Here is a 94,517-nt window from a genome sequence, read left to right as displayed (position 1 = left end):
AGGTAGAAATTTGACTTGCTCTTAAAACGAGTCTAGCTTGTTTTTGGCCATATGGCCGTTAAAACTTGCACGTTCGTTGTTCAGTTTTCAAGGAACAATCTTGCTGTCTTCGGGTGAGAACCTTCCGAACAGCGACCTGATTAATATACCACATTCGCCTACTCGATTGCAAGAAGTTTTTTTGAACAACCTTCGATTGCAGTTTCTTTCATCGAACCTCTCAGAAGAGGCGAAAACTAATATACCATGTCTATGGAAGTGATGTCAAGGCATAACTTCTTGTATAAATAGTTTTCGCTCAACTGCTAGATTAATAATCGTGCCGTTTACATTAACCATAGGTCTTGTAGGGGTTGCTCTGTCTGTAAAAATGATCTCTCCGATCCGATTGTCACTTAACCGAACTACAGTACCTTGATGGAATTGAGTTACCTTCGTAATGAACGTTTGTACGATAGTAGGATCCAGTTTTCCAAAGGAGTCCGTCATTAATTGTTCCAATACTATGTAAGGTGAAGATGGCTTCTTATATGTACGCGGGCCCGTCATTGCATGAAAAATATCAGCAACCGCTACGAATTTGGCATAGGGGTGGATCTTATCCCCTTTCAGTGCAAGAGGGTATCCAGACCCATCTTCCTTCTCATGGTGCTGCAATGCACAGAGTTTAACTCCCTCATTGATCGAAGGAACTGTCTTAAGAATCTGATAGCCATATATCGTGTGCCTACGCATCTCCTCAAGCTCAGCCCCCGTAAGGCGGGAAGGTTTCTCTAGAATCGCTGAATCGATTCTAACATTGCCTATATCATGAAACAGTCCTGCAAGTGCAATCGGGAACAAGTCTTTGGCTAATAATCCGTGCCATTTGGCAAGATTGTAAGAAGTTAGTGCAACCATAAGACTGTTGTGATAAATGTATTCCGACATATGCATTGTTTTGGGAGTATAAGTCAGTACATGATAATGATGAATCTGTGCGACCAGTGCTTCCATCGTATTACGAATTTCTAAAACAGGTAAGTTGGCACCCGCAGCTGCATTGCGGAACACTCGTTTCAGCAATTGCAACATATTATGATATTCTATATAAAAGGGCAGTGCGCTTTCTTCTGCTTTGAGCTCTGATCGTTCAGAATCTTCGCTCTCTTCTACTTCAATATCCACGAAAGGAATCATAAAAGCTCTTAATACTTCGATTTCCCTATCCGTAATCACTTTCCCTTTATTTATCAAAATATTCCCAAGTTTAGTGAGAACATCTTCAATAATTATATCTCCGCTATTTAGCTGGGAAACGGGAACAACTGCCATACTATCCCCCCACCTCGAATTAGTCCGTATTTCCTATTGTAAAACAAAAAGGATTGGTTTGTAATACCAATCCTTAATTTTTTTATTCTTCAGCCTCATCATCAATGGCTATCTCTTCACTTTTTTCAACACGTGTTACGGTTGCTACTTCATCATCTTCACGAGTATGAATTAGACGGACACCTTGTGTATTACGCCCCATCGTGTTGATTCCTGACATACTGGTTCGGATAATCGTCCCCGATTCTGTAATAATCATAAGATCTTCTTCGTCTCGAACAACCTTTAGACTAATAACCAGACCATTCTTAGACGTTACATTAAGCGTCTTGATCCCTTTACCGCCGCGAGACTGAATCCGGTACTCACTCATCGGAGTTCTTTTGCCATAACCCTTGGACGTTACAATAAGCACATCATGATCAATGTTTACAACATCCATATCAATTACAGCATCTTTGGAGGAGATGTTGATCCCCTTCACACCCGTAGCGGATCGACCCATTGGACGCACATCTTGTTCTGGGAAGCGAATGGATATCCCTTGCTTCGTTCCCATAATGATCTCTTGATTGCCGTCCGTAAGTTTAACTCCAATCAGATCATCGTCCTCGCGCAGGTTAATGGCGATCAAACCGCCTTTGCGAATATTCGAATAATCATCAAGACTTGTTTTCTTCACAATCCCATTCTTCGTTGCGAAGAACAAGTATTGATCAGGACCAAATTCCTCTACCGGTATAACGGCATTGACCATTTCACCTTGCTCGATTTGGATCAAGTTAATGATTGGAGTCCCCCGGGCCGTACGGCTTAAGTCAGGAATTTCGTAAGCTTTGAGTCGATACACCTTACCCTTGTTCGTGAAGAATAACAAGTAGTGGTGCGAGTTCGTAACGAACAGATGCTCTACGAAGTCATGTTCCTTCGTATCCATCCCGACTACGCCTCTACCGCCGCGCTTCTGGCTGCGGTAAGTCGTTACTGGCAGACGTTTGATATAACCCGTATGGGTAATCGTGATGATAACATCTTCGCGTGGGATCAAATCCTCATCTTCGATGCTTTCTTCACCGATCGTAATCTCTGATCTTCTAGCATCTGCGTATTTTTCTTTGATCTCTTTCAATTCATCGCTAATGATCGCAAGAATAAGCTGTTCATCCCCCAGAATAGCGCGGAACTCTGCGATTTTGGCTAACAACTCAGCATACTCGCTTTCGATCTTCTCACGTTCGAGACCCGTTAAGCGCTGTAAACGCATATCCAGAATCGCTTGGGCTTGCTCGTAGCTTAGTTGGAAACGTTCCATTAAGCCATCTCTGGCTAATTCTGTCGTACGTGAGGCTCGGATCAAGGCAATGACCTCGTCCAAGTGGTCCAAAGCAATTCGTAACCCTTCAAGAATATGTGCTCTGGCCTCAGCCTTTTTAAGATCATATTCCGTTCGGCGACGAATAATCTCTTGCTGATGTTTCAAATAGTGGTGAAGCATTTCTTTCAAATTCAGAACCTTCGGCTCACCATTTACAAGAGCAAGCATAATCATACCGAAATTGGACTGCATGGGTGTGTGCTTGTATAAATTATTCAATACCACGTTCGGATTGACGTCTCTACGAAGCTCGATCACAATACGCATACCAGTACGGTCGGATTCATCGCGTAGATCCGTAATTCCATCTATCACTTTATCTCTGACTAACTCTGCGATTTTCTCTACGAGTCTTGCTTTATTGACCTTGTACGGGATCTCATACACAATAATCCGGGTTTTGTTATTGTTCTCCTCAATGTTCACTTTGGAGCGCATTGTAACGGAACCGCGTCCCGTTGTATAGGCTGATCGAATCCCTTCTCGGCCAAGGATAAAAGATCCTGTCGGGAAATCCGGACCCTTGATCGATTGCATCAGCTCAAGCGGTGTAACCTCTGGATCATCAATAATCTGTTGAACCGCATCTATAACTTCGCCTAGATTATGCGGTGGAATACTGGTTGCCATCCCTACAGCAATACCATAGGAACCATTCACCAGTAAGTTGGGGTATCTGGATGGAAGAACAGAAGGCTCATGTTCTTCGCCATCATAGTTGGGAATGAAATCGACCGTCTCTTTCTGCATATCCCGAAGCAGTTCCATCGAAATCTTCGATAAACGGGCTTCCGTATACCGCATAGCAGCCGCGAAGTCTCCATCAACAGATCCGAAATTCCCATGTCCATCAACGAGCATATTCCGGTAAGTGAAATCCTGGGCCATTCCGACCATTGCCTCGTATACGGAGGAATCACCATGGGGGTGATATTTACCAATAACTTCACCGACAATACGTGCTGATTTCTTAAATGGCTTGTCCGAAGTCATACCCAGCTCGGACATGGCAAACAATATTCTGCGGTGGACGGGCTTCAGCCCGTCCCGAACATCAGGTAAAGCACGGCTTACGATAATACTCATCGCATAAGCCATAAAGGATGTTCGCATTTCCGATCCAATATCTATTTCTTTAACTGATTGTCTCTCTTCAGCCATGGTTTACCTCCAGAGTTAAATATCCAGGTTCGTAACATACCTTGCATGCTCTTGAATGAATTCGCGACGAGGCTCTACGTTATCCCCCATTAGGGTATCGAAGATCGCGTCCGCTTCAATAGCATCTTGGATGCTAACCTGCAGTAGGGTTCGGCTTTCCGGGTCCATCGTTGTTTCCCACAGCTGCTCGGGGTTCATTTCCCCGAGACCTTTATACCGCTGCACATTGACCTTGGCGCCTTCTCCAAACTCTTCGATAATCGCTGCTCTTTGTTTGTCGTTATAAGCATAACGAGCGGTTTTGTTACGTTCAATCTTATAGAGAGGCGGTTGGGCAATATAAATATAGCCAGCCTCGATAATTTTACGCATATACCGGTAGAAGAACGTCAGGAGCAAAGTTCGAATATGAGCTCCATCGACGTCAGCATCGGTCATAATAATGATTTTGTGGTAACGTGCCTTGGAAAGATCGAAATCATCGCTAATTCCAGTTCCAAGTGCTGTAATAATCGCGCGAATCTCCAAGTTGGACAACGTTTTGTCCAGCCTTGCTTTCTCGACATTCAGAATCTTACCCTTTAGGGGCAAGATCGCTTGAAAGTGACGGTCGCGACCTTGTTTGGCAGACCCGCCCGCAGAATCTCCTTCTACGACATAAATCTCACTAATAGACGCATCCCGGGAAGAGCAGTCTGCAAGTTTACCAGGCAGCGAGCTAACTTCCAATACGCTTTTACGACGAGTTAATTCCCGAGCCTTTCTGGCCGCTTCACGAGCACGAGCAGCTTGAATACCCTTCTCCAGAATTTTACGAGCGATAGCCGGATTCTCGTCGAGAAACATTTGCAGCTTCTCAGCAAACAAGGATTCTACAATCCCGCGCACTTCACCGTTACCAAGCTTAGTCTTGGTCTGACCCTCGAACTGGGGTTCTGGAATCTTAACGGAAATAATAGCGCTTAGCCCTTCACGCACATCATCTCCGGATAAGTTTGAATCATTGTCTTTGAGGGCATTCGTCTTACGCGCATAATCATTCAATATCCGAGTAAGGGCGCTCTTAAAGCCAGATTCATGGGTCCCGCCCTCATGGGTATTAATATTATTAGCAAAAGAATAAATGTTCTCGGTATAACTATCGTTATACTGAATGGCAATTTCGATATGAATATGGTCTCTATCGCCTTCTACATAGATCGGCGGTTCATGAATCGCTACACGATTACGGTTCAGGTATTCAACGAAGGAGATGATCCCGCCCTCGAAAACAAATGTATTGGAAGTATCCGTGCGCTCATCGTTCAGGTGGAGGGTAACCCCTTTGTTGAGGAACGCAATCTCGCGGATACGGGACTGTAGAATATCGTAATCATATTCTGTTGTTTCAGTGAAAATTTCGGAATCAGGCTTGAATCGGACTATGGTTCCCGTTTCTTCGGTATCTCCAACGACCTTAAGGTCATACTGAGGAATACCCCGACGAAATTCCTGCTGGTGAATCTTGCCTTCCCTCTTGACTTGAACGCTTAAATCTTCAGACAAGGCATTAACAACTGAGACACCGACACCATGCAATCCACCCGAAACCTTGTATCCTTCTCCGCCAAACTTCCCTCCGGCATGGAGTACGGTTAAAACAACCTCGACTGTAGATTTCTTGAGCTTTGTGTTCTCACCAACCGGAATACCACGGCCATTATCTATAACGGTTACGCTGTTGTCTTTGTGAACAGTCACCGTAATTGTATCGCAGTAACCTGCGAGTGCTTCGTCAATACTATTGTCGATTACTTCCCAAACCAAATGGTGAAGCCCTCTCGGTCCCGTTGACCCGATATACATACCCGGCCGCTTGCGAACCGCTTCCAAGCCCTCCAGAACTTGAATCTGGCTCTCATCATAAGCGTTTTGATTGATTGTCATTCCGGTCACCTACTTCTCTGATTTGAAAAAACTTCAATCTCGTTGGCCAAGAGCACTTGAGCACGCTTCTTGAGGGTTGTGGAGGAAACCGGAGAGTAGAACACCTTGGATTGGGTTATTACAAGTGATTTACACTCTTCCTCTCCAATCACTTCCACGTTACGGTCTTTATGGGCATGCTGAATAAAATGCTTGGATATCTTCGAAGACTTCTCGATTGATAAATCAAATATCGCTATTAACTCCGATGCACGGATGATCTTCTCTCCGCCTAAATGAATGAACAGTGTGACCAGCTCCTAATCGTGTTCAAGACTAGACGAGTTTACCGTCCTGCACATTATAAATGGCAGCATGGTTCAGCTTGTCTAGCTTGATGCTCTCGATTCCGGTTGTAGTAATAAAAGTTTGCACTTTTCCTTGAAACGTCTCGATCAATTGGGTCTGGCGAAACGTATCCAACTCGGATAAAACATCATCGAGCAGGAGAATTGGATATTCCCCCACTTCTTCTCGGATACATTCAATTTCGGCCAACTTCAAGGATAAGGCAGTTGTCCGCTGTTGCCCTTGCGATCCGTACGTTTGGACATCCTTATCATTGATCAGAAAGGTCAAATCATCGCGATGGGGACCGTACAAAGTCATACCGCGCCGAATTTCTTGGTCTTTCACCTGTGATAACTTTATCATAAATTGATCAAATAGAACAGGAAGTTGTGCAGAATCGTCAAACGCAAACGAAGGGTTGTACACAATTCGCAGCTGTTCGGAGTGATTCGTAATCCCTTGATGAATCGTTTCTGCCCAAACTTGCAGCTTTCTTATAAAGCTTTGACGTTTTTTCATAATTTTAATACCAAATTGAACCAATTGATCATTCCATACTTCTAACTGAGCAGCGAATGAGGCATGTTGGTTCATTTGTTTGAGTAAATTATTGCGCTGTACAAGCACTTTTTGATACTGAGACAGGTCATGCAGGTACGATGGCTGAACTTGGCCAATCTCCATATCTAGAAATCTTCGGCGGATACCAGGGGCTCCTTTTACAATCTCCAGATCTTCAGGTGCGAACATGACGACATTCAGCTGTCCAATGAAATCACTTAACTTTTTTTGCTCCAAGCCGTTTATCTTAGCGCGTTTACCTTGTGCCGATACCTGCAAGTCGAGTGTGCATGGTCCGTATTTCTTCTCAATCTCTCCGTGGATTAACGCTTTTTGGCCGTTCCATCCGATCCATTCTTTGTCTTGATGCGTCCGGTGTGATTTGGTTAAAGCGAGCACATAGATCGATTCGAGTAAGTTGGTTTTCCCTTGCGCATTCGGACCTACGAACATGTTGATATTCGACGTTGTTGAGAAATCCACATGTTCGTAATTGCGGTAGTTCTGCAATGACAGCTTGTTGAGAAACAATTGCAATCCTCCTAAACCGTTTCGAAGAAACGCACTACATGGCGCAGCTCTATAAGCTATGCCCGGACGACCTCGAACCGACCGCACCCTTTCACATCCACTACGTCCTTGGCATATAATTTGCGTCCTCTGCGGTTATCCACAGATCCGTTGATTTCTATAACGGCTTCCTGCAGAAAACTTTTGGCTTGTCCACCTGTGGATATGCAGTCCGCTAACTTTAGAAACTGTCCAAGTGTAATATATTCGGTTTGAATCGTAATAGGTTTCATCCGTATTTGCTCACTCCGATCCGATCAATTCGTTGTGCGGTAAGGCATGATGAGGTGCAGCATATTCGCATGATCCGCGGGTTTGATGATAATAGGCTGCATAGGTCCGCGGAAGCCCATGGCTATAAACTCACTATCAATTACCTTGAGTGCATCAAGCATATATTTCGAATTAAAGGAGATGCTGATTAATTCACCGGTCAGCTGCTCAACATCCACTTGCTCTGTTACTTTTCCAAGCTCGGAAGAACTGGACGAAACCTCGAGAGTTTGTTCGTCTTTCATAATGATTTTAACAATGTTCGTCTTTTCCTCACGTGACAATAGATATGCTCGGTCGATAGCATCGGCCAACTTTCTAGTGTTTATCGTCAATTCCGTACTGAACGATGACGGAATTAACTTGCTTGTATCCGGATAAGTCCCGTCCAAGATACGAGTGAAGAACTGTAAGGAATCTATTTTGAATAAAACCTGATTGTCCGCAACTACGATATCTATCAGCATTGTCTGATCTGGCAATAATTTATTCAACTCATTCAAACTTTTACCAGATATTACGATGCTGGTCTTAGGATCCCACTGGTCACTGGTCTGAATACTCGCTTCTCTGCTGGCCATCCGTAACCGGTCACAAGCAATCAGCTTCAAGTAGTTGGAATCAAATTGCCAAAAAACACCCGTTAGAATAGGACTAGTTTCACTGGTTGACACTGCGAATGTCGTTTGTCGAATCATCGTTTTTAATAAATCGCTAGCGATAGATACTTTATTATCTTCTTCAAGATCTGGCAATTGAGGATATTCTTCTGGATCCAAGCCAACTAGTTGAACCTCCGCTGTTCCAGAACGGATCCACGTAATAAAGTTCTCTTTTACCTGAATTTCAACTTGAGGGGAAGGCAGCTTTCGAATCATTTCTGTGAAAAACTTGGCTGGGATAACTACACTTCCCGGCTGAATCACTTCTACGATTGTCAAATCTTCCTTCTCCGTCGGCACAAAACTCTGAATAGAGATTTCTGTGTCGCTGGCTGTGAAGGTTACTCCTCTTGCATCGACTTCAATTTTGATCCCGCTGAGGATTGGAATTGTCGTTCTCGATGAGATTGCTCTGGATACTTGTTGGATGGCTTGGTTTAATTCTTCTCTCAAAATATTAATTTTCATCATGTCACTCCCGTGGTTCTATTTCGCGACAAATGGTCATAAGAATATAGGTTTTAAATCTTTTAGTAGTAATAGGGGCCCTGAATATGTGGATATGTGGGTAAACCCTATGATAGCAAAGCCTATCCACATGTGTATAGTTTGTGCATAGGCTTCGCTTAATTAAGCTGATGATTTTTGATTTTTTCGGTAAGGTTGTTGACAATTTTATATAAATCCTGATCCTGTTGAATGGCTGTCGAGATTTTCTCATGTGCATGAATGACGGTTGTGTGATCACGTCCTCCGAAGGCCTCTCCTATCTTCGGCAACGAGTAGTCTGTAAGCTCCCTGGATAGATACATCGCAACTTGTCTCGGGAAAGCAACCGCTTTGGTCCGTTTACGCGCCTTGAAATCCTCAATCTTGAGTCCGTAGAACTCGCCTACACGCTGCTGGATGTCATGCATGGTTATCATTCTAGGGCGACTTGATGGGATAATATCTTTTAGGGCTTCAGCCGCCAAGTGAGTGGATATGTCTTGATTTACCAAGGATGAGTACGCAACTACGCGAATAAGTGCTCCTTCTAGCTCACGAATGTTCGTATCGATCTGATTGGCTATGTAGACCATGGCCTCGTTCGGAATATCCAGGTTCTCTGACTTAGCTTTCTTGCGAAGAATTGCGATCCTTGTCTCAAGATCAGGAGGTTGGATATCGGTCATCAAGCCCCATTCAAAGCGGGAACGCAGCCGGTCTTCCAAGGTCGGAATTTCTTTGGGCGGACGATCGCTAGAAATGATAATTTGCTTTCGTTCCTCATGAAGGGCATTAAAGGTATGAAAAAATTCTTCTTGCGTCTGTTCTTTTCCGGCCAAAAACTGAATATCGTCAATTAACAAAACATCGATATTACGATATTTGTGACGGAAGCTTTCGCCCCTATTGTCTCGGATCGCATTAATGAATTCATTCGTAAACTTCTCAGAAGAAATATACATCACGCGTGCACTCGGATTATGCTCTTGAACATAATGCCCGATCGCATGCATAAGATGAGTCTTGCCTAAACCTACTCCTCCATAGAGAAACAATGGATTGTATGATTTGGCTGGTGCTTCAGCAACAGCCAAGGATGCTGCATGGGCGAAACGATTCCCTAATCCGATAACGAATGTGTCAAAAGTATATTTAGGGTTCATCATGCTGAAGAGTTGATCCTCAGGTGAGACATTCTGCTTTGCAGGTTGCAGGACGGGTGTTTCAATGTTCTTGGTAACAGGTGCAGGATCCATCTCCTGAAGTGTAAATGAAAGCTCAATCTGCTTACCAAATACTTCAAATACAGTGCTTTTAATCATCTTAGAGTAGCGATTCTCTAACCATTGTTTGGCAAAGTTATTCGGCGCGCAAATAACAAGCGATGTATCTGTAAATACAGTTGCCCTGGTTGACTTCAGCCATGTATCAAAGCTTGGCTTGCTGACTTTGGTCTGGATGATGGACAACACTTGGTGCCATAATTCTTGTATGTGACCATCCACAATTTGTTCACTCCTTCTATTGCCGAACATGCAAGAACAAGCCTTGCTATGTCAAATGTTGCGGGAAAACGTCGAAAAATATCCACAGTATTCCATCATAATTGGAAATGAGTCAAAAACTGTTAGGGGAAATTGTTCACAAAGTTATCCACATGTTGTTGATAAGTTGAGGATATTTGAAGTTTATACACAACCGAAAACAATATCATGATAGCAGAATAAAAGCCTGTTTTCAATGAAATTCAGACAATTATCCACATTTTCAACCCCTTGTGTATGAAAATTGTCAACAGCACTATATATTGTTTATAGTCTGTTAAGAATCGACATAATAATTGACGTTCGACAAAATGATTATACACATGTGATTAACTTTTCGAAATTTGTCGGACGAGCGGTATCGATGGCGCTAGTAATTTATCCCCATGTGAATGAAATTCCGCGCTGGGGATGAGCATTGACTTTTAACAATGAAAATGATTTAATTGATAAAGGTATTTTTGGATTTTTTACCGGAGATGATTTCCTTAAGGGGGTGCAATAGATGGGACCGACATTTAAACCGAATGTGAGCAAGCGCGCAAAGGTTCACGGGTTTCGTAAAAGAATGAGCACGAAGAACGGCCGTAAAGTTCTCCAAGCTCGTCGCTTAAAAGGCAGAAAAGTTATCAGTGCATAAGTGAAGGCCACTTACGAGGTGGTCTTTTTTTTTCGATTGATGATATGAAGGTGTTGGAGTTTAATTCGAATGAATTGTGTGTAAGATAGGAAGTATGGAATGATCCGAGAAATTGATGGTGATAGACGATGCAAAGAGAGTTAAGGCTAACTAGAAGAGAAGATTTCAACAAGGTGTATCGGTTTGGTAAATCGAACGCCAACTTCCAGTTTGTCGTCTATAGCTTGCCGCAATCCAAAGTAGAGCGCTTTCGTGTCGGGATATCCGTCAGTAAGAAGATAGGAAATGCCGTTGTTCGGAACCGGATACGCAGATTGGTAAAAGAGATTATCAGACTGCATGCGGACCGGATTCGCTTGCGCTGCGATATTGTAGTTATTGCTCGTAAGCCAGTTGCGGATATGGAGTATAAAGAGGTGGAGAAGTGCTTGCTGCATGCATTAAAACGCGCTTCAATCTACAAATAGAAGGTGCAATAAAAAGTTTTCTTTAGCACCCAGAATGTGGTATAGTGTACTTTGGATAAGAAGGTTAGGAGGAAGCATATTTTGACCCGTCGTCGTATCTATACACTAATTCTACTCTCGCTTATGATCCTGGTATTGGCGGGTTGTGGCAGTATGAGCCCGGAAACGAACCCCATTAATCCGGACAATGGTTTTTGGGACAAGTTTTTTATTTACCCTCTCTCCTCACTAATGGACTGGTTTGCTGATCTCTTGTGGGATCAATATGGATTATCGATTATGGTTGTAACGATTTTGATTCGATTCTTGGTATTGCCTCTGACTTTGAAGCAGTATAGAAGCTCCAAGAAGATGCAGCTGCTGCAGCCTGAGATGAAGAAGCTCAAAGAAAAGTATAAAGATGATCCGAAGAAGCAGCAGGAAGAAACGATGAAGCTGTTTCAGACGAATGGCGTTAATCCATTGGCAGGGTGTTTTCCGCTCCTTGTGCAAATGCCAATATTGATTGCCTTGTATCATGCGATTATGAGAAATGGTGAGATTAATCAACATACATTCTTATGGATGCAATTAGGAACGCCAGATCCTTATTATGTATTACCAACGATTGCTGCATTAACAACATTTGTTCAACAGAAGATGATGGCTAATCAAATGCCTTCTCAAATGCAAGCGTTGATGTTTATTTTCCCAGTTATGATTTTTGTAATGTCGATGAATTTTGCTGCAGCACTACCTTTATATTGGGTATACAGCAACTTGTTTACGATTGTGCAGTCTTATTTCCTTTATGGTCGATCAAACGATAAGGGTGGCCAATTGAAATGAAGAAGATTGTTGTTGTGGGGAAAACAATCGAAGATGCGGTAAAGACTGGACTAGCTGGGTGGAATACGACGGAAGATCGTGTCAAAATCCAGGTTCTGGAGCAGCCTAGTAAAGGTTTTTTCGGTTTTGGGTCGAAGGAAGCTAAGGTTGAACTGGAATGGATTCCTGATGCGCTTGAAGAAGCAAGTAAGTTTCTGCAAGATGTCTTCCAAACGATGAACATCGAGGCTGCCATTGACATCCAGCATTCTAGTGATGGAATTAGGTTGAATGTGAGCGGTAAGGAGTTAGGTATCTTAATTGGCCGCAGGGGTCAGACGTTGGATTCGCTCCAATACTTGACGAACATCGTAGCCAATCGATACTCGACTTCCCATGTCAGAATTGTACTTGATGCTGAGAGTTTCCGAGATCGTCGCAAGCAGACGCTTGAAGAATTATCAGATCGGTTAGCCAAACGGGTTATTCGAACCCGCAAGGAAGTAGTACTCGAACCGATGTCTCCACAGGAACGTAAGGTCATTCATTCTCAATTACAGAATCATTCCCAAGTTAAGACCTACAGTAAAGGCGAGGATCCGAATCGGAGAGTTGTCATCGCTCTTCGTTAGAAATATATAGACATGCAATGACTTCAGATGATCGGAGTCATTGCATTTTTTCGTAGAATGGGACATTACGTAATGCAGCAATCAACGTGTGATCCTAACTTGTGAGGTGCTTACATGATGTTAACGGATACGATTGGAGCAATTTCTACTCCTTTGGGGGAGGGTGGGATCGCGGTCATCCGTGTGAGCGGACCGGATTCGCTCACAGTTATCGACGGTTTATTTCGAGCTAAAACGAGATTAGCGGAAGCGCAAACCCATACGGTCCATTATGGTTATATTGTAGATCCCGGAACTGGTGAACGAATAGAAGAAGTGTTAGTTACACTAATGAAAGCTCCGCGTTCTTTTACGATGGAGGATGTAGTTGAAGTAAGCTGCCACGGAGGTATTATCTCAGTTAAGAAAGTGCTCGAGCTTATATTGGATCAAGGTGTGCGGCTTGCCGAACCAGGAGAATTCACGAAGAGAGCCTATCTGAACGGAAGAATTGATCTTACGCAGGCTGAGGCTGTTATTGATCTGATACGGGCCAAATCAGACCGCGCATTCAAAGTAGCGCTTAAGCAGGTTGAGGGAGCATTATCCCGTCATGTGAAGGACTTAAGGTTCCAACTGGTTGAATTAATGGCTCATATTGAAGTAAATATAGATTATCCAGAGCATGATGTAGAAGAGCTAACGACTGCATTTATTAGGAACAAATGTAAACTCGCGATTGAAAGAATAGATGAATTATTAAAGACTGCAGAACAAGGGAAAATACTGCGTGAGGGCATAGTAACAGCGATAGTGGGCAGACCTAATGTTGGTAAATCTTCCTTGCTTAATGCACTAGCTCAGGAGGATCGAGCGATTGTTACGGATATCCCTGGTACTACAAGGGACATTATAGAAGAGATTGTGAATGTGAATGGGATTCCGCTCAAGCTGCTCGATACAGCAGGATTACGGGAAACAAGTGATATAGTCGAGCAGATTGGGGTAGAGAAGTCACGGACAGCTCTATCTGACGCGGATTTAATTATATTGGTATTGAATCAGAGTGAACCTTTGCATGCAGATGAACTGGAGCTTATCACTCAAATTGTGAATAGAGAAAGCATTGTTGTTCTGAACAAAACAGACTTACCCAAGCAGTTAGATGAAAGCTTTTTGCACGATCATTTACCGCAAGAACGCATTGTTCGCATGTCTGTGAAAGAAAATAGCGGGATGAATGATCTTGAAAAAGCGATCGGGCACCTGTTCTTTAGCGGTCAATTGGAAAGCGGAGACCTCACGTATGTCAGTAATGTGAGACATATTCATTTGTTGAAAAGAGCAAAAGTGTCACTCGTGGATGCTGTAGAAGCAGGGGAGGCACATATTCCGATTGATTTGATTCAAATTGATGTTCGCAGTGCTTGGGAAAGCTTAGGTGAGATGATCGGCGATTCCGTCGGTGAATCCTTGATTGATCAAATCTTTTCTCAATTTTGCTTAGGTAAATAAGGTTATATGAGTACGTTGTTGTTTTTTTACATGTTAGGAGGGATGTATCATGGGATACGAAGCGGGACAATATGATGTCATCGTGATCGGGGCAGGGCATGCGGGCTGTGAGGCTGCGCTTGCTGCTGCTCGTATGGGATGCGAGACCTTATTGTTGACGATTAATTTGGATATGGTTGCATTTATGCCTTGTAATCCATCAATTGGCGGCCCGGCTAAAGGTCATGTAGTTCGGGAAATTGATGCATTAGGTGGTGAAATGGGGAAGAATATTGACAAAACCTTTATTCAACTCCGTATGCTAAACACAGGAAAAGGTCCTGCCGTTCATGCTCTTCGGGCACAAGCTGATAAATTCCTGTATCAACATATGATGAAAGAAACGATTGAGAAGCAGGACCATCTGACCTTACGTCAAGGAATGGTGGAGGAGCTAATCGTAGAGAATGGTGTTTGTAATGGTGTTGTGACCAAGACAGGGGCCAGGTATTTGGCGAAGGCGGTTGTATTGACGACAGGGACTTATCTTAGAGGGAAGGTTATTATGGGTGAACTCATTTATGAGAGCGGTCCAAACAACCAACAGCCCTCCGTTAAGCTATCCGAATGTCTTCGTTCATTGGAGCTGGACTTAGTTCGTTTCAAAACCGGGACCCCGCCGCGGGTGCATAAAGATTCAATCGATTTCTCCAAGATGGATATTCAGCCTGGAGATGAGCAGCCCAAATTCTTCTCATTTGATACGGTTTCTTCTACAAATGAGCAGTTGCCTTGCTGGTTGACATATACATCAGGTGAGACTCATGACATTATTAGCGGGAATTTGCACCGTGCCCCAATGTTCTCGGGAGCTATTGAAGGTACTGGACCTAGATACTGTCCTTCAATTGAAGACAAGATCGTCCGATTCGCTGATAAGCCAAAACATCAAATATTCCTGGAACCTGAGGGACGCAACACTTCGGAGTATTATGTACAAGGGTTATCGACTAGTATGCCTGAGGATGTTCAGTTGCAAATTCTTCGATCCATCGCTGGCTTGGAGAAGGTAGAGATGATGCGTACGGGTTATGCTATCGAGTATGATGCGATCGTTCCTACCCAACTATGGCCGTCTCTTGAGACAAAGAAGGTTGCTGGTTTGTTCACCGCCGGCCAGATTAATGGAACTTCAGGGTATGAGGAAGCAGCTGGTCAAGGAGTTATGGCCGGCATTAACGCGGCGCGTAAAGTACAAGGACGGGACCCAGTGATCCTTGGGCGATCAGAAGGATACATTGGTGTACTGATTGATGATCTCGTTACAAAGGGCACGAATGAGCCTTACAGACTGCTTACCTCAAGAGCAGAATATCGTCTGCTATTAAGACATGATAATGCTGATCTTCGATTGACTCCGATTGGTCATGAGATTGGTCTAATCACAGAAGCTAGATATGAGCGGTTCTTGAACAAGAAGCATCTGGTGGAGCAAGAGGTAGAACGTTTAAAAGGGACGAAGATAAGACCAGAGCCCGAGGTACAGAAGTTGCTGGAGGATGCAGGAACAGCTGTATTGAATAACGCAGTTGATCTTATTTCCTTGTTAAGGCGGCCAGAGATTACGTATATCCATATAGAGACCTTGTCCCCATCACCACTCCCTTTGACAGAAGAGATGAAGGAACAAGCTGAAATACAGATCAAGTATGAAGGATATATTGAAAAACAACAAATCCATGTCGATCGAATGAAAAAGATGGAGAAGAAGCGTATTCCTCTAGATATTGATTATAAATCGGTTCATGGGTTAGCGAATGAAGCGAAACAAAATTTGTCCGATATTCGTCCTATCTCTATTGGGCAAGCATCTAGAATAGCAGGGGTAACACCCGCTGATATTTCAATTCTGCTTGTATATTTGGAACACTATAACAAAGTCATTGCATCTCGAGGTTAATTATGGATCAAGTGAAAAGTCAATTCGAAGAGCTGCTTGCAATGAAGCAGCTCTCCTTGTCTGAATTACAGTGGAATCAATTCCAATTGTATTACGAACAATTAGTAACTTGGAATGAGAAGATGAATTTAACAGGAATCACGGACAGAGAACAAGTGTTCGTGAAACATTTCTATGACTCGATTTCATTATCTTTTTATGTTCCAATCGATTCCGTTGTGACTTTAGCAGATATTGGATCTGGTGCTGGTTTCCCTAGTATTCCTTTGAAGATCATGTTCCCTCATCTTCAAGTCACAATTATCGATTCGCTCAATAAACGGATTATGTTCCTAAATGAGATTGTTTCAGTACTCGGACTTGAGGGCGTACATTGTTTGCATGGCAGGGCTGAGGATGTAGCAAGATTACATGGACATAGAGATCGATATGATCTTGTGACGGCGCGAGCGGTTGCGAAGATGAATGTGTTGAATGAATTTTGTCTTCCTTTTGTAAAACAGGGGGGATTGTTTGCTGCTATGAAAGGTGCTGATCCTGCAGAGGAATTAGCCGAAGCCAAGAACAGCCTCTATGAGTTGAAGGGTGCAATTCAGGATACTTATCGATTCAGTTTGCCGATTGAGAACTCAGAGAGACACATTATTTGTATTCGTAAGAAAGCTGCAACACCTAGTAAGTATCCACGAAAAGCGGGACTACCTTTAAAACAACCCTTAATATAAATGTTTCACGTGAAACATTCTTACATCTTTTACTACATTAATTATTCTTATGAAATGTTCATAATTCCAAGCAGGATATTAGAACTTTTCGGAGAATTTTATTATGTATAGTCAAAGTACCTTTACCTGCTGTGCATATAAGTTCATGTAATTCAAAGATTGGGTGATAAGGCATACTATGAAAGAGCAAATATCCAAATTATTTGGATTAACGGAAAAAGCAGCCAGCGAAGAAATAAAAAACATCCCAGTAAGCGAGATTGTATCTAGCCCTTACCAACCAAGGACTATATTCGATGATGAACGGATAGATGAACTCTGTCAAACGATTAAGACTCATGGTGTGATCCAACCTATAGTTGTTAGAATACGGAACAACAAATTCGAGCTTATTGCCGGTGAGCGTCGATGGCGTGCAGTCAAAAAGCTTGGAATGGATACAATACCAGCAATCGTACGTGAGATCAATGATTCACAGGCAGCATCCATTGCATTAATCGAGAACTTACAACGCGAGGGATTAACTGCTATAGAAGAAGCGGTTGCTTATGAGCAGTTGATGATTATTCACGGTTTAACTCAGGAGAGCTTAGCTCAGCGATTAGGAAAAAGCCAATCGACGATTGCGAATAAAATCCGATTGCTGCAACTGCCGGAAGTAATCAAGCAAGTTCTGTTGGAACGTAAAATAACAGAACGACACGCAAGAGCGTTGCTTTCCCTTGATTCAGAAGAGTTACAAATCAAAGTGCTAGAAGACATCATAACTAAAGAGTTAAATGTGAAGCAGACAGAAGCTAGAGTAGCCTTTTACAAAGAAACGGTTAAGCTTAAGAAAAGCAAGAGAATCAGTTTTTCTAAAGATATACGCTTAGCTCTAAATACAATTCGACAATCAGTTGAAATGGTCGCAGGTACGGGATTGACGATTAAGACGGATGAGAAGGATCATGAAGATCATTATGAATTTATCATTCGTATTCCTAAGGGAAAACCCTAATAAATGATATCTTTTAGCTCCGATATGGAGCTTTTCGTTTGTGTTTTTATAGATGAATGTCAATGGACTTCTCTATATGGTATAGTGTTTATATCTTTTCTATAAAACTATGGTTTTCATTGTTTGATAGGATTTTATTGAGGTGAATGATTTGTCTAAGATAATTGCAATTACGAACCAAAAGGGAGGGGTGGGTAAAACCACAACCTCTGTGAATCTAGGCGCTTCTCTGGCCTCTCTAGGAAAGCGTGTGCTGTTGGTTGATATTGATCCTCAAGGCAATACTACGAGCGGAATAGGGATTAATAAAGCTGATGTGAACTATTGCATTTATGACGTACTTATTAATGATGTACATCCGAAGGATGCCATAGCAGAAACAGCAATTCCTAACTTGAAGATTATACCGGCTACAATTCAACTTGCTGGTGCTGAGATCGAGCTGGTCCCTACCATATCGAGAGAAGTAAGGCTAAAGAAATCATTACATTTAGTAAAACATATGTTTGATTACATTTTAATTGATTGTCCACCATCCTTGGGGATCCTTACTATTAATTCTTTAACAGCATCTGACTCCGTTATCATTCCGATTCAATGTGAGTACTACGCGCTAGAAGGTTTGAGTCAGTTACTTAACACAGTACGTCTTGTTCAGAAACATTTGAATACGAACCTTCAGATAGAGGGCGTCTTGCTAACCATGTTCGATGCTCGTACGAATCTCGGCATTCAGGTTATTGAAGAAGTTAAGAAATATTTCCAACAAAAAGTGTATCAAACGATCATTCCAAGAAACGTTCGATTAAGCGAAGCACCGAGCCATGGTCAATCGATTATTACGTATGACCCGAGATCTAAGGGAGCTGAAGTCTACATGGAACTGGCAAAGGAAGTGATCTCCTATGAGTAAAAGATTAGGGCGAGGGCTTGATGCATTAATTCCGTCACTTAACGTAAGCGAAGATGACAAGGTCATTGAGGTGTCATTGAAAGAGCTGCGTCCCAATCCGTACCAACCGCGTAAAACATTTAATGAAGATTCTATTTCAGAATTGGCCACCTCGATAAAAGAACATGGAGTTATTCAACCGATTATCGTAAGATCCGTACTTAGAGGCTACGAAATTATTGCTGGTGAGCGAAGGTTTCGCGCATCTCAATTGTTAGGATTAGATAAGATTCCTGCTGTTGTTCGTAAGTTTACAGATCAACAGGTCATGGAAATTGCCTTGATTGAGAATGTACAAAGAGAAGATCTGAATGCAATAGAGATAGCGAATGCTTACCAGGCACTCGTAGAGCAGTTCTCCATGACACAAGAGGAGCTCTCTGTAAAAGTAGGGAAGAGTCGTTCACACATTGCTAACTTCCTAAGATTGCTTCAATTACCAGAAGAAATCAAGCAACATGTTTCACGTGGAACATTATCGATGGGTCATGCTAGGGCAATTGCTGGTGTGAAAAATGACAAACAGAAGAAGGAACTAGCGGAAGAAACGATCAAGAATGAGTGGAGTGTTCGTCATCTAGAGGAATTCATTAAGACACTAGATGAAACGCTAGCGAAGGAAAAGCCAAAGGAATTAAACAAAAGGAAAGATCCTTATATTGATCAACTAGAAGAGAGTCTCCGTGACCGATATAGGACAACAGTGAAAATCAAACACAACAACAATAAAGGAAAAATCGAGTTGCTTTATTATTCCAAAGATGACTTGGAGCGATTGTTAGAGCTGCTTGAGGGAAAGATAAGCTGAGAACAAAACTCGGGTAGCCTTATAAAAAAACATACCAAGGTATCGATTTTATGCTTCGGCTAAATCGAATCAAGGTGTGTTTTTTAAATTGATGACAGGAACCAGTTATGAGTGAGAGGAGGGGAATGCAACGGTGTCAATATTGTATTTCGATCATGCGGCATCATCCTGGCCAAAACCGCCTGCAGTAGCGGAAGCGATGGTGAAGTGCATTAATGAGTATGCTGCGAACCCAGGTAGGGGAAGTCATCAAATGGGTGTGAGAGCAAGCAGGGTGCTGTTCGAAGGGAGAAAACAATTAGCTCAGCTGTTTCGCATTTCTAATCCTAATGATATTAGTTATGCACTCAATACTACAGCAGCACTTAACTTAGCCATTAAAGGATTTGTGAAAAAGGGTGACCATGTAATTTGCACGGCAGTCGAACATAATTCTGTACGGCGACCATTAGAAGCGCTAAAAGCGGCAGGAGACATAGAAGTCACTTATGCGAAATCAGATGCAAAAGGAAATGTGAATATCGACGAGTTAGAAAGTCAAATACGACCCAACACATCACTGATGGTATGCAGTCATAGCTCCAATCTGCTTGGCACGATAACACCGATCGTACAAATCGGGCAACTGATGAAGAAACATGGAGTAAAACTATTGGTGGATGCAGCGCAAACAGCTGGGGTGTTGGACATAGATGTACAAGCTATGGGGATCGATATGTTAGCTTTCCCGGGACATAAAGGATTACTTGGACCGCAAGGGACAGGAGGGTTATATATTTCCCCTGGATTAGATATAGAACCGCTTATCCATGGCGGAACCGGTAGTCAGTCCGAATCGATTGAGCAACCAAAGGTAAGGCCTGATCGATATGAAGCGGGGACGCAGAATACGGTAGGGATAGCGGGTCTAATCGAAGGGGTTAAGTTCATAAGGAATGAAACGGTGGAACAGATTCACAACAAAGAGTGGAGACAAATTCAGACCTTGATGGAGGGGCTGAAGGGAATTTCAGGTGTTACACTATATGGTCCCGATCTAGGGGAGAATAAGACTGGAATAATAGCATTTAATGTGGGAAAAGCGGAAGCATCCGAAGTAGCATTCATCCTTGATCAATCTTTCCAAATCGCGGTTAGATCAGGCTATCATTGCACACCGCTTGCACATGAGACCGTGGGGACTATAGGGAATGGTGCTGTTAGGGCGAGTATAGGATATTACACAACCGATAGTGAAATTGATCAATTTGTACATGCTATTAAGGAAGTCAGCCAGCATTATAACTAAATGGGATTGAATGAGAAAGAAGGCTTGGGGAATGAATATAGAGGATTGGCTGTCTTCGGCAGCAATCGGGTGGATTGCAATCGGGGCCGTTACGGCAGTACTTTTTCTTAGCATTGGAGTAATGAGATTAAGTGTGAAGCTGACTAAGCTCCGGAAGCAGTATTTGAAGTCGATGGGTGGAGGAAGCGTAGATAATGTAGAGCAGCTCCTCATGCAAATGAATGAGCGATTGGATGTAGTGTTAGCAGAAAATAAGCAGCAAAAAGACCGCTTATCTGTAGCAGAAGCGGCCTTGAAAAAAATGAAGTCCAATATTGGCATCCTTCGATATAATGCGTTTGGCGATCGAGGGAGTGACCAGAGCTTCTCAGTGGCGATTGTAAATGATTCATTGGATGGGGTCATCCTAACAGGTATCCATACAAGGGATGAGACTTACATATATGCAAAGCCGCTTGAGAAGGGCCAATCATCCTATTCCTTGTCGCCTGAGGAGAAGGAAGCGATTAATCGATCTTCGGATAACTGAAAGCATGAATGCGTTGGGACATGAGCATAGCTCTAAAAAGAGTGCGAGCGATGATCTCCGACATATTCATAACGAGGCTAAGTCGGGTATTCTGCAAAACAAAATATTCCATGAAGCCGCCAACATTCACAATTCCGGTAAGATGCATATCGCCTACGGGAGTAAGCTCTTTTTGCACACCAGCCCCAGGCTTAACCGGACCGTCTGCTACAGTAATGTGACCAACGCTTGTTAATTGGCCCAAGCAAGCATCGATGGCTACAATATAAGCGTTCGGGAACAAACGTTCTATGTGTTGAACGGTGTCATTTAAGTTCATGGCATGAACAGGATCATCCAGTGTTCCAAAGACATGTAGACCAGAGTAATGATGCTTTACCAAATGAGTGCCGACTAGAGGGCCTAGAGAGTCTCCTGTGGAGCGATCCGTGCCGATGCATACGAAGATAATGCTCTTGTGGGAAGGGACCCGTACAAAGTGGTCGTAGAGCCTCTGAGTCAAGTGGTCGGTAACGTTAGGATCTACATAGTTGAATTTGTTCGAAACGGGTTCGGGTTTGTTCTGAAAACCTAACGAAAACTTCATAAGGAGCCTCCGGATACTTGTAATTTTTAAATAAAAACTGGTTGTTTATATTTGCTAGTATACGAATAAGAGAGAAGATTTATACGTACCCATTGCGAGATTCCAACTATTTTTACAGGGCATTTAGATAGGTTAACAGGATTATGCTAGAGGAAAGGAAGGGCTCACGGTGGCAAGTTCCATACTGGTGATAGCTTTTGATTCCACACAGCAAGCTTTAAGAACAGAAATGCTGCTGGAATATGCAGACATCGAAATAGACATTAGACCAACACCCAAAGAAATAACGGCTGGCTGCGCATTAAGCATCGAGTTTCCGGCCGATGATCTTCAGCAGGTTAAACAGATTATCCATAACGAAAATGTAGACATAAGAGGGATATATAAGGAAAAAGAGGGCGGGTATGAAGAAATATAAGTTGCATCCCGTAACTCGTGAAGAATCAGGAGGAGAAATAGATGTATGATGCGTTAACCTCGCGGAGCTTAGTTGTGAAAGAGCTCGATCCCGACACATGGGCCGGATGGAGAGATGAAATGTGGAAGTTTATTTCTGATCCGGCAATATGGCTTCATTATGGCTCGATTGTACTCAAAATTCTTCTAATATTGATTATAGGCTGGTTTGTCAACAGGCTGGCTACAAGGGCTCTGAATCATGTTATGATAGAGAAAGAAAGATCTCCTATCAAGTTTAATCCCAGAAGGGCAAGAACGCTTGGTAAGCTTGTAGGGAACGTGATTGCGTATACGGTTAACTTTATCGTAATTATGATGGTATTGAATCAGATCGGATTCAATCTCGCTCCATTGCTTGCCGGTGCAGGTGTAATTGGCCTTGCGATAGGGTTCGGGGCGCAAAGTTTGGTGAAGGATGTTATTACAGGTTTCTTCATTATATTCGAGGATCAGTTCGCGGTTGGTGATGTGGTACAGATTGGGACATTCAAAGGGACGGTCGAGGAGATCGGAATACGTGTTACACGGATTCGCAGTTGGACTGGAGAGGTGCATATTATCCCGAATGGCTCGATTGTGCAAGTGACTAACTATTCCGTTAACAATTCAATGGCTGTGTTGGATATAAGTATCGCCTATGATTCAGATATCGATGGAGCAGTAGAACTGATCAAACGCACCATGAAGCAAGGTTATGAGGCGAGTGAGAAGATTCTGAAAGAGCCTGAAGTGTTAGGCGTACAGACGATGAGTACTACAGAAGTGGTAATCCGTGTTATAGCGGAATGTAAACCGAATGCACAGTTTGCAGTAGCTCGGCAGATGAATGTACTTATTAAACGAGCTTTTGATGAAAAGGGGCTTAAATTCAAGACTTCTACACAAGCATAATTACTTTATGGAATAGAGGAGGGGCTATATGGAGCGCAAACAGTTCCAGATGGGGGACATCGTTCAGATGAAGAAGCCCCATCCATGTGGATCAAACGAGTGGGAAATTATTCGAATGGGGATGGATATCCGGATTAAATGCGTGAATTGCAAGCATAGCGTACTTATTCCCAGATTGGAATTCGAGAAAAAGATGAAGAAAGTGCTTCGTTCCACTGCAGAATCAATGGATTCGAAAGAATAAGATGTAAGATAGCACATTGCAAGAAAGGCAATATAATGGTTGCGCAGGATCGGATACGTGTGATACAATAAATTTTGTCCGCATTTTCTGAATGTGGTTGGGCTACGCGGAAAGGTACCCAAGAGGCCCAAGGGGGCTGACTCGAAATCAGCTAGGCGTCGCGAGGCGTGCGTGGGTTCGAATCCCACTCTTTCCGCCATAACTTCTTGAATAAGCATCCTTCTACAGACTTCTGTAGAGGGATTTTTTATGTGGGAATTCCATCCATTCCTGCTTTTAATATGAAGTGTCGCAACTAAGCGTTGAAGCTTGTAATGGTGCATATGTTCTGCTATAGTATTATAGTGCGAGTTTTGAAAGAATAAAGTCTCGCTCCTTGCTCTCGTCAGAACGAGGGCCTTAAGTCCAAAAGGAGGTGAAAGAGCATGCGCAAATATGAAGTGATGTATATTATTCGTACCGACATTGAACAAGATGCTGTTCAAGCAACGATCGAAAAATTCCAAGGCATCATCAGTAACGGTGGCGAAATCGTAAAGCATGACGTTATGGGAAAACGCCGTCTTGCGTATGAGATCAACAAGTTTCGTGATGGCCATTATGTATTGGTACATTTCAATGCAGAACCATCTGTTGTAGCGGAACTTGACCGTGTAATGAAGATTTCAGACGAAATCATTCGTTACCTGATCGTCAAAGACGTAGCTTAATCTCGGCATGCCGAGCGTCAAGGATCGTTATGGGGAGGAATTCAATTGTTAAATCGTGTTATTCTGATCGGTCGTCTTACGCGAGATCCTGAATTAAGGTATACTCCGTCCGGAGTTGCAGTAACTCAGTTCACCCTTGCGGTAGATCGTCCGTTTTCCAACCAACAAAACCAACAACGAGAAGCCGATTTTCTTAATATAGTAACTTGGAGACAGCTTGCTGAGACATGCGCGAACTACTTGCGCAAGGGGCGGCTAACTGCGGTCGAAGGTCGTATTCAAGTACGCAATTATGATAATAACGAAGGAAAGCGAGTATACGTGACTGAGATTATTGCGGACAACGTACGTTTTCTGGAGTCGGGTAATAGTGGCGGTGGCGGCGGTAGCAGTCGAGAGGACGCTCCTCCTGTAGAGGGCGGCAGTAGACCTTACGGCGGCAACAGTGGTGGTGGCAACCGGAACAACGGTGGGAATTCACGAGACAATTCGGATCCTTTCGCAGACGATGGCAAACCCATCGATATTTCGGATGATGACTTACCATTTTAAGGTGAAAGGAATGAAGATCGGATGATGAACAACAGAAGAAATGATAGCGGCGAAGAGCGCGGCGAGCGTAAGTTCTCCCGTGGCAAAGGCGGTCGCAACAAGCGCCGTAAAGTTTGCTACTTCACTGTTAACAAAATCAAGCAAATCGATTATAAAGATATCGAGACGTTGAAGAAATTCGTCAGCGAGCGCGGGAAGATTCTTCCTCGTCGTGTAACTGGTACTTCCGCGAAGTACCAACGTATGTTGACGATTGCGATCAAACGCTCCCGTACAATCGCATTGCTTCCATACACAACGGATAACTAAGATTGAATATAGAGAGACAGGTAGCACAATTAATGTGCTGCCTGTCTTTTTGTGCATCAACTATAGCTTCAAGCGTATCAAAGAGCGGATTTGTACTACATTTTTTACAGAAGAAGGTAAAGTGTACAACATTGCCAAGGTTATCACACAAATCAATGCCCTCGTACCAACATGGCTTCATGGCTCTGAGACAATAAGACCAGGTAACGCAATTCAAGCGCTGCCTGTTTTTCTTTTTATCCATTTTTTTATCGTATCCCCCCTCTTTTCGTGATATATTTTATAGTAGGAAAGGACGTGGGATTTTGATGCGCAACAAGCTGCGACAATTCGCCCTTCTCTGCTTCATCTTGATTTTGGCTGGTGCAACCATCAGTAAGGCTATCGCTACTGACGAGATAGATGAGATACGTGGCCTCCTGCAACAAGGCTTGACGATCCACGAGTTGGACCGTGAAATCGCCGGCTTGTCGGTAAAGGAACTGCAAATCAGCTTGCAAATTGTTGAGAATCAAGAACGACTGAAGGAGAAGAACGAGCAAGTACTGAAAACTCGCGAACATGTCAAACATGTCTTGAGGGCTTACTACAACGGCGGCCGCACTCCGGTATGGGCCATGCTGCTCTCGGTTAATAGCTGGAGAGATGCTCTATATGTGCTTGAGCAGACGCAAATTATTGCCTCGAACGACAAGCGTGCGTTGGATCGGTATATGTCGGCATATATAGAAATGAAAACGGCGACCGAACAGCTCGAAATAACACGTTCTGAGCTTAGAGAGCTCAAGGCGCATTTTATTGCTCAAAAGACACAATTGCAGCAGCTGCAAGAAGAGCTTGATCGTAAACTCGCTACCCTCCCGGCGGGAAATATCGTTAGCACCCAGATTGACGAGCAGAACAGGTTATGGGAAACAAAGGGACTTCCTCAGGTCCGCCTCTATTTTGCCTCCCTTGCTGAAACGATGAAAAGACTCCCCGAACTCATCGAACAAAAGCCTGAAATGTTAGTCCTTAAAGGCAGAAGCTATTCTTTTCAGCTCAAGGATACCGATTTCAATGATTTCATTCACTCTAAGAGCAAGGAGCTGCAAACCTTATCGTTTGCATTCGAGGACGGGAAGATTACGGTTCGGGGCAGACAGGATGAAACGGAAATGATTATCATTGGTCGATATGAACTCGATGGGAACACCAAGGAGTCGATTAACTTCCTGATCGATGAGCTGATGTACAACGGTCTTCAGCTTCCACCAGGTACGGTAAGCGAGTTGAAGGAGACAAACGACTTGAGCTTTTATCCGAGTAAAATCGCTTCATACCTGCAGGCTACAAGTGCAACAACGACTGTCGGGAAACTAACTATTGAATTAAAATTGAACTTTTAGCCCTAGCGAAGCTCCTCTTCGTTATGGGTTTTTTAGTGCTTTCTTGCTTCCACGGTGTTGAAACAACTCAAGCTAATTATGAACTAGGATGTGAGTCATTTGATAGAAATGCAGGATGTATCAAAAACTTATGCAGACGGCACCTTGGTTCTGCAAAACATCAATATCAAAATTAATCCTAGTGAATTTGTGTATGTGGTAGGTCCTTCCGGTGCAGGAAAATCCACCTTCATGAAATTGATTTATCGCGAGGAACGCCCGTCCAAGGGGCACATTTTCGTCAATGGATTTAACTTGGAGCGACTAAAACAGCGTAAAATACCATATGTCCGACGGGACATCGGCGTAGTATTTCAAGATTTTAAATTGCTGCCCAAGCTTACCATTTATGAGAATGTAGCTTTTGCGATGGAAGTTGTCGAAGCGCCCAAGAAATTAATCAAGAAACGGACGCTTGAAGTGCTGGACCTCGTGCGTCTCCGTGATAAAGCGTCCGCGTACCCAAACCAACTTTCAGGCGGACAACAACAGCGGGTGGTCATCGCCCGTGCTATCGTTAACAATCCGTCAGTGATCATTGCCGATGAGCCTACGGGCAACTTGGACCCCGATAACTCGTGGGAAATCATGAGGCTGCTCGAAGAGATTAATTTTCGCGGCGCCACTATTGTTATGGCCACGCATAACAAGGAGATCGTCAATACGATGCGAAAGCGCGTCATCGCTATTGAGAAGGGTCAAATCGTAAGAGATGAGGCCAGGGGGGAGTATGGCTATGAAGATTAGCACCATAGGACGGCATATCCGAGAAGGTACAAAAAACGTAGTACGCAACGGATGGATGTCGTTCGCTTCGGTAAGTGCAATATGCATCTCGCTGTTCATTCTCGGACTATTCTTAATCTTGAGTCTTAATGTTAATCATTTGGCGACACAAATCGAGAACCAAGTTGAAATCCGCGTATATTTAGAAATAGACACACCAACGGAGCAGGTAACTGCAGTAGAGAAGGAAATCGCCAGCTTGTCTGATGTGAGCAAAGTAACGTTTGTGTCCAAAGCGGAAGGTCTGAACATTTTACGGGAGAAACTGGGGGAAGACAGCAAAGAGCTCCTAGAAGGATTTGAAGGGGAGGAAAATCCGCTTAACGATTCGTTCACCGTTGAAGTAAGAGACCCTTATTTGGTAGACCAAGTGGCGCAGCAAATCCAGGCGATCAACAACGGCAAAAACCCACCCCCGGTGTTCAAAGTCAGCTACGGTAAAGGCACCGTGGAGGTACTGTTCAAAATCACCGGTATAGTACGCAACGTTGGGTTAGTTTTCGTCTTGCTGCTAGCTTTCACCGCGATGTTTCTCATTTCGAATACGATAAAAATGACGATCGTTGCGAGACGCAGGGAAATCGGTATAATGAAGCTGGTTGGGGCGACAAATGGATTTATTCGCTGGCCGTTTTTCATTGAAGGTGCCATGCTCGGGTTGATCGGTTCGATTGTTCCAGCCGGTATTTTGCTAGTCGGATACTGGAAGTTCGTCGATTTCAGCAAGGTAGAGCTTGGGCTCATGTTGTTTAAGCTGATTCCGGCGGGGGAGCTTCTGGGGGCGGTGTCCGGACTGCTGCTTGGCATAGGTGTTCTGATTGGCATTTGGGGCACTCTGTTATCCATGCGGAAGTTTATGAATGTCTAAGGATTAAGAACATGACAAAGAACGGCCACAGGGCGATCCAACTAATCGCATTGTGGCCGTTAATGCTTATTACAGGTTGATGTATGCGGAATGGCTACCCTGGACGTACTGCACATCGAGGCCAAGGCCCTCCAGCATCAGACGCAGCGGTACATATGTCTTGTCTTCACCTTCACTTAGGTGTAGTCGGGGAAGATCTTGAATAGATTTAGTTGCGCCGTTCACTTTCATCTCGGTCGAATCAATAGTCAATTCTACTTGGTTGCCGTTCAGGTGAATAATTGCGGTTTTGGTAGCATCCACCCAGTCCACGTGAGCACCGAGCGCCTCTGTGTATTCCCTGAGAGGTACGAATGTGCTGCCTTCTAGCAGTAATGGCATGTGAGGTGTATCAAGCACACGGCCTCCTACTACCACTGTGATCAGGTCTTTCACTTTTACCGCGACCTTGGTTTCACCCCAGATCGTATTGGCGAACACTTCGGCCATTTTGGCGTAGCCCTGTTGTTTAGGATGAACATCGAGACTTGCAATATGGGTGTACAAGCCTTCACTGCCTACGAATTCGGCAGCGACAGGAGCCATTCGAACATTAAATTTCTTATCAACGAACGATTGGATGACTTCTTGAAGTATCAGGGTCATCCTTTCTTTTATCGGTTGCAGTTTCTTATAAATGGATGCAAGCACCGAAGGAATTGGTGAATATTGATCGGCAATAATGACTTGAACCTGAGGATTAACGGAATAAATGGCTGTCAAGGCGGCCTTCAAATTGTCACCATACACCTTCAATTTCTCGTCGGCGTACGCCTTCAATTGTTCATCCGTCATACTGCTGAAGGTACTGGTGATGGAAGTCCCAATATCATTAATACCAATCGTTATGGTCACATGAGTGGCTACCTGCAAATCCTTTTTCATTTGCTCGATAGGCAGCAATTCTTCTTTTCTAGGATCGTCCAAGTCGCTTTGGATATCGGTGCCTTTCACCGCTTGGCCTTTGACAATGGCCTGAATAAGTTTATTCAGCCCTGTGCTGTTCAATCCGCTGATTCCGTAATTAGCTACTGTTGCCCGCCCACGGTAAAGTGCTTGCTCATAAAGGCGCTCTACAAAACCGTAGGGTGTTGCATTAATGTCCAAATCGGGTTCATACCCTAGAGTAATAGAATCGCCGAACGCGACGTATCGAGTGCTCGATGTCGCTTGAGCGAAGGTTGATACAGGAATACTCAGCAGCAGAAGCAGAGTAAGCAACAGGGATGTAATCGTGGTCATAAGCTTTCTTGTGGGTATCATTGGGTTTCCCTCCATCGTGATAACTTGTTATACTTTCCATTCTACACCTGACACAGTAATCCCTTTTTATTGGAAAAAATCCAAGCCTATCACTTAAAATCCATGCTTTGTTTCCTGAAAAGGAAGAAGTCCAGCCAGGGAAAGAGGATAGGACATTACCTGCTGAATTGTGTTATAATGAACAGTAATTTGGGTCAGAGGTGACATAGTTGAAAAAGCAGCCATTGCTTTGGAGCTTCATCTACTTGGTGCTGCTCTTGCTTTCCTTTACACCGTTCGTTCTCATTACCATCAGTTTGATGATGATCCCGATCGTGATCTTGTTCGTGAAACTCGATCTGAAACGGTTCATCGTGCATCATGTTGTCATTTTACTTGCCGTCTACCTGGTATCCTTCATGTTCGGTGTTGGCTTGCTTGGTACGGTAGCTGTTATTCTAACGTTGTTCTTCATGACTCCGAGCGTGGTCATTGGAAAGATGTATCGCAAGCGTGCATCCGCGAGAAGCGTGATAACAGCGGGTGTGGTTGCCATGTTAGCGCAATTGCTGCTACTGTTGTTAATCCTTACCTTGTCGGGCGTTCAAGTGATCGATGAGATGAGAGACTACATGAAGAACAGCATGGAGACCCTTCCTGCTGAACTGCAAAGTATGGTTCCAGCCGATCTAATGGAGCAAGTGCTGCAGGTAATGACACAGCTGTTACCGTTGTATTTGATCGGATTCTCCATGTACTACTCGATTATTACACATTGGTTGGCACGCAAATTTCTGGTTCGCAGTGGTGAGCCGCTTCCTGGCTTAAAGCCGGCTAAGGAATGGATGCTGCCGCGTTCGTTGATCTGGTACTATCTGATTGCGTTGATCCTCAGTTATATTTATGTGGATCCAGACGAATCGATGATATTTATGGTGTTACTGAATATTATGCCGCTAATGATGTTTGCTTTTACCGTTCAGGCATTCGGATTCTTGTTCTTTATCGCTGACCTGCGTCGGTGGTCAACGAAGGTGCCTAAGACGATTACAGTGATCGGGGTATTTGTGCTTCTATTGATCCCCTTTCTGATGCAGTTGGTTAGCTTGCTGGGTCTGTTCGATGTGGCTTTTCCTATTCGAGACCGGTTAAAGAATAAAGCATCATAGGGTTAGGGAGCGACACTATGCCGAAGTTTCTAGTGAATCGATGGCACGGCTTGCATATGTATGGGGTGTTTGGATTAGTCCTCCTCTTATCAGGCCTATTAATGTTCTATGAATGGATCATGGGTGCAGCCGGCCTTCTATTGGGCGCTGCGCTTGTCTATTATACGGTTGTTGCTGAGAAAGCCTTTCGCAAAGAGCTGAATCAGTACTCAGCAACACTGTCTCATCGCGTCAAGAAAGCAGGCAATGAGGTTTTCAATGAACTGCCGCTTGGCATTGTGTTATTCGACGAAGAGCGGGTCATTCAATGGAACAATCCGTTCATGGCACACCTGCTGGTGAAGGAAACCTTGATTGGTGACAACCTGTTCGAGCTTTTTCCTACGCTCAAGGGTAAGACCGACAAAGACGCTCGGGTGGATCTGAGCATAGGGAAGCATATCTTTCAGGTCATGATCAAAGCCGAGCACCGTCTTCTGTATTTCCAAGATGTGACGGCCATGACGGTAATAAGTAAACGGTTCGAAGAAGAGAAGATCGCTATCGGAATTGTGATGCTGGATAATCTGGATGAAGCTACGCAAGGTATGGACGACCAGAGCAGAAGCCTTATGCTGGCCAAAACTACTGGGGAGCTTACAAGCTGGGCGCAGAAGTATGAATTGTTCATGCGCCGCACTGCATCCGATCGGTTCTTGTTCGTGACGAATATGAAATCATTGCGGCTATTGGAGCAATCTCGATTCGATGTGCTAGATGATGTCCGTGACATGACGATCGAGAACAAAGTCCCCATGACGCTGAGCGTCGGTATCGGTGCAGGAGCAGATTCGCTGGTAGAGCTTGGCCAGTTGGCGCAGACCAGCTTGGACATGGCGCTCGGACGAGGTGGCGATCAGGTTGCCGTTAAGGTAGGCCAACGGCTCTCGTTCTACGGAGGCCGGTCAAATGCGATTGAGAAGCGGACTCGCGTACGAGCACGGGTAATCTCGCATGCTATGCGCGATCTCATCAGAGAGAGTGATAAGGTTATCATTATGGGCCATCGCTTCCCGGATATGGATGCGATAGGGGCTGCTATCGGTGTCTTGAAGGCGGTTCAAGTAAGCCAGAAGGAAGGGTATATCGTCCTGGAAGGGGTGAATCCTTCCATTCAGAAGCTGATGGAGACGGTCAAGGCTGACGAGCGGTTATATAAATGGTTCGTCACGCCAGAACAGGCCATGCAGATTACGACTCCTCGCAGTCTTGCGGTCGTGGTCGATACCCATAAAGCTTCGATGGTAGCTGAACCGAAGCTGCTTCAGCAGACTCAACGGATCATGGTGATCGATCACCACCGCAGAAGCGAGGAGTTCATTAACGAGGCGACCTTAATCTATATGGAGCCATATGCTTCTTCCACATGCGAGCTCGTTACGGAATTGCTGCAGTATTTCCAGGATCGATTGACAATGGAAGTGTTAGAAGCCACGGTGTTGTTAGCTGGAATTGTCGTGGACACGAAGAGCTTCGCTCTCCGGACGGGGGCAAGAACGTTCGAGGCAGCGTCCTTTTTAAGACGAAACGGGGCAGATTCCGGGCTTATTCAGCGGATGCTTAAGGAGGATCTCGAAGCCTTCATTAGCAGAGCAGAAGTGATCAAACATGCCGAAATTCTATATGAGCATATCGCAATAGCAGTAACCACACCAGGCAGCAAATATCCGCAATTGCTTATTGCACAGGCAGCAGATACGCTGATGAATATGACAGATATTGTGGCTTCCTTCGTCGTCAGCGAACGTACAGATGGTCTGATTGGCATTAGCGCACGATCGCTCGGTCAGATCAATGTACAAGTAGTGATGGAGCAATTAGGTGGCGGCGGTCATCTAACGAATGCTGCAGCCCAGTTAGAAGGCAGTCTTGAGGACGCGGTTGTGAAGCTGAAGAAGGTACTTGCACAAATGAAGGATGAGGAGGGGTTGTTCGAATGAAAGTTATATTCCTGAAGGACGTCAAAGGTCAAGGTAAAAAAGGTGATGTGAAAGATTTATCGGAAGGATATGTTCGCAACTTTTTACTGCCGCAAGGATTAGCCGCAATCGCTTCGGACGGCAATGTGAAGCAGTTGGAGCAGCAGAAATCTGCGGAGAAGAAGCGCAAGGACAAGGAGAAGGAAGACGCTCAGGCGCTCGCCGCGAAGCTCGGGGAAACGACGGTTATCATTAAAGCGAAATCCGGAGAAGGCGGACGGTTGTTCGGGTCGATTACCAGCAAGCAGATTGCTGAGGAGATGGAGAAGCAAGGTCTGTCTGTCGATAAGCGCAAAATTGTAATGAACGACGCGATTCGCGGTCTTGGGGTCACAGTTATCTCGATCAAGCTGCACCCCGATGTTACCGCACAGGTTAAGGTGCAAGTTACGGAAGAAAAGTAAAGATGAACTAAGGAGAGGAAATGGCCATGAACGAGGAAATATTTCTCGACCGCATCCCTCCACAAAATTTGGAAGCCGAGCAAGCGGTATTGGGAGCAATTCTGCTTGATGGCGAAGCACTGGTCACAGCACTGGAACGCGTAAGCGATGAAGACTTTTATCGGACCGCGCATCAACATATCTTCGCAGCCATGCAGGAGCTTGGGCAAGAGGATGAACCGGTTGATCTGATTACCTTGACCGCTAAGCTGCAGGACAAGCAGCAGCTGGAGGATATTGGCGGTGTCTCGTATCTGAGCTCGCTTGCCAATGCAGTGCCTACGGCAGCCAATGTGGACTATTATGCGCAGATTGTGGAAGAGAAGTCGATGCTCCGCCGCTTGATTCGTACCGCAACCCAGATCGTGAGCAACGGATATGCCGGCGGAGAAGAAGTAAGCGATCTGCTGAATGAAGCCGAGCGCAAGATTCTGGAAATATCCAATCGCCGGGCAGGCAATGGTTTCGTCTCGATTCGTGACGTGCTGATGGAAGTATTCGAGCGAGTCGAATTTCTGTACAATCACAAAGGCGGAGCAACTGGGGTTCCTTCTGGCTTCACGGATCTGGACCGCATGACGTCCGGCTTCCAACGCTCGGACTTGATTATTGTGGCTGCTCGGCCTTCTGTAGGGAAGACGGCGTTTGCGCTGAATATTGCGCAGAACGTGGGCGTTCGAGCCAAGGAAACCGTGGCCATCTTCAGTCTCGAGATGGGCGCGGCGCAGCTAGTACAGCGGATGATCTGCGCAGAAGCCAACGTAGACGCGACACGGATGCGGACAGGCTTCCTGGAAGGCGACGATTGGGAGAAGCTGACGATGGCCATAGGGACCTTGTCAGAGGCGAATATCTACATCGATGATTCTCCATCGGTAACAGTAGCGGATATTCGTGCCAAGTGCCGCCGACTCAAGAAGGAGAAAGGGCTTGGTATGATTCTAATCGACTACCTGCAGCTGATTCATGGCCGCGGGAAGGGAGGAGAGAATCGCCAGCAGGAAGTATCTGAAATCTCTCGAACACTGAAGGCGATAGCGAGAGAGCTGAATGTTCCCGTAATCGCATTGTCGCAGCTCAGCCGCGGCGTGGAACAACGTCAGGACAAACGTCCAATGATGTCAGACTTGCGGGAATCGGGATCTATTGAGCAGGATGCCGATATCGTGGCCTTCTTGTACCGGGATGACTACTACGACAAAGAGTCGGAGAAGAAGAATATCATCGAGATTATTATAGCCAAGCAGCGGAATGGACCCGTTGGAACGGTAGAGCTTGTATTCTTGAAAAATTTCAATAAATTCGTAAGCCTGGACCGCCAGTATGCACCGGAAGCGGCAGGTTAAAGCACACATATGCACTAATTTTCGATTATATCCGAACAATCCCGCAGACTAGTGTGGGATTGTTCGTTTTTATTGACTTTACAATAGGGTACTGTTAAACTGAGAATGCCGCTCTCCGACGGGTGCGGCTTATCTTGGTGTGTGCTCCACACCACCTTACGGGGGTATGAGGAATGTCAACGGTTGTTGTAGTCGGAACCCAATGGGGCGACGAGGGCAAAGGAAAGATCACGGATTTCCTAGCGGAAAGCGCTGACGTGGTGGCTCGTTATCAAGGCGGTAACAATGCAGGTCACACGATTCTAATTCAAAATAAAAAGTATAAATTACACTTAATTCCATCTGGTATATTCTATTCTAATAAAATATGCGTGATCGGAAACGGCATGGTGTTGAATCCTGCTGCTCTTATTGAGGAAATTAATTATATTCACGAGAACGACTATTCTACAGACAACCTTCGAATTAGCGACCGTGCTCACTTGATTATGCCATACCACCTTTTGCTAGACGGTCTGGAAGAAGATAGCAAGGGCTCGAACAAGATCGGTACGACTCGTAAGGGAATCGGTCCTTGTTACATGGACAAAGCAGCCCGTAACGGGATTCGAGTTGCTGATCTGATGGATGCTTCTGAATTCGAGCGCAAAGTACGCCAGATGGTTGGCGAGAAGAATCGTGTAATTGAGCAAGTATACGGCTCCAAAGGACTTGATGTAGAACCAATACTCAAGGAATACTTGGAGTATGCAGAAGTGCTTCGCAAGTACGTTACGGATACGTCTGTAGTGTTGAATAATGCGATAGACGATGGAAAGCGCGTGTTGTTCGAAGGTGCGCAAGGGGTTATGCTCGATATTGACCAAGGGACTTATCCATTCGTAACTTCATCGAATCCAACAGCAGGCGGCGTCTGCATCGGTTCGGGTGTAGGCCCGACTAAGATCCAGCAAGTTATTGGTGTAGCCAAAGCTTACACGACTAGAGTAGGTGACGGACCTTTCCCAACTGAGTTGAACAATGAGACTGGTGACTGGATTCGCGAGAAAGGCAATGAGTACGGCACTACAACCGGTCGCGCGCGCCGTGTAGGTTGGTTCGACAGTGTTGTTGTACGGCATGCTCGCCGTGTCAGCGGAATTACCGGCCTATCCCTTAACTCGATAGACGTCTTATCCGGACTAGACTCGGTTAAGATCTGCACGAGCTACAAATACCGCGGTGAGGTCATCGATTACTATCCGGCAAGCCTGAACGTTCTATCCGAGTGTGAAGCGGTCTATGAGGAGTTCCCAGGGTGGCAAGAGGACATCTCACAAGTGAAGACGATGGATGAGCTTCCTGCTAACGCCAGGACTTATCTGGAGCGCGTCTCGCAGCTTACAGGTATTCCGATTGCAATCTTCTCTGTAGGACGCAACCGCGAGCAGACGAATCTGGTGCAGGCGATCTACTCCTAATCTTAACAGCCTATAGAATAACTTCGAGAATCTTCGCCTCTGGCGGAGATTCTTTTTTGTTTCATTCCTTTTAAACCCTTGCGAATCGGTCAATACTGGAAGCAGTAAGCGCATAACCGCTTCCAGGAGCGAGAGAAGGTGGGAATACGACATGAAGCTAGTAGGCTGGTTCAGCAAGCTGCTCGTAAGCGCGATATTAATTAGTGCCATATCGGTTATTACGACAGGATATATTGTGAATTTCTATATTACTCAACTATTAAAGCCCTATAACTTGCAAATTTCGGAGAAACCTTTCGAAATTTCTGATTTTTTGGTCAATATATGGGGGAAGCCGAATATATTGGGTCAGGAGGGGTCTAACTCGCGGAACGGACAGGAATCGGCTGCCAATAAAGATTCCGCTGGTGATACCTCAGTTGGGAAGGAGGATTCTGTCGCAGCATGGGCACAAGCAGGGAGCAATGCGAGGACGGACTCAGCTAGATCGCAAGAGCAGGCTCTTGTGATGTCGGAAGAGCAATTCCAGACCAAGAAGGAACAGTTGTCGAGCGAAGACAAGACGATTATTTTTTCAGCGTTGTCACGACTCCCTCAGGAAGAGATGCAGACGATCTCAACTCTAGTAGAAGATGGAATTACTTCTGAGGAGCTTGCGAAGGTGGAGAAGATCGTGGAACAGCATCTGAAGCCGGAGGAATACAAGCAGCTTCTTGTCATTCTGCAAAAATACAAATAATCAGATACAATAGGTAACATTTCGCGATCCTCTCCTATGACCAGTTATCATAGCTGATGCGATTTTTCCGCGTCCGGCGTGACTTTAGGCCCAGCGGTTGAAAATAGTAGACTAGCTGTGGTAAAGTAGAAACATTGGCGTGCTGTATTATATTGTCGAAATCTGCCAAGTTTCAATAATGGGTAAGAGGAGAGAAACATGAACTCAATCAAGATAACCGAGTGGGTTAAGGGCGTGTGGGAGAAATCCAAGCGCGCTTTCACATCGACCCGCGGCAACAGCTTGACTGAACCAATCAAGGATCGAAAGCCTCTTCATCACGCGATTTCCATTCTAAGAGCGTACAGGCTTCGTTTGTTGAAAGGGGTAGGCGCCCTAGGGCTGCTAGCTTCCGTTTCAATAGGCGGTAACCAATATGTGAAGCTTCACACGTATGAGGTGTTTCATGTGTATGTCGGCAGTCAATTAGCCGGTACCGTGAGCGATCCACAAGTGATTGAAGATTTCATTGTGGGCAAGTACAAGGATTTAGAGTTAAATAATCCCAATGTACATATGGTCCTGAATTCCGATGAGGTCAACTATAAAGCTGAAAAGGCTTTCAAATTATCAAGTGACAACACTGCAGCTATTGACGGCGTCAACAACCTGCTAGTTGCCAAGGCAATTGGTGTGGAAGTGGTCGTGAACGGCAAGGCCGTTGGTGTAGTCAAGGACAAGGAAGCAGCTGAACAAATCCTTGATCAGATCAAGCAGAAGTATGTGCCGCAAGCAAAAGTCGATGGAGCAGTAAGCATATTATCAGCCAAGGCAGTACCGCAGATCGGGCAACCGACTGTAGAATCCGTTGGGTTCGTTGAACCGATCGAGATGAACACGAAGGAGATTAAGCCTGATCAATTAACGGATCCGAAACTGATCTTGAGTCGGTTGGAGACAGGTGATGTCGCGCCTTCGAAGTACACCGTGGAGCAAGGTGATTGCGTAGGCTGTATAGCCAAGAAGCTAAGCATTCCCAGACAGCTTATTTACGAGAAGAACCCATGGATACAAGACGATAAGATTAAAGTAGGTCAAGTATTGGATGTCACGATTCTGAAGCCGGCGCTTACCGTTCGAACGATCGAGAAAGTAGTCGAGAATCAAGAAATTCAATATGATACGATCTATGAGAAAGACGACAATATGCGTCAAGGTCAGACTGAGACGATTAAACCTGGCATTAATGGACTGAAGAAAGCGACCTTTGAGCTGACCAAGGAGAACGGCTATCTCACCGATGAGAAGCTGCTGGATGAAGAGATTCTACAGCCCGCTGTTACCGCCGTCGTGAAGAAGGGCACCAAGGTGATTCTTGGTGAAGGATCAGGGAAGTTCTCATGGCCTGTGCTAAGCGCCAATATTACAAGCAGCTTCGGCCAGCGCTGGGGCAAGATGCACAAAGGTATTGATATTACAGGCAATAAGAACATCATGGCATCGGATAACGGAATTGTCCTTTATGTCGGTGACAAGGGTGATGGATATGGCAAGCAGATCATTATTGATCATCAGAACGGCTATCGCACCGTGTATGGGCATCTAAGCTCTTTCATTACAACCAAAGGCAAGGTTGTGGAGAAAGGCGAGAAGATCGGAATCATGGGCAGTACAGGAGATTCTACAGGCACCCACTTACACTTCGAGGTTCAACGAAGCGGTGTAGCCGAGAATCCGATGAAGTTTTTGACGAGATAATCTAATTAGCTGTTTGAATAAGCACTTATACCCTTATTACCCCAAGTAACACTTAATGAAACCAGGTGTTCCAGAGGCCCAGTAGCGACCGTATGTCGCTATTCGGCCTCTTTTTACTTATAGGAGATCCTCCTAAGGTATTCAGAGTTCGATTCAAAGGCTTTCTCCATTTATTGGGGGAAAGTTAAATGGGAATAGGGGTTCAGGTGTGGTAGAATAGGAAGAAAAGCAGGACGGTGATCGAGAGTGTACGGGAAAATCCTGGTAGTGGACGACGAGCAACCGATTGCAGATATTCTTAAGTTTAATTTAGAGAAAGAAGGCTATCAGGTGGTGTGCGCTTTTGACGGAGGAACGGCTGTAGAGCTGGCATTCTCAGAAGAACCAGACCTGATTTTGTTAGATATAATGCTTCCTGTGAAAGATGGCATGGATGTGTGCAGGGAAGTTCGCGCTAAGCGGGATATTCCGATCATTATGTTGACCGCGAAGGATTCGGAGCTGGACAAAGTGTTAGGTCTGGAGCTGGGAGCAGACGATTACGTAACGAAGCCATTCGGTTCAAGGGAATTATTAGCACGTGTGAAGGCACATCTGCGCAGACAGAACAAATCGCTCCAATCGCAACAAGAGGCAACGGAGCCAACAGGTCTTCGGATTCATAAATTAATGATCGATAGCGACATGTACATCGTGTACAAGGATCACCAGCCGTTGGACCTGACACACAGGGAATATGAGTTGGTCTATTATATGGGCAAGAACTGCGGACGAGTGATGACTCGGGAGCATTTGCTCCAAGCCGTATGGGGGTTCGAGTATCTAGGCGACGTCCGGACGGTGGATGTGACGATTCGTCGATTGCGTGAGAAGATAGAGGATGATCCAAGCAAACCGGAGTATATTATGACTCGACGCGGACTTGGATACATGATGCGAAATCCGAGAACCGGGGGGCCGGTCTAGGCCGGGAGGGCCGACAATGAAAGGCATGAAGCTATTCCAGACGATACAAATTCGGCTCATTATCATCTACGTGCTGCTCATTCTGATCGCGATGCAGCTCATAGGTGTGTATTTCGTTCGAGCGATGGAGCGATCCTTCATTGATAATTTCTCGGTCTCGTTGAATTCACAGGCGAGGCTGCTGACTGAATTTGTCGATGATTTTATAGCAGAGAGTCAGGACGCGACAGCTAATCAAGAAAGCAAGAAGTCTTTTGCAGATTTGAACGAAGTCGTGAATAGCCTGATTGATATTAGCGCTGCCGAGATCCAGATCATAGATGCGAATGGCTTTGTGCTTAGCACCTCTTTGCAGAGTAATTCAGCCAGAGTGGGCCAGAAGACAACACAACCCGAAGTTATATCTGCCTTGCAAGGGATCAAGGACAATGAGTCCGAGTATATAGATGAAAAAGGTGAACGAAAGAAGATTGTAGCTCAGCCTGTAGGAGACGACTCCAAAGTAATCGGGGCTGTCTATATTGTCGCTTCGATGGAACCGTTGTACAAAACGATGAACGGGATCAATCAGATCTTCCTCACCGGTACGATTATTGCGTTAATTCTTACAGCGGGACTAGGCGTTATTCTGTCCAGCACGATCACCAATCCGATAAAAGAGATTACAAGGCAGGCAACAGCAATGGCCGAGGGTAATTTCAACCAGGTGGTGCGGGTAAAAGGGCCTGATGAGATTGGACAACTCGGCAATGCTTTTAATTATATGACAGATCGATTGAAAGAAGCATTAGCCCTTAACGAAGAAGAGAAGGAGAAGCTGTCCTCTATTCTCTCCAACATGAATGATGGGGTAATAGCGTCGGATGACCAAGGTAAAGTAATCGTGATTAACCGCAGAGCTCGACAGATGCTGCGGATCGGCAATGTTGACATTCGCTATCAGGAGGTGTGGGATATACTCGGCATGCCTCGCGAGGCTGTTGAGTCCCATGCCCATGGACAGCAACAAATAGCCTTAATTCATATTGGGGAAGACGAAGAGGAGGAGCCAGTTACAATCCGGATTATGTTCACCCCTATCTTTCGAAGAGATAAAGGAACGGCTGCAGGTACGATTGCGGTCTTACAGGACGTAACCGAGCAGGAAAAGCTGGAGCAGGCGCGCCGTGAGTTCGTAGCTAATGTATCTCATGAGCTCAGGACTCCTCTTACGACGATTAAAAGCTACTTAGAAGCATTAGATGACGGAGCCGTGGAAGACAAGGCATTGGCACATCGGTTCGTCGGAGTAATGCGTAATGAAACGGAGCGAATGATCCGACTTGTTAATGATCTATTGCATCTATCTCGTCTGGATTCGCGCAAATCCCAGCTTTCCAAGGTTAAAACATCAGTGTTGGAGATGCTGGAGGAGGTTGCGGACCGATTCTCTTTCCAGATGCAGCAGAAAAACATACAAATTTCGATAAGCGTGGATTCTCAGATCGGCGAAGTGAAGCTGGATCGCGATCAGATTGATCAGGTGTTGGACAATCTCATATCCAATGCGATTAAATATACGGGTGAGGGCGGCTATATACAAATACAGAGCAAAAAGCTTGACCAGGATTGGATGGAATTCAAGGTTCAGGATACAGGAATCGGTATTCCTAAGAAGGATCTTAGCCGAATATTCGATCGATTCTATCGTGTAGATAAGGGGCGTTCACGCAGCATGGGCGGCACGGGACTCGGATTGTCGATTGCCCGGGAAATAGTCAAAGCCCATGGAGGTATGATTACTTTGGACTCCGAGTACAACAAGGGCACCAAAGTAACGTTCACACTGCCCCTGCAGAAGTGGGAGGGTGAAACGGGATGATGGAGAAATTGAAATCCATACTGCTTACCTTGATGATTGTTTCAAGCTTAATCCAAAGCTACCTTCTTGTATTCGGTGAACCGCGCCATGGCGCTGCCAAGGAGAACGAGTATGTAGAAGCAGATGTAGTCGGGACGAGGGTGTCGCTAGATGAATTGCTGTTCCCGGAAACCATAATTCTGCATTCGGGCAAGGAAACCCACACGGTGCTGTACCCTAACAATAGATTCTACACGTTGATTTTCGAATCGCTGAAGAAACGGACATTCGACAGCTTCCGACGATCCTCTTCCATTACAGTTAGTCCAGAGTGGGAAGAAATCCGCAACAAACAGCCGGGCGTGGAGATTCGATTCAATGAAGGGATCCCGTTCAGTGTGTTGAAGATGTTGTTCTTGCTGAAAGGCGACCTGCCGCTCGATAATGAGCTAGTGCAACGAATCTGGATCTTTACCAAAGATGTTAAGGAAGATGTGAAGACTTACTTCCTGACGGAATACAACACTTATGAGGCGAGAGCCGATCTGAATAATAAAGATATTGAGGGTTATGTCGGATTCAATGAGCTGCAGCCTACCTATCGTTCCAAGGACGGGGAAATCTATTTGCCCGACACTGCTATTGAAATGACCAAATTCCGCGTACCTTACGAGCCGATGACGGTGGAGCAATTCACGAAGACTTTGTTCGTGGACCCGCGCAATACGCGGAATTTCGGCAATAGGGACGGCTCTGAGATCTATACAGACGGAAAGCGCGGACTCCAGATCCGGAATGATCAGATGTGGATGAGTTATACCGACCCGATTCCTTCCGTAGAAAGTCGCAACGATATCAAGGAGAACCTTAACTCAGCGGTAGCGTTCGTGAATCAGCATGGAGGTTGGAACGGACAGTTCGCCGTTAAGACGATTCCGCAGACCCCAATGTTCGGCAAACAGATGTTCACGTTCCGCCAGTACTTTGATTCTTACCCGATCATGAGTGAGAAGCCGGAAGGCTTCGGGCTCATTAAGCTGGTGCTGCAAAAGGGTGTTGTAGCCACCTATGATCGTTCCATGCTGTCACTCGGAAGCCGGACACTGGAGCGAAGCTTGACCACGATCAGAGGCGGGAAGCCGTTAGAAGACTGGTTAGCCGCTAATCCTAGACGTCCATCCATCGTAGGGGTATATCCCGCGTATCAGCCCGTGGTGATGGAGAAGTATATAGAGTTGAACCCCGTATGGGCGGTTGAGTACAGGGACGGCACCTATGAGTTGATGAAATAACTTTGAACTGCTTAAATGACCGATGAAAAACTCATAAACACTCCGAATGGGATTAGGGCTCCAACCGCTGTTGAAACCAAGTCCTAGGATGGAATAGGAGCGAGGTGACGACTTGGTTTCAAAGGCGGCACGTGAACTTTCCGCTCCTAATCCCATCCTCCGTTTTGTGAGTTTCTCAGTGCAACAATTAAAACAGTTCAAGTTATAAGGGAAGAAGAAAGGAAGAGGGATAAATATGGACTGGGGACGAGCCAAAACAATATTGATTCTCTCTTTCTTGCTGCTGAATTTAACGCTGGGGTACGAGCTGTGGGCGAATCAGTGGCTCCTTGGCGACAAAAAAGCATCGGCGGATCAAGCGGTGGAGCTGAATAAATTAATGCAGACCCGCGGCATTCGTCTAGAGACCGAGATCCCCAAAGACGTACCCAAGATGAGAGAGATTGTGGTAAAATGGGTCGAAGGCAACAGCTATGGCCGGAAAATAGTTCTGGCAGAGCCGCTTAAATATAATCGCTTTATTAGTAAAGGCACTTTGAAAGAGCTGACCGACGGTCCGATCTCTAACTCGGAGGAGTATCGCTATGATCCTTTATCGGGCAAAGACGGGCAGTATATCATGAATCAGATGCATGGGGAGTACCCGATGTTCGATGTGAATCTCGAGCTGTTCATGACGAACGGAGAGATTAGCGCTTATAAGCAGACCTTTGTTGAAGTTGAAGAAGCTGGAGACGACAAGGAAGAGAAGAAGGTTATCGCGGCTTATACGGTACTGCGAACGCTAACGGAGAAATACTTGCCGAACGGGGCTGTCATACAAGATGTTCGTCTTGGGTACCATGGACAGATCTTTGACTCAGAGAAGCGATTGCTTGTTCCGACATGGCGAGTTGCTGTACAAGGTGGAGATCTGTTCTATGTGCATGGCTTCCGTGGCGATGTAGAAAGCTCTCAGGCCAACAATCGCGCAGCTACTGCGAAATAAAAGGGAAATGTAAGATAAGAGGAGAACGTCATGACTTTGCGATATACGGTATTAGCCAGCGGTTCGACGGGAAACTCTCTGCTTGTGGCAAATGAGCAGACGAAGGTATTGGTCGACGCTGGACTTAGTATGAAAAAGATTGAACAGCTTCTGCAAGAACGAGAGGTTCATGGAGCCGAACTGGATGCCATCCTTATTACGCATGAACACAGTGATCATATCAAAGGAGTAGGAGCGCTGGCGCGCAAATACGACCTTCCTGTATACGCCAACGAGAAAACATGGGAAGCCTTGAACAAGCAGCTTGGGGAGATCGCAGAGGAGAAGAAGAAGGTAGTCGAGCAAGGGGATATGCTTGAATTCGGCTTCGGCTCCCTACAGGTAGAGTCTTACTCGATCTCACATGATGCGGCAGACCCAGTAGGGTATTGTTTCTATGAGGGAGAACAGAAGCTTAGTCTTGCAACCGATCTCGGTTATGTCAGCAGTAAGGTAAAAGAGAAGATCAAGGACTCGAACGCGATCATCCTGGAGTCCAATCACGATATCGAGATGCTCCGTGTCGGCCATTACCCATGGAATATCAAACGACGGATACTGGGAGACACGGGGCACTTGTCCAACGTTGCTGCAGGTGAAGCGCTTTGCGAGATTATATCAGAACGAACAGAATCAGTATATTTGGCCCATTTGAGCAGGGACCACAATTTAATGGACTTGGCCAAACTTACCGTGAATAATGTATTAGAAGAAGGTGGCTTTCCAGCCGATGGTCGAAAGGTTAAGCTCATGGATACATACTTCGATCGCCCTACGAAATGGGATAAATTGAATCCGGAGTCATAAGCGAATCAAGCTCCAGCATCTTCGTTTCAATATCTTGTCGGTGTAACAATCCTTTATCAATCAGCAGCTCCATCATCGCGCTCAGCAGCAAGCTGTTGCGGTAGTGCTCTTCCTTCAGGTCGGCAAGCTTCGCAATCATATTGACTTCCTGCATGTGGGAATGGATTCGGTTCATGGAATCATCTCTCCTTTTTTTGGCTTCTCTCGCTCTTCTTTAAGGAATCTAGTAGAATAGTATGATAGGGTTTATAGATTTAGAATCTCTTTTTGTAGTTGTAGCACTGTATTATTCCTTATTGTTGGCAAAAGAGCGTGCTGTCATGCGTGACAGAGCATAATTTTCATAGAAAGTCCTTGAAGGGAGAGAAGCGGCGATGAGTTTATTCGATGATGATTTCTACACGACGAAGGTTCCGAAGACGGCTCCGTGGAAGAGCAGCTGGACCAAGCGAAGCATCACAAGTCCCTATAAAGTCGGAGTTGTCGCTGCAATGGCTGGGGGAGGTATCCTGCTCGCGATTATGGTGATCTGGGCCATAGTAGGGCTATCCTCTAGCCTAGGCCAAAGGAACGCGCCTGTAGCAGCGCCTGCGATGTCGACAGATGACTATGTGCAGTGGCGCAGCGATACGGTGGTAAAGGCCGTGAATGCAGTGAAGCCAACCGTTGTCAGCATCATAAGTGCGGGTAAGGAAGCGGATAAGAATCAGGCGCAGATGATCGGAATTGGTTCGGGTGTTATTTTCGAGAAGAACGGGAATAAGGCCTATGTGGTCACGAACAACCATGTAGTGCAGAATGCTACACAGGTCGAGGTTGTACTAGCGAGCGGAGTGCATAAGAAAGCGGATATCAAGGGTAGGGACATGATTACGGATCTGGCAGTGCTCGAGATGGATGCGGATGGGATCAAGGTATTCGCTGAATTCGGAGACTCAGGGAAGCTGCAGTCCGGAGAGACTGCGATTGCAATTGGTAATCCACTTGGCCTGGGCTTTTCGCAGACGACTACCGTTGGCGTAATCAGTTCACCTCAGCGGCGTATCCCGATTTCTTTTGCTAATGATGGCAACTACGATTGGGAAATGGACGTGATTCAGACAGATGCGGCCATTAACCAGGGTAACAGCGGCGGCGCATTAGTCAATCTGGACGGTAAAGTGGTAGGCATTAACAGTATGAAAGTATCGGAGACCGGCGTTGAAGGGCTTGGATTCGCGATCCCGATCAATCAGGCGAAGGAAACGATAGACAGCTTGATCAAGTATGGGAAGGTCAAACGACCTTATTTGGGAGTGACGACAGACGCTCTGCGTTCCTATAAAGGCATTGAAGGATTAAAATTACCCGAAACGGTGAAAAATGGTCTTATCGTAATGGATGCGGTTGGTCCTGCCAAGGAAGCGGGTCTAGCGGCTAATGACGTGATCACCGAGCTCGATGGGAAAGCCGTGTCAACGAATCTGATGCTTAGGCAGCATTTGTACCTGGAGAAGAAGATTGGGGATACCCTCAAGATTACTTACTACCGAGGTAGCAAAAAAACTACGGTTACGTTGACGCTTACGGAGAGGAAAGAGGAATAATGCATGTTCGTAGTCTGTAAAGAGCATCTGGAGCTTGCCCTCGATATGTTCGTCGATGAATATGAGGAAGCGCCAGACATCTATGATTTGAACGAAGTGAAGTTCACGGCTTGGGAGCCGCCGGCTCATTGTGAGCGGTGCAAGGAACCTCCGAAGTATCTGGTTATTTGAATAGATGGGGGAGACCGAGCGGTTGGGTGCTCCTCTTTTTTTGTTTAGGCTAAGCTTAGGGATGTAGTACAGGGAAAAGGGAGAGGGCAGCGTTGTTCATTCAGATCATTGCAGTAGGGAAGCTCAAGGAGAAGTACCTGGTAGATGGCATTGCGGAGTATGTGAAGCGCATGACGCCTTATGCGAAGCTGCAGATCGTGGAGGTCGCCGAGGAGAAGGCGCCGGAACGTCTGAGCGCTTCCGAGGAAGCGCAAGTGAAGCAGCGCGAGGGGGAGCGCATCCTCGCCGCGATCAAGAGCGACGACACCCACGTCATCGCCCTCGCGATCGAGGGGGCGACCTGGTCGTCGGAGGAGCTCGCGCGCCACATCGAGCAGCTCGGCACATACGGGACGAGCCAGCTCGCCTTCATCATCGGCGGCTCACTGGGGCTCGACGATGCGGTGCTCAGGCGCGCGGCCAGCAAGCTGTCGTTCGGGCGGATTACGCTGCCCCATCAGCTGATGCGGCTGGTGCTGGCGGAGCAGGTGTATCGGGCGTTTAAGATTATGCGGGGGGAACCGTACCATAAGTGACGGCGAAAAATATTCAGTAGGAGGATGCGAAAATGATCTACGACAGGGATGATTTTCTTTCGAGCATAGAGACCTATAAACATCAATTCCTTAATTTCATTGAACAAGAGAAGAAGAATCTTAGTTTTCAACAGAAGAGGTTTGAACAGATGGGGATTTTCAACTCCCTAAACAATCTAACTACTGCGGATTATTTCGAGTTCGAAGGAGACGAAACAGTTACGAAGAATGATATCATCCACTCTCTCCATAGCGGACTGATGATTACGACTTGTGGCAGGTTCGAGTACCACCTTATCGTACTTTGTGAGGTGGTGCAAAGGGCTTTAGAGATAGGGGTCAGCCATAAGGATGTGCATGGGAGCGGGGTTAGAAATGTCGCCAACTATCTTGATGCAATTTTTAGATTGAAAATAAGCAATAATCTGGACCTCTGTCAAGAAAGTAGAAACAATATAAGAAGTATTAGCTAATCGTGCTGTAGTAAAGGGACTCAAAACGATCTGGCGATAAGTAACCCAGAGAGCCGTGAATTCGCTTGCGATTGTAGAAAAGCTCAATGTACTCGAATATTTCTTGTTGCGCTTGTGCCTTGGTGCGGAATTTTGTACAGTAAATAAACTCTTTTTTCAAGACGCTGTGAAACGATTCGATGCAGGCGTTATCGTAGCAGTGCCCTTGCGGCTCATGCTGGCTTTCATTTTGTATGTCTCTAGTCGTGCACGGTATTCTTCCGAGGCATACTGTGAGCCCCGGTCCGAATGATGGATGAGTCCTTCACCAGGCTTTTGAGACTCGTAGGCTTGTTCCAGTGCAGTGAGTACCAAATCCGTCGTCATTCGGTCTGCGAGCTTCCAGCCCACGATCTTACGCGTATATAAGTCCAAGACACTCGCGAGATACAACCGGCCTTCACGGCACGGTACATACGTGATATCCGTTACACAGACCTTGTTAGGTGCAATCGTCTTAAAGTTCTGATTCAGCACGTTAGGCGCAATGGGCAGCGTGTGATTCGAATCGGTTGTGTTAACTCGAAACTTCTTGGATACACACGAACGCAGACCGTTCTCTTTCATGAGTATGCCTACGAGGCGCTCGGAAACCGTCCAGCCTTCACGTTGGAGTAACTTTCTAATTTTCGGGCTGCCATACCGCTTATTCGAGTCTAGGAAGAACCAGGTAATACGAGCCGCCAGTAATTGTCGACGACGCTGGTAACTGTTCTGGTTTTCTTTCTCCTGCACCCAGTTGTGCTGTTGATGGAGCAGGTGTATCGGGCGATTAGATTAATCGGGGGAACAGTATCACAAGTGACGGCGAAAAATTGGTGTTGTTTGCCCGAATCTGTTTGGGAAATCAAATGTAAAGAATAAATTAAACTTAAGGCAGCAGGGGAATACTGGTAAATGTCGAAATTAAGTATTAATGCTTATCACCCGGTTGGGTGAGGAGGAATATTGTGACTACAAATGATATTATAAAACGACTTTTTCTTGCTTTTTCTAAGCAAGATACCGAAGACTTTATAACAGTAGCTGAGGAGTTTATTGACTCTGAGAAGAGAAAAAAGCACAATATCGCAGCTAAGCAACTTAAAGATGCGTTATATGCGTCGACTAAAAATAGTAAGGCTGTAATTCATAGTAATCGTTATCGAGCAAACATTCCAATTCCGAGGGATAACGATAGTGGTTTTCCTTTGTTAGAAGTCAGGGAATATGATTTCTCGTGGGATGATCTTATAATATCCAACGAAAAGAAAATGATCTTGGAGCAGCTTTGTAATGAGATTCGTTCAGCGGATATTTTAGCAACATATAACCTAGTCCCAACTCGAAAAACTTTGTTTTGTGGATTGCCCGGAACAGGGAAAACGTTCTGCGCAAAAATATTGAGTTCAGTTCTACAAATCCCCTTGGTATACATTAACTTTGACGCAATAATTTCCTCATACCTAGGAGAGACTGCAACAAATTTACGTAAGGTGTTCGAGTTTATCAAGAATGGTATGTGGGTTGTTCTTTTTGATGAAGTTGATATTATTGGGAAAAATCGAGACGATCATCATGAACTTGGTGAAATCAAAAGAGTTGTTAATAACTTTTTACAAATGATTGATAATTTTGATGGTGAAAGTTTATTAATTTGTGCCACAAATCATCCTCATATACTGGATCCAGCCATTTGGCGGAGATTTGATGAAATAATAAGCTTCGAATTGCCGAACAAAGAAGAGAGAGAGAGACTTATAAAGCAATACCTAAAGCCAATCAAAAAAGATTCTACTCTGAATTTGTCGTTGATTGGAGAAGAAACTGAAGGATTTTCACCATCAGATTTGCAGCTCATGTGTAGGGAAGCAATGAAACGCGTGATTATAAACAACAAGGATATTCTGACCTCCGTAGAGATGAATTACGTGCTTACTCGTTATAAAGAACGATACGCTCTTCGTCAAAAAAATGGAGGATGAGTCCCTAAATGGTCCGACACAATCACTTACCGTTGCCACAATATGTTGAAGAACTTCCGAAGAAAACCTCCACCCAAAGGGGAGGAGGTTTTAAACTCCTTGGAACAAGGGATAAAATTCAATATCATCAGGAAAACACCCTGAAAGCAAACCAAATTGCTCAATCTTTTACTGAAATAAAACATAAGTTTCGTGGTACGATAAACCCCCATTTGATTTATAGAATTAAGGTAAACCAGAGTGTTGATATTCCAGGCTTTGAGAGAATCTTAAATGCAATGGGCGAACTGACTGTTCTTTCGGTGGCAGAAAATAGACAAGGATATTGGGTCGTATTTGCTAATGATGAAGAACTAAATGTATTTAAAAACAAGCTGGCTCAGTACTCCGGGGTTATTCCAGGGCGTTATAAGTATGAGTTTTTTCATGCTATTGATGGTATTGAGGACATCCCAATCGAAGAGAAAATAGGCGAAGGGTTAAGACAAAATCCTTTGAAGGAAGATCAACTTTATTATTTGAATGTTGAATTGTGGAGAATGGATGACGAGATACTTGACACATTTATAAGACAGCTTTCTCAAACCTATCGTGAAAACCCTCATTTTAGTGTAACAGATAAGCTGATTATGAAGTCATTTGCTCTTTTAAGGATCAAGCTAAACAAGGCGATTTTTGATGAAATTATTATGTTGAAAGAAATAGCAAGAATAGAAATACCGATGCTTCCAAGGTTCAATCCTTCTGAATATCGACAAATTGATGTTGAGGAGTTTGAAGCTACCGAACCACCAGAAGATGCAGCAGGGATTCTTGTCATTGATTCTGGGATTGTTTCAAATCATCCGTTATTAGAAAAAGCGGTTGGGGATGAGCAAAACTTCCAAGAGGGAGAACGTCAGACGCACGATGTCGCGGGTCACGGTACAGCGGTTGCAGGAAATAGTATCTATTATGATATTGAGCGTTGCATAGAAGAAAGGAAATTTTCTCCGACTAACTGGTTATTTTCCGCAAAAGTAATGTATGCTGAAAGAGACTTCCATGGCAACGTAACCCCTGTGTATGACCCGGAGAAACTGTTTGAGAATCAATTAAACGATGCCATCAGGACATTTTTAGATAATGTTGATAATCGAATCAAAGTAGTAAATATATCATTTGGAAACAGTTATGAATCATTAGGAAATGGTGGTAACCGCCAATTTCCTCTTGCTAATTTAATAGATGAATTAGCTTTAGAATACCGCAATGTTGTGTTTGTTATTTCTGCAGGTAATCAACAACCAAGTTTGTTTTATGATATTGAAGGGATTTTAAGGGAATATCCAAATTATTTGGTTGAAAATAGTGACTTTAAAATTATTAATCCAGCTACTTCGGCACTCTCACTCACCGTTGGATCTATCGCTACTTCTATCAGAGCAATGGAGCCTAGGCCAGGTCAAGATATTTGGCATACCATTGCAGATGTTGGACAACCATCTCCTTTTAGTAGAACAGGGTTCGGAATTAATGGAATGATGAAACCTGAAATCGTGGAGTATGGTGGCAATCTTATCTTAAGAGAAAACTATAACCGTGTAATTGAAAATATTGGAGGTAAAATTGCCCTTTTATCTAATAATCCAACCGAGGCTTTATTCAGCTTTGATACTGGGACAAGTTTTTCTGCACCTAAAGTATCAAATTTACTAGGGCAGATTGCTAACAGCTTCCCTGATAAATCAGCGAATTATATTAAGAACCTATTACTTCAATCAACAGAGCTTGCGCCTTCTGCAAATTTGGGATACACCGCGACCAAACAGGAAAAAGCACAATGGCAAATGACAGGATACGGAATTCCCAACGTGGAAAAAGCTATTTATTCATTAGATAACAGAATTGTTTTAATGGATGAGGGTATAATTGGCTTGAATAAAGTGAAGACGTATTCTGTGAATCTACCAAGTACCTTCTTTGAAACCAAAGGAACAAAAAAGATTTCAGCAGTGCTTACATTTGACCCTATTGTGAGAGCTACACGAGGTGACAGCTATTTAGGGGCACAAATGGAATTTAAGTTGTTTCATACCGTTATTCCTGACGAGATAATAGCGCACTATGCTGTTCAAGATGTTGAGGAAGCTGACGAAGAAGACACTACCCCTACCGCATTAAAGCCCTATGAGATTGGTTTAAAACCAGGTGTCAATATTAGAAACAAAGGATGCCACCAAAAAGCAATACGCCAGTTTAAAACCGCACAAATGGCAGCACCTATAACGCTTGTTGTAAGATGCCTTAATAAATGGATTTCAGATTTAACCTACACTCAAAATTACTGTATATCTTTAATAGTGGAACATTCGGCAGAGATTGACATTTATTCACCAGTTCGAACCGAAGTGTTGCAGAGAACACGTGTTAGATAAGCGCTCCACCAAGCCAAACCAAAGGAGAACGTCCAACACAAGCGTTCTCCTTTTCGTCACCCATGATCTTCCATTGCCTCTCTTGCCACTTGCTGCGCATAGGCTTCACCTAGACCGATGGATTCGTAATATTCCCGCGTCGCCGTCTCGATAAGCTCAATTACAGCACCACACACACTCCACCAAGCCAACGCAGAGGAGAACGTCTATCACAGGGCGTTTTCCCATCGGTTCCTGCTAGTACTCCTCATTTTCCCTATTCATTTGTTCAGCCAATCTGTTTTTAATTACTTCAAACTCTGGCGTGCTTCTAATTGATTCCCATTGCGTCTCATGCATCCTGATATCGGTCGTGACTTCTGATCGCTCGGTAGGCTCCCCATACATAAGAAGCCCAAGCTTGACCATTTTTTCGAAGTCAGACACCGTATTCACTTGTGTTCTCCCCAACTGGAGATGCCGTAAGAACTGATCAACGCCAACGGTGACGGCTTCCTTAATCAATTCTTTGAAAGCCGCTCCGTTATCACTATGGCTCAGCCGCTTCTGTATTCGCTTTACCGTCTGACTCACATACATCTGTTCCATCTTGTCTTCACCACCGTTGTTGAAATTGTATTGGTCCATTGGCATGCTCAATCAATTCATGGCCTCCATCTGCCGGTACGCCTCGCCAAGCCCCAACGATTCGTAGTAAGCCCGCGTTACATCCTCCATACGCTGAATCACAGCATCATGCTGCTCCACCGGGATGAACTCAAGGATGGCCGCTGTGATAGCCTGTTCTCGCCCAGCTTCTCTGAGCTTGATTTCCTCCAACCCATAATGCGTATAACCGCCAGTCGATCCATTGGAAAGCTTGTGCTTCATCTCAATCGACTTGATAGCGGTGACGGGACTGATCACTTCCATCTTGCTCAACGTGTCGAAACCCTTTTGAATTACTTCGTCCAGCAGCTCCATATCGTGCCGAATGCGCTTGGGGCTGTTTTGATCTGAAAGCTCCTTTTCCAGCGTGGCCTTAACCTCCGTACGTTCTTTAGCGCGGTTCTCTTTAAACTGTGCATTGCCTTTTTCTCTTACCTTCTTCCAGCGCCTTCTTGAGCGAATCAGTATCATTCTTTGGTTGAAGCAGCTCTTTGGTGAGGTCGTTCACCACGGATTCCCGTCTTTGCTTGATATAGGAGTACATGGTGGGAACGCTGATCGGGAAGCCGTTATCATTACACCATGCCACCAATTCCTTCACAGGTGTACTGTCGTCAATCATCTTGTCCAGATGCGGCTTGTTATTCCATTTCACCAGTGCCGCTACCTTTCCGGGCATGAATTTGTTCGTACCGTCTTTGAGTCGGTCTTGCTTGTTGCTCATCATGCTCACCTCGTATCGTTAAGCTGTATAAATGTAATATAACGATTCAGGTGCGGATTAAAGGTTTTTGAAGTTTAACAGCCAGCGCGTCATACTCGCAGTGTGAGTGATATACTTTCTGCACGCTGCTCCCATAAAAAGAAAAGCTCACCCCATAATCGTTAAGGTGAGCAGTAATGAAAGTGTTTTCATGATTTCATGCCCAGAGACTATCCCTCCATATCCCCTGAGTTATGCTGGCGACGCCTGATAAAGTTAGCTCAATCCATCGATAGGTAGTAGCAATACGCTTATCTGATTTAGCATCTGCAAGCTACTTATCAAAAGCCAATCAGAGTTAATATACTACGTATACGGAGTTTATTCAACAAACTGTAGTGCCTATACAACCCTGCATATTGTATGCCCAACACTCTACTCTGTAATTAGTGAGGTGGTAGTATGCAGGGTTTGCGTAATATAGTCAGTGAACGAATAAGAACGATCAGAAAGTCCAAAGGGCTTACCCAGCTTCAACTTGCTGAGCTTTCCAGCTTAGATGATGCGTATATCGGTGCAGTGGAGCGGGGAGAACGGAACTTCACCATAGATACTTTGGAGAAAATACATGCAGCTCTACAAGTCGATGCTGCCGATTTATTTCGTCATGACGCCGTTAAGAATAAAGACGAAGTAGCGAGGCGGCAAGCAACTGACGAGTTCATTGCCATGATAAGCAATCTGGATAGCAGTAAGATTGAGAGCATAAAGCGGATCAATAAAGAGCTGGCTCAAGCGTTTAAGAACGATTAAAAACGAAAAACCACCAACGCCATTTCGGTTATTGGTGGTTTTGGTTTATCTGGATTCATTTAGGTAGGAAACCGTACACCCGTTCTGAATATACGCTGCTCACACGGAATCACCAATTAAGGAGACTTCCGTACTTATTCCAGCCCTGCGATCATACAGCTTGAGCAACTCAGCTTGATAAGCGTCTATCGATTCCCCGGTTAAACCAGCATCAGATGCTTGAGTGCCATAGAGCCTATCGAAGCGGCTCCGTAATTCATCCCATTCCATTAGTTATTCCCCCATATTGTAAATGTTCTGATTCGAGTAAAGCATAGAGGAGGAGCGGGACTAATTACAAACTTGACTTCGGTGAACGATTAGGAGGGGGTTATGAAGAACTTGCCCTGCTGCTTCAGTTCTCTTGGTTTCTGGCATTAATTCGGTAAGCTCTACGTTGCAGAGCTGAACTGCAAAACGCAAGCCTCTTTGAAGCCCGGAACGCCGCCGGGCGGTATACAAATGTACAAGTTTCTCCACTGACCTGTTAGGTAAAAGAAATGAATGCTGTAACGTAGCTTAGATACATTATTTTATACAGTATATTCCAATACGAATGTGAGTTTGATATCCTAGTAATATATTTATAAAAGTGTCATTTAATACTCAAATTTATAGCATGATTTTGATAATGGTGAGGTAAAGATGTGAAAGTTAACAAAATAATGGCACAAATGAATGAGTTTGGTGAAAATTCTCGTAAAGTTAACTTAAATCAACTTCGAGAAGAAATTGAAAAAGATAAATGGGATGTTCGTAATCTTGGGATCCCCTACAATAAAACGACTGCAGAATATTACATATCATTTGAAAAAATTGAACTCGCATTTAGAAAAATTGTAAAGAGATATGTGAAGCAGAGATTACTTGAGTATGATTCTGTAACATTTACAACCTCTAACCGCGATGTTCTAGGGTTAACCCCATTTTTTAAATTTATAGTGATTAAATATCCCTATTGGAACCATTTAAACCACTTAAATCGAAAAGATATTGAACAATATATTAGATATATTCGTAATCAACCATTGGGTGGTCTTAATTCCCAACAAGGGACATTGATGACAGATGACAGTATTTGGAGATATATAAGCACATTAGAAAATTTTTTGTATTTTATTCAAATGCACGAATGGAGTGAGGCCCCACATAAACCAATCCGCAACTTAATCTATCAAGAGGATCGTCCTAAGATTAAACCAAAGGATATTCATGACTATAAATATTTGAGCGATTACGTATGGAAGCAGGTTCTTGAGAATATTGAAACTCTTAACGCAAACTATCGGCTAATTGTTCGATTGTTAGAGGTTACTGGTTTTAAAGCAAATGAAGTACTGACATTAAAAATTGATGCGCTTGTTAAAAATGATGACAGGCATTTGATTAAAAGAGAGAAAAAGGATAAAGGCATACACACTATTCCAATACATGATGATGAGTTGGTTACAGAGATTATTGGACACCAGCAATTAATTCAAAAATTATTTCCTGAAGAATTAAATCCAGAGAAGTTGCTGTTTTTAACACTAGAGGGAAAATCAAAAGGGAAACCGATATTGAGAATAAACCTTTACAGGAATTTGCAAAAGTTTGCGGAAGGATGTTCAATAAAAAATGAACAAAGGGAAGTTTATAAATTTAATTGCAACGAATTTCGTCATCGTTTTGGAGTCAATTTGGCTAAAAAAGGATTGGGTGTTCAAGAAATCCATAGTTTGTTGGATAATGTAACGCCACTTATGGCTGTTGCGTATTGTAGAATTGCAGCAAACGAAGGTTCAACAGAGGTTACCTCGGAGAGAAATACTTCCCCGTCCGATGATAGTATTGGTAGTGCTTTCTACAAGAATGTAAATGCAAAATATATTCAAGAAGCATGGACCAAGGCATTAGAGAGAAGAAGTACAGACCCGGAAGGTGCAATCACAATTGCGCGCACTCTACTAGAAATTGTTAGTAAGTTTATATTGGATCATGAGGGAATAACATATGATGATAAATCGGATATTCATCAACTGTACAAAGCTGTGCAGTCCGTATTAGATTTGGCCCCAGATAGCCAGCACGAGTCTATTTTTAAACAAATGCTTGGAGGTTGCACATCAGTTGTTCTTGGCATAGGGTCTCTTCGAAACAAACTAAGTGATGCACATGGGAGAAGCTATAATACACCCGCTCCAACAAATAGGCATGCGCAACTTGCTGTAAATCTTGCTGGGTCAATGGCTGAATTTTTGTTCTCGACTTGGGAAGAGACTCGTAGAAGGTATTGATAATAAATCCTGTGGAAAGGAGCATACCGCGGCAGCTTCTTGCGCATTACGATGGCTCAGTTAAGCTGAGTCGAAAAAGGATGAATTTAATAGGGGTATACATTGGATTCATAAATCTAATAAAAGTGATGTGTTATTATGATATGACAATTTCTTTGGGTTGGGTAAGAACTAGAACTAACGGTGAACAGGAATTAGTTTTTGCTTCAGATAGTAGGGTGCGATTTGCTGGAAGTTGGGATTGTTGCCCAAAGTTATTTCCCCTTCCTAGAATGGATTGTGTTTTGTGTTTTGCTGGAGATACAGCGTATGCCTATCCATTCATTCTCCAATCAATAGCATCGGTGGAAAATCACATAAGAGCAGTTACCAGGGCTATGGCCCTTGAAGAAGTTCGTGGCCATTTACTTAGAATTTTAAATAACATGGTTTCTATGCACGAAGATGCACCAGTAGGATATGGTAATCCTGAGCTTTCACTAATTTTTGGTGGTTATTGTTGGAAACGTGGAGAGTTCCTATTATGGCTGTTGAAGTATAATCCGGGAATTAGAGGGTTTAATTATATTCCAGCACAGCATTGGGAAGGCGGTCATCAGGATAAACAACTTCTTTTCATTGGTGATTATCGCCAGGAATACTATGAGAAATTAACAAACCTTCTTAGAGAAAGGAATAAATTAAATAGTGGTGGTTTTGATATGGAGCCACTGGAAGTTATAAGGGATATGTTGGAAGATGGTTCCTTTGTACACATCGGCGGCCTTCCACAAGTTTTAAAAGTATTTAAACATTTAAATGTGAGACCTTACGCAATTTATCAACCGTCTAAAGATATTCTCAGTTTTAACGGTCGACCGCTGTTGAAATATGAGACGATTGACCATTTCATTTTAAATATTGAGACAATGAAATTGATTCATCCAAGGCATTTCAAATATACTGAGGTATCACCTGAATACCATATTTAGCCACTATCTTTTACTAATTATGATCCTACCCACTAAATTGTTATCTGATAAGAGACAGGGAATAGTGTTCTAATTGTCTCTATATTAGTTTTATATGAATAACAAAGTGTTTTATTCAATCAAGAAAAGGAAGGCCATGGAACAAGTAATCCCGGATATTATATATATGCCGATGTGCTTTTATGAGCCAGAATATGCTTTTCCAGTCTCAGAGGCAAGAAGCTAGCTTGCATATCTTGTTTGAGCCGCAGTATGGACAGAAGATATGTAGCGTGACGTCTCTTATTTTAGACTATATCCAGCACAATAGTCATAAGGGATGACTTACTTCAAATCATAATGGTTTTTAGCATAAAACAGAAATCAACCATCTGAAAAACAACAACAGGAGCTGGCCGCGACGGCTCCTTTGGTATTTTTCGCCGATAGCTCCGTTAAGCTGAACCGTATCATAAATGAGGCGAAATTTTTCGCATTAACCGCTTGCTGGGCGCGGAAAGTCGCCCCCGAGGGGCAGGGGGGGGATGGGCCACCCTGGGGGAAGATCGCCGCGCAGGCGGGCTCGTGCGAGCTGTTGAGGTGAAGGGAAGGGGGGTCGAAGCGTTCAAATTATTTCAACGAAAGTAATACTGGGTAATATACAACCTATTGAATGATTACCAGTTAAAGCGCTTGAAGTTCCTCTATTATTTTTTTTAGCTCTAACGCGCGTTGTTCTAGATCCTTCTTTCTTAAATCCTGGTAGATAAATCCAAACCACCTATTATCTTTGATCGTATTTCTAAAAAATATACGTTTACCTTTAGGTATGGCTTCAATAGCTCCGAATGTCGACAGAGGTGTCGAAAAAAATCAGTCTTTTCTTCAGGAAAATATTTCCGTCTTACAGAAATCAGTGGGGATTGAGCAGACACGTTATTAGATGTTCGATAAGATGTAATTAGAAAAGCCATCCGACAGGATGGCTTTCTTCAAAAACTTGCCGTTACAGATAGCGCGGAGAACCGTATCACAAGTAGTGGTAAAGCAAAAAATTGAATTGAATGTAGAAGCAAAAGTGCTATATCTGCAAATGGGTGCCTAAGGTAAATCACTAGATACATGTGGAGTGTCTAATATTGATGGTTCGCAATGAACAGATGAGATGTGACAGTATTGCCTTAGCACAAAGAGGAGAACCGTATCATAAGTAGGGCGAAACATCCTCATTAAATATGGATTTATAAAATGACATCACTGTGGTTTTAATGGCTTTAACCGACAGCTTCCTCTTCTCACTAGAAGGGGGTTTTGTCATTTCCAAGTATTTTTATAGAATAACGTATTCATTCAATGAGAATAATGATGAATTATTATTGGAGAAGATGATCGATAAACATTCAACCAAGCATTTGGTATGACAGTGTCATATCAAGTGGATGACTGCTGTGAATATCGCCTGTTTCCGTTCAGAGCTAAGATAAAGATACGAACGGAACGGAAGGATGATGGATGTTATGAATGGGAATGGCAGCAGATTACGTTTGTTGGATATTTTAAGGGGCTTTGCCATTTTGGGAACGCTTGGAACGAATATTTGGATCTTTGCTCACATGGGAGACTTGAATTATGTATTCACCTTTAACCAATACGAGTGGTGGGCTTCCTTTCAACAATATGTAAGAGTTTTTGTTTTGTTCTTGGTCAATGGAAAGCTGCTTGGCTTGCTCACAATTATGTTCGGGGTCGGACTTGCGATGAAGTACCAGCAGGCATTAAGAAGAGGGACAGCATGGCCTGGGGTTTATATAGGGACATCTATTATTCTTATGGTGGAGGGCTTTATCCATTACACATTAGTTATGGAATATGATATTTTGATGAGCTATGGCATTACGGCAATCATCACTGCTTTTATTATAAAAGGCGGAGACAGTGCCATTCGCAGAGCGATGATGATCATTGGCGGACTGCATGGGGCCATTATGCTACTTATTTTGTGTTTCGGAATCTATCTCGCCGTAATAGGCGCTCATATGTCCTTAGGCGATATGAAAGAAACAGTGTTATTATATAAGGACGGCAGTTGGTTTCAGCAGGTAGGTTACCGGCTTACCCATTTTGTCATGCTGCGGTTAGAGGCTTTATTTGTAATTCCAATGAACATTTTTCTGTTTCTGCTAGGCATACGTATGATGAGGTCTGGTTTTTTTGCCTCTGATGAGAATGGCGAGAAGAAACGGAAAAAGCTTCTTCACATCGGATTATGCGTGGGCATTCCGCTTAATTTGCTTATTTTTGTGCCGGGCGGCTACTTTGATTTGCCGGTACGCTATTTATTTGCGCCGATCCTATCTCTCTTCTATATCGGGTTAATCGCTAAGCTGGTAGAAGCAAATGAGAAGCTTTGGCTGTGGAGCAAACTCGAACAGGTAGGCAAAATGTCACTCAGCTGCTATGTGATGCAAAATGTCATTTCTGCAGTCATATTTTATGGATGGGGCTTCGGATTAGGCGGCAAGGTGAATTCGGTAACCATTGTATTGATATGGATGGCGATATGTTGTTTTCAAATGATCTTTGCTTCCATATGGCTTAAGCGGTTCAAGTACGGTCCAATGGAATCAGCGCGAAGATTCACTTCAGGTCTCATAGGAAAACCATAGACTGATTGGTGAACGGATAAGGTGTGTATGAATGATGCTGAAAAAATTGTATCCCGAAGATCAGATCGAAAAATATTTTATTATTGATGTTTTTGCGATTACCTTTTTAATTTATCAAGTTTTCATTGTAAATGGCTTCGTCCATCTAGCCCTGAAGGTCATAGTCATCCTGTTGTTGATCTTTTCCCATTATGCTGGATTGTGGTATCGGGACTGGCGTCTGCTCATGGCTAGTCTCGCAGGGAGCTCACTGCTTGTGGCGCTTACGATTTACGTCGATAGTTGGATCATGATGTACGGATTTGTGTTTGCTGATTTGCTTGGAAGAGCCAATCGGAAGGCAGTTATGATCACTGGAATGGCTGGAATCGTGGCTATGTATATTCTAAATGGTTGGATAACTGAGGGTAGCCCATTTGCGTTTGTTTCAACGATGTATTTCCCAATTATGATTGCCCAATTGGCAACGCCCATCGTTGTTCATACGAGAGAAAAGGCGAATATCTTGAAAGAAAAGCTGGCTATCGCCAATGCCCAGCTTGAACGGTATATTCAAGAAGAGGAACGAAACCGGATTGCCAGGGATCTTCACGACACGCTCGGCCAGACGCTAATGATGATAAAACTGAAAAGTGAGTTAACGATAAGATTGGTAGAGAAGAATCCGGAAAAGGCGAAGCATGAGCTGCATGATATTTTGAACACCTCAAGGTATGCATTAAAGCAGGTAAGGGAGCTTGTCACCGACATGAAATTTGTTTCTCTTAAGGGAGAACTGGAGCTATCAAAGGATATTTTACAAAAAGCTGGAATTGAATTAGTTACGAAGGATGATGGTTCCATTTCCATGAATCCCCTATCCAACGTTGCCGAAACGATGGTGGCACTTTCCGTTAGAGAAGCCATTACCAATATTATTAAACATAGCGAAGCCAATCAGTGTACGATTACACAAAACATAGAGTCTGAATATTACTGTATTCAAGTGAGTGATAACGGAAATGGCGGCTTGAGACAAGGAGAAGGGATCGGTTTGCAGTCGATGAAGGAAAGAATGGCTATGCTACAGGGAGATACTCATATAACGGCAAGCCCGGACAGAGGAACGGTCATTACGTTTAAGGTTCCCCTGATTAGCAACGGGAGGGGGTAGCAAGGTGATACGTGTGGTCATTGCAGAAGATCAAAAATTGCTTCGTGGGACGTTATCGGCTTTATTATCCATGGAGGAGGACATTAAGGTCGTGGCGGAAGCAGAGAATGGGCAGGCGGCATGGGAAGCTGTTGAGCATTATGAGCCGGACGTGTGCTTGCTTGACATCGAGATTCCTTATCTATCAGGACTTGAAATTGGTGAGAGACTCAGGCAAGAAGGACGTTCCTCGAAAATTATCATCCTAACCACATTCGCTCGTCCAGGTTTTTTGCAAAAAGCAATGGAATTGAAGGTGGAAGGATACTTGTTAAAAGATGAACCGATTGAATTCCTAATCCATTCCATACGCAAGGTGATGGCTGGTGAGCGAGTGATTAGCACCGACTTGGCAGCGGTTCTTTTCCTGAAGGAACAAAATCCGCTGACCGAACGGGAAACGGCTGTATTGCGATTATCCAAGCTCGGACTATCGACAAAGGAAATAGCTAAGCAATTATTTCTAACGGATGGAACAGTTCGGAACTATTTGTCTATTGCCATTCAAAAGCTGGAGGTAGAGACCAGGCAGCAGGCGACTGAAAAAGCGCATGAACGCGGGTGGATTTCATAAGCAGGGTAACAGCGGCAGTTTCAAGGCCCGGCTTTTTTCTCCGCTTTTTTCTTATGCTCCTGTTGCTTGACGAACAAGCACTTAACCAAATGATTCAGCGATATAAAGATCAGGTAAGCGGCACCGCTGGGGCCCAAGGTTTTTTAATCGCTGAAGAGAAGCAATCTCCAATATTATCCACGTAAAAGCAATTCTCTCAATACTCTCAAAGCGTCTCTGCGGATTCGAAAATAGGTGGCTCTGCTTACATGTAGTCGATCGGAAGCGTCTTCAGCAGTCAGATGTGCCGCTTCACTCATTTGCCGTAATGTTAACTGCATCCGTTGATCAAGGGGATAAACAGGATCACCCCATAGCAATTGATGAATCGAGTGCTGCAACTCCGTACCGGTTAACCCAAGGACGTTTGCAAGATCGGTGTGTGTCAGCCGGTTTAGGTCTTTTACTAACGGAAGGGCCGAAATAATCGATTTATCGGATATTTTTTTTGGAGAGGAGTTCTTGTCATCCCTATGTTCGAATTCAAATAGTTCAAGAATCCGGGCTGCGAAATCCGAAGCTTGCCAGTCCAGTTCGCGGATGGTTGCATGTCGGAACGGATGGCCATCGGAAAGTCCTACTAAGGTTCTCATTCTGTACCCTAGGCGTAGAAGAATGGCCGTAATTCCTTCATACGTATTTATCATGACGAGCCGTAAACCTGCAGAGCGAACGATAAGCGAATCTGCCAAAATAATGCCGATGAGCTGCTGAAACCGGTACTCGGCATCATTTTCTGATGCGGCGGCAAGTAAATGGTAAAAGGTATCCGCTTGTTCGATCGCTTGAGTACGCATCGTCTCGATTTCATTCGGGAAGGCTTTCTCTAGCACTTCCGGAAAGTGCTTTTCGTGAAAAAGGGCCGTATTCTTGTAAAGATAGAATCCTGCCACAAATGCCAGGGGAGTGCCATCCTTGGAGCGAAACACACGGATACACTCCGGGAATTGCTCAGCCATCTCTTGTAGTACGACGAGATCCAACTTGATCGATACGGCATAGGAGGCTTGTTCTTGCATGATTCGCTTCAAATAAGGCAAGTCTCGCTGATGAAAGGACTCCATCTGCATCTTCTCGGGATCACGGGCAAATACAGACACAGAATCGAGTTGGAATGCGTCTCGGCAGGTGGAGAGAAGGATGGAAATAAGCTTGCTTCGATCATGAGCATCGCTTGATTTAAGTTCTCGAACGAGTTCGCGAATGATATGCGTACGAAAGTTGCGTAACCGTTCCGGCTCACGGCGCATGAAGTCTTCCATTAAGTAGTGGCGCGCCACATCGTGTAAGGCGAACCCATAAGTTGTAGGACGCACGAAGGATATGCGGCTTAACTGATGCAGCATACCAGCATTTAATGGTGAACGGACCAATCGACCAATCTGCTTCAGTGTCGCTTGAGGCAGAATACTAAGCAGATCGAGTGTCTCCTGTAAGTCCGGCGAAACCACTTCGCGCAAAAGCTCGGCCGATATGCGTAGAGAAATCGGCCAAGCTTCCTCACCAATGAGATTAAGTTTTTCGGAGGTGAGCGCTAAGGCGAGCGGCAATCCCTGCGATTCGTTATGAATCCTTTCGATATCTACTGACTTTTTGATTCCGGTGCGAAAGCCATATTGCGTCACTTCTTGTCTATTTAAAGGCTGTAGTTCCATATGTGAGACTCTGTTCCGCCAAGCAAGGTCATGCTGCCAAGACTCGGATAAGTTTTGGCGCGCCACAAAAATAATCAGTAATCCGGTCGAGGGTAGCCGGGGGAGAAAAACTTCTCGCAACCATCCATCGATCTTCAGAACGGCGTCATAATTGTCTACGCATAGCATCGTTCGACCTTTGGAAATCTCAGAAATGAGATTATGCAGCGAAGTTTCGTGCTGAAAGGGCAGCCCTTCAACGGTTTTCATATGGTCAAACAAAGCTTCCATGAAGCCTGTCGGTGTTTCTGCACAAACTCGGCCATCGATCCACATCGTGCGATTGTTCTCTAGCATGGCCAAGTCGAGAGCCCTCATCATGAACGAGGTTTTCCCAATTCCGCCAATTCCAGATAAAAACAAAACTTGGGTCGGCGTATTCAAGCTTCGGATCCACTGGTGGATCGTTTCCAACTCTGCACTCCGCCCAACGAAAAGTCGATTGCGTTCGTTGGCGAGCTTTTCTATAAGTTTCTCCATCGTTCGTCCTCCCCACCATATATTTTCGGTATCCATTTCGTGACTCCTTCAATCTGGCGGCCTGCGAATATTGAAAAATGAGACGATAATGAGACCTTTTACGCTCAAAAAATTGATATCATTTAAAATATAATCGGAAATGAACTTTGGGGGAATATACTTCGTGAAAATTACATTGTTAACGATGGGAACTTTCGGAGACGTTAGACCGTTCCTTGCACTGACGTATGGACTAGAAGAACGTGGGCACATGGTAACTTTGGCGGGGCCCGAAAATTTTTATCATTACGTCACGGAAACCTACAAGAGACCCTACGTTTCGGTCGGGTTAAACTCTCAGCAGGTGCTAGATTCCGAGGAGGGACGCCGGTGGATGGCATCTGGCGATTCCAAACAGTTTTTGAAGCAAATGGCCAAAATTACACATGAACGCCGCTTCGCACTTGAAAAGGATATCGCAGCCGCATGCAAGGATTGCGACTTGATTATCGCCCATCCGCTGCAGGTCTATTACGCATGTATGCTGTCTGAGAAGCTAAACAAGCCACTGATGATTGCGAATCTTTTTCCAATCTCGCCTGCAACAAGCGCATTCCCCCATTTCCTCGCACGAACTAAAAAGTTGCCATTCGGTTTTCTAAATAAGGCCTCCTATCGGCTCGTGAATAGCATATATGAGAAGGGTCTTCGTGAAGATATGAATGAATGGAGAGTCAAGTTGGGGGGGCTTAAACCTCTAAGAGGAACTCTTTATAATAAATTGGAGCATCAAGAGATTCCTGTCATGCAAGCGATCAGCGCGGCGCTTGTCCCCAAACCAAGCGACTGGAGAGATACAGTCATCGTTACGGGTCAATGGAAAATCCCCGCTCAGCATGTGCCAGAGCAAGAGAAAGCTGCATTACCCTACGAACTGACGGCTTGGCTGGATGCAGGCCCTCCTCCGATCTATTTCGGATTCGGCAGTTTGCCTGTGCTAGAGCCGCAGAAGATGATTCAGATGGTGACTGAGATTTCTCGAACTCTTCAATCCAGAGCTATCATTGTATCGGGTTGGTCGGCAATGGATTCGGGAGTAAATCAACTTCCTGACTCCATTCGTATGATTAATTCGGCAAATCATGAGCTTTTATTTCCGCAATGTAGTTTGATTGTACACCACGGAGGAGCTGGCACGACGCATACTGCTGCGGAAAGCGGTACGCCTTCGATCATCTGCTCCACTTATGCGGATCAACCATTCTGGGGGGAGCGTGTTGCCGAGCTAGGCATAGGGGAGCACATTCCATTCCCAGGTCTGACAAAGGAAAAGCTCCTCCAATCAATTCGCAAGCTTCAAGCTCCCGATGTGCGCCAAAGAGCAACTGAAATCTCGAAACGGATCAAGGCGGAAACAGGGTTGCATACGGCGTTGGATTTTCTGGAACGCCAAATTCCGACTGCTCCCGTGTATAAAAATTGATTTGGTGAAAGCGGCGAATCATGGTATTGCACAGTTGTACGTTGCCGCGTTGAGCCATTTTCAAGGAAACCACTATCATCTCCTGCCACCCCAATGACTAACGAAGCGACTCCACAAAATACAGCTACGATAAGGCCGATTGCAGAATAATATTTTAGAGGAGCGGTGACGAATCCGCTCTTTGAATTTTTTAGATATCTCTCCACCATTTTAGGAGACGGGCTCGGCATGGTCTTCCGGAGCTCAAGTTGCAGCTTTGAACGGCGGGTCATGTAATGGGAACAAAGAAGCGCTGCTTAACTAATTCTGGCTGAGAAGGATGCTTTTTACCGGCTTGCTCTGGCTTACATGGGGAATAAACACAAATGGGAGGACGGTCGAATTCTCAAGGAACACACACTATTATTCGATTCGACCGGGCAGCCGGAGTATTTGCGAATTCAAGGGATACATTATAGGAAGACGTATGGCAAGGTCGTAGAGATTCCGCTGGATTAAACGATGTCTGGGTTATGGGGCGCTAGAATTCCCGTTATACATTTCTCGGTAGCTTGGTCGCTAATTGGCGACCTTATTTTGTTTATGCGGCCAAATGCATGAAAAAATCTAGTTCGCCTAATAGATGTTACGGTGAACCGTACCACAAGTGACGGCAAGTTTTTTCGGAAAATCTCGCAGCGGGCTTGGAAAGGGGCATTGCCGGGCAAGGGTTTGGGATAGGCCACGCTAGGTGGCAAAGTCGGCGCAAACGGGCTTCTGCGAGCTTTTTGAGGTCACAAAACGATGCGGTAGGGGTCTTGGCTCTGGATCAAGAATATGATATATGTAAGAGATTGGGATTAATTCGGTTAATTCCAGGGAATGCCAAGAGATCCCGAGAAAGTCAAAGTTTTTTAATCGGGATTATCGTTTTGCAATCCAAAACGAGGAGGTACTTTATGAGTTCCATTCTAAACGTTATTGAAAAGTTAAAGCTGAACGTCTTGAATGTAGAAGATGTTCCAGAGTCATTTAGTTCTGATGTATACAAACTTACTCTCGCTAACGGAGAAAAAGTGTATGTAAAAATTCCATTTAACAAGGATAAACTATATCGTGAATTTCAGATGCTTGAAACATTGAAGGACGTGATACCTGTTCCTAAAGTATTGGATTTTTGGGATGGGGATGAAATTACTACTGGAGCATTGCTTCTTTCGGCGATTCAAGGCATACCTTGTACAGAAGATATTGATGAGAAACTATCTTTTCAAATTGGCGTGTTTCATGCGATGCTTCATGAGGTTAAAACTCCAGGTTACGGTTACCATGTGACTGATGGATTTAAGATTCTTGACCAAAATAATTGGAGACTACATATCGAAGGTAATTTTGAAAAGTGGAAAGAGCCTTGCAAAGAGATTCTCGATCCAGAGCTGTATGAAAGATGTATTCTTCACTTTGATGGCGTATTTTCAGCTTTACCAGAACCTGACGGGCCATGCATTGTTCATATGGATTTTAGACCTGGTAATATATTGGTAAATGATAACAAGGTCACTGGCATTATTGATTTCGAGAGTGCCCGTGGTGGATCCTCTGAAATAGACTTTACAAAAATCAATCGATATATTTGGGGAGTAAACCCGAGAACAAAGCAACCGTACATTAATGGGTATCGAACAATTCGCCCTATGGTGAATCTGGAGACAGTGTTACCATTCTATGATCTTTACGATGCTTTCAGTGCAGTTGTTTGGTGCAAAAACAGAGGTGTCGAAAAAAATCAGTCATTTCTTCAGGAAAATATTGACATCTTACAGAAATCAGTGGGGATTGAGCAGACACGTTATTAGATATTCGATAAGATGCAATTAGAAAAGCCATCCGACAGGATGGCTTTCTTCAAAAACTTGCCGTTACAGATAGCGCGGAGAACCTTACCCGTGAAGCCTGAAGGACCCATGGAATAGCCTGACTAAGAGCCACTAAAACATTTTGTTTTAGTGGCTTTTAGTTCTTTGGTACTATTATAATGACCACAATCTTCCAATCCCGTGTTATTATAAAGATAGTGAGCGGCACTTTGGAATTCATAAATATTGCTGAATTTGGCTTGTTCGCGAAGTTCGTGAATGAGACGTTATCAGGAATAACTATTTAAACCATTTTTTTATCTTAAGGAAATTCAGAAGAAAGAATATTGGTATGGAAGCAGCGATAATGGCATTTAATTTATATATCGGGAAATGGAAAGTAAGTGAATTCCATTGGAATATACCTGCACAGATGTTTTGGAGAAAAAGTCATTAAGGATTATACAATTGATCACTACATAGAAACAAGAAGGAAAGATAATAAAGGACCTGCGCAAGAGTTTTCAAACAATAGTTTGTAAGTAACTCAGAGATGGCAACGACTTCTGATAACACCGTATTCACGCTGCGGGCCATTCGGCCCTTGGTCTGCTCGAGGCATTTCGAAGAAGCGGATCAGGCAGACAACACTGCGAACCTAAGTGCGCAAGCGCACCCGGCACTACGTGCCTTAAGGTTCTCGGGTTCGTGAATACAACAACGTTAGATGAAATCACAGCAAAATCAAATAGCTAAGGAGCATACAATGTGACTATTTTTGATAATAAATTAGATCCGGCTATAATTAATAGTCCTTTATTCAAAGAAGATAGCGTACGGGAAGAAATAATAACTCCAATCCTTAAAGCATTGGGGTACTCGGCATTTGGGAGTAAAATGATAATTCGGAGCAAAACTTTGGATCATCCCTATATATATTTTGGGACAAAAAAAGAACACATAAAGATGATTCCTGACTATTTAATCCAAATCGACGGTATGAACAAATTCGTTCTTGATGCAAAAGCTCCATCTGAAAATATTCATAAAGGTAAGAATACAGAACAAGCTTATAGTTACGCAATACATCGAGAGATACAGACATCCTTATATGCACTATGTAATGGTATAAACTTTGTTGTCTTCGATATAAATAAACACGAACCAATTCTTGATATATTAGTTGTGGAGCTTGAGGAGAAGTTGGATGAATTATTTAGAATACTAAGTCCTATGGCTCTAACAAAACCTTATATTTTTGATTTTAAACCTGATTTTGGTTTAAGAATACTTAAATCAGGGGTGACTTTAGAGCATAATCTGCATTTCCTTGGCGCATGGATTAATTCCTTATCTAAAATGAATGAGGACTATTATACACTGACAACCAGCATAGAATTTGAGACTGATTGTATTGCCTCGTTTGATTTTCATAGAAATTTGATTAATGATTTAGTTAATCAGGTACCACTAGACAAGCGTGACTTAGTTATTAATGCATTATTTAATTATCCATTTCAAATTAATTTTCCTAATAAGGAAGAATCATTTGAAATCTATCTATCAGCAAATCTTGGCGTTCGAGTGTATGAAAATGAAGATGAAGCATATCTACCTTTAATTGTTCATGAATTTATTAATTTATAGATTTGTAATGTTTTTCGGGAAGGCTGTGACAGCATCTAACACCATATTCACGCATCGGGGCGATGCCCCTCGGTCCGGGCAGAAGTTGAAGTGGATTCGACAGGAGTAACTCAGATACAGGGAAGCGGAATCAGCCGGACATATCCAACTCCCTAACCGCATCGCGGCCGCCCTTCGGGCATAAGGGAGTTGGACGTCGTGAATAAAGAACGTTATACTCAATTGCATTAAAAATATTAAAAAATCTGGTAGTATCTTCAATGTAGTATAAACAGACTAAATCCGGAGGAACTAATGCACCTAATTCGTTCTTATAGAATAGATGAAAGAAATCGTGGATTAGAGAAATTAAAAATGCTAAAAGGCAGTCGTAATAAAACTATTGTTATTCATTATTCTTGTGAATCATTTTTTAATACTAATGGTAGAACACCGAGGGTAACTAGTATTTGTGTTAAGAATAGGTGGAGCGGGGAAACCAAAGCTTTTTCCATACATCTCCAAGCTCAATTCAATAAAATCACCTTGTCATCAGATATAGATCAGGAAATAGTAGATAAATTAGAAAAAGAAATGTTGTCTGAGTTTTATGCTTTTGTCAAAAAACATCAGACTTACTATTGGATTCATTGGAACATGAAGAATGCAACTTATGGATTTGAAGCAATAGCCAATAGATGCAGAATAATTGGAGGAAAACCAAATATTATTGATGATGACCTAAAAATTGATATGTCGGAGCTATTAGGCGACTTATATACTTATAAATTTATTGAGCATGAACCATCGGGGCAATTACTGAATATGGCTAAGTTTAATAAGATTTCGACGAATGATGCTCTGACGGGTAAAGAAGAAGCTGATGCTTTTGAACAGAGAAATTATCTTAAATTACAAATGTCACCTATGCGGAAAGTAGAAATGATTGATCGAATATTAAATGAACTTGAAAAAGGGACAATAAAGGTACAATCAAAAAAGAAGGCTATTTACGGATTAGGCTTACTTGGAATTATCGAAATTGTTAAAAGTTCTTATATACTTCTATTAATTTGGACATTACTGTTATTTATTCTTGGAGCTGCGGCAGAGCCAATTATCCAAAGAATCCTTGGAACATCATAAAATCATTTTGTGAGTAGTTCATAGAAGATGCAACTTCGTATAACATCGCATTTAACGCTGCGGGCCGCAAGCGGCCCTTGGTCAGGAAGAGGCATTTCGGAGGAGCGCATTCACCGGACACATCCCACCGCCTAACTGCCGAAAGCGGCAGCCGGACCTTAAGGCGCTGGGACGTCGTGAATACAGGAACGTTATACGAAATTATTAATTCAATATAACATGAAATGGAGAAGTTTCTGGGATGGATTACATTAAATTGCTCCATAGATATTCGTTACTAATATTTAAAGAAACAAGTCTTCAAATTATATTATTCTTGGATATTGTAGGTGCACTTACTTCATATTTTACATTAATTAAAGTACCTCTATGGGTCTTGCTTTGTTTTCCTGTTTTGGGTATTTTCATGGCTGGATTTGGGATTTTCCGGAGATCTAGCCCAGAAATAAAGATCAAACTACCCCTACATGATGATATTGAACTAGAATTTGCAGGTGGACACAACGACTTAACTCAGATGTTTAAAGTTAGTATAAGATCTTACTTATGTAATTTTGGGTTACAGACTGGTTCTCTTGAAGCAATTAAGGTAGTTTCTTCCGGAATCAATCAGATTACCGATGATTATCTATTAAAAAAATTAGAAATAGAAATAGGAAAATCAAAATTAACTATTGAAAAAGTCATAGTTTATGGTTCATTAATTGATAAAGAATTGGAATTTCCAATTATTTTGAAGCCTGATACAATGGAACCCTTTTATATTACATTTCAAATTTACTTTAAATCTTATAATCAGGATAAAATTAATGAAGCTATTAATTGGTTAAAAGAAATTAACTTATATATTGAATATAAAGTAACCGAAAATTATGGGACTAAGATTAAACGAGTGCAATTTCCAATTAATACAGACCAACTAAATGAAATCAAAATAAAGGCTATAAAACAAAGGAAGGAGTGGGAAAAAGCTTTTAATAGAAAAAATATTAGTCTTGAAGAAGACGACTAAATTACGGGGTTGTTTTTATTTGGTTTGCGTTATAGGAAATATCAAATATGCCGTACACTATATGAAAGTCGTGCTAATGGATGTCATCGCTTTTTTTGCGATCGGGGCGGGACTGTTGTATTTAACACACTGGATCGCAGGGACGCCTCCCGTGGTGTAGTCTTGATACAAACAGCGTCGAAATGGATGCTCGTCATCGGCATCGACTTTCTGATCGGCGTCTCCAACTTCGTCTGGCCGAAAAAGGCGAAATCGGCCTGAAACGCTGCCGCCTCCTTAGTTAAGCGGTTTTTCTTATGCACCTCGGCTGATTCCGTTGTTGAAATGATACGACTAAAAACAACTTAAGTAATTTCGCCTTAGAGATGATATGCTGAACCGTACCATAAGTGACGGCGAAATTTTCAAAATACTCGAATATACGCTTGGGGACTCCAAGCGTATATTTCTTATAAAGTGGCATTAACGAGCGCCGCGGCGGAGTTTTAGCCGTTAGACATAATAGCTTGTGTTCAAAATCAGGGGATTTCGCTTGCACCTTACGTAACGTAATGTTTTATAATAGAGCTACCGGTACATAGCTAGCGCCAAAGAGTGGAGATGGTTCATGAAGAGACATTGGAAGGTCGGAGATCTCGCCAAGCTGACGGGGCTTACCGTACGAACCTTGCGGTTTTATGATCAAATCGGGTTGTTCTCTCCGTCGGGACAAACGGAATCCGGCCACAGACTGTACAATGAATTGGACTTGTCGCGATTGCACCAGATATTATCGCTTAAGGAGCTGGGTTTATCGCTTGAGAAGATTAAGTCGGCCTTAATTGGCGGGCAGATCAGTCCGCTTGAGATCGTCAACCTGCAGATAAACCAAATCAAAGAACAGATTAAACTGCAGCAGAAACTATTGGAGCAGCTCAGACATGTATCCAAGCTTATGCAGGGCAAGGCAGAATTAACGGTTGAAGATTTCACGAGCCTTCTGCAAGCGATGAAGAGGGGATTTGAGAAACCGGTCATTGAGCGGCAAATGAGTTGGGAGCGACATTTGGACCTGTTGGGAGACTTTCTTGCCGAGGAGAGCGGAATTCCCAAACATAAGGAGGAAAATCAATGAATGAACGATTCGTCAAGCATGGAACCTTCGTCGTCGAGCGGACTTATGCCGCTTCGCCGGAGAGGGTTTATCACGCATGGGCCGACCCGATTGCCAAAGCCAAGTGGTTTTCGAAGCCAGACATCTTCGATTTCCAGGTCGGCGGGCGCGAGTACAGCAGCGGTGGGCCGCCGGAAGGTCCGATCTTTACCTTCGACGCCAACTACCAGGAGCTTGTTCCAGAGCAGCGCATTGTCTATACGTACACCCTTGATTCGGGCGGCATACGCATCTCCGTCTCGATCACAACGGTCGAGCTTATCAAGTTGGAGGGCGGTACGAAGCTGATTTTCACGGAGCAAGGTGTGTTCTTTGACGGACGCGATACGCCGGAAGTACGGGAACACGGTACAAACGTCATGTTGGACGCACTGGGTAAGGTAGTAGAAGGGAAGTAGGAACATGACTAAAGGTGAAAATGAACTTATTGCTACACGCGAGTATGATGTGCCGCGGGAGCTCGTGTTTCGGGCCTGGACATCTCCCGATTTGTTAGCCCGATGGTGGGGGCCGCAAGGCTTTACGAATACGTTTCACGAGTGCGATATGAGATCGGGAGGTACGTGGCGGTACACCATGCACGGACCAAATGGCGTGGATTATCCTAACCATAACGTCTTTGTTGAAATCGTGCCGCCGGAGCGGGTCGTGCTTGATCATCTGTCCGGCCACGAATTTCGGGTAACGGCTACCTTCGAGGGCCTCGAGGGCCGCACTGGGGTCACCTTCCGTCAACTTTTCAAGAAAAAAGAGGAGTTTGAACAAGCTAAGCCGTACTGCATAGAAGGTAATAAACAGAACCTTGACCGGCTTGGCAAGCTGCTGGCGGAATTGGCCTACTAGCTTTGCAAAGTGATATCGGCTTTGAACTGCCACTTATGTAATGACTCAAAAATTGTCGCTGTTCACGTTCCCTGTCGGGAATCGGACGGCGATTTTTATTTTAGTAAAGGGAGGACGGAGGTGGTAGAGATCTGACAGCCTATCAAGGCGGATTTTTCGCTGATCGCCCCGTTAAGCTGAACCGTACCACAAGTAACGGCAAGTTTTTGCCTTATCATAAATAAAGGTAAAAATTGTGATAATGGGTATTTAAATTCCTTTGAATGGATGAACTTCAGTGGGGTAAGACTGTAGGATAAAGAATTTTACAACTCTATGATAACTTTCTATTACAGAATTGCTATCATGATACCGAGGTGTATTCTTATGGCGAAAATACTGATTGTAGATGATGAGAAGGCAATTAACGATTTGATTGCCGTAAATTTAAAGATGGTCGGGCATGAGTATGTCCAATTGTATAGTGGAGATCAAATTTTGAAAACATTAAATGAGACGCGAATCGATTTAGTCATCCTGGACGTGATGCTGCCTGGCAGAGACGGCTTTGAAATCGTGCAGGATATTGTGAAACGCAACGTACCGGTTATCTTCTTAACTGCAAGAAATACGGTTTCTGATAAAGTGTATGGCTTGGAGATCGGAGCGGAAGATTATATAGCCAAGCCTTTTGAAGCAGTGGAACTCATCGCTCGTATCCATGTCGTTTTAAGAAGGAACCAAAAGGCCGCAAACGAATTTAGGCTGGATGACACCATAGTAGATTTGGAAAAGCATATGGTAACTGTTCATGGACAAGAAATCGAAATAACCAATAGGGAATTCCAATTATTGGATCTTCTCGTACAAAATAAAAATATCGCGCTATCCCGTGAGAAAATTATTGAGCAAACATGGGGTTTCGATTTTTATGGAGATACAAGAACCGTTGACGTGCATATTCAGAAGCTGAGAAAGAAACTAAATTGGGAGACCCGGATCAAAACGGTTTATAAATACGGTTACAGGCTAGAGGTGTAGAGATGAAGTTCTGGCAGAAAACGTATCTGTGTGTGTTGATTGTATTTCTGATCGCCTTCGACCTTGGAGCTTATGGACTGTTAAAAAAGAGTTACCAACTAAACGAACAGTTGGATATCTCAAGAGGCGTTAGCGTATACGGGAGCATCGAAAAATCATTAAGCTATATCCTTCGCGTATATACTGAACGTACTGGCATTACCAACTATGAAACGATAATTGCTAGTTTTGCAGCAAATTATTATAAAGAGGATATCCTTTTAGAGGTTTACCAAGCGGATCAATTGATCTTTTCCAATGCCTACCAATTTGTAGGGGATCGGGCAGAACTGGATGGGGATCCATACCAATCCGTATACAGAAAGATGAATGATGAGCTATGGCTGTTTATCGGCGGGAAAATGGAGTTCCAGGATTTAAAACTCGTTATCTCTAGAAAATCTGATTATTTACAGGAATATTATATTACTTTGCGACAGTATTTCATTACATTGAGTGTTGTGGTTTCTTTGGTTTTATCGGCAGCGCTTATTTTTCTAGTATTTCAATTAACCGCACCCATTCGCAGGTTAAACAAAGGTGTAAAGGCGATTGCCGCAGGAGCGTATGATCAACGAGTGAAAGTGAGAGGGAACGACGAATTCGGGGAATTAGCACAAGATTTTAACAGGATGGTTGATGCTGTTTCCAATCATATTGAAACGATCAAAAAGGCGAGTGAAGACAAAGAAATATTCATCAACAACCTCACTCATGAACTTAAAACACCCATTACGGCTATAAAGGGATATAGCGAGTTTTTGAATCATGCCAATTATAATGAGGAAGAAAGGAAAATGGCGGTCCAGTACATTCATGAGCATATTGCGCGGCTGGACGTCCTCTCAGGAAAAATGATGCAATTGTTATATTTGAAGAGTGAAGAGGTTGCCTTAGAGCCTGTTCATATCGAGAAGCTGTTTTCATATGTGGTAAACATGGAGCGGCTTCATCTAGAGGCGAAGCAAATGACGATAAGAATGGAGTGCTCGGCCGACGAAGTCTATGGAGACCAAGAACTATTACAATCCTTGTTCATTAATTTAGTAGAAAACAGCATAAAAGCTTCCTCGTTCGGGGGGGAGATCCAAATGAGAAGTTACCATTACGACGAAGGCGTTGTGCTTGAAGTGTTGGATTATGGAAGAGGCATACCTGAGAAGGACATTGAGAAAATTACAGAAGCGTTTTATGTAGTAGACCGATCCCGTTCAAAAGAACTGGGTGGGATTGGGCTTGGCTTATCCATCTGCAATCAGATTGCCCATCTCCATCATGCAAACCTACAAATCGATTCAAAAGAAAATGAATATACAAGGGTCTCTGTTTATTTTACAACTCCATTACAACTTGAAGATTAGTTCATAACGCGGCCCCATTATACTTGGTTTGTAGCTACGAAATACCAAAAATATTGGAGGTAATGAAAGATGAGAAAAAAGATTATCACAGCAGCACTGACTGTAGGAGTAGCAACCGCTTTGATTGCAGGAAACGGCGTTATGACGACATTTGCTTCTTCATTGGACGATGCTCAAAAGGTACAGGTCATCGGTAAACATCAGCAGCCCGAAATTGCACAATTCGAAGATGCGCCAGTGAACGTAAAGGAAGCGGTTGTGATTGCGGAGAAAGCGATTCAAGAAAAATTTAAGGTTCCATTAAATGGCTTTAAAATTTCCTGTGATTTGGGCACCCGAGTAGACATGGAAGGAACGTTTTATTTTGTAACCTTTTCAGATTCAGAAATGGATAAGCTTTCCGACGACGAAATCATCGAAGCAAAGCGGAAAGTAAAGGCAGGTAAAGATCACGGCTATAAGAGCGATATTTACATCGCATTTGTAAACGCCAAAACCGGGGAAATCGTTTCTGTTGAGAAAAATCCAACGGCACCAAAAGGAGCTAATTAAATCACAACGAATCGCCCTTTTAATTTTTTGGGGACATGAAGCCTCGGGTCGTATAAGATTATACGAACCGAGGTTTTTTATTAGAGGTAAATCAGTCTGTCTGATAAGGACTTACAGCAACAAAGAAAAAGATGTTAGAGTAGCTTAGAAAAGGATATACACGCTTTGTTGCCTGAAAACTTGCCGTTAAAGACAGCGCGGTGAACCGTATGGCTTTTAGCCAAATTGGATGGTGGCAACCTTGGGTTGCGGGGTATTGCAACTATAGTTAATCACAAAATTTAATAGAGTGGGACGATGCCCACCCTATTGTTAACTAACTTTTCAATTCATGATAATTCCACTATTATTCATTCCATTATTTGCTCGATCCCGTAGGAACCGTAACAATAGCTGTGGCAATCGTTACATTGCCTGCTTTGTCCGTAATTGTATAAGTAACCGTGTAGACTCTCCCATTTCCCTTCCCGGATCTTTCGCCGCGTAAATCGAAGCTGAAATCAGTTGCTCCGTAGGACGCATTCTGAATATCATTTTCTGTATCTCCATCACCTAAGCCATTATCAGCCTCGTTACTTGTAATGGAAGTAAGAACGACCATATTCACACCAGGTTGATCATCTGCATTTACTACATCCGCAGTAATTTCAAACATCTTATGATTATTTTCATTAATTACATTTCTACTTAAATTAACAATCGCCGTTGGTGCTACTTTATCGATGTTAGTGATTTCGAAGCTTGCTATTTCCGACTCTGATCCCAGAGCACTTACAGCTTTTGCTTCGATGATTCCATTTGTACCGACTGAGAAAGGTCCGTTATAGGACTGCCAATCTGCACCACCTATGCGATAAAGCTTTAGATTATCATTACTTTCGAATTGAATCGTTACTATTATGTCCGTATTGGTTAATTCAGTTTGATCTACTGTAATAATTGGGGTTTGCGGTAGTGGTGCTACTGTAATTTCAATAGCCTCCGAAGTTTTAACTACTGCATCCTGTATTACTGCCGCAGTTACCAAGACTGTACCTGCTTTTAATCCAACTAATGTATCATTCTCCACTTTTGCAACTGACGGGTCGCTAACTGTATAACTGACCTGGGTGCCATCAGCATTACCGGTTAACCCGTTAACTAGCTTAAGGGAAACTGTTAAATCAGTCGCCTTTCCCACCTCGATTGTTGATGATTCCGCAGTTAGAATAGCTTCGCTCATCCTAACGGGTATCTTCATCATTTGCGCTCCATTCTTATAGTAAACACTGCCATCGGGTCCAAGCGCCATTACATGCACTAAAGGACTAACTAATTTGTTGTAAGCTAGGGTGACTGGATCAAATACGATTAACTGACGGCCGAGCGTCGTATACAGCAGACCGTCTGGACCCCAATACAGGAAGAATGGTCGCCAATTACTAGCTTTCTCACCAGTTGGTAACACTTTGCTCCTTAATATCTCTTTAGTAATTGGATCCATAACGAACAATGCAAATGAGCTGCTTGCTCCAACTGATTGCCCCCACATGGCTCCGTACAGATTACCATCGGGTCCAATACTAAGCTCGCCAATCATCTGAGGTGTAAAACCAGGGACATCTGGAACAAGCTCAGCGGTTTTAGTCGCAGTTGCTACATCCCACTCGAACATCTTGGCAACCGTTTCTGAAGGGTCAATTCCAAGTCCGCCCCATATCGACGTACCTCCGTATACTTTTCCTTGCTTATAAGTTAAACCAATGACACTTTGATTTTGTACAACATTACGATATGTGTTCCAGCTGTTTGAAGGCTCATCATACACCGTTAAAGCGCCCCCGAGCTGCTGGTAGTCCGCGACCGAACCTACAAACAATTTATTCTCTCCGCTTGTAAACGTAAACGTTCTGCTCTGTCCTTCTGGAATGTCATGAAAAAATCCTGGATTAACTCCCAAATCGTAGGGCTTGGCAAGATCGTAGCGCCATATAGTAGCGCCTCCATAAAGTCCGAAATACACTTTGTTATTCAAGAATCCCATTCCTGAAATCTGGTGAGGTTCCTTTTCCTGTTTCTCGAAGTACCCTTTATTCGTGTCATAGATGCTCATTGCCCCCTGGAAACCACCCATATAAAGCTTACCATCGGGTCCTAATTTCATGGAATTGATTTCGATTCCGATTTTTGCTACTTCTGGCTGAGTCTTCTCCAATATGTGAGCGATTGGATCGAAGACCGCATGATCTACCTCGTTCGTCAGCATAACAAGGACTTTCCGACCCGCATTCGGCCCCTCTGTCATCTCAACCCAATCCAAAGCCTTAAGAGACTTTTCAGGAAGGACAACTTTAGGTAGAACAGGTGCTGTCACATTCTGTTCGATGTCGTATGTCCATAGTTCAGATGTATGCTGATTGCGGTAATACATGATATTGGCATCATGCGGAGATGGTGGAGAAATCTTACCATCGGACGCATCTTCATCTTCATACTTTATGTGCTTTACCGTACTGTAAGTGGTTTTGTCAACTTCTTCATTCAATATAAGCAGTGAGGTACCGTGTGTAATGTAAAGCTTGTTTCCGAAAGACAAGATACCTGAGATCCCAGCTCGAATTCCTGTAATGGGAGTTTCGATCTCTGTCGCAACTCCTGTCTCCCTATCAATTCGGATCAGATAACCCGTCGTAGAGATACCTGCGTAGAAGTATTTGTCATTCACTCCCGAACCACGAACGTATTCTTGACCTTCTTTGAGTGTTCCATAATCCGTGTACTCTTTTGTTGCAATGTCATAGACAAACGCCTTGGAATTCGGGTATGTAGACCCGTATATTTTACCATCAGAGCTGGCATCCAGATCCCATATCCACTTGTTGGATGGATTTTCACCAAGGGCCTCCAACTTTTTCTCGATTCTATTGTAGCGGTACAATATTCCTGTCTTAGTTCCTGCTACGTATGCGTTACCGTCCGATCCGACTGTTACAGCCCATATGACGTCTGTGGAAGGTATCGGTGCACTGAACTTGACGTCTCCGCTTAATGCATCCAACACGTAGAATTGAGCAGGTGATCCGTGCACTCCGAAATAGATCTCACCATTACCAATTGCCCCGTTATTAGTTTTGGCAACCACCGTTGCATCCCCAAGGGAAACGGGAGCACCAAACTCATAAGGCATGGTAAGAACTGAAATTTCTTCGAATGTGACATCATCGTAATAAGCCTCAACATCCTTAGTAGCAAGACCTGAATAGAGAAGAATACGTGCCTTCACCGCAGTTCCCGGGGCTTTTCCTTCTGTACGAATCAAGTTCCAACTATTCTTTGGAGTCTCGGATCCTTGACTATTAGAACCGACCTCCTTATTTAATTCATTATAATATTTAATAAAAATTCTCCCTGATCCGTTACCAATGTATAGCTTGGTAGAAGCAGCATAGGTCTTTCCAGCTTCTACTTCTATATAATAGCTATTAACGGAAACAGCCGTGGTATCATTATCATCAATAATTTTGAGGCTGGTCTGACCAGATGCTGCCTGCTCCTGACTTAATGTTACACTTGTATTCGCTCCTAATGGACTTGGACTAACAGTCCATCCTGGTATCTTACCCCCAATAGCAGGTAGTTCAAATCCATTATTCGGCTCATCAGGGGGCACTGTAGACCCAATAAGCTTCTCTACTACAATATCATCATAATAACCTAGGAAAGTGTTATCCCGATGTACATAGAGAAACACGATGGCATAATTCGCTTCAGCCGGCACTGTAGCTTCGCCACCTATATCAAACCATTGTTCTGTGACCACATTTGCTGCAACTGTTTTAAACTTTGCATCACTGAGTATCCTATTAGATTCAGTGATTACGTTTGTCTTATAGTAGCGGATCCACATTTCCACTCCGCCACTCGCATTAGTGGTGCTAAATTCCTCAACATAAGCACTTGCGTTCGCCCGGATTAACTGTCCCGCTTCTACAACAAACGGCGTGCTCTGTACGCCTACATTTTGTTTCACGACATCAAGCTTCAAGCTTTGTTTGCCTGATTGATATACAGCCTCACTCACAGACAATCCTGTCGCCGCACCGCTAGACCAATATTTCCAACCTTCTGGTCTTCCATTGGTTACGCTACCTTCAATATCCGCATTGAAGACTTCAATTGGAATAACTTCATAGTCACTAGCATATACGTTCTCCCCAGAAAATGCCCCGGGTACCATGGTCACTACTAATGCAGTGATCAACATTATTGCCACTACCTTGTTCCATGATTTTCTAATCATAATCATCCTCATCTCCCATTTTGTATTTGAGCCGTATAGCTATTAGAAAACGCTTGCAACAAAAAAAATAACTAAGATATGATCATATTGACCATATCTCAATGTCATCATGATCATATCATGATCATATGTTATATTACAACACCAAAAATAAGTTTATAATCAGCCTAGATATGATCAAGAAGAGGTTATGATTACACAGCAAAAAAAATAGAGAATCCGCTCTCTCCATGTATTACGCATGCACATTACCTTTGTTTTCGAATAGATCCGCTAAGCGACTATAAAACGTATCGGCATCTTCCATACCAGCCCAGAATAGCATTAATTCCTTCCGAATTCGGATTAAATCTTCGTTGTGAAGATTTAATTCGTTCATAAACCTAAACGTCGGAATAATCTCACGATACATATGGTAGCGAGATGGTCGATTTATTGTTTCTGTCCCGACCCATTCAGCCGCCCTTGCTAAACTTGGAATAGAAATGGTTTGCTTTCGAATCATCAATTGTGCTTGATACGATATCATGAAATCCAGTAGTGATCTAGCTGCATTCTTCACCTTTGACTTTGCATTAATCGCTAAGCCTGTGATTAATAGTATTGTCTTAGGTTCTTGAATCGAGGGAAGTGGTGCTACATCATAGGCAACATTAGAATTTCTTAATTTATTCAAACTGAAATAAGTAGATATAATCATTGATACTTTACCGCGCATAAAGAGCTCTTCCACATCAGAATCACTTTCTGAGAAATGTAGTGGTGAATAAGGTTGATTGACAATCAACTTTCGACATAATTCCATACTTTTCACAAAGCTCATCTTTGCAGAATCTCCATACTCTCCGACTTCCCCTAATTTAAATCCATTCTGTAATAGCATCACAGGCCATCTATTACTCGATCGCATATGGTAGTAGAATCCATAGTTCCCACTATTTTCATTTAGTTTGGTAGCAACCTTCATTAAATCGTCCCATGTCCAGCTACTGTTCGGCTCTATAATATCACTATTGGCAAAATGCTCTTTATTATAACACAGTACAATTGGTGAAAAAATGAACGGCAATGCAAGCAGACGATCATTATAATTAAATGCATTTGCAACAAAACTATATAGTCCAGGACTTGGTTCAAGCTCATCCAATAATTTAGATTTAACTTCATCGCGAAAAAAATCAAAATCACTATGATTTATCATTATGACATCTAACCAATCATTGTCGATATATTCCATAACATTTTTAGAGTACTGATCATACGGAAGCATCAGAGTTTGAACTCTAATATGTGGATATAGAGCATGAAAAGCATCAAGAATCTCGTTTAGCTCCGCTTGCCGATCCATCTGGTTGTAGCAACCCATCTTAATCGTGATGACAGCCGAATCTTGGGGGCTAGCTACTTTTGCTCCTACTTTAGGAACCCGTACAATTAAGTTTTCCTGACTTAACATGTCTAAGCCTTTGCGAATAGAATTCTTGCTCAAGCCGTATTGCTTAACTAGATCAGCGTTAGAAGGCAGAAGATCTCCAATCGCATATTTCCCCGTTATGATATTCCCCCGTAAGACCTCAACCATGTGTTCTAATCTTTTATGAAACGTACTTCGTTGTGGTTTATTACTCGGCATTAAATGTACTCCTTATCTATTCTTCTTCTTGTTTAATGCACAATATGTATAATTTTGAAACTACCGAGGGTATGGCCATAAGTCTCCTCCTCTTTATTTCATACTTTATTATAATCGAAAAAGTGAAATAAAACCTTGAATCACTAAATTTGCTGTTATAGTGAGATGGTGAAAAGCTCAACCAGTAATTTCTCTTTAGAGATGATACGGTGAACCGTATCACAAATAAGGGCAAGTTTTTTTAGCACTAATAAGAATGTGGACTAAATGCTAATGCTTCGATAGAATATCATTACTATTGTTGTATTCAGGATTTTATTAAGTCAGATTGGAGAGGTAATAATGGGAAATACGGATAAGTTTGAAATGATAGCTTATATATATGACAGTAGATTTGAGACGATTGAGATAGCGAGATCAAAAAAAGGGCCACCTGAAAAGGATGACCTTTAAACTTGCCGTTACAGACAGCGCGGTGAACCGTATCATTTCCAAAACGTGAACGTTTATAATGAATCAATTTTGGTATAATATTTGGTAGAGAAGAAGACAAAATTTTTGTTTTTAGAAAATTGTGAGAGAAAACGAGGGATGGAAATGTCGTATATCGTTGATTTTAAAAATGTGTCTACAGTTGGGTTAGAATCTTCACCTGTAGTAGAAGCGCTTGCTGGTTTACGTGCAAATGAAGCCCGTTACTTTATGAACAAATACAAGCATGAATTTATGGTTGTACCAGCTAGTGAAAGTCAGGAGAGCCTTGATTATGTGAACCGAATTTTGAAAGAACGTGACATTGAGTTTGCTGCCAAACCTTTAGAAACATCGCGTTTTCAAGTGGAAAATATTCAATTTACCTACGTCTTTTATGAGGATGGTCTTGCGCTCAATGTCATGTATACGGTTGTTGATCCTAAGAAGCGGGCCGTTGGTTTTAAGCTTTCTGAGGGGATGGAGGTACCAAAGGAGTTAGAAGCGAAATTTAAGTTCGCGAGGCAGAAGTCTAAACTAGCCGGAACAATTCGGGGCTCGTTTTTTGTAATTAAAGGACAATATTAGATTTTTTAGAACATGTGTAAATAAAGGTAGATGAGCCAAATGGCTGTCTACCTTTATTTTCTAAACACATTGCATGTGATAAGGCGCTGTTGTCAAAAGCGGTCGAGCGGCGTACTCGCAACTTCAGTCTTCCAAGAGACCGGGAGATTGTCGTCCCTTCTGTCGCTCCGGTAGCAGAAGCCCAATCAGCACTCCCGCACAGGTAGGAATCAGCCAGCCCAATCCGATATTATACAAAGGTAAGTACTGGTTAAAGAAGTCGTGGAGCTGCTCTATACCGAGTGGAGTATCTTCAAGGCCGTCGACCAGGCTGACGAGAAAAGTCAGCAGCAGGCTAACCCTGTATACGGCGCGCTTACCTTTAAACAAATTATGCAAGAATGTCAATAAGATGAGCACGATAGCCAGCGGGTATAATATCGTCAGAACAGGCACGGAAAAATGGATTAATTGCTCTAGACCGATATTGGCCAGCAAGGCGCTGACAACACTCAAGACGATGCAGATACTCTTATACGACATGCCCGGAATGATCTTGTGAAAATAACTGCTGCAAGCGGTGGTCAGGCCTATACTTGTGGTCAGACAGGCAAGCAGCACAGTGATGCCGAGTATAAATCTTCCGAACGTGCCGAAATAATGGCTGGTCACCAAGTTCAACACTTCACCGCCATTGGCCAGAATACCGAAGGCGGATACGCTGATTGCTCCGATATAAGTCAGGGATGTGTAAATAACAGCGAGCATTGCAGCTGCAATCAAGGCCGCCTGGAAGCAGATGAACAGAATGCTTTTACGATCGGTGACCCCTTTCGCTCGAATAGCGTTTATGACGATAATGCCGAATACGAATGCCGCGAGCGCATCCATAGTCAAATACCCCTCTTGAAATCCGTTAAAGAAGACTTGGGAGGCATAACCAGATTTCGGTTCTTGAGGCACGCCTAGCGGATTAGTAACGGATGTTATGGCTAACAATGCGATGCAGGCGATTAATAGGGGTGTCAGTATTTTTCCTACAATATCAACCATTCTTGCCGGATTAATGGAAAGGAGCAAGGTCACCCCGAAAAATAATACAGTGAAGACCACCAATCCTAACGGACCATGCCCCGTTTCGATATAGGGCTTAATACCGATTTCGTACGAAACACTGCCGGTTCTTGGCATGGCAAACAACGGCCCGATCGTTAAGTAAAGCAATGTTGTGTAGCCGAAGGCAAACCAAGGGTGCACGCGACTGGTCAATGCGAGCAAATTTTTCGAGCCGGAAAATCCAAGCGCCAACGTTCCAAGCAAGGGCAGGCCGACGCCCGTGATCAGGAAGCCCAGACTGGCTTGCCAATACTGATCTCCGGCATTTTGGCCCATCATCGCCGGGAATACCAGATTTCCCGCTCCGAAGAACAAGGCGAAAAGCATGAAACCGATTGTCAAAGTGTTACTAAAAGGAATGCGTTGCATAAGATGTCTCTCCTGTATAGAAAAAATATATTATCATTTACATATTTTGACGATCAGACTAAAAGTTGATGTGTCGGAGGCATGCGCCTCAATATTGTATTTGTTCCATATAAATCTACATGATTCGACATGAATTGACAACACCTGATGAAGCATAGCGATACTGGAAAAACTTGCAGATCCTAAGTTACCCTAACTTAGAAAGAAGCACCCTCAGAATGAAGGTGCTTCTTCGTTATTTAATAATCAATCCATCTTTCATCGTGATAACATGGTCTGCATAAGAGAGCATTTCTTCATCATGCGTCACGAGTAAGGTTGTAATGTTTAATTCTTTCGTCAAATTACGGATGAGTGTCATGACATCCTTGGATCTTGTGGAGTCAAGACTTGCAGTGGGCTCATCAGCAAATAGCATTTTTGGCTTGTGGATGATGGCACGACCAATCGCAACCCGCTGTTTCTCCCCACCCGACAATGAGGCTGGATAGGCGTCTTTGCGATGATCCATTCCGACCAATTTGAGTATCTTCATGACTTCTTCTTTTTGCGCGCGTTTACTCATTTTTGTCTCTGACACATTAAGCATCAGCATGAGCTGATCTTCTACGGTAAGGAAGGGCACTAGATGAGATGATTGAAAAATAAATCCGAACTGACTGGCGCGTATTTTGCGAATCTCTTCTTGCGTCATGTCGGTCATGTTCTTTCCCTCGAAAATGACTTGTCCACCAGATGCACGCTGAAGACCTGCTGCGATCGTAAGAAGCGTGCTTTTGCCAGATCCTGAAGCACCTACGAGAGCCGTTATTTCTCCTTGTTGTTGGGAAAGATTGATCCCGTTTAATACTTGTTCGTTGACTTCGCCATTTGTAAATGTTTTTCTGACGTCTTGTATTGTGAAGGTAGTCATATTAGTTATCTCCTTGCTGTATGGCTTGTAGCGGCTCAATTTTTCGAATTTGAAGACCAGAAAGTGTTGCACCGACAAATCCAATGATTAAGAATAGGATCGACAATTGAATGGTTGTCTCAATCGTTAGACTAAAAGGCATGCCTTGTGGTGCGATCATATTAAAGCCCTGACTGAGTGCAATGGATAATACAAGGGCGATTGCGGTGATGAAGAACATTTGAACCCACATCATACGGAATAATGTACTTGTTTTTACACCAATTGCTTTCAAGATCCCGTATAGTCCGATCTTCTGCACATTCATCATATAGAAGAAAATCGCAAACAACATACCACTAATGGCGACTAAGAACCAAATAATCATATTAAGGGACATTTGTTCTGCACTATAGCTCGCAATGGTGTTCAGAAACTGATTATTTGAAAAAGATTGTAATCCGTCAATAGACTGTGGTTGATCCTGCCCTGGGATGAAAAGCAATTGCTTCGTGTTCACACGGTAAATTTCTTTATAGTTATCCATATGGATAAAAGCAACGGGTGAGTGGCTGTATTTCTTCTGGTCCGCAAATCCGATGACTTTAAATTCACCGCTGAACTGATTGTTCGTCAATACATCTCCTACTCGAATGCCATCTTTCTCTAAGGAACGATCTAAGACAATTTCTCCTGGATTCACGTTCTCGAACAGTTTAGATTCGGTTGAAGTCACAAAAGCAACTGCATGCTGCCTGTCCTCCGCATCGTTCACAAATCCCATCTGAATGGAAAGTGCAACTGCATCCTTATGTTCTTGTAAGATGTTCTCTTGGACACTTGGATCTATTTTGGAAAGAGTATAGGTTTCATTGGCTTGTTCATTCATATAGAAATGACCAGAAGGTAGATCCTTGATTAAAGCTGCATTATCTTGTGATAAACCATTGGCGAGTCCCGATATAATAAAGGTTAAAAAACTAACTAAAAAAATGATTGAGCCTAAAATAACAAACTTCGCTTTACTCTTCTTGATTTCTTTCCATGCCATATTCATTATTGTGCCTCCTTTTCTCTGTTGCACTATGAGTATACAGTTGCAATATGAACGGAGGATGAACGGAGCATTACAAGGAAGTGGGGTTGATTATATAGGAAATTAAACTTATGATCAGTTTGTGCTTATCGTTTCAAAAGGGCTTTTAACGTTTCTTGTCGAAAGCATCTTTCTAAATTATTACAGATAGTAGGTGTGAATGTTGGATAGAACCACACACATATTAGTGGTTGAAGACGATAATGACATCAACCAACTGCTGTGCAAAATCTTAAAGAAAAGCGGTTATTCTCCTCAGCCCGCCTATTCCGGAACGGAAGCTATGATCTACCTGGAAAGACAGGAATGGGATATGGTGCTGCTTGATTTGATGCTTCCTGGTCTGCCGGGAGAAGAGCTTCTTGTAACAATAAACGAAAAGAGTTCGACGCCTGTTATCGTCATTTCAGCTAAAGAAGAGCAGCAGACGAAAGTGGCCACCCTGCGCATCGGCGCGGATGATTATATAACGAAGCCGTTCGATATCGAAGAAGTGTCGGCTAGAATCGGTTCCCATTTACGAAGGTTCAGGCGTTTTACCAGCATGGCTCCCAGCGATCGAATCCAGTATAAAGACATTAGTTTAAACAAGGATTCAAAGACCGTAACGATCAACCAATCAGAAGTGATGCTAACGGCAAGAGAATTTGCTATTCTCGAGCTTTTCATGTCCTATCCGAAAAAAGTATTCTCTAAGGCGAATATATTTGAGAGTGTATGGGAGGATACCTTTGTGGGAGATGACAATACGATTAACGTCCATATCAGCAATTTGCGAAGCAAACTATCCAATGCAAATCCAGAGGAGGATTATATCGAAACGTTATGGGGGATGGGGTACCGGCTCAAATAACAACTTAAGGTTTTCTTAATAATCCCTTTATGATCGCTTATGTCTTGCCTCCGATAATGAAGCTATCCCAGAGAGAGGCAGTGAGACGATGAGTGAATATGTACTGAAGTCCAATCATTTAACTAAGGTCTACAAAACGGACTATGCGCTTAATCGAGTGAACATGTCCATCAAAAAAGGTGCAATTTACGGATTTATCGGACAGAACGGTGCGGGCAAATCGACGTTGATCCGTATCATTAGCGGGTTGGCTTTTCCGACGGACGGTTCCATTGAATTGTTCGGCAAGAAGGATGCTCAGGATCTGAGCGAGGCGAGAAAACGAATTGGCTCGATCATTGAAAGTCCGGCTTTATATCCGAATATGACGGCTAGAGAAAATTTGGAGACCCATAGGCTTCTAAGGGGGATCCCGGGCAAAGCGTGCATCGAGAAAACACTGACTTTGGTCGGCCTGCAAAACACGGGCAGGAAGAAAGCGAAAAATTTCTCATTAGGAATGAAACAGCGCCTAGGACTCGCTATCGCTCTTCTTGGAGATCCAGAGTTTCTGATTCTGGACGAACCGACGAATGGCTTGGACCCGATGGGGGTCGTCGAAATGAGGGAGCTCCTCAAAAAGCTCAATCGGGAAAACGGAATTACCATTTTAATATCAAGCCATATCTTAAGCGAGCTTCATCTGTTGGCCACCCATTTTGGCATTATTCATAAAGGGGAATTACTGGAGCAACTGTCGGCTAATGATCTTAATAAGAAATGCCAACACTACCTGCATATAAAGGTGGATGATGCCGGGAAGGCGGTGGCCGTTATTGAAGGAGAGTTGGCTACCTCCGAATTTGAAGTAATGCCGGACGGGACGATCAAACTGTTCAGATACGTAGATTCACCTGGTAAAGTTTCCGTGGCGCTATCGACGGCTGGACTAATTATCGAACAATTTATGCCCATGGGCGAGGATTTGGAAGCTTACTTTACGAGCCGGATCGGGGGTGAGCGGAATGAATAATCTCATCCAATCGGAATGGTATAAACTGTGCAAGGATCGGTCGTTCCGTGCACTCCTATTGATTATCTCGGCCTCCGCTTTATTTTGGTCCATCTTTCAATACATAGACCGCAGAATGGATGGGGAGTCTCCGTTTACTGGGATAGAAATGTGGAAAAGTGCGCTTTTGGGTAATTATATTATGATCATTGGGATGTGCGTGCTTGCCGGCTTCTTTATTTCTAGCGAATATACGACTGGCGTGATGAAAAGTATCGCCTCCAGCGGCAATAGTAGAGGAAGGATTATCGCTGCGAAACAACTAGTGTACGCACTGGGGTCCGTCATTCTTGGCTTGCTGTTTCCCGTAATCAATGGTGTCGTTGCGACGTTGCTGGCCGGTTTCGGGGAGCTGCCCGGTGAATCGGCCTCTCTGTATGTATTGAGAACGTTGGGATTACTTGTTATTTACGCTGCGGGATTTGCGTCGATCGCCACACTGATTGCTACACTCATGGCGGAAAGCGGTAAAACGATTGCTTTTACGATGGTGTTCTTCTTGTTCATCGACATTTTCTTTGCTGTAGTGGGCAAATATATTTCATTTATTGAAACGATCTATAGTTATACGGTGTTTAAGCTGCTGTATGATATAGGAACCGTTTCCCCTGATGGCAGCTTGTTATTTCGTATGATTGTAATCCCGATTATTACATTTGTCTGTTTCGGAATGTTGAGTGCATGGGTATATCGACACAAGGAAATAAAGTAAACTTGAGAAGCGGGTGAGGGCGGATTGATCTATATCGTTGCGGCTGTAAGTATTATAGCTGGTATAGCTGTTACTGCACTCATCCGTTTGTATTTATTGAAGAAAGAAATGAAACGAGTTCATCGTCAGCTGTATGCTTTCAATCAAGGATTAACCGAAAAGAAAGTCGATCTTCGTTTTTTTGAACGCGATCTTGAACAACTGGCAATCGAAACAAACAACCTTATAGATTTGGTTGCAGAGGCAAAAGCGCTTAGAAGACGGACGGAGCATGAACTGAAACAGAGTATTTCCCATATTTCTCACGATCTGCGAACGCCATTAACATCCGTTCTCGGATATATTCAGCTCTTGGAATCGGATCAGGTAACCGATGAAGAGAGGCAAGAATATATATCGATCGCCAAAAGTCGAACGAAACGGCTGCAGGTATTACTGAACGATTTTTTTGAATTATCCGTCATCGAATCTATGGATTACGAGTTAAAAACGGAGAAAGTAAACATGACCGTTCTGGTCTCTGAAATCTTACTGGGATTCTACGACAGGTTTAACGAACGCAAAGGGGAAGCGGTTATTCAACTTACCGAAGAAAGGCTTCGCTTGACTGCAGATGAATCTGCCATAAAGCGCGTAATCGAGAATTTGATTACAAATGCGATCAATCATTCCGATGGGCCGATCTGGATCAATATGGAGAAGCATCAATCGACGGTTGTATTGTCTATCCGCAACGAAGCTAATCACTTGAAGCTAAGCGATATGAACACTCTGTTCGATCGATTTTATACGGCCGACCACTCCCGATCGGGCAAAGGAACAGGGCTGGGATTAGCAATTGCCAAAAGTCTAATGGTCAAAATGAACGGAGAGCTGACCGCAGAATTACTCGAGAATCAAATTGTCATGAAATGCGTATGGACGTTGGATCACTAAACCGTTCTGGTGCCTTGCACCAGAACGGTATCCAGCGATTAGAGACTTTTAGACTGTTCAAAATTATATAGGAGTTGAATACATTCCGCATAGCTTAAGTGATCCTCTAGAGCGTAACTGACATTGCCATTGCTGCTAGCTCTACCATTCACTATTTTAAGGTTGGCTAAAGTCTTAAGCGCATCATTATCAACCACATCTCGTTCTCCGTAAAGTGCTATATATCCTTCAAATAGCATTTGGAAGGCCTCTCCACGCAATAGCTTGTCCTCGGGCGCAACGGTCTTATCCATTATAATACCTGCTTTTAAAGCGAGTTCTACGAATTTCCCTTTGGTAATCGGCTGATCAAATGAATGACTTGAAAGAATGGCATCATCTATGAGTCTGCGCTCATAAAATGAAATAATCGCATTTTCATACCATTTTCCTACCACGCCTTCAAATCTATTTATTTTGACCTCCGGTTCTGGGGTCAATTGGAGGGCTTTAGCAACATCAAGTCTTCCATTTCCAAAAGTACTGTCTATCCCCTTGTCTCCAAGATCAACTGCGGATGTGTATAGAAGTTCGTATACTTCAGTATTGGTCAAATCCGGGTTTTTAGATAATATAAGAGCTGCTGCTCCCGCCACAATCGGCGTTGCCATGGATGTACCTGATATATTTAAATTTTTGCCATTGATTCCGGTTGAGAACACGTTATAACCAGGTGCGACTATATCCGTATTTTTACTTGAATATTCCCATAGTTCATCATCGCCATCTACCGCACCAACCGCTATGACCTCCGGATAATTCGCTGGGTAGTCTGGAATTTCCTGTTTGGAGTTTCCTGCGGCTGCAATTAGAACGACGTTATTGTCAAAGGCATACTCTATAGCTTCTCTGATAACCTGTGAATCTCCGTTGTTATCTATGGCGAATCCATTGCTTCCAATACTCATGGAAATAATCCTAGCTCCATGATCGACCGCATATCGGATTGCCTCGGCAGTGCTCTCTTCCGTTCTTTCCTTGCCAGTAGTATCCCAAGCATTTATAGGCATCAATGTAACACCTGGAGCAATACCGCTAATTCCAACACGATTGTTAAGTTGACCAACAATGACGCCCGAGGTATGCGTTCCGTGATCTATTGGAACCGAATCAGAATCGCTCAATATATTTACGGTGTCCATTGATGCAGCTTTTAGATCGAAATTCTTAGTATCTATACCTTGGTCTATGATTGCCACGATGATGCGCTGATCACCAGTTGTTTCTTTCCACGCGTTGATAGCATTGACCTGTGCTAAGTGGTATTGATACTTCAGCTGAGGATCGTTATATTTGGAAGTGTCACTTTCATACACATCAACCCATTTCTGAAACCACTCATAATTCTGCTTTAGCGTCTTGTTATTTTGAATGACATGATCTGTGATGGCCTTCTCACTCAAACCGACTGAACTAACTGGTAATAACTCTACTTCTCTCGAGCCTTCCGTTATGAGCGGTGTCGTACGGTTGTCAATTAAGATGTTATAAGGCGTATCGATAACCGCCGGATTGGCGTCCGCGTATACTTTAATAAAATACGTACCTTTCTCAAGCAATGCTTGGATCATCGATCTACCGTAAAAGGCAAATTCATAAGCGTATTTAGCTCGACCTACCATCTCTAGCCGATCGTTATAGAGCTCCAGTCTCAAAGATGATGTTTTATCTTTATCCAACATGGAAAGTGTGATGGCAACATCCGTTTTTTCATTCACCGGCAAAGTATAGTAATCCACGTCTTCATTGTTCGAGTTGATTGCACCACTGATCGAAGTGAACATATCCACAGGTGTAGCATATTTGAATGTATCCCCTGTTTCACTTTCATGTATGGGGACATAACTAATTCTTGCAGCAGTAGCAATGTTGGGAATGATGGATGTCGCTAACACAGTAGCACTTAACAGGATGGAAAATACCTTTTTCATTTTTAAACTCCTTTGTCTTCTGAGTTTTAGTACTGTACTCTCTAATGTTAGACGTTCGACAGTTGTGAAAAGTTTTATTAGGATACATTACTTTCTCAGCGCTGCAGCAGGCTCTGTACGGATTAACTTGTAGGTGGCTATTATGCTAATTAGAATAACAACAACGCCTGTGGAAAGTATGGATAGTAAGATTTGTAATGGGGTAATAATAATGGCTAAATTGAAGACCATACTGATTAAATAAGTACAGCCAACGAGGACAGCATTAATAATAGCCGACATTGCTGATAAAAGCAGATTTTCGCTGACAATCATTTTTCCTATTGTTCCTTTATTAAATCCCAAAGCGGACAGCAGGCCTAATTCCTTATATCTCGAATTTTGAAGTTTGATAAGCAGTACTGTACTGATAAACAAACCAATGGCTAATATTAGAATAGAGACGATCAAGAACAAACGGCTAAGACTGTTGAACGTACTTTGCAAAGCTCCTACTTCTTTGGCTGAAGTTTTACTATCGATTTTTTTGTCAGCAAGCATTTGACTAACTGAAACAATATTTTCAAAGTCTTTTACATCGTAACTAATGGAATAGGACTTATCACCATCCCTATTTTTATAAAAGTCCTGTTCAATATCGGAGCTAACAAAGAAATCATCGTAGCCTGCATTATAAATGCCGCTTATCGTAAGCGTGTATTCTCTTTCATCATGGTTTAAGGTAAGTTGTTTACCAAGCAAGTTACTAATATCATTTCGGAATTTTTTAGCAAGACTCGGACTAAGTGCGATTTCCTTTTGACCTGCTTTTGGCATAGCTCCGTAAGACATATTTTCAGTAGCCTTTGGCATTGGGTATTTTTCTGCCATAGCTTCGGTCTTATCTCCAAGCCTTAAAGTAACATCCGTTATTTTGTATTGATAATAAACATTTTCGATACGCTCATCGGAATTCAGCATTTCGTAAACGGTTCCGTCATCCTCACCTTTGATATAGCCGTTGTTAAAGGCGGTGTTCTTATCCTTAAAATCCGAGATAGACTTCTCCATAATATTGCCCGAAGATAGAGACAACATAAATGCAAGAATACCAATGGAAATGGCCAGGCTGACAGCCATATAGCGTGTGATATGAATACCAAAGTTCTTAAGCCCTCGCTTGAACGCAGATGCTTTGACAGCCTTATTTAAGCTGAGTTTATGAGTACCTGTAAGATCTGTTCCAGTATCAATCTCTTTTGCAATCATTTTTCCGTTCTCGATATGAATGACATCATCTGCAAAGCTACAAACCTTTTGATCGTGAGTAATCACAATAACCAAACGGTCTTTTGAAATTTCTTTTAAAAGCTCCATTATTTCGTTAGAGTTGCTGCGGTCTAGTGCTCCTGTCGGCTCATCAGCCAACACAATACGAGGATTACTAATTAATGCTCTTGCAATAGCAGCTCTTTGCTTCTGACCGCCCGAAAGATTTTCGATTTTTTCATCCGTCTTTGGTGATAATCCCAGTTTATTTAACAGTTCTTTAGCATTTTTTTTATTTTCCTCATCACTTGCACTATTTAGCTCACAAGCAAGCAAGATGTTTTCTAGTACGGTATATCCACTTAGAAGATGGTAGTTTTGAAAGACAAATCCGATATTGTCTCTGCGATACGCACACAATTCATCGGCGTTCAGGTTGCTGATAGAGGTACCCAAAACCGTAATATCACCGCTGTATTGGCTGTCAAAGCCTGCAAGCATATTAAGCAGCGTGCTTTTACCAGAGCCTGATGCTCCCAACAGGCATATAAGTCCTTTGCTTGGCAAGGTAAAGCTTGTATCATCAAAAACAAGTGAATGATCATATCCTTTTGTAAGGTTATTTATCCTAATCATTATCGGTCACCTGTCTTCAATGCTGTCGTTGTATGGGTCTTTATGATGGTAAAAGCGGTCGTTAAGTAAGCCACAACGGCTACTAAAGCAATCAACAACACGCCCGTTAACAACATCTTCGAATTAAGAATACTTGCGCTGAACAAGCCTTTGGTAGCTAAATCGATAAGAGGTGATGTAACAAGCATTAACAGAATTGCCGTAATGGTACATGTTATCATCTCCGCCAAGTTAAGCACGCTCAAATGAGCATTATGAAAGCCGCTGACTTTATAAATGGCAAATTCCCTTCTTCTCATTAAACCTGTGATAAGGAAGATAGCAATAACCATAATGACCGATAAAATTGCTATGGTCACACTTGCAGTGCCTGACTGTTCAGTTGTTTGCTCATTTAATCTAACGATATCTTCAACAAGCTCAAATCTGCCAAGAGGTACAATGCCTGCCTCATTAAGCTCGTCTTTAATCGAAATCATATGAGCAGGAGTTTTTGCGCGAATAATAAAATTGATGTTGTTACTTTTAATGTCTGCTTGCCTTCTCAGATCGTCTAGTGCGACCTTGCTGAAGAAGAAAGAGTCATTGACGCTGTACTCTGTCATTTGACCTTTGGATTCATAATAGACAGTCGTATCTGCAACGCCTACAATGGTTGCGGTTATGGACGCGTCTCTTAAAACAGGCTTACCCGTGTCCCAATTGTACATCTTGCTGCTAAAATCAATTTCTTTCCCTATGGCTTGCTCGTTTGATAGTCCCAATGTTTTAACAAAACCATCCGGGACAACAACCTCGTTAACTTTGCCTGTCGGCATTTTTCCCGCTACCAGCTTATTGATTGAAGGAGTACTGCCTGTACTTTGTACTTTATAGTCTTTGCCGCTAACCGTTACT

87 protein-coding genes and 1 tRNA gene (1 of these 88 only partly in view) are annotated in these 94,517 nt (G+C 43.5%); 62 read left to right on the top strand and 26 right to left on the bottom strand.

Annotated features, from left to right (window positions below):
• Positions 1–264 precede the first annotated feature (264 nt).
• The 8 genes from AC58QD_RS26490 to dnaA all read right to left on the bottom strand — a co-directional run bounded on the left by AC58QD_RS26490 (position 265) and on the right by dnaA (position 10,166).
• Positions 265–1,314 carry an HD-GYP domain-containing protein gene (locus AC58QD_RS26490; RefSeq protein ID WP_497338039.1) on the bottom strand — a complete coding sequence of 350 codons (1,050 nt, stop codon included), beginning with the start codon at positions 1,312–1,314 and terminating at the stop codon, positions 265–267.
• 82 nt (positions 1,315–1,396) lie between these two features.
• On the bottom strand, positions 1,397–3,850 hold the full coding sequence (gene gyrA / locus AC58QD_RS26485; protein ID WP_497338038.1) for a DNA gyrase subunit A: 2,454 nt from the start codon (positions 3,848–3,850) through the stop codon (positions 1,397–1,399).
• Between the two features lie 15 nt (positions 3,851–3,865).
• Positions 3,866–5,776, bottom strand: coding sequence for a DNA topoisomerase (ATP-hydrolyzing) subunit B (gene gyrB, locus AC58QD_RS26480; RefSeq protein WP_497338037.1), 1,911 nt, complete (start codon positions 5,774–5,776; stop codon positions 3,866–3,868).
• Positions 5,777–5,781: 5 nt separating this feature from the next.
• Positions 5,782–6,063 carry an extracellular matrix regulator RemB gene (remB, locus tag AC58QD_RS26475; RefSeq protein WP_497338045.1) on the bottom strand — a complete coding sequence of 94 codons (282 nt, stop codon included), beginning with the start codon at positions 6,061–6,063 and terminating at the stop codon, positions 5,782–5,784.
• Between the two features lie 28 nt (positions 6,064–6,091).
• Entirely contained in the window at positions 6,092–7,198 is a 1,107-nt protein-coding gene (recF, locus tag AC58QD_RS26470) for a DNA replication/repair protein RecF (protein WP_497338036.1), read from the bottom strand.
• A gap of 56 nt (positions 7,199–7,254) precedes the next feature.
• Positions 7,255–7,470 (bottom strand): S4 domain-containing protein YaaA, encoded by a 216-nt coding sequence (gene yaaA / locus AC58QD_RS26465; protein ID WP_497338035.1) that lies wholly within the window; start codon positions 7,468–7,470, stop codon positions 7,255–7,257.
• A gap of 24 nt (positions 7,471–7,494) precedes the next feature.
• The gene (dnaN, locus tag AC58QD_RS26460) at positions 7,495–8,640 is read right to left on the bottom strand and encodes a DNA polymerase III subunit beta (RefSeq protein ID WP_497338034.1); all 1,146 of its coding nucleotides are present in this window, start codon (positions 8,638–8,640) and stop codon (positions 7,495–7,497) included.
• Between the two features lie 158 nt (positions 8,641–8,798).
• The gene (gene dnaA / locus AC58QD_RS26455) at positions 8,799–10,166 is read right to left on the bottom strand and encodes a chromosomal replication initiator protein DnaA (protein WP_497338033.1); all 1,368 of its coding nucleotides are present in this window, start codon (positions 10,164–10,166) and stop codon (positions 8,799–8,801) included.
• A 544-nt stretch (positions 10,167–10,710) separates the two neighbouring features.
• On the opposite strand from dnaA, the gene rpmH reads away from it, so the two are divergent.
• The 12 genes from rpmH to AC58QD_RS26395 all read left to right on the top strand — a co-directional run bounded on the left by rpmH (position 10,711) and on the right by AC58QD_RS26395 (position 21,486).
• Positions 10,711–10,845, top strand: a complete 135-nt coding sequence (rpmH, locus tag AC58QD_RS26450) for a 50S ribosomal protein L34 (RefSeq protein ID WP_497338032.1) — start codon at positions 10,711–10,713, stop codon at positions 10,843–10,845.
• A gap of 128 nt (positions 10,846–10,973) precedes the next feature.
• Positions 10,974–11,312, top strand: a complete 339-nt coding sequence (gene rnpA / locus AC58QD_RS26445) for a ribonuclease P protein component (RefSeq protein ID WP_497338030.1) — start codon at positions 10,974–10,976, stop codon at positions 11,310–11,312.
• A 123-nt stretch (positions 11,313–11,435) separates the two neighbouring features.
• Positions 11,436–12,140 carry a membrane protein insertase YidC gene (yidC, locus tag AC58QD_RS26440; RefSeq protein WP_497338044.1) on the top strand — a complete coding sequence of 235 codons (705 nt, stop codon included), beginning with the start codon at positions 11,436–11,438 and terminating at the stop codon, positions 12,138–12,140.
• Positions 12,137–12,751, top strand: coding sequence for an RNA-binding cell elongation regulator Jag/EloR (gene jag / locus AC58QD_RS26435; protein WP_497338029.1), 615 nt, complete (start codon positions 12,137–12,139; stop codon positions 12,749–12,751). Before yidC ends, jag begins: the two co-directional genes overlap by 4 nt.
• Before the next feature lie 117 nt (positions 12,752–12,868).
• Complete coding sequence (mnmE, locus tag AC58QD_RS26430; protein ID WP_497338043.1) at positions 12,869–14,245, top strand: tRNA uridine-5-carboxymethylaminomethyl(34) synthesis GTPase MnmE; 1,377 nt, start codon at positions 12,869–12,871, stop codon at positions 14,243–14,245.
• Between the two features lie 49 nt (positions 14,246–14,294).
• The gene (gene mnmG, locus AC58QD_RS26425; RefSeq protein ID WP_497338028.1) at positions 14,295–16,184 is read left to right on the top strand and encodes a tRNA uridine-5-carboxymethylaminomethyl(34) synthesis enzyme MnmG; all 1,890 of its coding nucleotides are present in this window, start codon (positions 14,295–14,297) and stop codon (positions 16,182–16,184) included.
• A gap of 2 nt (positions 16,185–16,186) precedes the next feature.
• On the top strand, positions 16,187–16,909 hold the full coding sequence (gene rsmG / locus AC58QD_RS26420; RefSeq protein ID WP_497338027.1) for a 16S rRNA (guanine(527)-N(7))-methyltransferase RsmG: 723 nt from the start codon (positions 16,187–16,189) through the stop codon (positions 16,907–16,909).
• A 178-nt stretch (positions 16,910–17,087) separates the two neighbouring features.
• Positions 17,088–17,909 (top strand): nucleoid occlusion protein, encoded by an 822-nt coding sequence (noc, locus tag AC58QD_RS26415; protein ID WP_497338026.1) that lies wholly within the window; start codon positions 17,088–17,090, stop codon positions 17,907–17,909.
• A 151-nt stretch (positions 17,910–18,060) separates the two neighbouring features.
• Entirely contained in the window at positions 18,061–18,822 is a 762-nt protein-coding gene (locus AC58QD_RS26410; protein ID WP_497338025.1) for a ParA family protein, read from the top strand.
• Positions 18,815–19,669 carry a ParB/RepB/Spo0J family partition protein gene (locus AC58QD_RS26405; protein WP_497338024.1) on the top strand — a complete coding sequence of 285 codons (855 nt, stop codon included), beginning with the start codon at positions 18,815–18,817 and terminating at the stop codon, positions 19,667–19,669. The genes AC58QD_RS26410 and AC58QD_RS26405 overlap by 8 nt, the downstream gene beginning before the upstream one ends.
• 133 nt (positions 19,670–19,802) lie before the next feature.
• Positions 19,803–20,957, top strand: a complete 1,155-nt coding sequence (locus AC58QD_RS26400) for an aminotransferase class V-fold PLP-dependent enzyme (protein ID WP_497338023.1) — start codon at positions 19,803–19,805, stop codon at positions 20,955–20,957.
• 31 nt (positions 20,958–20,988) lie between these two features.
• Positions 20,989–21,486, top strand: a complete 498-nt coding sequence (locus AC58QD_RS26395; RefSeq protein WP_497338022.1) for a DUF4446 family protein — start codon at positions 20,989–20,991, stop codon at positions 21,484–21,486.
• On the opposite strand, the gene yyaC is transcribed toward AC58QD_RS26395, so the two are convergent.
• Positions 21,464–22,072 carry a spore protease YyaC gene (yyaC, locus tag AC58QD_RS26390; RefSeq protein ID WP_497338021.1) on the bottom strand — a complete coding sequence of 203 codons (609 nt, stop codon included), beginning with the start codon at positions 22,070–22,072 and terminating at the stop codon, positions 21,464–21,466. The genes AC58QD_RS26395 and yyaC overlap by 23 nt on opposite strands.
• Positions 22,073–22,241: 169 nt before the next feature.
• On the opposite strand from yyaC, the gene AC58QD_RS26385 reads away from it, so the two are divergent.
• The 10 genes from AC58QD_RS26385 to ftsX all read left to right on the top strand — a co-directional run bounded on the left by AC58QD_RS26385 (position 22,242) and on the right by ftsX (position 28,318).
• Entirely contained in the window at positions 22,242–22,490 is a 249-nt protein-coding gene (locus AC58QD_RS26385; RefSeq protein ID WP_497338020.1) for a putative Se/S carrier protein, read from the top strand.
• 41 nt (positions 22,491–22,531) lie between these two features.
• Positions 22,532–23,422, top strand: coding sequence for a mechanosensitive ion channel family protein (locus tag AC58QD_RS26380; RefSeq protein WP_497338019.1), 891 nt, complete (start codon positions 22,532–22,534; stop codon positions 23,420–23,422).
• Positions 23,423–23,450: 28 nt separating this feature from the next.
• Positions 23,451–23,666, top strand: a complete 216-nt coding sequence (locus AC58QD_RS26375) for a DUF951 domain-containing protein (protein WP_497338018.1) — start codon at positions 23,451–23,453, stop codon at positions 23,664–23,666.
• 108 nt (positions 23,667–23,774) lie between these two features.
• Positions 23,775–23,865: transfer RNA gene (locus tag AC58QD_RS26370), tRNA-Ser, on the top strand.
• Positions 23,866–24,091: 226 nt separating this feature from the next.
• Positions 24,092–24,376 carry a 30S ribosomal protein S6 gene (rpsF, locus tag AC58QD_RS26365; RefSeq protein ID WP_497338017.1) on the top strand — a complete coding sequence of 95 codons (285 nt, stop codon included), beginning with the start codon at positions 24,092–24,094 and terminating at the stop codon, positions 24,374–24,376.
• 45 nt (positions 24,377–24,421) lie between these two features.
• Positions 24,422–24,928, top strand: a complete 507-nt coding sequence (ssb, locus tag AC58QD_RS26360; protein ID WP_497338016.1) for a single-stranded DNA-binding protein — start codon at positions 24,422–24,424, stop codon at positions 24,926–24,928.
• Positions 24,929–24,952: 24 nt separating this feature from the next.
• Positions 24,953–25,237: a 30S ribosomal protein S18 gene (rpsR, locus tag AC58QD_RS26355; RefSeq protein ID WP_497338042.1), complete on the top strand. Its 285-nt coding sequence runs from the start codon at positions 24,953–24,955 to the stop codon at positions 25,235–25,237.
• A 305-nt stretch (positions 25,238–25,542) separates the two neighbouring features.
• Positions 25,543–26,625, top strand: a complete 1,083-nt coding sequence (locus AC58QD_RS26350; protein ID WP_497338015.1) for a coiled-coil domain-containing protein — start codon at positions 25,543–25,545, stop codon at positions 26,623–26,625.
• Positions 26,626–26,724: 99 nt separating this feature from the next.
• A complete protein-coding gene (gene ftsE, locus AC58QD_RS26345; protein WP_497338014.1) occupies positions 26,725–27,411 on the top strand; it encodes a cell division ATP-binding protein FtsE in 687 nt (228 codons plus the stop codon).
• Positions 27,401–28,318: a permease-like cell division protein FtsX gene (gene ftsX / locus AC58QD_RS26340; RefSeq protein WP_497338013.1), complete on the top strand. Its 918-nt coding sequence runs from the start codon at positions 27,401–27,403 to the stop codon at positions 28,316–28,318. The genes ftsE and ftsX overlap by 11 nt, the downstream gene beginning before the upstream one ends.
• 69 nt (positions 28,319–28,387) lie before the next feature.
• Here the strand turns inward: ftsX and AC58QD_RS26335 are convergent, their stop codons facing one another.
• Positions 28,388–29,620, bottom strand: coding sequence for a stalk domain-containing protein (locus AC58QD_RS26335; RefSeq protein ID WP_497338012.1), 1,233 nt, complete (start codon positions 29,618–29,620; stop codon positions 28,388–28,390).
• Positions 29,621–29,829: 209 nt separating this feature from the next.
• Here AC58QD_RS26335 and AC58QD_RS26330 point away from each other — a divergent pair, with 209 nt between their 5' ends.
• The 12 genes from AC58QD_RS26330 (at position 29,830) to AC58QD_RS26275 (ending at position 44,443) form a co-directional block, all read left to right on the top strand.
• Positions 29,830–30,768: a DUF2232 domain-containing protein gene (locus AC58QD_RS26330; protein WP_497338011.1), complete on the top strand. Its 939-nt coding sequence runs from the start codon at positions 29,830–29,832 to the stop codon at positions 30,766–30,768.
• Between the two features lie 17 nt (positions 30,769–30,785).
• Positions 30,786–32,747, top strand: a complete 1,962-nt coding sequence (locus tag AC58QD_RS26325) for a DHH family phosphoesterase (RefSeq protein ID WP_497338010.1) — start codon at positions 30,786–30,788, stop codon at positions 32,745–32,747.
• Positions 32,744–33,190: a 50S ribosomal protein L9 gene (rplI, locus tag AC58QD_RS26320; protein ID WP_497338009.1), complete on the top strand. Its 447-nt coding sequence runs from the start codon at positions 32,744–32,746 to the stop codon at positions 33,188–33,190. The genes AC58QD_RS26325 and rplI overlap by 4 nt, the downstream gene beginning before the upstream one ends.
• Positions 33,191–33,216: 26 nt before the next feature.
• Entirely contained in the window at positions 33,217–34,575 is a 1,359-nt protein-coding gene (gene dnaB, locus AC58QD_RS26315) for a replicative DNA helicase (protein WP_497338008.1), read from the top strand.
• Positions 34,576–34,748: 173 nt separating this feature from the next.
• A complete protein-coding gene (locus tag AC58QD_RS26310) occupies positions 34,749–36,035 on the top strand; it encodes an adenylosuccinate synthase (protein WP_497338007.1) in 1,287 nt (428 codons plus the stop codon).
• Between the two features lie 151 nt (positions 36,036–36,186).
• A complete protein-coding gene (locus AC58QD_RS26305) occupies positions 36,187–36,774 on the top strand; it encodes a hypothetical protein (RefSeq protein WP_497338006.1) in 588 nt (195 codons plus the stop codon).
• A 198-nt stretch (positions 36,775–36,972) separates the two neighbouring features.
• Positions 36,973–38,511 (top strand): peptidoglycan DD-metalloendopeptidase family protein, encoded by a 1,539-nt coding sequence (locus AC58QD_RS26300; RefSeq protein ID WP_497338005.1) that lies wholly within the window; start codon positions 36,973–36,975, stop codon positions 38,509–38,511.
• A gap of 246 nt (positions 38,512–38,757) precedes the next feature.
• A complete protein-coding gene (yycF, locus tag AC58QD_RS26295) occupies positions 38,758–39,477 on the top strand; it encodes a response regulator YycF (RefSeq protein ID WP_497338004.1) in 720 nt (239 codons plus the stop codon).
• 16 nt (positions 39,478–39,493) lie between these two features.
• Positions 39,494–41,338, top strand: coding sequence for a cell wall metabolism sensor histidine kinase WalK (gene walK / locus AC58QD_RS26290; protein WP_497338003.1), 1,845 nt, complete (start codon positions 39,494–39,496; stop codon positions 41,336–41,338).
• Positions 41,335–42,609 carry a YycH family regulatory protein gene (locus AC58QD_RS26285; RefSeq protein WP_497338002.1) on the top strand — a complete coding sequence of 425 codons (1,275 nt, stop codon included), beginning with the start codon at positions 41,335–41,337 and terminating at the stop codon, positions 42,607–42,609. Before walK ends, AC58QD_RS26285 begins: the two co-directional genes overlap by 4 nt.
• 235 nt (positions 42,610–42,844) lie before the next feature.
• Complete coding sequence (gene yycI / locus AC58QD_RS26280) at positions 42,845–43,597, top strand: two-component system regulatory protein YycI (protein WP_497338001.1); 753 nt, start codon at positions 42,845–42,847, stop codon at positions 43,595–43,597.
• A gap of 30 nt (positions 43,598–43,627) precedes the next feature.
• The gene (locus tag AC58QD_RS26275) at positions 43,628–44,443 is read left to right on the top strand and encodes an MBL fold metallo-hydrolase (RefSeq protein ID WP_497338000.1); all 816 of its coding nucleotides are present in this window, start codon (positions 43,628–43,630) and stop codon (positions 44,441–44,443) included.
• On the opposite strand, the gene AC58QD_RS26270 is transcribed toward AC58QD_RS26275, so the two are convergent.
• Positions 44,409–44,618, bottom strand: coding sequence for a hypothetical protein (locus AC58QD_RS26270; protein WP_497337999.1), 210 nt, complete (start codon positions 44,616–44,618; stop codon positions 44,409–44,411). The two genes, AC58QD_RS26275 and AC58QD_RS26270, sit on opposite strands and share 35 nt — an antisense overlap.
• A gap of 199 nt (positions 44,619–44,817) precedes the next feature.
• Here AC58QD_RS26270 and AC58QD_RS26265 point away from each other — a divergent pair, with 199 nt between their 5' ends.
• The 4 genes from AC58QD_RS26265 (at position 44,818) to AC58QD_RS26250 (ending at position 47,248) form a co-directional block, all read left to right on the top strand.
• Complete coding sequence (locus AC58QD_RS26265; RefSeq protein ID WP_497337998.1) at positions 44,818–46,029, top strand: S1C family serine protease; 1,212 nt, start codon at positions 44,818–44,820, stop codon at positions 46,027–46,029.
• Positions 46,030–46,032: 3 nt separating this feature from the next.
• Positions 46,033–46,200, top strand: coding sequence for a CxxH/CxxC protein (locus AC58QD_RS26260; protein WP_497337997.1), 168 nt, complete (start codon positions 46,033–46,035; stop codon positions 46,198–46,200).
• A gap of 92 nt (positions 46,201–46,292) precedes the next feature.
• Positions 46,293–46,775, top strand: a complete 483-nt coding sequence (rlmH, locus tag AC58QD_RS26255; protein WP_497337996.1) for a 23S rRNA (pseudouridine(1915)-N(3))-methyltransferase RlmH — start codon at positions 46,293–46,295, stop codon at positions 46,773–46,775.
• 32 nt (positions 46,776–46,807) lie between these two features.
• Positions 46,808–47,248, top strand: coding sequence for a hypothetical protein (locus AC58QD_RS26250; protein WP_497337995.1), 441 nt, complete (start codon positions 46,808–46,810; stop codon positions 47,246–47,248).
• Here AC58QD_RS26250 and AC58QD_RS26245 read toward each other — a convergent pair.
• Together AC58QD_RS26245 and AC58QD_RS26240 are read right to left on the bottom strand one after the other, a co-directional pair.
• Complete coding sequence (locus AC58QD_RS26245) at positions 47,241–47,408, bottom strand: IS3 family transposase (RefSeq protein WP_497337994.1); 168 nt, start codon at positions 47,406–47,408, stop codon at positions 47,241–47,243. The two genes, AC58QD_RS26250 and AC58QD_RS26245, sit on opposite strands and share 8 nt — an antisense overlap.
• The gene (locus AC58QD_RS26240) at positions 47,405–48,022 is read right to left on the bottom strand and encodes an IS3 family transposase (protein ID WP_497337993.1); all 618 of its coding nucleotides are present in this window, start codon (positions 48,020–48,022) and stop codon (positions 47,405–47,407) included. Before AC58QD_RS26240 ends, AC58QD_RS26245 begins: the two co-directional genes overlap by 4 nt.
• Positions 48,023–48,237: 215 nt before the next feature.
• Here AC58QD_RS26240 and AC58QD_RS26235 point away from each other — a divergent pair, with 215 nt between their 5' ends.
• Together AC58QD_RS26235 and AC58QD_RS26230 are read left to right on the top strand one after the other, a co-directional pair.
• Positions 48,238–49,251: an AAA family ATPase gene (locus tag AC58QD_RS26235; RefSeq protein ID WP_497337992.1), complete on the top strand. Its 1,014-nt coding sequence runs from the start codon at positions 48,238–48,240 to the stop codon at positions 49,249–49,251.
• Between the two features lie 8 nt (positions 49,252–49,259).
• Positions 49,260–51,668, top strand: a complete 2,409-nt coding sequence (locus AC58QD_RS26230; RefSeq protein ID WP_497337991.1) for a S8 family peptidase — start codon at positions 49,260–49,262, stop codon at positions 51,666–51,668.
• Between the two features lie 237 nt (positions 51,669–51,905).
• Here the strand turns inward: AC58QD_RS26230 and AC58QD_RS26225 are convergent, their stop codons facing one another.
• From AC58QD_RS26225 to AC58QD_RS26215, 3 genes are read right to left on the bottom strand one after another with little or no spacing between them, the layout of a single operon-like run.
• On the bottom strand, positions 51,906–52,307 hold the full coding sequence (locus AC58QD_RS26225; protein WP_497337990.1) for a hypothetical protein: 402 nt from the start codon (positions 52,305–52,307) through the stop codon (positions 51,906–51,908).
• On the bottom strand, positions 52,308–52,787 hold the full coding sequence (locus AC58QD_RS26220; protein ID WP_497337989.1) for a hypothetical protein: 480 nt from the start codon (positions 52,785–52,787) through the stop codon (positions 52,308–52,310). It lies immediately after the preceding gene.
• Complete coding sequence (locus AC58QD_RS26215; RefSeq protein WP_497337988.1) at positions 52,723–53,043, bottom strand: hypothetical protein; 321 nt, start codon at positions 53,041–53,043, stop codon at positions 52,723–52,725. Before AC58QD_RS26215 ends, AC58QD_RS26220 begins: the two co-directional genes overlap by 65 nt.
• Before the next feature lie 438 nt (positions 53,044–53,481).
• On the opposite strand from AC58QD_RS26215, the gene AC58QD_RS26210 reads away from it, so the two are divergent.
• Complete coding sequence (locus tag AC58QD_RS26210) at positions 53,482–53,832, top strand: helix-turn-helix domain-containing protein (RefSeq protein ID WP_497337987.1); 351 nt, start codon at positions 53,482–53,484, stop codon at positions 53,830–53,832.
• A 99-nt stretch (positions 53,833–53,931) separates the two neighbouring features.
• Here AC58QD_RS26210 and AC58QD_RS26205 read toward each other — a convergent pair whose 3' ends face one another.
• Positions 53,932–54,102, bottom strand: a complete 171-nt coding sequence (locus AC58QD_RS26205) for a hypothetical protein (protein WP_497337986.1) — start codon at positions 54,100–54,102, stop codon at positions 53,932–53,934.
• Positions 54,103–54,518: 416 nt separating this feature from the next.
• On the opposite strand from AC58QD_RS26205, the gene AC58QD_RS26200 reads away from it, so the two are divergent.
• The 5 genes from AC58QD_RS26200 to AC58QD_RS26180 all read left to right on the top strand — a co-directional run bounded on the left by AC58QD_RS26200 (position 54,519) and on the right by AC58QD_RS26180 (position 61,529).
• The gene (locus AC58QD_RS26200; RefSeq protein ID WP_497337985.1) at positions 54,519–56,147 is read left to right on the top strand and encodes an abortive infection family protein; all 1,629 of its coding nucleotides are present in this window, start codon (positions 54,519–54,521) and stop codon (positions 56,145–56,147) included.
• A gap of 80 nt (positions 56,148–56,227) precedes the next feature.
• A complete protein-coding gene (locus AC58QD_RS26195; protein WP_497337984.1) occupies positions 56,228–57,118 on the top strand; it encodes a hypothetical protein in 891 nt (296 codons plus the stop codon).
• A gap of 1,496 nt (positions 57,119–58,614) precedes the next feature.
• On the top strand, positions 58,615–59,763 hold the full coding sequence (locus tag AC58QD_RS26190; protein ID WP_497337983.1) for a DUF418 domain-containing protein: 1,149 nt from the start codon (positions 58,615–58,617) through the stop codon (positions 59,761–59,763).
• Positions 59,764–59,794: 31 nt separating this feature from the next.
• Positions 59,795–60,916, top strand: a complete 1,122-nt coding sequence (locus tag AC58QD_RS26185) for a sensor histidine kinase (RefSeq protein WP_497337982.1) — start codon at positions 59,795–59,797, stop codon at positions 60,914–60,916.
• A gap of 4 nt (positions 60,917–60,920) precedes the next feature.
• Complete coding sequence (locus AC58QD_RS26180; protein WP_497337981.1) at positions 60,921–61,529, top strand: response regulator; 609 nt, start codon at positions 60,921–60,923, stop codon at positions 61,527–61,529.
• A 173-nt stretch (positions 61,530–61,702) separates the two neighbouring features.
• On the opposite strand, the gene AC58QD_RS26175 is transcribed toward AC58QD_RS26180, so the two are convergent.
• On the bottom strand, positions 61,703–63,742 hold the full coding sequence (locus AC58QD_RS26175; RefSeq protein ID WP_497337980.1) for a hypothetical protein: 2,040 nt from the start codon (positions 63,740–63,742) through the stop codon (positions 61,703–61,705).
• A gap of 163 nt (positions 63,743–63,905) precedes the next feature.
• Between AC58QD_RS26175 and AC58QD_RS26170 the strand changes: the two genes are divergently transcribed.
• From AC58QD_RS26170 to AC58QD_RS26120, 11 genes are all read left to right on the top strand, one after another.
• Positions 63,906–65,204, top strand: coding sequence for a glycosyltransferase (locus tag AC58QD_RS26170; protein WP_497337979.1), 1,299 nt, complete (start codon positions 63,906–63,908; stop codon positions 65,202–65,204).
• A 938-nt stretch (positions 65,205–66,142) separates the two neighbouring features.
• Entirely contained in the window at positions 66,143–67,039 is an 897-nt protein-coding gene (locus AC58QD_RS26165; protein ID WP_497337978.1) for a phosphotransferase family protein, read from the top strand.
• A gap of 768 nt (positions 67,040–67,807) precedes the next feature.
• Positions 67,808–68,686: a hypothetical protein gene (locus tag AC58QD_RS26160; RefSeq protein WP_497337977.1), complete on the top strand. Its 879-nt coding sequence runs from the start codon at positions 67,808–67,810 to the stop codon at positions 68,684–68,686.
• Positions 68,687–68,980: 294 nt separating this feature from the next.
• Entirely contained in the window at positions 68,981–69,811 is an 831-nt protein-coding gene (locus AC58QD_RS26155) for a hypothetical protein (RefSeq protein ID WP_497337976.1), read from the top strand.
• A gap of 241 nt (positions 69,812–70,052) precedes the next feature.
• A complete protein-coding gene (locus AC58QD_RS26150; protein ID WP_497337975.1) occupies positions 70,053–70,823 on the top strand; it encodes a hypothetical protein in 771 nt (256 codons plus the stop codon).
• Positions 70,824–71,430: 607 nt separating this feature from the next.
• Positions 71,431–71,937 (top strand): MerR family transcriptional regulator, encoded by a 507-nt coding sequence (locus AC58QD_RS26145; protein ID WP_497337974.1) that lies wholly within the window; start codon positions 71,431–71,433, stop codon positions 71,935–71,937.
• Entirely contained in the window at positions 71,934–72,374 is a 441-nt protein-coding gene (locus AC58QD_RS26140; protein ID WP_497337973.1) for an SRPBCC family protein, read from the top strand. Before AC58QD_RS26145 ends, AC58QD_RS26140 begins: the two co-directional genes overlap by 4 nt.
• Before the next feature lie 4 nt (positions 72,375–72,378).
• Entirely contained in the window at positions 72,379–72,819 is a 441-nt protein-coding gene (locus tag AC58QD_RS26135; RefSeq protein WP_497337972.1) for an SRPBCC family protein, read from the top strand.
• 366 nt (positions 72,820–73,185) lie between these two features.
• A complete protein-coding gene (locus tag AC58QD_RS26130; protein ID WP_497337971.1) occupies positions 73,186–73,839 on the top strand; it encodes a response regulator transcription factor in 654 nt (217 codons plus the stop codon).
• A gap of 2 nt (positions 73,840–73,841) precedes the next feature.
• A complete protein-coding gene (locus tag AC58QD_RS26125; RefSeq protein ID WP_497337970.1) occupies positions 73,842–75,239 on the top strand; it encodes a sensor histidine kinase in 1,398 nt (465 codons plus the stop codon).
• 69 nt (positions 75,240–75,308) lie between these two features.
• Positions 75,309–75,791 carry a hypothetical protein gene (locus AC58QD_RS26120; protein ID WP_497337969.1) on the top strand — a complete coding sequence of 161 codons (483 nt, stop codon included), beginning with the start codon at positions 75,309–75,311 and terminating at the stop codon, positions 75,789–75,791.
• 358 nt (positions 75,792–76,149) lie between these two features.
• On the opposite strand, the gene AC58QD_RS26115 is transcribed toward AC58QD_RS26120, so the two are convergent.
• Positions 76,150–80,070 (bottom strand): NHL repeat-containing protein, encoded by a 3,921-nt coding sequence (locus tag AC58QD_RS26115; protein WP_497337968.1) that lies wholly within the window; start codon positions 80,068–80,070, stop codon positions 76,150–76,152.
• A 235-nt stretch (positions 80,071–80,305) separates the two neighbouring features.
• Positions 80,306–81,703, bottom strand: coding sequence for an ABC transporter substrate-binding protein (locus AC58QD_RS26110; RefSeq protein WP_497337967.1), 1,398 nt, complete (start codon positions 81,701–81,703; stop codon positions 80,306–80,308).
• A gap of 597 nt (positions 81,704–82,300) precedes the next feature.
• Between AC58QD_RS26110 and AC58QD_RS26105 the strand changes: the two genes are divergently transcribed.
• Entirely contained in the window at positions 82,301–82,762 is a 462-nt protein-coding gene (locus AC58QD_RS26105) for a DUF8821 family protein (RefSeq protein ID WP_497337966.1), read from the top strand.
• Between the two features lie 123 nt (positions 82,763–82,885).
• On the opposite strand, the gene brnQ is transcribed toward AC58QD_RS26105, so the two are convergent.
• The 3 genes from brnQ to AC58QD_RS26090 form a co-directional block, all read right to left on the bottom strand.
• On the bottom strand, positions 82,886–84,226 hold the full coding sequence (gene brnQ, locus AC58QD_RS26100; RefSeq protein ID WP_497337965.1) for a branched-chain amino acid transport system II carrier protein: 1,341 nt from the start codon (positions 84,224–84,226) through the stop codon (positions 82,886–82,888).
• A gap of 235 nt (positions 84,227–84,461) precedes the next feature.
• Positions 84,462–85,139 (bottom strand): ABC transporter ATP-binding protein, encoded by a 678-nt coding sequence (locus tag AC58QD_RS26095; RefSeq protein ID WP_497337964.1) that lies wholly within the window; start codon positions 85,137–85,139, stop codon positions 84,462–84,464.
• A gap of 1 nt (position 85,140) precedes the next feature.
• On the bottom strand, positions 85,141–86,175 hold the full coding sequence (locus AC58QD_RS26090) for an ABC transporter permease (protein WP_497337963.1): 1,035 nt from the start codon (positions 86,173–86,175) through the stop codon (positions 85,141–85,143).
• Between the two features lie 199 nt (positions 86,176–86,374).
• Here AC58QD_RS26090 and AC58QD_RS26085 point away from each other — a divergent pair, with 199 nt between their 5' ends.
• The 4 genes from AC58QD_RS26085 (at position 86,375) to AC58QD_RS26070 (ending at position 89,766) form a co-directional block, all read left to right on the top strand.
• Positions 86,375–87,067, top strand: a complete 693-nt coding sequence (locus AC58QD_RS26085) for a response regulator transcription factor (RefSeq protein WP_497337962.1) — start codon at positions 86,375–86,377, stop codon at positions 87,065–87,067.
• Positions 87,068–87,155: 88 nt separating this feature from the next.
• Positions 87,156–88,079 (top strand): ABC transporter ATP-binding protein, encoded by a 924-nt coding sequence (locus tag AC58QD_RS26080; protein ID WP_497337961.1) that lies wholly within the window; start codon positions 87,156–87,158, stop codon positions 88,077–88,079.
• Positions 88,072–88,830, top strand: a complete 759-nt coding sequence (locus AC58QD_RS26075; RefSeq protein ID WP_497337960.1) for an ABC transporter permease — start codon at positions 88,072–88,074, stop codon at positions 88,828–88,830. Before AC58QD_RS26080 ends, AC58QD_RS26075 begins: the two co-directional genes overlap by 8 nt.
• 24 nt (positions 88,831–88,854) lie before the next feature.
• A complete protein-coding gene (locus AC58QD_RS26070) occupies positions 88,855–89,766 on the top strand; it encodes a sensor histidine kinase (protein ID WP_497337959.1) in 912 nt (303 codons plus the stop codon).
• A gap of 38 nt (positions 89,767–89,804) precedes the next feature.
• Here AC58QD_RS26070 and AC58QD_RS26065 read toward each other — a convergent pair whose 3' ends face one another.
• The 3 genes from AC58QD_RS26065 to AC58QD_RS26055 all read right to left on the bottom strand — a co-directional run.
• Complete coding sequence (locus AC58QD_RS26065; protein ID WP_497337958.1) at positions 89,805–91,736, bottom strand: S8 family peptidase; 1,932 nt, start codon at positions 91,734–91,736, stop codon at positions 89,805–89,807.
• A gap of 87 nt (positions 91,737–91,823) precedes the next feature.
• Entirely contained in the window at positions 91,824–93,620 is a 1,797-nt protein-coding gene (locus tag AC58QD_RS26060) for an ABC transporter ATP-binding protein/permease (RefSeq protein ID WP_497337957.1), read from the bottom strand.
• Positions 93,620–94,517, bottom strand: the 3' portion of a protein-coding gene (locus AC58QD_RS26055) for an ATP-binding cassette domain-containing protein (protein ID WP_497337956.1). The gene runs 1,046 nt beyond the window's last position; 898 of the gene's 1,944 nt are visible here — the last part of the coding sequence; the start codon falls outside the window, past its right edge — the gene reads right to left on this strand; it ends in the stop codon at positions 93,620–93,622. Before AC58QD_RS26055 ends, AC58QD_RS26060 begins: the two co-directional genes overlap by 1 nt.

The organism is Paenibacillus sp. J2R1T-4, assembly GCF_059692235.1.
The sequence above is the reverse complement of the archived record's forward strand: the minus strand, read 5'-3'. Positions and strand labels throughout refer to the sequence as shown.

Coding starts and splice junctions, on each gene's coding strand:
- AC58QD_RS26490 (WP_497338039.1), bottom strand. CDS start 1,314: ATGGCAGTTGTTCCCGTTTCCCAGCTAAATAGCGGAGATATAATTATT.
- gyrA (WP_497338038.1), bottom strand. CDS start 3,850: ATGGCTGAAGAGAGACAATCAGTTAAAGAAATAGATATTGGATCGGAA.
- gyrB (WP_497338037.1), bottom strand. CDS start 5,776: ATGACAATCAATCAAAACGCTTATGATGAGAGCCAGATTCAAGTTCTG.
- yaaA (WP_497338035.1), bottom strand. CDS start 7,470: ATGAAACCTATTACGATTCAAACCGAATATATTACACTTGGACAGTTT.
- dnaN (WP_497338034.1), bottom strand. CDS start 8,640: ATGAAAATTAATATTTTGAGAGAAGAATTAAACCAAGCCATCCAACAA.
- rpmH (WP_497338032.1), top strand. CDS start 10,711: ATGGGACCGACATTTAAACCGAATGTGAGCAAGCGCGCAAAGGTTCAC.
- rnpA (WP_497338030.1), top strand. CDS start 10,974: ATGCAAAGAGAGTTAAGGCTAACTAGAAGAGAAGATTTCAACAAGGTG.
- yidC (WP_497338044.1), top strand. CDS start 11,436: ATGATCCTGGTATTGGCGGGTTGTGGCAGTATGAGCCCGGAAACGAAC.
- jag (WP_497338029.1), top strand. CDS start 12,137: ATGAAGAAGATTGTTGTTGTGGGGAAAACAATCGAAGATGCGGTAAAG.
- mnmE (WP_497338043.1), top strand. CDS start 12,869: ATGTTAACGGATACGATTGGAGCAATTTCTACTCCTTTGGGGGAGGGT.
- mnmG (WP_497338028.1), top strand. CDS start 14,295: ATGGGATACGAAGCGGGACAATATGATGTCATCGTGATCGGGGCAGGG.
- rsmG (WP_497338027.1), top strand. CDS start 16,187: ATGGATCAAGTGAAAAGTCAATTCGAAGAGCTGCTTGCAATGAAGCAG.
- noc (WP_497338026.1), top strand. CDS start 17,088: ATGAAAGAGCAAATATCCAAATTATTTGGATTAACGGAAAAAGCAGCC.
- AC58QD_RS26405 (WP_497338024.1), top strand. CDS start 18,815: ATGAGTAAAAGATTAGGGCGAGGGCTTGATGCATTAATTCCGTCACTT.
- AC58QD_RS26395 (WP_497338022.1), top strand. CDS start 20,989: ATGAATATAGAGGATTGGCTGTCTTCGGCAGCAATCGGGTGGATTGCA.
- yyaC (WP_497338021.1), bottom strand. CDS start 22,072: ATGAAGTTTTCGTTAGGTTTTCAGAACAAACCCGAACCCGTTTCGAAC.
- AC58QD_RS26380 (WP_497338019.1), top strand. CDS start 22,532: ATGTATGATGCGTTAACCTCGCGGAGCTTAGTTGTGAAAGAGCTCGAT.
- AC58QD_RS26375 (WP_497338018.1), top strand. CDS start 23,451: ATGGAGCGCAAACAGTTCCAGATGGGGGACATCGTTCAGATGAAGAAG.
- rpsF (WP_497338017.1), top strand. CDS start 24,092: ATGCGCAAATATGAAGTGATGTATATTATTCGTACCGACATTGAACAA.
- rpsR (WP_497338042.1), top strand. CDS start 24,953: ATGAACAACAGAAGAAATGATAGCGGCGAAGAGCGCGGCGAGCGTAAG.
- ftsX (WP_497338013.1), top strand. CDS start 27,401: ATGAAGATTAGCACCATAGGACGGCATATCCGAGAAGGTACAAAAAAC.
- AC58QD_RS26335 (WP_497338012.1), bottom strand. CDS start 29,620: ATGATACCCACAAGAAAGCTTATGACCACGATTACATCCCTGTTGCTT.
- AC58QD_RS26325 (WP_497338010.1), top strand. CDS start 30,786: ATGCCGAAGTTTCTAGTGAATCGATGGCACGGCTTGCATATGTATGGG.
- rplI (WP_497338009.1), top strand. CDS start 32,744: ATGAAAGTTATATTCCTGAAGGACGTCAAAGGTCAAGGTAAAAAAGGT.
- dnaB (WP_497338008.1), top strand. CDS start 33,217: ATGAACGAGGAAATATTTCTCGACCGCATCCCTCCACAAAATTTGGAA.
- AC58QD_RS26310 (WP_497338007.1), top strand. CDS start 34,749: ATGTCAACGGTTGTTGTAGTCGGAACCCAATGGGGCGACGAGGGCAAA.
- AC58QD_RS26305 (WP_497338006.1), top strand. CDS start 36,187: ATGAAGCTAGTAGGCTGGTTCAGCAAGCTGCTCGTAAGCGCGATATTA.
- AC58QD_RS26300 (WP_497338005.1), top strand. CDS start 36,973: ATGAACTCAATCAAGATAACCGAGTGGGTTAAGGGCGTGTGGGAGAAA.
- walK (WP_497338003.1), top strand. CDS start 39,494: ATGAAAGGCATGAAGCTATTCCAGACGATACAAATTCGGCTCATTATC.
- AC58QD_RS26285 (WP_497338002.1), top strand. CDS start 41,335: ATGATGGAGAAATTGAAATCCATACTGCTTACCTTGATGATTGTTTCA.
- yycI (WP_497338001.1), top strand. CDS start 42,845: ATGGACTGGGGACGAGCCAAAACAATATTGATTCTCTCTTTCTTGCTG.
- AC58QD_RS26275 (WP_497338000.1), top strand. CDS start 43,628: ATGACTTTGCGATATACGGTATTAGCCAGCGGTTCGACGGGAAACTCT.
- AC58QD_RS26270 (WP_497337999.1), bottom strand. CDS start 44,618: ATGAACCGAATCCATTCCCACATGCAGGAAGTCAATATGATTGCGAAG.
- AC58QD_RS26265 (WP_497337998.1), top strand. CDS start 44,818: ATGAGTTTATTCGATGATGATTTCTACACGACGAAGGTTCCGAAGACG.
- AC58QD_RS26260 (WP_497337997.1), top strand. CDS start 46,033: ATGTTCGTAGTCTGTAAAGAGCATCTGGAGCTTGCCCTCGATATGTTC.
- AC58QD_RS26250 (WP_497337995.1), top strand. CDS start 46,808: ATGATCTACGACAGGGATGATTTTCTTTCGAGCATAGAGACCTATAAA.
- AC58QD_RS26230 (WP_497337991.1), top strand. CDS start 49,260: ATGGTCCGACACAATCACTTACCGTTGCCACAATATGTTGAAGAACTT.
- AC58QD_RS26220 (WP_497337989.1), bottom strand. CDS start 52,787: ATGATACTGATTCGCTCAAGAAGGCGCTGGAAGAAGGTAAGAGAAAAA.
- AC58QD_RS26215 (WP_497337988.1), bottom strand. CDS start 53,043: ATGATGAGCAACAAGCAAGACCGACTCAAAGACGGTACGAACAAATTC.
- AC58QD_RS26210 (WP_497337987.1), top strand. CDS start 53,482: ATGCAGGGTTTGCGTAATATAGTCAGTGAACGAATAAGAACGATCAGA.
- AC58QD_RS26205 (WP_497337986.1), bottom strand. CDS start 54,102: ATGGAATGGGATGAATTACGGAGCCGCTTCGATAGGCTCTATGGCACT.
- AC58QD_RS26195 (WP_497337984.1), top strand. CDS start 56,228: ATGAATTTAATAGGGGTATACATTGGATTCATAAATCTAATAAAAGTG.
- AC58QD_RS26190 (WP_497337983.1), top strand. CDS start 58,615: ATGAATGGGAATGGCAGCAGATTACGTTTGTTGGATATTTTAAGGGGC.
- AC58QD_RS26185 (WP_497337982.1), top strand. CDS start 59,795: ATGATGCTGAAAAAATTGTATCCCGAAGATCAGATCGAAAAATATTTT.
- AC58QD_RS26175 (WP_497337980.1), bottom strand. CDS start 63,742: ATGGAGAAACTTATAGAAAAGCTCGCCAACGAACGCAATCGACTTTTC.
- AC58QD_RS26165 (WP_497337978.1), top strand. CDS start 66,143: ATGAGTTCCATTCTAAACGTTATTGAAAAGTTAAAGCTGAACGTCTTG.
- AC58QD_RS26155 (WP_497337976.1), top strand. CDS start 68,981: ATGCACCTAATTCGTTCTTATAGAATAGATGAAAGAAATCGTGGATTA.
- AC58QD_RS26150 (WP_497337975.1), top strand. CDS start 70,053: ATGGATTACATTAAATTGCTCCATAGATATTCGTTACTAATATTTAAA.
- AC58QD_RS26145 (WP_497337974.1), top strand. CDS start 71,431: ATGAAGAGACATTGGAAGGTCGGAGATCTCGCCAAGCTGACGGGGCTT.
- AC58QD_RS26140 (WP_497337973.1), top strand. CDS start 71,934: ATGAATGAACGATTCGTCAAGCATGGAACCTTCGTCGTCGAGCGGACT.
- AC58QD_RS26135 (WP_497337972.1), top strand. CDS start 72,379: ATGACTAAAGGTGAAAATGAACTTATTGCTACACGCGAGTATGATGTG.
- AC58QD_RS26130 (WP_497337971.1), top strand. CDS start 73,186: ATGGCGAAAATACTGATTGTAGATGATGAGAAGGCAATTAACGATTTG.
- AC58QD_RS26125 (WP_497337970.1), top strand. CDS start 73,842: ATGAAGTTCTGGCAGAAAACGTATCTGTGTGTGTTGATTGTATTTCTG.
- AC58QD_RS26120 (WP_497337969.1), top strand. CDS start 75,309: ATGAGAAAAAAGATTATCACAGCAGCACTGACTGTAGGAGTAGCAACC.
- AC58QD_RS26115 (WP_497337968.1), bottom strand. CDS start 80,070: ATGATTAGAAAATCATGGAACAAGGTAGTGGCAATAATGTTGATCACT.
- AC58QD_RS26110 (WP_497337967.1), bottom strand. CDS start 81,703: ATGCCGAGTAATAAACCACAACGAAGTACGTTTCATAAAAGATTAGAA.
- AC58QD_RS26105 (WP_497337966.1), top strand. CDS start 82,301: ATGTCGTATATCGTTGATTTTAAAAATGTGTCTACAGTTGGGTTAGAA.
- brnQ (WP_497337965.1), bottom strand. CDS start 84,226: ATGCAACGCATTCCTTTTAGTAACACTTTGACAATCGGTTTCATGCTT.
- AC58QD_RS26095 (WP_497337964.1), bottom strand. CDS start 85,139: ATGACTACCTTCACAATACAAGACGTCAGAAAAACATTTACAAATGGC.
- AC58QD_RS26090 (WP_497337963.1), bottom strand. CDS start 86,175: ATGAATATGGCATGGAAAGAAATCAAGAAGAGTAAAGCGAAGTTTGTT.
- AC58QD_RS26085 (WP_497337962.1), top strand. CDS start 86,375: ATGTTGGATAGAACCACACACATATTAGTGGTTGAAGACGATAATGAC.
- AC58QD_RS26080 (WP_497337961.1), top strand. CDS start 87,156: ATGAGTGAATATGTACTGAAGTCCAATCATTTAACTAAGGTCTACAAA.
- AC58QD_RS26075 (WP_497337960.1), top strand. CDS start 88,072: ATGAATAATCTCATCCAATCGGAATGGTATAAACTGTGCAAGGATCGG.
- AC58QD_RS26065 (WP_497337958.1), bottom strand. CDS start 91,736: ATGAAAAAGGTATTTTCCATCCTGTTAAGTGCTACTGTGTTAGCGACA.
- AC58QD_RS26060 (WP_497337957.1), bottom strand. CDS start 93,620: ATGATTAGGATAAATAACCTTACAAAAGGATATGATCATTCACTTGTT.